The organism is Citrobacter koseri ATCC BAA-895 (assembly GCF_000018045.1).
Lineage (GTDB): Bacteria > Pseudomonadota > Gammaproteobacteria > Enterobacterales > Enterobacteriaceae > Citrobacter_B > Citrobacter_B koseri.
This window is the reverse complement of sequence record NC_009792.1, coordinates 3,166,091-3,281,433: the sequence shown is the minus strand read 5'-3', so window position 1 is coordinate 3,281,433 and position 115,343 is coordinate 3,166,091. Positions and strand designations below refer to the sequence as shown.

General features: G+C 49.6%; 95 protein-coding genes, 3 tRNA genes and 8 pseudogenes (2 of these 106 running past the window's edge). 46 read left to right on the top strand and 60 right to left on the bottom strand.

Annotation, left to right across the window (positions count from 1 at the left end):
• Positions 1-581, top strand: the final stretch of a protein-coding gene (locus tag CKO_RS22615; protein ID WP_012134303.1) for a hypothetical protein. The gene continues 790 nt to the left of window position 1, outside the view; the window shows 581 of its 1,371 coding nt (coding positions 791-1,371); its start codon lies off the left edge, out of view; its stop codon occupies positions 579-581.
• 77 nt (positions 582-658) lie between these two features.
• Here CKO_RS22615 and bamE read toward each other — a convergent pair whose 3' ends face one another.
• From bamE to CKO_RS23375, 6 genes are all read right to left on the bottom strand, one after another.
• Positions 659-961, bottom strand: coding sequence for an outer membrane protein assembly factor BamE domain-containing protein (gene bamE, locus CKO_RS15060; RefSeq protein ID WP_001417601.1), 303 nt, complete (start codon positions 959-961; stop codon positions 659-661).
• A gap of 101 nt (positions 962-1,062) precedes the next feature.
• Entirely contained in the window at positions 1,063-1,731 is a 669-nt protein-coding gene (locus CKO_RS15055) for a hypothetical protein (protein ID WP_012134300.1), read from the bottom strand.
• A gap of 310 nt (positions 1,732-2,041) precedes the next feature.
• A complete protein-coding gene (locus tag CKO_RS15050) occupies positions 2,042-3,283 on the bottom strand; it encodes a relaxase/mobilization nuclease domain-containing protein (RefSeq protein WP_024130759.1) in 1,242 nt (413 codons plus the stop codon).
• The gene (locus CKO_RS15045) at positions 3,252-3,689 is read right to left on the bottom strand and encodes a hypothetical protein (protein WP_012134297.1); all 438 of its coding nucleotides are present in this window, start codon (positions 3,687-3,689) and stop codon (positions 3,252-3,254) included. Before CKO_RS15045 ends, CKO_RS15050 begins: the two co-directional genes overlap by 32 nt.
• Before the next feature lie 190 nt (positions 3,690-3,879).
• Positions 3,880-4,842 carry a hypothetical protein gene (locus CKO_RS15040; RefSeq protein WP_012134296.1) on the bottom strand — a complete coding sequence of 321 codons (963 nt, stop codon included), beginning with the start codon at positions 4,840-4,842 and terminating at the stop codon, positions 3,880-3,882.
• A 384-nt stretch (positions 4,843-5,226) separates the two neighbouring features.
• Positions 5,227-5,631, bottom strand: a complete 405-nt coding sequence (locus CKO_RS23375) for a hypothetical protein (protein ID WP_012134295.1) — start codon at positions 5,629-5,631, stop codon at positions 5,227-5,229.
• Positions 5,632-6,435: 804 nt separating this feature from the next.
• On the opposite strand from CKO_RS23375, the gene hxsD reads away from it, so the two are divergent.
• Genes hxsD through qatD form a run of 8 tightly spaced genes read left to right on the top strand, consistent with a single transcriptional unit; the run spans position 6,436 to position 14,446 of the window.
• Positions 6,436-6,708 carry a His-Xaa-Ser system protein HxsD gene (gene hxsD / locus CKO_RS15030; protein ID WP_023302415.1) on the top strand — a complete coding sequence of 91 codons (273 nt, stop codon included), beginning with the start codon at positions 6,436-6,438 and terminating at the stop codon, positions 6,706-6,708.
• Positions 6,708-8,096: a His-Xaa-Ser system radical SAM maturase HxsB gene (gene hxsB / locus CKO_RS15025; RefSeq protein WP_012134293.1), complete on the top strand. Its 1,389-nt coding sequence runs from the start codon at positions 6,708-6,710 to the stop codon at positions 8,094-8,096. The genes hxsD and hxsB overlap by 1 nt, the downstream gene beginning before the upstream one ends.
• Positions 8,089-9,201, top strand: a complete 1,113-nt coding sequence (hxsC, locus tag CKO_RS15020) for a His-Xaa-Ser system radical SAM maturase HxsC (RefSeq protein ID WP_012134292.1) — start codon at positions 8,089-8,091, stop codon at positions 9,199-9,201. The genes hxsB and hxsC overlap by 8 nt, the downstream gene beginning before the upstream one ends.
• On the top strand, positions 9,198-9,827 hold the full coding sequence (hxsA, locus tag CKO_RS22610) for a His-Xaa-Ser repeat protein HxsA (RefSeq protein ID WP_024130757.1): 630 nt from the start codon (positions 9,198-9,200) through the stop codon (positions 9,825-9,827). The genes hxsC and hxsA overlap by 4 nt, the downstream gene beginning before the upstream one ends.
• A 32-nt stretch (positions 9,828-9,859) precedes the next feature.
• Positions 9,860-11,629, top strand: coding sequence for a KAP family P-loop NTPase fold protein (locus tag CKO_RS15010; RefSeq protein ID WP_024130756.1), 1,770 nt, complete (start codon positions 9,860-9,862; stop codon positions 11,627-11,629).
• An 11-nt stretch (positions 11,630-11,640) separates the two neighbouring features.
• Complete coding sequence (locus tag CKO_RS15005; protein WP_023302420.1) at positions 11,641-12,384, top strand: hypothetical protein; 744 nt, start codon at positions 11,641-11,643, stop codon at positions 12,382-12,384.
• Positions 12,384-13,724 (top strand): Qat anti-phage system QueC-like protein QatC, encoded by a 1,341-nt coding sequence (qatC, locus tag CKO_RS15000; protein WP_012134288.1) that lies wholly within the window; start codon positions 12,384-12,386, stop codon positions 13,722-13,724. Before CKO_RS15005 ends, qatC begins: the two co-directional genes overlap by 1 nt.
• Positions 13,721-14,446: a Qat anti-phage system TatD family nuclease QatD gene (gene qatD, locus CKO_RS14995; RefSeq protein ID WP_024130755.1), complete on the top strand. Its 726-nt coding sequence runs from the start codon at positions 13,721-13,723 to the stop codon at positions 14,444-14,446. Before qatC ends, qatD begins: the two co-directional genes overlap by 4 nt.
• 753 nt (positions 14,447-15,199) lie before the next feature.
• On the opposite strand, the pseudogene CKO_RS23730 reads toward qatD, so the two are convergent.
• The 4 genes and pseudogenes from CKO_RS23730 to CKO_RS14975 form a co-directional block, all read right to left on the bottom strand.
• Positions 15,200-16,127 (bottom strand): annotated as a pseudogene (locus tag CKO_RS23730) (tyrosine-type recombinase/integrase).
• Positions 16,117-17,721, bottom strand: a pseudogene (gene mobH / locus CKO_RS14985) (MobH family relaxase). Before mobH ends, CKO_RS23730 begins: the two co-directional pseudogenes overlap by 11 nt.
• A gap of 179 nt (positions 17,722-17,900) precedes the next feature.
• Positions 17,901-18,840: pseudogene (locus CKO_RS14980) on the bottom strand (ArdC family protein).
• 85 nt (positions 18,841-18,925) lie between these two features.
• On the bottom strand, positions 18,926-19,219 hold the full coding sequence (locus CKO_RS14975) for a hypothetical protein (protein ID WP_024130753.1): 294 nt from the start codon (positions 19,217-19,219) through the stop codon (positions 18,926-18,928).
• Positions 19,220-19,587: 368 nt separating this feature from the next.
• Between CKO_RS14975 and dndB the strand changes: the two genes are divergently transcribed.
• Genes dndB through dndE form a run of 4 tightly spaced genes read left to right on the top strand, consistent with a single transcriptional unit; the run spans position 19,588 to position 24,645 of the window.
• Positions 19,588-20,673 carry a DNA sulfur modification protein DndB gene (dndB, locus tag CKO_RS14970; protein WP_012134279.1) on the top strand — a complete coding sequence of 362 codons (1,086 nt, stop codon included), beginning with the start codon at positions 19,588-19,590 and terminating at the stop codon, positions 20,671-20,673.
• A complete protein-coding gene (dndC, locus tag CKO_RS14965; protein ID WP_012134278.1) occupies positions 20,670-22,304 on the top strand; it encodes a DNA phosphorothioation system sulfurtransferase DndC in 1,635 nt (544 codons plus the stop codon). The genes dndB and dndC overlap by 4 nt, the downstream gene beginning before the upstream one ends.
• Positions 22,301-24,298, top strand: a complete 1,998-nt coding sequence (gene dndD / locus CKO_RS14960) for a DNA sulfur modification protein DndD (RefSeq protein WP_012134277.1) — start codon at positions 22,301-22,303, stop codon at positions 24,296-24,298. The genes dndC and dndD overlap by 4 nt, the downstream gene beginning before the upstream one ends.
• Entirely contained in the window at positions 24,298-24,645 is a 348-nt protein-coding gene (gene dndE, locus CKO_RS14955) for a DNA sulfur modification protein DndE (RefSeq protein WP_012134276.1), read from the top strand. The genes dndD and dndE overlap by 1 nt, the downstream gene beginning before the upstream one ends.
• 15 nt (positions 24,646-24,660) lie before the next feature.
• Here dndE and CKO_RS14950 read toward each other — a convergent pair whose 3' ends face one another.
• The 6 genes and pseudogenes from CKO_RS14950 to CKO_RS14925 form a co-directional block, all read right to left on the bottom strand.
• Positions 24,661-26,289, bottom strand: coding sequence for an ATP-dependent nuclease (locus CKO_RS14950; RefSeq protein WP_012134275.1), 1,629 nt, complete (start codon positions 26,287-26,289; stop codon positions 24,661-24,663).
• 1 nt (position 26,290) lies between these two features.
• Entirely contained in the window at positions 26,291-27,475 is a 1,185-nt protein-coding gene (locus CKO_RS14945; protein ID WP_012134274.1) for a DUF262 domain-containing protein, read from the bottom strand.
• 374 nt (positions 27,476-27,849) lie between these two features.
• Positions 27,850-29,331 (bottom strand): annotated as a pseudogene (locus CKO_RS14940) (conjugal transfer protein TraG N-terminal domain-containing protein).
• Positions 29,328-29,585 (bottom strand): hypothetical protein, encoded by a 258-nt coding sequence (locus CKO_RS14935; protein WP_012134271.1) that lies wholly within the window; start codon positions 29,583-29,585, stop codon positions 29,328-29,330. The pseudogene CKO_RS14940 and the gene CKO_RS14935 overlap by 4 nt, the downstream one beginning before the upstream one ends.
• Positions 29,582-30,949, bottom strand: a complete 1,368-nt coding sequence (locus tag CKO_RS14930; RefSeq protein WP_012134270.1) for an integrating conjugative element protein — start codon at positions 30,947-30,949, stop codon at positions 29,582-29,584. Before CKO_RS14930 ends, CKO_RS14935 begins: the two co-directional genes overlap by 4 nt.
• A 2-nt stretch (positions 30,950-30,951) precedes the next feature.
• Positions 30,952-31,884, bottom strand: a complete 933-nt coding sequence (locus CKO_RS14925; RefSeq protein WP_024130751.1) for a TIGR03756 family integrating conjugative element protein — start codon at positions 31,882-31,884, stop codon at positions 30,952-30,954.
• A 191-nt stretch (positions 31,885-32,075) separates the two neighbouring features.
• On the opposite strand from CKO_RS14925, the pseudogene CKO_RS14920 reads away from it, so the two are divergent.
• A pseudogene (locus CKO_RS14920) lies at positions 32,076-33,363 on the top strand (hypothetical protein).
• A gap of 143 nt (positions 33,364-33,506) precedes the next feature.
• Here CKO_RS14920 and CKO_RS14915 read toward each other — a convergent pair.
• The 7 genes and pseudogenes from CKO_RS14915 to CKO_RS14885 form a co-directional block, all read right to left on the bottom strand.
• Positions 33,507-34,307: a hypothetical protein gene (locus CKO_RS14915; protein ID WP_134863692.1), complete on the bottom strand. Its 801-nt coding sequence runs from the start codon at positions 34,305-34,307 to the stop codon at positions 33,507-33,509.
• A 444-nt stretch (positions 34,308-34,751) separates the two neighbouring features.
• Entirely contained in the window at positions 34,752-35,207 is a 456-nt protein-coding gene (locus CKO_RS14910; RefSeq protein ID WP_012134263.1) for a RipA family octameric membrane protein, read from the bottom strand.
• 163 nt (positions 35,208-35,370) lie between these two features.
• Entirely contained in the window at positions 35,371-36,066 is a 696-nt protein-coding gene (locus CKO_RS14905) for a hypothetical protein (RefSeq protein WP_012134262.1), read from the bottom strand.
• A gap of 180 nt (positions 36,067-36,246) precedes the next feature.
• A pseudogene (locus CKO_RS14900) lies at positions 36,247-38,096 on the bottom strand (conjugative transfer ATPase); the annotation flags it as partial.
• Positions 38,097-38,147: 51 nt separating this feature from the next.
• Positions 38,148-38,801, bottom strand: a pseudogene (locus CKO_RS23530) (ParB family protein); the annotation flags it as partial.
• A gap of 103 nt (positions 38,802-38,904) precedes the next feature.
• Positions 38,905-39,099 (bottom strand): helix-turn-helix transcriptional regulator, encoded by a 195-nt coding sequence (locus tag CKO_RS14890; protein WP_024130750.1) that lies wholly within the window; start codon positions 39,097-39,099, stop codon positions 38,905-38,907.
• A gap of 138 nt (positions 39,100-39,237) precedes the next feature.
• A complete protein-coding gene (locus CKO_RS14885; RefSeq protein WP_024130749.1) occupies positions 39,238-40,128 on the bottom strand; it encodes a hypothetical protein in 891 nt (296 codons plus the stop codon).
• 160 nt (positions 40,129-40,288) lie between these two features.
• Between CKO_RS14885 and CKO_RS14880 the strand changes: the two genes are divergently transcribed.
• From CKO_RS14880 to CKO_RS14870, 3 genes are all read left to right on the top strand, one after another.
• A complete protein-coding gene (locus tag CKO_RS14880) occupies positions 40,289-41,068 on the top strand; it encodes an HNH endonuclease (protein WP_012134254.1) in 780 nt (259 codons plus the stop codon).
• A gap of 316 nt (positions 41,069-41,384) precedes the next feature.
• Positions 41,385-44,900, top strand: coding sequence for an AAA domain-containing protein (locus tag CKO_RS14875; RefSeq protein ID WP_012134253.1), 3,516 nt, complete (start codon positions 41,385-41,387; stop codon positions 44,898-44,900).
• A gap of 292 nt (positions 44,901-45,192) precedes the next feature.
• Positions 45,193-46,617, top strand: a complete 1,425-nt coding sequence (locus CKO_RS14870) for a DNA cytosine methyltransferase (RefSeq protein WP_012134251.1) — start codon at positions 45,193-45,195, stop codon at positions 46,615-46,617.
• Positions 46,618-46,667: 50 nt separating this feature from the next.
• Here the strand turns inward: CKO_RS14870 and CKO_RS14865 are convergent, their stop codons facing one another.
• Positions 46,668-47,867 (bottom strand): type II restriction endonuclease, encoded by a 1,200-nt coding sequence (locus tag CKO_RS14865; protein ID WP_024130747.1) that lies wholly within the window; start codon positions 47,865-47,867, stop codon positions 46,668-46,670.
• 123 nt (positions 47,868-47,990) lie between these two features.
• Positions 47,991-49,115: pseudogene (locus CKO_RS14860) on the bottom strand (Fic family protein); the annotation flags it as partial.
• Between the two features lie 755 nt (positions 49,116-49,870).
• Between CKO_RS14860 and CKO_RS14855 the strand changes: the two are divergent.
• Together CKO_RS14855 and CKO_RS14850 are read left to right on the top strand one after the other, a co-directional pair.
• Positions 49,871-51,241, top strand: a complete 1,371-nt coding sequence (locus CKO_RS14855) for a tyrosine phenol-lyase (RefSeq protein ID WP_024130746.1) — start codon at positions 49,871-49,873, stop codon at positions 51,239-51,241.
• Between the two features lie 106 nt (positions 51,242-51,347).
• Positions 51,348-52,610, top strand: coding sequence for an aromatic amino acid transporter (locus tag CKO_RS14850; RefSeq protein WP_012134247.1), 1,263 nt, complete (start codon positions 51,348-51,350; stop codon positions 52,608-52,610).
• 407 nt (positions 52,611-53,017) lie between these two features.
• On the opposite strand, the gene trpS is transcribed toward CKO_RS14850, so the two are convergent.
• The 7 genes from trpS to CKO_RS14815 all read right to left on the bottom strand — a co-directional run bounded on the left by trpS (position 53,018) and on the right by CKO_RS14815 (position 60,093).
• Positions 53,018-54,025: a tryptophan--tRNA ligase gene (gene trpS / locus CKO_RS14845; RefSeq protein WP_012134244.1), complete on the bottom strand. Its 1,008-nt coding sequence runs from the start codon at positions 54,023-54,025 to the stop codon at positions 53,018-53,020.
• Positions 54,026-54,278: 253 nt separating this feature from the next.
• The gene (locus CKO_RS14840; RefSeq protein WP_012134242.1) at positions 54,279-55,469 is read right to left on the bottom strand and encodes an MFS transporter; all 1,191 of its coding nucleotides are present in this window, start codon (positions 55,467-55,469) and stop codon (positions 54,279-54,281) included.
• 116 nt (positions 55,470-55,585) lie between these two features.
• Positions 55,586-55,837: a putative Se/S carrier protein gene (locus tag CKO_RS14835; protein ID WP_012134241.1), complete on the bottom strand. Its 252-nt coding sequence runs from the start codon at positions 55,835-55,837 to the stop codon at positions 55,586-55,588.
• The gene (gene yjiL / locus CKO_RS14830) at positions 55,834-56,601 is read right to left on the bottom strand and encodes a putative 2-hydroxyacyl-CoA dehydratase activator YjiL (RefSeq protein WP_012134240.1); all 768 of its coding nucleotides are present in this window, start codon (positions 56,599-56,601) and stop codon (positions 55,834-55,836) included. Before yjiL ends, CKO_RS14835 begins: the two co-directional genes overlap by 4 nt.
• A 9-nt stretch (positions 56,602-56,610) precedes the next feature.
• Positions 56,611-57,762: a double-cubane-cluster-containing anaerobic reductase gene (locus CKO_RS14825; protein ID WP_012134239.1), complete on the bottom strand. Its 1,152-nt coding sequence runs from the start codon at positions 57,760-57,762 to the stop codon at positions 56,611-56,613.
• An 82-nt stretch (positions 57,763-57,844) separates the two neighbouring features.
• A complete protein-coding gene (locus CKO_RS14820) occupies positions 57,845-59,125 on the bottom strand; it encodes a DUF445 domain-containing protein (RefSeq protein ID WP_024130745.1) in 1,281 nt (426 codons plus the stop codon).
• A gap of 41 nt (positions 59,126-59,166) precedes the next feature.
• Entirely contained in the window at positions 59,167-60,093 is a 927-nt protein-coding gene (locus CKO_RS14815; RefSeq protein WP_012134237.1) for a LysR family transcriptional regulator, read from the bottom strand.
• A 226-nt stretch (positions 60,094-60,319) separates the two neighbouring features.
• On the opposite strand from CKO_RS14815, the gene CKO_RS14810 reads away from it, so the two are divergent.
• Together CKO_RS14810 and metC are read left to right on the top strand one after the other, a co-directional pair.
• The gene (locus CKO_RS14810; RefSeq protein ID WP_012134236.1) at positions 60,320-61,570 is read left to right on the top strand and encodes a dicarboxylate/amino acid:cation symporter; all 1,251 of its coding nucleotides are present in this window, start codon (positions 60,320-60,322) and stop codon (positions 61,568-61,570) included.
• Positions 61,571-61,589: 19 nt separating this feature from the next.
• The gene (metC, locus tag CKO_RS14805; RefSeq protein ID WP_012134235.1) at positions 61,590-62,780 is read left to right on the top strand and encodes a cystathionine beta-lyase; all 1,191 of its coding nucleotides are present in this window, start codon (positions 61,590-61,592) and stop codon (positions 62,778-62,780) included.
• A 67-nt stretch (positions 62,781-62,847) separates the two neighbouring features.
• Here metC and mdtM read toward each other — a convergent pair whose 3' ends face one another.
• Entirely contained in the window at positions 62,848-64,089 is a 1,242-nt protein-coding gene (gene mdtM / locus CKO_RS14800; protein WP_024130744.1) for a multidrug efflux MFS transporter MdtM, read from the bottom strand.
• 201 nt (positions 64,090-64,290) lie between these two features.
• On the opposite strand from mdtM, the gene CKO_RS14795 reads away from it, so the two are divergent.
• A complete protein-coding gene (locus CKO_RS14795; protein WP_012134232.1) occupies positions 64,291-65,205 on the top strand; it encodes an Rpn family recombination-promoting nuclease/putative transposase in 915 nt (304 codons plus the stop codon).
• Between the two features lie 55 nt (positions 65,206-65,260).
• Here the strand turns inward: CKO_RS14795 and CKO_RS14790 are convergent, their stop codons facing one another.
• Positions 65,261-66,673 carry an aminotransferase-like domain-containing protein gene (locus CKO_RS14790; RefSeq protein WP_012134231.1) on the bottom strand — a complete coding sequence of 471 codons (1,413 nt, stop codon included), beginning with the start codon at positions 66,671-66,673 and terminating at the stop codon, positions 65,261-65,263.
• 177 nt (positions 66,674-66,850) lie between these two features.
• Between CKO_RS14790 and CKO_RS22605 the strand changes: the two genes are divergently transcribed.
• From CKO_RS22605 to CKO_RS14775, 4 genes are all read left to right on the top strand, one after another.
• Positions 66,851-67,015: a DUF1127 domain-containing protein gene (locus CKO_RS22605; RefSeq protein WP_071818873.1), complete on the top strand. Its 165-nt coding sequence runs from the start codon at positions 66,851-66,853 to the stop codon at positions 67,013-67,015.
• Positions 67,016-67,164: 149 nt separating this feature from the next.
• A complete protein-coding gene (locus CKO_RS14785) occupies positions 67,165-67,623 on the top strand; it encodes a MarR family winged helix-turn-helix transcriptional regulator (RefSeq protein ID WP_012134229.1) in 459 nt (152 codons plus the stop codon).
• A 12-nt stretch (positions 67,624-67,635) separates the two neighbouring features.
• Positions 67,636-68,703 carry an HlyD family secretion protein gene (locus CKO_RS14780; protein ID WP_012134228.1) on the top strand — a complete coding sequence of 356 codons (1,068 nt, stop codon included), beginning with the start codon at positions 67,636-67,638 and terminating at the stop codon, positions 68,701-68,703.
• Positions 68,693-69,757: a DUF2955 domain-containing protein gene (locus CKO_RS14775; RefSeq protein WP_012134227.1), complete on the top strand. Its 1,065-nt coding sequence runs from the start codon at positions 68,693-68,695 to the stop codon at positions 69,755-69,757. Before CKO_RS14780 ends, CKO_RS14775 begins: the two co-directional genes overlap by 11 nt.
• A gap of 109 nt (positions 69,758-69,866) precedes the next feature.
• Here the strand turns inward: CKO_RS14775 and yjiA are convergent, their stop codons facing one another.
• From yjiA to btsT, 3 genes are all read right to left on the bottom strand, one after another.
• Entirely contained in the window at positions 69,867-70,823 is a 957-nt protein-coding gene (gene yjiA, locus CKO_RS14770; RefSeq protein ID WP_024130743.1) for a GTPase, read from the bottom strand.
• Between the two features lie 11 nt (positions 70,824-70,834).
• Positions 70,835-71,038: a YbdD/YjiX family protein gene (locus CKO_RS14765; protein ID WP_024130742.1), complete on the bottom strand. Its 204-nt coding sequence runs from the start codon at positions 71,036-71,038 to the stop codon at positions 70,835-70,837.
• Between the two features lie 131 nt (positions 71,039-71,169).
• A complete protein-coding gene (gene btsT / locus CKO_RS14760) occupies positions 71,170-73,320 on the bottom strand; it encodes a pyruvate/proton symporter BtsT (protein WP_012134224.1) in 2,151 nt (716 codons plus the stop codon).
• A gap of 366 nt (positions 73,321-73,686) precedes the next feature.
• Here btsT and tsr point away from each other — a divergent pair, with 366 nt between their 5' ends.
• Entirely contained in the window at positions 73,687-75,351 is a 1,665-nt protein-coding gene (gene tsr, locus CKO_RS14755) for a methyl-accepting chemotaxis protein (RefSeq protein WP_012134223.1), read from the top strand.
• Positions 75,352-75,587: 236 nt separating this feature from the next.
• On the opposite strand, the gene CKO_RS14750 is transcribed toward tsr, so the two are convergent.
• From CKO_RS14750 to CKO_RS14720, 7 genes are all read right to left on the bottom strand, one after another.
• Positions 75,588-76,103: a GNAT family N-acetyltransferase gene (locus CKO_RS14750; RefSeq protein ID WP_012134222.1), complete on the bottom strand. Its 516-nt coding sequence runs from the start codon at positions 76,101-76,103 to the stop codon at positions 75,588-75,590.
• 66 nt (positions 76,104-76,169) lie between these two features.
• On the bottom strand, positions 76,170-78,461 hold the full coding sequence (opgB, locus tag CKO_RS14745; RefSeq protein WP_012134221.1) for a phosphatidylglycerol--membrane-oligosaccharide glycerophosphotransferase: 2,292 nt from the start codon (positions 78,459-78,461) through the stop codon (positions 76,170-76,172).
• A 254-nt stretch (positions 78,462-78,715) separates the two neighbouring features.
• On the bottom strand, positions 78,716-79,207 hold the full coding sequence (locus CKO_RS14740; RefSeq protein ID WP_012134220.1) for a YjjA family protein: 492 nt from the start codon (positions 79,205-79,207) through the stop codon (positions 78,716-78,718).
• A gap of 63 nt (positions 79,208-79,270) precedes the next feature.
• Positions 79,271-80,008 carry a replicative helicase loader DnaC gene (gene dnaC, locus CKO_RS14735; protein ID WP_012134219.1) on the bottom strand — a complete coding sequence of 246 codons (738 nt, stop codon included), beginning with the start codon at positions 80,006-80,008 and terminating at the stop codon, positions 79,271-79,273.
• Between the two features lie 2 nt (positions 80,009-80,010).
• Positions 80,011-80,550: a primosomal protein DnaT gene (gene dnaT / locus CKO_RS14730; protein ID WP_012134218.1), complete on the bottom strand. Its 540-nt coding sequence runs from the start codon at positions 80,548-80,550 to the stop codon at positions 80,011-80,013.
• A gap of 124 nt (positions 80,551-80,674) precedes the next feature.
• The gene (locus CKO_RS14725; RefSeq protein WP_012134217.1) at positions 80,675-81,148 is read right to left on the bottom strand and encodes a threonine/serine exporter; all 474 of its coding nucleotides are present in this window, start codon (positions 81,146-81,148) and stop codon (positions 80,675-80,677) included.
• The gene (locus CKO_RS14720) at positions 81,139-81,915 is read right to left on the bottom strand and encodes a threonine/serine exporter family protein (RefSeq protein ID WP_024130740.1); all 777 of its coding nucleotides are present in this window, start codon (positions 81,913-81,915) and stop codon (positions 81,139-81,141) included. Before CKO_RS14720 ends, CKO_RS14725 begins: the two co-directional genes overlap by 10 nt.
• A gap of 569 nt (positions 81,916-82,484) precedes the next feature.
• Between CKO_RS14720 and CKO_RS14715 the strand changes: the two genes are divergently transcribed.
• Both CKO_RS14715 and bglJ read left to right on the top strand, forming a co-directional pair.
• Complete coding sequence (locus CKO_RS14715) at positions 82,485-83,207, top strand: LuxR C-terminal-related transcriptional regulator (RefSeq protein WP_012134215.1); 723 nt, start codon at positions 82,485-82,487, stop codon at positions 83,205-83,207.
• Positions 83,168-83,836, top strand: a complete 669-nt coding sequence (bglJ, locus tag CKO_RS14710; protein ID WP_024130739.1) for a DNA-binding transcriptional activator BglJ — start codon at positions 83,168-83,170, stop codon at positions 83,834-83,836. The genes CKO_RS14715 and bglJ overlap by 40 nt, the downstream gene beginning before the upstream one ends.
• A 64-nt stretch (positions 83,837-83,900) precedes the next feature.
• On the opposite strand, the gene CKO_RS14705 is transcribed toward bglJ, so the two are convergent.
• On the bottom strand, positions 83,901-84,359 hold the full coding sequence (locus CKO_RS14705) for a YbaK/EbsC family protein (RefSeq protein ID WP_012134213.1): 459 nt from the start codon (positions 84,357-84,359) through the stop codon (positions 83,901-83,903).
• A 363-nt stretch (positions 84,360-84,722) separates the two neighbouring features.
• Here CKO_RS14705 and CKO_RS14700 point away from each other — a divergent pair, with 363 nt between their 5' ends.
• A complete protein-coding gene (locus CKO_RS14700) occupies positions 84,723-86,066 on the top strand; it encodes a PTS sugar transporter subunit IIC (RefSeq protein WP_024130738.1) in 1,344 nt (447 codons plus the stop codon).
• A gap of 30 nt (positions 86,067-86,096) precedes the next feature.
• On the opposite strand, the gene fhuF is transcribed toward CKO_RS14700, so the two are convergent.
• On the bottom strand, positions 86,097-86,885 hold the full coding sequence (gene fhuF / locus CKO_RS14695) for a siderophore-iron reductase FhuF (protein WP_012134210.1): 789 nt from the start codon (positions 86,883-86,885) through the stop codon (positions 86,097-86,099).
• A gap of 122 nt (positions 86,886-87,007) precedes the next feature.
• A complete protein-coding gene (locus tag CKO_RS14690; RefSeq protein WP_012134209.1) occupies positions 87,008-88,075 on the bottom strand; it encodes a GGDEF domain-containing protein in 1,068 nt (355 codons plus the stop codon).
• Positions 88,076-88,327: 252 nt separating this feature from the next.
• Between CKO_RS14690 and CKO_RS14685 the strand changes: the two genes are divergently transcribed.
• A complete protein-coding gene (locus CKO_RS14685; protein WP_080516675.1) occupies positions 88,328-88,564 on the top strand; it encodes a DUF1435 domain-containing protein in 237 nt (78 codons plus the stop codon).
• Positions 88,565-88,603: 39 nt separating this feature from the next.
• On the opposite strand, the gene CKO_RS14680 is transcribed toward CKO_RS14685, so the two are convergent.
• The 4 genes from CKO_RS14680 to rsmC form a co-directional block, all read right to left on the bottom strand.
• Positions 88,604-88,690: transfer RNA gene (locus CKO_RS14680), tRNA-Leu, on the bottom strand.
• A 32-nt stretch (positions 88,691-88,722) separates the two neighbouring features.
• Positions 88,723-88,809, bottom strand: a tRNA-Leu gene (locus CKO_RS14675).
• Positions 88,810-88,836: 27 nt separating this feature from the next.
• Positions 88,837-88,923: transfer RNA gene (locus CKO_RS14670), tRNA-Leu, on the bottom strand.
• Positions 88,924-89,129: 206 nt separating this feature from the next.
• Positions 89,130-90,158: a 16S rRNA (guanine(1207)-N(2))-methyltransferase RsmC gene (gene rsmC, locus CKO_RS14665; protein WP_012134205.1), complete on the bottom strand. Its 1,029-nt coding sequence runs from the start codon at positions 90,156-90,158 to the stop codon at positions 89,130-89,132.
• Between the two features lie 103 nt (positions 90,159-90,261).
• Between rsmC and CKO_RS14660 the strand changes: the two genes are divergently transcribed.
• The 8 genes from CKO_RS14660 to CKO_RS14625 all read left to right on the top strand — a co-directional run bounded on the left by CKO_RS14660 (position 90,262) and on the right by CKO_RS14625 (position 96,671).
• On the top strand, positions 90,262-90,675 hold the full coding sequence (locus tag CKO_RS14660; RefSeq protein WP_024130737.1) for a DNA polymerase III subunit psi: 414 nt from the start codon (positions 90,262-90,264) through the stop codon (positions 90,673-90,675).
• Complete coding sequence (gene rimI, locus CKO_RS14655) at positions 90,644-91,090, top strand: ribosomal protein S18-alanine N-acetyltransferase (protein ID WP_012134203.1); 447 nt, start codon at positions 90,644-90,646, stop codon at positions 91,088-91,090. The genes CKO_RS14660 and rimI overlap by 32 nt, the downstream gene beginning before the upstream one ends.
• Positions 91,091-91,104: 14 nt before the next feature.
• Positions 91,105-91,782 carry a pyrimidine 5'-nucleotidase gene (gene yjjG / locus CKO_RS14650; RefSeq protein WP_024130736.1) on the top strand — a complete coding sequence of 226 codons (678 nt, stop codon included), beginning with the start codon at positions 91,105-91,107 and terminating at the stop codon, positions 91,780-91,782.
• Between the two features lie 92 nt (positions 91,783-91,874).
• Positions 91,875-93,464 carry a peptide chain release factor 3 gene (gene prfC / locus CKO_RS14645; RefSeq protein WP_012134201.1) on the top strand — a complete coding sequence of 530 codons (1,590 nt, stop codon included), beginning with the start codon at positions 91,875-91,877 and terminating at the stop codon, positions 93,462-93,464.
• Positions 93,465-93,793: 329 nt separating this feature from the next.
• Entirely contained in the window at positions 93,794-94,411 is a 618-nt protein-coding gene (osmY, locus tag CKO_RS14640; protein WP_012134200.1) for a molecular chaperone OsmY, read from the top strand.
• Positions 94,412-94,539: 128 nt separating this feature from the next.
• Positions 94,540-94,701 (top strand): DUF1328 domain-containing protein, encoded by a 162-nt coding sequence (locus tag CKO_RS14635; RefSeq protein WP_047459078.1) that lies wholly within the window; start codon positions 94,540-94,542, stop codon positions 94,699-94,701.
• Positions 94,702-94,824: 123 nt separating this feature from the next.
• Positions 94,825-95,898 (top strand): patatin-like phospholipase family protein, encoded by a 1,074-nt coding sequence (locus CKO_RS14630; protein WP_024130735.1) that lies wholly within the window; start codon positions 94,825-94,827, stop codon positions 95,896-95,898.
• On the top strand, positions 95,895-96,671 hold the full coding sequence (locus CKO_RS14625; RefSeq protein ID WP_012134197.1) for a metal-dependent hydrolase: 777 nt from the start codon (positions 95,895-95,897) through the stop codon (positions 96,669-96,671). Before CKO_RS14630 ends, CKO_RS14625 begins: the two co-directional genes overlap by 4 nt.
• Before the next feature lie 126 nt (positions 96,672-96,797).
• Here CKO_RS14625 and CKO_RS14620 read toward each other — a convergent pair whose 3' ends face one another.
• The gene (locus CKO_RS14620; RefSeq protein WP_012134196.1) at positions 96,798-97,652 is read right to left on the bottom strand and encodes a YjjW family glycine radical enzyme activase; all 855 of its coding nucleotides are present in this window, start codon (positions 97,650-97,652) and stop codon (positions 96,798-96,800) included.
• A 71-nt stretch (positions 97,653-97,723) separates the two neighbouring features.
• On the bottom strand, positions 97,724-99,310 hold the full coding sequence (locus tag CKO_RS14615; protein ID WP_024130734.1) for a YjjI family glycine radical enzyme: 1,587 nt from the start codon (positions 99,308-99,310) through the stop codon (positions 97,724-97,726).
• 263 nt (positions 99,311-99,573) lie between these two features.
• On the opposite strand from CKO_RS14615, the gene deoC reads away from it, so the two are divergent.
• The 4 genes from deoC (at position 99,574) to deoD (ending at position 103,906) form a co-directional block, all read left to right on the top strand.
• On the top strand, positions 99,574-100,353 hold the full coding sequence (deoC, locus tag CKO_RS14610) for a deoxyribose-phosphate aldolase (protein WP_024130733.1): 780 nt from the start codon (positions 99,574-99,576) through the stop codon (positions 100,351-100,353).
• 135 nt (positions 100,354-100,488) lie between these two features.
• On the top strand, positions 100,489-101,811 hold the full coding sequence (gene deoA / locus CKO_RS14605) for a thymidine phosphorylase (protein ID WP_024130732.1): 1,323 nt from the start codon (positions 100,489-100,491) through the stop codon (positions 101,809-101,811).
• 52 nt (positions 101,812-101,863) lie between these two features.
• On the top strand, positions 101,864-103,087 hold the full coding sequence (gene deoB / locus CKO_RS14600; protein ID WP_024130731.1) for a phosphopentomutase: 1,224 nt from the start codon (positions 101,864-101,866) through the stop codon (positions 103,085-103,087).
• Positions 103,088-103,186: 99 nt separating this feature from the next.
• Entirely contained in the window at positions 103,187-103,906 is a 720-nt protein-coding gene (gene deoD, locus CKO_RS14595) for a purine-nucleoside phosphorylase (RefSeq protein WP_012134191.1), read from the top strand.
• Between the two features lie 193 nt (positions 103,907-104,099).
• On the opposite strand, the gene CKO_RS14590 is transcribed toward deoD, so the two are convergent.
• The 6 genes from CKO_RS14590 to CKO_RS14565 all read right to left on the bottom strand — a co-directional run bounded on the left by CKO_RS14590 (position 104,100) and on the right by CKO_RS14565 (position 110,723).
• Positions 104,100-104,606, bottom strand: coding sequence for a DUF1120 domain-containing protein (locus CKO_RS14590; protein ID WP_230032288.1), 507 nt, complete (start codon positions 104,604-104,606; stop codon positions 104,100-104,102).
• A gap of 56 nt (positions 104,607-104,662) precedes the next feature.
• Positions 104,663-107,083 (bottom strand): fimbrial biogenesis outer membrane usher protein, encoded by a 2,421-nt coding sequence (locus tag CKO_RS14585; protein ID WP_012134189.1) that lies wholly within the window; start codon positions 107,081-107,083, stop codon positions 104,663-104,665.
• Between the two features lie 31 nt (positions 107,084-107,114).
• Positions 107,115-107,825 carry a fimbria/pilus chaperone family protein gene (locus tag CKO_RS14580; RefSeq protein WP_048902407.1) on the bottom strand — a complete coding sequence of 237 codons (711 nt, stop codon included), beginning with the start codon at positions 107,823-107,825 and terminating at the stop codon, positions 107,115-107,117.
• 82 nt (positions 107,826-107,907) lie between these two features.
• The gene (locus tag CKO_RS14575; RefSeq protein WP_012134187.1) at positions 107,908-108,606 is read right to left on the bottom strand and encodes a DUF1120 domain-containing protein; all 699 of its coding nucleotides are present in this window, start codon (positions 108,604-108,606) and stop codon (positions 107,908-107,910) included.
• Between the two features lie 398 nt (positions 108,607-109,004).
• On the bottom strand, positions 109,005-110,021 hold the full coding sequence (lplA, locus tag CKO_RS14570) for a lipoate--protein ligase (protein WP_012134186.1): 1,017 nt from the start codon (positions 110,019-110,021) through the stop codon (positions 109,005-109,007).
• 54 nt (positions 110,022-110,075) lie between these two features.
• Complete coding sequence (locus CKO_RS14565; protein WP_012134185.1) at positions 110,076-110,723, bottom strand: YtjB family periplasmic protein; 648 nt, start codon at positions 110,721-110,723, stop codon at positions 110,076-110,078.
• Between the two features lie 117 nt (positions 110,724-110,840).
• Between CKO_RS14565 and serB the strand changes: the two genes are divergently transcribed.
• The 3 genes from serB to nadR all read left to right on the top strand — a co-directional run bounded on the left by serB (position 110,841) and on the right by nadR (position 114,667).
• Positions 110,841-111,809 (top strand): phosphoserine phosphatase, encoded by a 969-nt coding sequence (serB, locus tag CKO_RS14560; protein ID WP_024130729.1) that lies wholly within the window; start codon positions 110,841-110,843, stop codon positions 111,807-111,809.
• A gap of 117 nt (positions 111,810-111,926) precedes the next feature.
• Positions 111,927-113,309 (top strand): DNA repair protein RadA, encoded by a 1,383-nt coding sequence (gene radA / locus CKO_RS14555; protein WP_024130728.1) that lies wholly within the window; start codon positions 111,927-111,929, stop codon positions 113,307-113,309.
• Between the two features lie 125 nt (positions 113,310-113,434).
• A complete protein-coding gene (gene nadR, locus CKO_RS14550) occupies positions 113,435-114,667 on the top strand; it encodes a multifunctional transcriptional regulator/nicotinamide-nucleotide adenylyltransferase/ribosylnicotinamide kinase NadR (protein WP_012134180.1) in 1,233 nt (410 codons plus the stop codon).
• An 88-nt stretch (positions 114,668-114,755) separates the two neighbouring features.
• Here nadR and ettA read toward each other — a convergent pair whose 3' ends face one another.
• A protein-coding gene (gene ettA, locus CKO_RS14545) for an energy-dependent translational throttle protein EttA (RefSeq protein ID WP_024130727.1) crosses the window boundary here: on the bottom strand, positions 114,756-115,343 show its 3' portion. The gene runs 1,080 nt beyond the window's last position; 588 of the gene's 1,668 nt are visible here — the last part of the coding sequence; its start codon lies off the right edge, out of view; it ends in the stop codon at positions 114,756-114,758.

Sequence of the window (115,343 nt, the reverse complement as noted above, 5' to 3'; positions counted from 1 at the left end):
TTGGGATGCCGGATGAAAATGATAAATTTCTATTTAAGACAAACCACTTTAAATTAGTATATGTGGCTTTCTTGGGTAAATTTGAAAGCTCATATAATGACAGTAATTATTACATTGAAAATGATCTGTCCGTATCATCATTGAATGAACAACCCATTTCATTATCTGATATAGACCATAAAAATCATGAATATAATATTGAAACTTCATTAGATTTTAGTTCTCCTTTGCCAGAGCCAGAGCCAGAGCCAGAGCCAGAGCCAGAGCCAGAGCCAGAGCCAGAGCCAGAGCCAGAGCCAGAGCCAGAGCCAGAGCCAGAGCCAGAGCCAGAGCCAGAGCCAGAGCCAGAGCCAGAGCCAGAGCCAGAGCCAGAGCCAGAGCCAGAGCCAGAGCCAGAGCCAGAGCCAGAGCCAGAGCCAGAGCCAGAGCCAGAGCCAGAGCCAGAGCCAGAGCCAGAGCCAGAGCCAGAGCCAGAGCCAGAGCCAATAAAATCCTCTTTAAAGGAAAATATTGAGACTGTAGAAATGAAGAGTAAAGTTTGGGGGAGGCTGAAAAAGATAATCACTTTCTTTAAAAAGTGATTTATGTTTTTTGTAAAAAAGCCCGTAGGTTTCAACTGCGGGCTAAATTTTCCCTTGATGCTGGTTTTGTCTTTTATCTAAAAAATGCCAGTCTTCACGTTGCTTGTTCCAGCATTAAAGATGTATGTGCTGACTTTTTCGCCTTTGAAAGAAACTGTCAGAGATTTAGTTTGTGAGTCTGCTCCACCTGCAAGCAGTCCCACAACGGGGATGAAAGAGGTTGCTTTGGACTGGCTGTTATACATAGTGTATGACCATTGCTCTTCACCATCGATCAAAGAACGGCTGTCAGGTTCACCGAACGATGCTAACACGTCCTGTTTTGTAGTTTTGCCTTTAACAATTTTGGTTTTCACACTTTCCTGCGTCTCATTTTTCAATGACTGGTTGCCTACTGAAGAACAACCTGCCAAGGTCAGAAAAACGAATCCTACGATTATGATTTTTTTCATACCACACTTTCCTTTTTTATTTTTAAATTTTAGCGCTTTACTGACTCAATAAGATTTCTAAGTTCATTTTCAAATTTCTGGCTTCTTCTTTTCATCAAATTGATACAAATAAAACTTCCAACTCTTGAGAAAAGATATGTAAACCACATGTATTTGTGGTCGCTCCACATGTAGCCGTCTTTAAATCCCCAGGGTAGTGTGAGAAATGAAATAAGTGCAGCAGCACAAAGTAAAATGAAAATAACGGTGAGAAACTTTGGAACAGGCATTGCTCTGTAATACGCTGCTGTGGAGGCAGTATGAAATAGCATTGTCAGAAAAGCGGGGATAATAATGGTTTTTCTTTTTAAGTTTACCTCGTGTTCACCCGTTTGCTTATTAACGATAAGCGCATCTTTATATGCATCATACGAACCATCCTCACTATATTGGCGAAGTTCGTATTTATGGATAGTGTGTGAACTTCTGAAAGGAATACCATAGTCAGAAATCTGCTTCTCATCCCTTGTGTTGGTTTTTACCCAGATATGACCATTGCCTGGATCGGAGTCAATGATAGTGGCAGAGAAAGTCTCAATAAATGTGAAAGTTTCACCAAACAGCACAAAATTGGGTGTCGTGATTTCCGTTTGCCGAGGATCATCAGAAAGACCAGCTTCAGCTTCTTTCTTCCTGCTTTTTGTAGCGGAGATGCTCATACAAGTTCCTTAGTGTTCAAGATGAAGTCATATTCGGTGATGTATGAAACCGTCCAGGCTTACAGTTGAGATGGTAGTTGCCATTTCAAACCCTGCGTTTGAGCTAATGAATAAGTAAATAGACTAGTTAAATCATATCGTTAGATGATTTCATGTAAATTGACATTTTGACTTAGTTCGTAAGAAACGCAAATCACTTGTACCGATCGATTATGAATTAAAGATAGGTGTGGACTATCAACACTAGAACATCGATCGGTATAAACGATCAATACATTGGGCTATATTTATCAAAAAAGGTTTGCCAGCCTTACATCGAAAGCGATGCTCTTCTGGATTGAGGTGCTGATTCGATGAGATTTTTTTGGGGGATAGGCATAATCTCTACCACTCTCACGCCAGTGATGGTTTTGTGTTTTCGAGGGCGTTTAAGGGTTGGTATTTTGAGGTTTTTCAACATACGATAAATTAAATCGAGGTAGGGGATGTATTCCAACCACCTGAATGCTGAAACTGCATAGCTTCGGTCGGGGGCTTCTTTTAACGATTCTTTAGCACCAGCACCATCTTCTAAGTGAAACTGCTTTACAGAAGCGTTAGTGTATTCGTCCTGACCAGCAGCTCGGTTATCGAGGATAAGTGCTTCTATAGGGCTGTGAACCTCTCTTGTTGTGATTTCAGGAGTATCTGTAGTTATGAACATACAAGGCGCTTCACTAACAGATTTTATCAGTGAGAACAGGAAACCATTATCGCGTTCCGGCTGGTAATCGAGTTTGCCCTGTAAAGCTGGCCAAGAATATCCTTTGCCAAGCTGAGATGCCTTGAAAGAAATTCCGCAGTATTCGAATGAGAAGCCGTTCATTTTCCCTGTTAAAGCAATATTTGGGATGGCCTTGATCCTTTGAGCAAGAAGCTGTTGCACGAAGCCGACAATAGATTGCCTGCTGCCAAGCAGTTCATTAAGGGCGTTTTGGATGATTGCTTTTGGGCATAGCTCACCAGTTCTCTTTTCTATCATCATCTCATTACGAGATTTTTTGAGCTTCGGTTTAGGTGAGGGCGCCGCTGGAGATGCTTTCGATCCTTTGGTTCTGGTTAACTGGTAGTCCTGCTCCAGCTCTTCTATGATACGTGTGCTGATAAGGTTCTCATTTTTACCTAAGTAGAGCTTCCCCGAACTGAGTTCGATGCGACTGGCGATGATATGGATGTGCTGGCCGGCCGCATCATCATGAAGGACATAGCATCTGAGGTGCGTTTCAGAGAAGCCCATTCGGGACATGTAATCATCAGCAATCTCTGACCACTGAGCATCTGTAAGCGCTTCGTTTTTCGGCAAGCGAAGCGAATTGTGCCAGACGGGTTTAGCAACATCCGGGCGAAGCGCTTTTGTGGTATTAAATTCAACTATCAGTTCTTCAGCAGCGCTTCCATCCATGTTCCCGCCAATCACTATCGGATCTTTTCTATGATGAGAAGCTGGTTTTAATGCGTAAAGCACGACACCAGCGAAGCTCTTACCCCTGCGGATTTTTTGCATTCCCTTCATGGGAAGCTCTCCACAGGTCAGCGGTAATTAAATGCAAGCGAAGCTCTGAGACCTGACGCTTTACGGCGAAGAGTTCAGTTTGCGTCAGAGAGCTTTCATAGCTCTTGCTATCAAGATGAGCCACAAGCTTGTTTAGCTTCTGCGAAATCTCACCAAGGGTTTTCCAGGCTTCAAAATTGATGGCTGGAACGACAGCAGGAAGTTTATTAAGTAAAGATAAGCGAAGCCACTCGCCTTTACGATGACGGCCTCGTTTCTCATTGAGAAGCGTTAGCTCTTCATCATTTAATCTGACACTGATGCAATGAGAACGAAGCTGGTTGTGTGAGAGCTTCGCTTCGTTAACGCTTCCATTACGGGAATGCTTACTTACAACGATCTTATTAAAAGTATTACTTTCGAACATATGAACTCCTTTTCATATAATTAAATAAAAGCATATTCCTTATGCTTAATTTATTTATATGATAGATGTGAATAATGTCAATGCAGTGTCTTGATTTTGCTTTTAATTTTTTCCAACCGAAGGGCGGAAAAACAAGGGGAACTCGAAGAAGCAGCGTAGCGCTTCGATGAGTTAGCCCTTGCTCTAAAAATCAGAATATTAATCTATTAACTAATAATTCATATACTATTTCTTTGATGCAGTTATCGTCAGCATCGGGATAACATTCTTTTCGTATAACTGCTATATCTTCCTGCGAAAGTTTATTCAGGATTTCATCTTTTTTGAAATTAGGTTTAGGATCATTTTTAATATTGTTAAAGTTATTATTAAACACTTCGTAAATGATAAAAAAGGCCTTTGCGAATAACATCATTCCTTTATCAAAAGTTGCCAAAGGGACAGCTATGTAAGGCTCTGCCCTACCTAACATAGTTATAATCGCCTCTTTTATTTCAGATGGAAGGTGCAAAGTGTGAAAAATAATATAACAATCCATGTAAACGTTATATGCGATTTTAAGTTTTTTCTTTTGCTCTGCACTATCATACTGCTGTTGTTTTAAAAATGTAGCAGGAGTGTTATTTATGTCTCTTTTGTTTCTGTAAGCATAAAATAATGCAGTGTGAACTAAAAACGGATTGATCAAATGTTGCTTTGAAATGGGACCAAAACTTAGGAAGAGTTCAATGATTTTTCTCAAGTTGGCATCTTTCATTTCATATATTTTTTTTAGAAATTGAATTCCACTATTATGGATATCCTTCGATGGATGATTAAAGGCATCTAAAAAGCTTTTCGTAAATTCATGACGCTGGAATTTATATCCATAATTAACCAGTCGATCCTTGGTTATATATGAATAATGTATGTATTTTTTTATTTCATCATCAAATGATGATGAATTTCCTTCCAAAGCGGCATAGTTTGCTGTCATCTCATAGCCATGCAATCTGGCGAATTTGCTTGACCAGTACTTGCATAGAAGGTCTGTGCAGCAATTGCTATCTAATGATATTAACGTTTTCCTGTTGTTAAATTCTTCTCGGTAGTCATCAAAGTTATATATTTTCCTTCTCATAACTTCAATAAGGTATAAATTTTTATTGCGCATTTGAATCCCTTTTTTAACTTATGCTTAAAAATATTTTTAATCATCAAAGAAACTACAATTTTAAATGTGTAGTTATTGTTTGTCTATCGAATAAGTATATTTTATAATTTTAATTCTATATCTTTTTTGACAATCATGATTACAAGTGTTATTCATAACTTAGTAAATATATTAAACCACCCCTATTTATTCGACAATTAAAATCTAAAAGGTGTATTATGAAAAAACTATTATTGTTTGTTATTCTGGTTATGGCTCTAGTCTCATTTTTTACGTTGTTATTAACTGACCAATCTTGGAAAGGAAATAGAGAATTAATAAATGTATTGTGTGGGGTTTTTCCCTTTATCTATTTATTACTATTTCCTTTCCTGTTATCTCCATTTAAGGCCGAGGAGGTGAGGAAGGAGTAATGTAATCAGCAATAGAAATAAGGGTTTTTGCAACTAATAATGCAGCTATTATACTAAGGGATAAATAACCAACTTTATTTTGCATAAAGTATGCAAATAAGTCGTTGGGCAAAAATGATATTGAGTCGATACACATTGAAAGAGCAGCTAAGCTGCCACTGATACCAAATAGAATTTCGATTAATTTTTCTTGACTCTTGTAAAATCTTATAATTCCAAGTGAAGCTATGATAGGTGGAAGTAGTAGCAGTTCTTTGGGGATCGGTAGGTTTTTTGAGTCCTTTACTATAACAATTATAATTAATGCAGCCATAGTTAATATTATTATTACCAAACATAATATATCAATACTCTTCTTTGTTGGCTGATAATTCATTTAAACCTCATCGCTTATATGTATTAGTTAATAACTTCATTCTGAGATCAGTAGTGGTAATTGAAATATAATAGCAAATCAACATTTCAAGCAACAAAAATTAACTTTGACAGCGACGCTTTCATCGATGAACTACAATAGAAAAACTTTCTCATAAGTAAACTAAAATCTATCTTTTGAACGGATTATATATATTTATCAGGGAGTTAATGGCCAATAAGTATACTGTTGCAGCATTAGCTTGTGGGTTATGTTTAAGCTGTTTTTGGTAAGGAAGGGGCCATACTTTTCCTTCCATAAAGAAACCAATCCCTTATGCTAACCACATCAGATCATCAACTGTCCATTTTTCAACGGGTTGAAATCGACTTTAGGCTTCCCTGACATCAATGGTGTCAACGCTACTGACCCACGCTTCTTCGATTAAGTCAGTACAGAATCCTTTCGCATTGTGATTACAGAATGGATACATCTCATACTATGAGCCACTAACAACTCTTTGAAATAAATACGTTTTAACGTCATGCTAGCTTCTTAGCTTCTTAGCTTCTTAGCTTCTTAGCTTCTTAGCTTCTTAGCTTCTTAGCTTCTTAGCTTCTTAGCTGTTTGCCGGTTCAAGCGGCATATGAAAATCAGAAAACATTATTGATTATCATAGGATAAGCAGCATCATTTTTCGGAATCGCCATTCGGATGCTAACATCCTGTAACATATTAATAAAATGGTGTATCCTTATTTCCATAGGAAAAATCCGCTTTAAAGCGGTTGCTGATTGTGATTATTAGTTTTGTGAGGCAATGGCAATGTGCGAAAGGATGTTTAAAAAAGATGTTTATTCTGAATGGGTTATACGCAATAGCCTGTATTGGATGACTTCTCTTACTCAATGGAAGCTTTGTGAAGATATATCCTCCTGGACAATCTCTTTTGAAAACGATAGTCCCGAATGCCTCTATGAATTCGAGAGGCTGCTGAATGATTACACTTTGCGAGAAAAACTACAGCATAAAACAGGGGCGTTGAGAGATTCTATTGTCCATAAAGTGCTTCGCAGTGTCGATGAAAGGCTTTCGTAATGGAATTGATGCCATTCAATTTTGACAGATTGCCTAATGGACAGGTGTTTATAAGCAATCTCGCTGGTTTTCATCACTTCATTGATGAGCAAGAGCTGCTTGATCTTTCTGATGAGCAAATCAATGCGGAACAATCAAACGCACTCGAAAGCAAGCTATTTATAACTAACGAAATCTCATCGGCTATAACTCCCTATGCTTTAAGTTCTGCTTTTGCAAAACGATTGATGAATGAACTGGCGGTCAGGCCAATTTTCATGATTGTGCCCACATTACGTTGCGACCATACCTGCAAGTATTGTCAGGTCAGTAGAGCTTCCGTGAACGCCTCTGGTTATGATCTAGATCCCGCTCTCATCCCTGATATCATTTCAACTATCAAAAAACTATCGACACCACCTTACAAGATAGAGATACAGGGTGGAGAGCCACTCTTGCGGTTCGATTTAATTCAATCTATCTATGAGCAATGTGCTGAAACGCTGGGAAGCACCGATTTTGAGATGGTTGTAGCATCAAGCCTGTCTGTCTTGAATGAGGATATGCTTGAATGGACGAGAGATAGGAACATAACGTTCTCTGTTTCGCTTGATGGTGAGGAAGTTGTTCACAACAGTAATCGAATTCTTGGTCATGGGCTTGCTTACAGTAGAACAGTGTCAGGGGTAGAGGCTATCAAACGGTCTTTAGGCGCTGGTCGCGTTGCAACGGTTACTACAGTTACTAAAGATCTCATTAGGCATCCTGAATCAATTGTCCAGGCTCACTTGTCTCTTGGCCTCAAGGACATGTTTATCCGACCTGTTAGTCCCTATGGGTTTGCACAAAAAGCATCGTTCACATTTTCTATGCGGGAATACTTCAGTTTCTATGCCTCGTTGATAGATGAAATCCTTAAGATGAATAATGAAGGGATAAGGGTTGTGGAACATTCGGCCTCCATTCATCTGAAAAGGATCTTCAATCCCGGCTTTAGTGGTTATGCGGATTTAAAGTCGCCAAGCGGGGTCGTGCTTAACAGTATTCTTTTCAATTATGACGGTCGAGTATATGGTAGCGATGAGAGCCGTATGTTGCAGAAGGTGAACCCTGAAACGGAGTTCAGTGCGGGTGAAGTTAAAACGCTATCATTTTCTAAGAGTCCTTACTATAACGCAGTGTTGAGTTCATCGTTCAATTTTGCTCTGCCAGGTTGTGATACATGTGCATATCAACCATTTTGCGGTGCAGATCCATGCCAGAACATAAGTGTACAGGGTGAGCCTGTTGGTGATAGGAGTCGTTCAACGTTTTGTCAGTATCACAAGGGGATGTTTAGGTATCTGATGAACTGCATCTCAGAAGGTGGTCCGAAGGCTGAGATGCTAAAAGGATGGGCATATGTCTGAGGTTATTAGGAACGATATCTTTCATTTTGCTTCAAAAAAGAATGTGCCCACGGGGTTCTATCGGTTATGCAAACAAAAACCAATGAACCCTTTATTCTTTTTACCCAATTTACTGGTAGTTGCTGAAGGCAATAATGATGCCATTCAACCATGCTTTGATTTCTCTGTTATTAGCACTGAATTATATGAGTCAATTGAAGATGGAGATATTGGGATAATCAACAATGGCAATATGATACGCGTAATTCTGTCCCGCAGAGCCAATCATAATACTGTCTTAGTAACGGAACGCTGCAATAACTTGTGTCTGTTTTGTTCGCAGCCACCAAAGAAATCAAATGATGACTGGCTACTTACCCAATCAGCTCTTGCTATAGCTTCATTTGGTTTGGATGGAGTTGTTGGGGTCAGCGGTGGAGAACCTTTGCTGTATGGAGATGATTTCCTTCACTTCATTGATTTTATCATCGAGAATTCACCAGATACTGCTTTGCATGTTTTAACAAACGGACGCAAATTTGCTGATATCAACTTTACTCAGGAAATGGCAAAGCGAAGCAAAAAGATCAAAATCACCTTTGGTATCCCGCTCTACTCATCAAGACCACTTGTGCATGATCATCTGGTAGGGAGTGATGGCGCATTTAATGAAACGGTTAAGGGTTTAATCAATGCAGGAAACTCAGGGATTAATATCGAACTTAGAGTTATTCCGACACTGGCTAACTATACAGAATTGGATGATATTGTAGAGTTCGTTGGCCGAGTGTTCTCCAACATTAATCAGATTTCCCTTATGGGGCTGGAATCTATCGGTTGGGCACGAAAGAACTGGTCAACAATCTTCATTGAGCACAGCAGTTATAGTGAGAAAATAACCTCCGCCATAGACGCTGCACACAGGTCAGGCATACCTCTAACAATTTTTAATTATCCTTTGTGTCATCTTCCTGAAAGAGCTTGGGAGCTTGCTGCTCAGTCGATCTCTGATTGGAAAAATTACTATCCGAAAGAATGTGATGAATGCACTCAGAAGTCTTCCTGTGCTGGTTATTTCAGTTCCTCAACAGGCCGTTTTCATCAACCACCGAGACCAATTTTATGAAAAAATTTAATTTTGCTGCTCTACTTCCGGGATTTTTGGCACTTAATAATTCTGTATGGGCAAGTGATTCATCTACCGGAGCAAGTGATTTGCCTGGTATGACTCTTAATGAACATGATTTAGTGATAGCACCACTTAACACCGAAGTTCCATTCTACATTGCAGGGCATCGCAGTCATAGCTCCCATCGGAGCCATAGTTCTCACCGATCATCATCAGGCGGCGGGTACTATGGTGGCAACACTCCTTATTATCCAAAAACATACAGCTCACCAAGCTCATCTGGTTCTTCAAGTTCAGGAACAAGTTCCTCATCGTCCTCTTCTGTGCGTTCGCTTCGTTCTAACGACAATAATTCTACTACTACGAATTCAGTTGGAACTACAGAAGCTAACCGTGCAAGTAATGGGCTGACTTCTGGTACAGAGAAGCGTAAGCGCTTAATCATGCGGGTCCAATTCGCTTTGCTGGACAACGGTTATTACAACGGAAATATTGACGGCATAATGGGGCCCTCCACAAGGCAGTCTATAAAAAATTACCGAATTGCAAAGGGACTACCAACGCCTGCAACTGAAACACTCGATCCTCAATTATTGAACTCATTAAATATTCTGGCTCGGTGATAAGTGCATTTTAAGTTTAAAAAGGAATGGGTATGTGGTCTGATGTTGAATCAAGTGTAGACTATTTGAACTTTGGAGAAGTCTCAAGTTTGGCTGTGGATATTTTAAAGTCAAATAATATGCTTCCGGTGTCTATTGGGATCTTTGGAAACTGGGGGGCAGGCAAGTCATCATTATTAAAAATAATAGAAAAACAGATCAGTGAAGAAGATGGTGAAGATATTTTAGTAGTAAACTTTGATGCTTGGCTTTATCAGGGTTATGATGATGCTAGAGCTGCTTTATTAGAAGTAATTGCAATAAAATTGAATGAAGCAGCTCAAGGTGATGAAAATATTGTTAAAAGGACATTCAATCTCTTTAATCGCGTAGATAAGGTCAGAGCTTTAGGGCTAACAATTGAAGGCATTGCACTGGCACATGGGATTCCAACTGGTGGGATAGTTTCACGGGGATTAAACGCAATTAAAGATGTCTTTAATAATGGCATCAATGAAGGTAATTATAAAGAGTCCATTGATTCAGGTAAGGAAATAGCTAAGATTGGATTAATTAGAGAAAAGGAGATAGCTACTCCTCCCCAGCAAATAAATTTATTTAGAGAAGAATATAGTAGTATACTTAAAGACTTAAATAAAAATCTGATTGTATTTATAGACAATTTAGACCGCTGTTTACCTCAAAATGCCATTCAAACTCTTGAAGCTATAAGGCTATTTTTATTCCTTCCAAAAACAGCTTTCGTGATTGCTGCTGATGAAGATATGATACGAACTTCGGTTTCTGAATACTTTAAAGGTACATCTGCAAGACACCATATTGATTATTTGGATAAACTTATTCAGGTACCTATAAGAGTGCCGAGAACAGGTCTTCTGGAGATTAGATCATATCTTTTTTTACTCCATGCAGTAAATGCAGGAATAGAGGAAGATTTAATTGAAGATCTACGACTGGCTTTAGAGAAATCTTTACAAGAGTCATGGCATGAAGATCCGATGAAGAAAGAAGATGCTCTTAAGGTTCTAAAATGTGAAGGAAACATAGAGTTAGCTATTGCTTTTGATCAAGTTGATCGAATCGCACCTATTTTCGCAACATCTCCTATAATCCATGGAAATCCACGTATTGTAAAAAGATTACTCAACATAGTTAAGATGAGATCAAATATTGCTAAGAGAAGAAAGATTTCGCTTGATGAAAATGTTATAACAAAACTTGTTATATTTGAACGTTGTGCTGGCGAGGAAGCCGCAAATGCACTCTATTCCATGATCGATACAAATAAAAATTTCAAAAAGATAATTAGTGAATTAGAAAGTAAAAAATTAGATGAACTTCCTGATTCAGTGCCTTCGGTATGGAAGAAAGATGATACAACAAGTGATTTTATTCTTAAATGGCTTGAGCTTGAACCAAAGTTAAGTGATAAGGATTTACGTGCGGCCGTATATCTTTCTCGTGAGACTATGCCTGCGGGACATTATGTTCTTGGTCTTTCGCCAAAAGCAAGGGAGGCATTGAATATTTTGGTAGCAACCAAAAGAAAAAGTTCACAAGCGGCTTCGAGAGCTTTGAAAGATATTTCTAATGAAGAATTCATTCCGGTAATGGAAGGGATAATTGAACATCTTAGAAATATAACAGAATGGAGCAGCCAGCCAGATGGTTTTGCTGGAGCCATATTAATCGCTGACAATAATATAGATGCAGCTAAAATACTTAAAAGATTCATCGCTGGTATCAATGAACAACCTCATTGGATGAATATGCTTATAAAAGACAAAACATGGAATAAATAAAGGGGGCAGAAATGGGTACATCTCAGTCAAGTAAAGGTCCTAAAAATGGAAACGAACTCGTACCACCTTGGGCTGATCAAACAAAAAATGGGACAAACCAAAACCTAAGTGGATTTAGAACTTTATTTGGTAGATTTGCTCGTAATAGAGATTCCGTCGCATTGAAAGGGGCTTTGTCTCGTTATGCAAGACAAGTAACGGGCGGTTCTGAATCAGCTAATGCTCGTTTAGGAAATATTATAGGCGCTGGTGGGGGGTTATTTGAATTATTGAATGAAGGTATTACCAATGATTCTGGTATGAAGCCACTGGTAGATCTTGACAGTCTTAAAGGACTACCCTGCGAAGATGTGATTGCTAAAATATCACATTCATTGTCTGATGGTAGTGAAGATGCAGACAAAATACAAACCGCCATGAATGATGCGTTAGTTGAAGCATTGAACGGTAAATCCACCTTTGACCCATCCGATATAACAGACGATGTGATTATTGAGACAATGATTTGTTATTTGACTGACAGTATTTTTTTGCAGATTACTATGGATGCCGGTAAAGCATGGAATAATGCTCAAAATGCAAAAGAATTACAGGTGGCTGAAAATTCTTTGCATGAGTTGATTAGTGCGACTGTAGACAATATCATGGAACCAAAATTAAGTAAAAATATAAGATCTTTTTCAAAAGCTGATTTTATAATTATCCAAAAGGATGTTATCACAGAAGTTTGGAATGAATGGAAAGGATATGAATAATGAATATTTATGTTGAATATGATCATGCAAAATTACCATTGGCAGACGAAAAAACTGTTTCTGTGCAGATTTATTCGCGTGATGGTGTAGTTATTAAAAATGGCATTAAGCCTAGAGATGATATTGCAACTATAGGTAAGCCAATATTTGATGCTATAAAAAGACTGGGAGTAAGTATATCAGATGAAGTTATGGACTTTTTAACTATCTCTCTTGCAGTAACTGCTGCCGATACATTTATTATAAGAGATAATTGTTTTGATGGCTGGACAAGAAATATAAATCTATTTGTTTCATTAAATAACCCAGTAATTTGGGAAAAAAACAAACCACTTTTAGAAAAAGCTTTACAATTTTTGAGTGGTGATGTATGGAATTTCAATTTTAAAGGTGATGGTCCTAAGCCACCGCAACCATTCAAAGCTGTTAATGGGCGAAAATTGATTAATTTAGAGGGGTTAGATTGTGTGTCATTATTTTCTGGAGGTCTTGACAGTGCTATAGGTGTTATAGATTTTTTATCTTCGGGAAGAAAACCTTTGCTAATCAGCCATTCGTATAAAGGGGATAAAACTAAACAAGATCAAATAGCCCATAAAATTCGTGAGAAGGGCACCTTTTCAAGACTTCGTTCAAGTGCCAACCCTATTGGCAGGGGGATGACAAGAGACATTACTATGAGAACGCGAAGTTTAAACTTCTTAGCGTTTGCACTTGTAGGTGCATATGCGGTAAAACAGATTAATAATCATAAAGATCTATCAATATTTGTTCCTGAAAATGGTTTTATCTCTTTGAATGCACCATTAACGCATCGGAGAGTTGGCTCGCTTAGTACCCGGACAACACATCCGTATTTCATTGGAATGATTCAAGAACTTTTTAATAATCTTGGCTTCGGTGTAAGATTGATTAACCCTTATCAATTCATGACCAAGGGTCAAATGGTGAGTAATTGTAAAGATTCTAAGATGCTTTCTGAAATTGTGGATCTAACCGTTTCATGTAGTCATTGGAAAAGAAAAAATCAACAGTGTGGATATTGTGTTCCATGTATGATTAGAAGAGCAGCTTTAATGAAAGGTACTCTAAAAGAATCTATAAGTTATCATCATGCCTCATATCCAACCCTACGTGATTTTGTTAAACACAAACAAGATGGTCGTGATGATGTTATCGCGGTATCAGTAGCCTTAGATAAATCTAAAAAAATAAATTTGAAATCATGGGTATTAAAGTCGGGAAAGCTTAAATTTGAGGATCTTGATAAGTATGAACAAGTGTTCTCAGATGGCTTACTTGAAGTTGAAGATTTCTTGAAAAAGGAAAAGGTGATTTGAAGCTTGATATGCACTGTCATTTGGATCTTTATAAAGATCCAAGTGATATTATCCAAAAGTGTACAGAGAAAGGACTTTATGTCCTTTCTATTACAACTACACCTAATGCCTATATTGGCACTCATCGACTGTCTGCTAATAACAGTAGAATCAGAACGGCATTAGGTCTTCATCCTGAACTAGCCCATCTAAGACACCATGAGTTAGATATTTTCGATATTTTACTCCCACAAGCTAAATATGTTGGAGAAATCGGACTTGATGGTGGGAAAGATTATAAAGAGCATTCGGAAGTACAGCTTAAAGTATTTAAACATATACTTAAAAAGGTACATAACCAAGGTGGCAGGATTATGTCAATACATTCAAGGGGTTGTGCTGAAGAGGTTGTTGAACAACTTAAAGGAATTGATGGTATTCCTGTATTTCATTGGTTTACGGGTTCAGAATCTGAATTAAGGAGCGCTATTGATATTGGTGCATGGTTCTCTGTTGGCCCGGCGATGTTAAACTCTATTAAAGGACGACGGATATTACAATTGATACCTAAAGATAGATTATTAACTGAAACTGATGGGCCATTCGCAAAATATGCTAGTAAACGGCTATTCCCTTGGGATGTAGATATAGCTATTGAGGGGATTTCGAAAATATGGGGATGTAGCTCAGAGTATGTAGAATATAAAATCGAAGAAAACTTCAGGAATATCCTTCAGTTATGATTTTTTACATGCAATTTTTTTCACATATCTAAATATATATATTTAAATAACCATAAATAGCAATGTGGTTATTTAAATACTACGCATTTCCGAAATCTATTGTAGAGACATCAGAAGGCTTTGAATTTTTATTTGAGATTAAATTTAAACTTAGTATTAGGCATAATTGCTGTGTATAAATATATAATATTTGGGGTTTTGTTTTACAGAAATAAAGATATTTTAGGCAACTTGAATGGAACTTTTGAGAGTTTAAATGCTTTGTAAAACAATACTTTTATTGCTATTAAATAAGTGAGGAGATAAAGTTTCCCACAAAATGTAAATGGTTTTATTGATTAGATTATTTAGGGTTTAATGATTTTTTGCTCATCGATTATATTATTTGGCTTTTTATACTCTTCTATCTACACTATTTTTCAAGTACATTGACTATGATCGGAAGCGATTTTACACTACCAATTCGAAATGACTAATATAGTCTGTTCGATTATCACCAATAGGGACTGATGGTATCAATGTTGGTATCATGTCCAATGTGAAAATTTTTAATCTCTTATGATCATAAGGATAGTTGCGATGTTCGAGTCCGGCCTTCGCACCAAAAACGATAATGGTAATCGGAAAATCTACAACAATCAGTACGTTGTACAATGAAGCTGGACGTTGACGGCAACTACAAAATGGCCGCATCTCCGGCTTTTTTTGTTTATAACGCCTCGGGCCGGATCTTTTCACTCACTCCCTGTTTTGTCAATCTCTCTCCACGCAACTTCTGAGCATCTCGACATTGTGTTCAATATAGCTGAGCGTCACCTTAATATCGCGGTGGTCGAGTAGTTTCTGCGTGACATACAGATTTTGCTCCGGTTTCTGCATCAATTCTGTGGCAACGGTATGGCGGTAGCGGTGCGATGAAAAACGGCTGTGGCAGGCATTGCTGAGTTTGGAAAAGAAATAACTGACCTGGTTTTCCGTCATTGCTTTGCCCTGCCGTAGCGTTCGCCGACTGAAGCGGTTGATGTTGAACAACTGATCGTCAGCCCGCATTCCTCTCGTTTTAGCTTCTTCAAGCAGATGCTCCAGCTAGGGCCGCAGCCGGGAGGCGATGGGAACAATGTGTTCATCATGGCTTTTGCTGCTTTCGCTCTGAATAAACAGCGTGTCATGGACCAGATCGACATCCTTAATGCGCAGATGGATAAGCTGATTCAGCCGGATCGCGGTGTAGTTGAAGGTTTCAACCACGGTCAGCCAACACCATGCCGGATATAAAGGCGAACGATAGCCACGCTGCATTTTCTCCCGTTCGATATATTGGTTCAGCACTTTACGGGATGCGAGGATTTGCTCGTGGGTCAGGGTTTTCTTTTTCTTACGAGATTCCCGCAGTGATGTTTTCTGGAATGGATTGATGAACTGTTCCAGTAATCCCTGTTCAATCGCGAAGTTATACAAGGCTCGCATATGGCGCATATAGTGGTTCCAGCTCACCGGCTTGATACATCGCACATTTAACAGGTAATGACGCCACTCCAGCACCATATGCGGTGTGACTTCGGCGGGCAGTACGTTGCGCCAGTGGGTAAACTGATTTACCGCCGTGCAATAGCAGCTCTGGGTTTCAGGGCGCAACAGACGGGCAAAAAAAATACTCTTCCAGGAGCTGTTCAAAGGTCATGGGTGTCTTCTCCTTCACTGAGCAAGAGATGAGGGTTATTAAAGGGAACGTCATCTCCAAAAAGCGGCGTGGGATCGTCAAGCAGATATCCCTTCAGACGTGAACAACGGCGTGGGCCGACAACGGCGCAGTGCCAGATGTTGAGGCCGTTTTTTTGTTTTCGGTGAAGATTCAGATTCTGGAACTTCTTCTGTACCTCCCGCCAGTATTCTTCAGGGACATTCTGACCGCAGGCGCTCAACCAGAGTTTGAAAATACCAGGTGTCACCAGAAACACCGATCCGGCGACGGTATGGATCCGGGCGTTAGGTTCATTGACTTCCAGATGTTGAGCCTGAACGTTACGCACCAGCCACTGCCAGAATGCTTCGCCTGATAGCGGGGTATCGTCCTGTTCGGGTAGAGGGGATGGTTGTTCTACTTCGGTGTTCGTTGCAATCTCCGCTTCGGACTCCCGTTATCGGTGTGACGGTTCCAATGAAGGCTGCGGGCCGCTGTTGCGGATCTTCCCAAATTAGCAAAGGGGAAAAGCGTAACAGCGTGAGTTCACTGCTCCAGCCGCCGCTGGCCTCAATCCGGCAATGCCAGATGGCTTTATCCTCACAGGGAATGAGCAACTGGTGTGCTTGCATATCATCGAACAGCCGCACGTTATGCTGCGGTACGGCGTCAATACCCTGGCGCAGCAACCAACCACGGACAGCATCGGCAGCGTTCTTACTGACCAGCCACAGCGCTTCTTCAGCCAGCCATCAGAACCGCCGTTTGGGTTGTTGAGCCGAAACTCATTTGCCAGCAGGTCGCGTAAGGCAGTGATAATTTGCTGTGGCAGCGAGGTTTGCGGACGATGGATGGCCTTGACCGGATCGCCGCCGAGATTAAACGCCACCGACGCCCGGTCGGCTTTCTGCACCAGTTCACCCGCCAGCCCGGCATACTGATACTGTCCGTTCAGGCAGTGCAGCAGGGTGGACAAGGCAGCAGCATCGGCGGCGAGCCAGTCGAGACTTTCCGGTGGGAGCAGTTGGGTGAGCAGAAGGGCTGCCGCAGCCGGATGGCGCAGGTAATCACGTTGCGGCAGATAGCGGAACCGATAAGGCTGGGTCAGTGGACCATGCCACGGAAACCAGCGTTGCCCGCTGGCGTCCTCCACCTCAACATCCGTGACAAGTTTACCCAGATCGTGTAGCAGCGCGGCACAGATGATAACCGTCGTCCAGCGTTCGGACTGCGCGGCCTGATCTTCCGGCGCTGCATCAGGTGGAAAAAGATAACTCTGCCGCAGCCGTGCGGCATAGCAGGCGGCTTCAAGGCTGTGATCGAGCAGACCGCCCGCGTGGGCGTGATGGTGGTTTTCCGAGGCCGGAAACGACTGCGCCAGTTCTGCGAAGCGGTGGATTGGTATCAGCCAGAAGCGTTCAAACAGTGAGGCGGGAAGGGCGGTGCTCTGCCGAATAAACTGGATCAACTGTTGGCGGGTAGTTTCAGCCAGTAGCGTTTGCGCGGATTCAGGATGCAGCCATCCCTCCGCGACGTCTGGTTCGCCAGTGGATGGTGTGGTGTTTTGCTTTTTGCGCGTCAGCCATATCCGCATAATGGCCCTTTCCCCTTTTTCGGGTAAGCCCGTTACCCCTTCACTCTCTTCCCCTTCACCCTTTGGATTTTGCCTTTTGGTGCCGTCAGATTTGGGGCGAAATTGTTTATTGGGCTGCGCAAATTTATTGGAATGGAGAAAAACGGCAGAGCAGGGATGCTCCGCCGTTGATATGAAGGTCATGCGCTCAGCGCTAACGGCTGCTGCGCCCGTTCAAGCAGATACTCGCAGGCATTACGCGCTAACCCGCTGGCGCGGAAAATCGCTTTTTTGTCCTGCTGTAACACCTTGAGCCACGATGCGATGTAGCTGTCATGCTGTAGTTTCGCCTGAATGCCGACATGGGCGCAGAGAAATGCAGATCCCATTTCGGCGACGAGTTCCTCAAAACTGTACGTCGGATCGCCAAAGGTATGGTTTCCGGCAGTGATGCCGTCCCGACTCAGCCGCGAAGCGTGTCCGGTAGCGTGCGTCAGTTCATGCAGTAGCGTGCCGTAATAATCCTCACGTGAAGCGAACTGCTCAGGATGCGGCATGATGATGCAGTCGCGCCCCGGCGAGTAATACGCCCGGTTCTGGCGCCGGCGAGTAATACGCCCGGTTCTGGCGCCGGTGAGTGATCGTCACCGCGCTTTGTCGGGCAACCTGTTCAGCGGAGGCGATGGGGTCATCGACCATCACAACAGGCTGTGAAAACGCCTCCGGCAGTCCTTCACATTGCTGAATGTTGAACAGCCGGAACTCGCGTACCACGGCGTAAGACGTCACTTTGGGGTTGCCGTCAGCATCAAAAACCGCGTTCCCGTTGCTGTCAACAACCTCACGCTGTTGGGGCAGATAGAACACGGCCAGTGTAGATTTTTCACCTTTACGAACGTTACCGCCCGTATTGCGAATCTGAGTGAAGGTCAGCCAGCGATCGCTTTCATATCCCTGTCGCTCAGCGCTGTTCCAGAGCAGAGGAATGTTGATGCCATGATAAAACCGCCCGGATAAGGCATTCATCGGCACCACCGGTTCCCCTTCCCGCCACGGGCGAACCCAGGGGATCACGCCTTTCTCCAGCGCGGCGATAATTTCATCGGTGACTTTCTGGTAAAGATCGTTGCTTCTGTTCATAAGCGTAACCTCATGATAAAGAAGCCGGGTACAGCGCTCCCGGTCGGGAGTCGCCCGGCACGGGGAGTGAAGTATGCTGAGGCAATCAGCAGGTATGAAGGGCAGTAACCAGCAGATGGTTATCTTCAAGCGTTAAGCGTAGTGGCGTCATCAGCGGTACGTTGCTGCAGCCGTCAGCGGGCAAACAGTACAGACCGAAATTAATACTCTTACGGTCCGGGCCTGCGCTTTTGAATGTCAGCATGGTGGCGACAATCAGGTTTTCGAGACGGTCGTCTTCCTGAGAGGGATCGAGTGGAAAACTGACTACCTTTTCCCAGGCCTCAGTTGAGACAGACAGCGATAAGGATTTTGCTTCAGGGCAAGATGAAGTAGGCATAGTGTTTCTCCAGTGATGAAAGCAGAGAAACACCGCCCGGCAGGGAGGGATTCCCTGCATGGTGGGGTAGAGGATGTATCAGGCGCTAAGCGCTGTCCGCGAAGATGATACGGAGCGGACGAAAAGGCGAGCCTCACCGGGAAGGTGGCAATCTGAAGGCTCTGGTTGCATAAACATTCGTCTAACAATGAGATTATGCACGCGCATAATCTTGCGGCAAGTAAACTCTCACAATTTTTGAGGTTTAAATCTCAGTATCCATTCTTTAAACTGTACGCAGATAACGTAATAGATACGTAGTTACGTAACTGTAACGTTAAAATTTTTATTTTATACTGTGTTTATAAACAGTATTATGAGTGACGCTTATGCATGATCGTAACCAGACAAATTACTTTTACATGTTTCCTGCGGTACGTGGAATGCAGGCAGGAAGAGAGTTTTACATTGCGACCTGCCCATTGCTGACAATTCCAAAGATTTTCAGCTTTGATGAAGAAGAGGTTCCACCTGAACTGCGGGCGCAGCGCTCATTAAATAAAGCACGGATACCCGACATGGTGCGTTATCTGTTGGATAATCCAGATAACTATATTTTTTCTGCACTTACCGCTTCTGTTGCTGTTGATGTGCATTTTGAAGCAATTAACGATGCTGGGAGTCTGGGTACGTTACAAGTGCCTATGGGAGCCCAAATTTTGATTAATGACGGGCAGCATAGACGAAAGGCTATCGAAGAAGCATTAAAAGCAAACCCTGAGCTGGGATATGACAACATTCCGGTTTTGTTCTTCGTTGATCGGGGGTTAGTGAGAAGCCAACAGATGTTTGCTGATTTGAACAAATACGCGGTTAGACCAAGCCCTTCGTTGGCGACCCTCTATGATCACCGAGATCCAAGCGCTCAACTTGCCTGCCATCTGGCTGAAAATATTGAGCCGTTTATTGGTTTCACAGAAATGGAAAAATCAAGCATATCATCGCTTTCCAATAAGCTTTTTACGTTGAGCAGCATCAAGCAGGCGACGAAAGCATTACTCGGTAAAGGGCTGAAAGATTTGTACTCCGATGACGAAAAGCATAAAGCGGAACGTTTCTGGCGTGCTGTGTTTGGAGTTATGCCCGAATGGCAAATGGTACGACGCCGTGAGATTTCTCCAGCGAGTATGCGTCAGGAATTTATCCATTCTCACGGTGTAGGTTTACAGGCCATCGGTTTGATGGGTAAGGGATTGCTACAACATTCGCCATATAACTGGGAGCAAAAGTTGGAAGGTTTGAGAGATATTGACTGGCGAAAGGCGAATCCGGAATGGCTAAAACGCACGATGCTGCATGGAAAAATCAGCAAATCAGCGATATCGATACACTTAACCAGTAATGCTCTGAAACAGAAACTCGGCATTCCTTTAAATTCAGAAGAACAAAAATTAGAAGAGCAACTGAAGTCATGAGTCATTTATTACAAGCATATGATCTTGATAGTTACGAAGATTTTATTAATCAGGAAACCTTTGCTGGGCGTCCATTACATGAATTTGTATCTGAGATCCAGCGGATCTATCTGGCTGATAAACGTCCTTGGGTTATTGGCTACAGTGGCGGTAAGGATTCGTCTGCTGTAACAACTCTTATTTATCTGGCATTACTGGGATTGTCTCCCGAGCAGCGTAATAAGCCTGTTTTTGTCGTATGTTCAGATACTTTGGTCGAGACACCAGTAGTTGTAAACCTGATCAGTCGAACATTGAAGCTAATAGAAAGAGGTGCTCGCCAGGATGGTTTGCCCATATTGGTGCAACAAGTTGTTCCTAAAACGCATGAAACATTTTGGGCAAACCTTTTAGGAAAGGGATATCCGGCACCTACTCGGCAGTTCCGCTGGTGTACCGAACGTATGAAAATCAATCCGGTTAGTGACTTTATTCGAGATAAAGTAAGTCAGTTCGAAGAAGTTATTGTGGTTTTAGGGTCCCGTTCTGCAGAAAGTGCATCCCGTGCTCAGGTAATTGCAAAACACAAGATTGATGGGACTCGATTAGCTCGTCATACCACCTTAGCTAATGCGTTTATCTATACCCCTATTGATACTTGGGGGGTTGATGATGTCTGGAAATTGTTGAGAGGTGCATTCCGCTATTCAAGTGATGTAACCGAATGGGAAACACCTTGGGGAGGTGGGAACAACCTTCCTTTATGGACTTTGTATATGGACTCCTCTGGTCAGGGGGAATGCCCTATGGTTATTGATGACAGCACCCCGTCTTGTGGTAATTCGCGATTTGGGTGCTGGACTTGTACTGTTGTAACCAAAGATCGGGCTATGGAAAGTCTAGTTCAAAACGGAGAGCAATGGATGGCTCCGTTGTTGGAGTTTCGCAATATGCTTGCGAAGACTACTGAACCAGAAGAGAAAGATAAGTACCGTAACTTTAAGCGCCGAACTGGAAAGGTTAGTTATCAGTATTTAAAAGAGGGGGAGGATATTTCGGTTGAACGAAAACATGTTCCTGGCCCCTATTTATTGAAATATCGACAAGAATGGCTGGAGAAGTTGCTCAACCTGGATAAGGTCTTGAAAGCACAAGGACATGATATTCAGCTTATAACTGAAGGGGAGTTACATGCTATTCGTCAGGAGTGGCTTAATGATCCTAATGAACCTGATTGGAATGATTCTCTGCCAAAAATCTATAAACGTGTATATGGTCATGATTTAGCTTGGCAGATAGATGAACGAGTTCGTTTTGCTGGTGCAGATGCAGGACTACTTCATGAACTAGCCACTGAACATGGAATTGTCCCTGAGATGGTCATGAAGCTGATTGATCTTGAGATCTCTTTTGAAGGAATGGGGCGCCGTCAAAATGTTCAAAAGAAAGTAGAATCGATATTACAACAGGATTGGGGAACATTTGAAGAGATCAAGGAAAAATACTCTTCGGTTCAGAAAAAGAATCAATTCGATATGCTTTTAAAAGAAAAAGAAGATATTGAACTTGCTTTGGATGATCTATCAAATGATTTTGATAGGCTTGAGAACATATTAAATAGTGTGACCAGTAATGATGAGGTGGCAAAATGATTATAACTAAACTGGTTATGCGTAATTTCCGCGTGTTTCGTGGTGAACATGTGCTCGATCTTGCTCCAAATGATGAACCTGGAAAGCCACTAATTTTGATTGGTGGTCTTAATGGTTCTGGGAAAACTTCTATTTTAACTGCAATACGACTTGCCTTGTATGGATCACAAGCATTTGATGATGTTTTTACCAAGAATTCCTATATTGAGAGATTATCGTCTTTAGTCCATAACGGAAAACCTGATGATTTTGAAGATTTTACCTCTGCTTTTGTGGAACTTAGTTTCACACTTCGAATTGATGGAGAAGATGTCACGTACTGTACAAAACGATCATGGTCAAAAGGTAGGGGCGATCAACTCTCTATTTCTGAGAATGGGGTGCTTATGGAGGGAAAAAGCCCGGAGCAGTTACAGGGTTTCCTAAATGAGCTGATCCCTGTTGGTGTTGGTGAATTATTCTTCTTTGATGGGGAAAAAATTGCCACGCTTGCAGAAGATGAGACTGGAAGCATTTTAAGGATAGCTATGCAACGTCTACTAGGACTTGACGTTGTATCTCGGTTAAAAGGAGATCTAAATACCTACATCAAAAATGATCAGAAAAACAAGCTTAATCGTGTTGCACAGGAACAAGTTAAAGTACTTGAAAAAAAGAAGAATGACCTTATTTCATATGCTAATGAAAAAAGAAGCGAAGCACTCGATTATTTGAAAGGTATTGAATTAAATATCAAAGATTTACGTAAGTATGAAGCTTTATTGATGGCGCAAGGAAAAAATTTTGCAGACTCAAAAGTGAGTGAGGAAGCGAAATTAAGAAGTTTAGAGACTGAAAAACTATATACAGAAAAGCAATTGCGTAATACCCTTGACGGATATTTCCCTTTTTCATTAGCGCCAAATATATTTAGAGATCTTTTTAACCAAGTAGAACTGGAAAAAGAAATAATAAAAGCTACCGCATTCAAGTCAGGTCTTGATGATTTTCTGAAAAAACTCCGGAATGAATTGGCGATCCGGTCATCTACAACGTTGAAAATTGCTACAGAGACAATTGAAGATCAATTAAAAGATTTTCTATTGACTCAACCGTCCGGGGATATCCTGCTAGATGTCTCTGAACGTGAGTCTGGTATTTTACATAATGCAGTCTACACATTATCGCCTAAATTAAAAAAAGAAAAAAATAGACTTTGCGAAGAGATAAAAAGAATTGACTTGGCTATTGAACATGCAAAAGAAAATATCGAAAGATCTCCTGAGGAAGAACAGTTAAGTAGTACTTTCAATATTATTAGGACTTTTGACAAGAACATACGTGATGCCGTAGATGAGTTTAAAAAACTACACCTTGATGCTAAAACAGCACTAACTGAAGCGTTAGAGTGTACTCGAGAACAGCAGAAGCTTCATGACGCAATAAAGAATAAAGTTGCACTGGAAAATGCTAGTGATTATGCCCTATCTATATTACCTCTTCTTGATGAATACGCCAAAAAACTGACACAGAAGCGTATATCTGAAGTGGAACAAGAGTTTTCTCGAGTATATAAGAAGTTGGCAAGGAAGGACGAGTTAAAATTACGAGCTAAAATTGATGTAAATACATTTAATGTGAATCTTCAAGATGAAGATGGATTAATAATTGATCGTAGTTTATTGTCTGCTGGTGAAAAACAGATATATGCAGTCACTATGCTTGAAGCATTAGGGAATGTTTCTGGGAAATTACTTCCTATTATAATTGATACTCCTTTAGGAAGGTTAGACTCGCATCATAGAGATAAGTTAGTTGAACACTATATCCCAGATGCTAGTCACCAGGTCATTATCCTATCTACCGATACGGAAATTGATGAGAGATATTACAAAAATTATCTCTGTGATTGTATTTCAAAATCTTATGAAATAAGATACTCACCATTTAGTCAATCTTCAAAGATTGAAGACGGCTATTTTTGGAAAAATGCAAAATGTGAGGTGAATGCCTAATGTTACCTAATCGTTTGCAACTGAACATTCGTGTTGAAGATCAACTTAAAAGACTAAAAGCTAGCACGGGGGTTAATCCAAATATTTCTGCTCGGATAGCATTTTTCCGTTCTGTAGAAAGTGGCTATCGTTTTGACGGAAATGACTATAAAACTGATGGCAATATGAGTATGGATAAAGCTGTATGGTTGGGAGATACAGGTGTAGCTACTGAACTTATATTGAAGATGTTGTATCCCAATTTTGATGGAAAAAAAATGATGCAAGCTTGGGCTGCACATGTTGACGATGGGTCTGCATCCTTGCGAAACCATCGTGAATTAATTAGTTTTACTACATCTCTTTAACAAAGTAACCGCAGATTATTCTGCGGTTACTTTAGCTATGAATGAATAACTGTTAAAGAATAAATTAAATTTTAATTCCATGCCGTTGACTAGTGGTTTCGTTCTATTCTGAGGGAAGTATATATCGTCTCTTTTTAAGAAAATAGTCTTATCATCGGCGATGAGCTTTACTTTATTGTCAGGTTGCAATTCAACTAAGGATGTATATCTTTTATTGTAATTAATAATGGCGAAGATAAAGTCTTCTGCTAATTCTCTATTTTCTTGGATGTTTATCCATGATGAGAATATTTTTTGAAGCAAAACATCTAGTGGTATACTTAGCTCCTTTGATATGTTTGTATATCTATCATGGTAATCAGCGGTGCTATTTTCCATAATTACATTCTGCATCGTGTCATGATCGACGTCTAATGCATCAGATATATTTTTACTATTATCGATTAAAACATCCCAAACAATAGTTTCAGGTGGAGCTGTTACACCACCTGGCAATGAACTGATATATATATCTTTATCAATGTATTGGGCTACCTTTTCTTTCTGATCTGCATCTAAAATACCGATGTAATTTATCGGGGATTTTCTGAGGGGTTCATAGTGGAGAGCTATTTTTTCAATATTAGAATCACAACGTATTGGTAAAATTCTATAGCTTTTTAGGAATGCAGGTGCAAGTTTCGATAATAAATAGTTCGTAAAGTTAGCTGAGAAATTATCTTCAACAAAAATTACACCATCTAACTGAGGGACTAACCCTAAAGCCGATAAGTACTTTTCACGGTGTTTAGGTTCAATCAGATGAGTAATGTCTGTCAAACGTTTTTGTAATACTTTTGTATTCTCAACACTAATTTTTGACAATATATGTTCGGAATGCGTTGATAACATAATCCAAAGTTTATTGCTATTTGATTGCTCTGCAATCTTATCCATTAGATAAATTTGGGTATTAGCCGATATAAAATTCTCTGGTTCTTCTATAAAAATGATTGAGTTTCTTTCGCAGTTTTTTATAAACCATAAGATATAAAAGACCGCAAACTCTCCCATTCCCATGTCAATATTTGAGTATTTTGCCCCACTAGCTAATTCAATCTCAAAATATGGAAATGTATAATCATTTTCAATTGCTCCAGTGATCTCTCTGAATACTATTCTTTTATATTTTTTGCCAATAATACTTTCAATTTGAGGTTTTGTTTTATCATCATTGAATGATATATTCTCTCCTTCACCTTCAATTAGCTCATTAATATTTTTAGTTCGTTTTATATAATCTAATATTCTTGCGCATTCTTGACTCGGTTCAAGATAGTAAACATTTTCTAAATGATGTTCTGAATTTCTATCAAATATAATATTCGAACGATTATCTAATATTTCAATCTGGAAATCATATACACCGAATCTCAAAGGAGAAAGCTGTTTTTTAGGTGATTTTATTGCTTGGTATATTAATTTTAAGAAAGTTGTTTTTCCTACACCATTCTTGCCACAAATCGCAGTGATAGCACTTTGAGGCTCTATTGTTATATCTTCAAATCCAGATAGTTTTTTTATTTCTACTTTTTTTATTCTGGTTCTATATTGTTCTACGTCGTTTACATAACGCCAGATGTCATTTATTCTCGCTGCTCGCATTTTAATAAACCTTCCATTCGTTAGAGAGGTTTTCAATACACTCTTTGACATCGAAATTATGAGATGCTATTACATCTGCTAGAGTATCAAGCTGTAATGTGTCAATACTATCAGGCAGAGGAATACCTGCCTTATACAGTGATAAATTTATTATAATGTCGCGAATTATAATAGATGCTGTCGTCATTACTCTAGATGATGACCTCTCAATATATATAAGTAATAATTCTTTTATGTTTGTTTCATTGGAACCAAAGAAATGAATTATGTCTTCAGGAATTTGTTCATTGTTTTTTACTGAGTGCTTAGCTCTTTCAAGGTTGAAAAATGCTACCATAAGATTGTCTGAATTAGTCGAAAGGATATTTTTATATTCTGCTAAAGAATATATCCAGTTTAAGGATGATGCTTTTGTTAGATTAATGCTATAGTTACATTCATCTAAATGCTTACGCATATTAGCTAAGGTTAATATTGAGAAACTTAGCTGTTCTAATATATCTGAGTCAAATCCAGTTTCATCTCTAAATCGATAATTTAACACTTTGTCGTTAAGTGTTGCGCGAAGAGAGTTCTTTTCTAATAAATATCCAACTCTTGCTATAAGGTCATTATAAGCAAGTCTAGAGTTTGTGAATCCTAATAGATCTTTATTCACGCCATTATCTTGCATTAATCTAACAAAATCAGCCGTTTGGCTTCTTAATTCTCCAAATAATGAATTCCTTTGTTCCGATGAGGTTAATTTAACTGATTGATTTAATCTGTGAAATATTTCACCAGGTTCACCAGCAGAATATTCCATCATTTCATAAATTATAAATCTGTATGTGTTAAATTCCCTTTTCGTATCATCATCGAGCTGCTTATATTTTTTCCCATTTAATGCTTGTATTTCATCATCTAAAGGCTGAATATTACCATCAATTGAGAATTTATTATTTATAAAATCTCTTATTGCAGTTAACCTTTGTTGTCCATCAAGAACTTCAAATGTTTTATCATCTATTTTAACTAAATGAATTGGCGGTATAGGCCATTTTCTTAATATAGTGTCAATTAACATTTTTTTCTTCGAAGATGACCATACTTCTCCCCTTTGGAAATCAGGGCGGGTATTGATCTCTCCTGAGTTTATATCATTGAATAGATTAATTACTTTATCTTTTCTATCATCTATTTTCATATGAATTGTACCTGATTCCATTATTCATAAATATAGTGAATATTACTTAATGAAAATGATCGAGATATGAATGTATTGATGTATGATAATTAACCATATCCCACGCTACCGCCCTGAGGTTTAAGGCCATCCCCAGACCTTTTAGAGGGATTATGAACAATACTATACATATGTTCAACGATGTTAATCCATACAGATCACAAAGTTAGGCAACTCGTTGGTTGAATATTGTTCGATCTTGTGAGGGGATAATGCAAAGCCCATCAGAGAACCAGCCTTGATAGACTATCGGTGGGTTTTGTGTCCAAAAATTTTCTCAAAGTGAGCGATGTTTAATTACAATTTATACGTATCAAAAAAGTAGATTTGGCTAATCACCTCCCAAGCATCCCCCCAGCCTTACCCCCACTATCCTGTGCCACCTTAACCCCGCCCGCCAGCGCCCCATTCACCGCTATGCCAACTCTCACCCCAGCCCACGTCATCGCCCCCATCCAGAAAGTCGGCAGAACCAGAAACATCGACCCCATCACCAAATTAATGATCACGTCATCCTGCGTATTCTGGATCCCGGCCAGATTCCAGCTACTGTGGGTATCACTGTTGTAGAGCACATCCAGCAGCCAGCTATCGAGCCACCGCGCCAGTTCCCACCAGAAGGTAAGGAAGAACAGCGCAAACTGCACAAACGTCAGTGTCATCACTACTTTCACATCCCATGCCGAACAGAGTGTTACCAGCGGAATACAGATCACCAGCGCCATTTGCAGTAGCGCCTGTACCATCGGTAGCGCCTGACGTACGCTGTCAAACGCCGGGAACGCCGCAATGCTGCCGAGGATATTTCCGGCGCTGGATGCCAGCCGGGTGGCGGCATTGGCTATGGTGCCATCGACATTGCCACCATAGCCGGGGTAAACGCGCCCGTTCTGCGATACCTGCATATTTCGCTCACTGACCAGCGAGCGCAACACGGCCTCTTCATATACTGCCTGCGACTGGCCGATCTTTTTAAACGCTGTCCAGATATCCGGAGCCGGGAGTTGCAGTAGCCGCGCTTTCAGCCCAACAGTATCGTCGGCCCACCACTGTTTACAGGTGGGATAGCCGCCCGCGCCGGTATCGGCCAGCCCGGCATCGCGTGATGTGCTGTACGGCCACGCACTGTGCGGTGAAAGGGCATGGTCGGTATCGTAGTAACCAGTCGTGTTGAGAAAGTACGATGATCCCAGCTAGGCAGTATCATCACTGGTGTCATCCTCCAGCTCTCCGGCACGAAATTTCAGACGGGCGCGGGAAGGGGCATAACACTCCTCGACGAAATCCCGAAGTTCCTGAGCCAGCGCTGGATCCTTGATTCGGGTGTGCTGCACCTCAAAACGGATCTGACGCAGATCCGGCTGGCAGGGCAGGGTGGCAACCGTTGCGCTGGTGATGCCTTTGCTGATCACATGAATAAAGTACCACCAGACCGGGACGGCGGCGGTTTTACCGCCGAGCGAGTTTATAATCGGTTGATAGCCGGTATCGGCGGGTTGTGGCACCGACATGCCGCACTGCTTTGAGCGCGTGGTGTCATATTTGATGGTATCGAGGTCGATGTTCAACATTGGCACGCAGGTGAACATAATCACCAGCAGCGAGGTGTACATCAGGTGCTCGGTCCATACCAGAGCAAGCGCGGCTTTATTGCCCTCATCCGCCCCCTGACTTCTGGCCTGTAACCACAGTGCCAGCAACTTAATCAGCAGCGGCAGGGCGAATAATCCGGTGGCGCTAATCGCATTCCACAACCCGTTATTGACCACCCAGCCGAGCAGCGTCAGAAAGTATTCCAGATAGCTGTTGGTCGTCACCGGAATACCTCCGGCGCGATCTCATTGAGCGCAATCAGCACGATAAACCACAGGGTGATGCGACGAATTGTCGGGCGATAAGGTGGGAAGCGATCGTACAGACGCCAGCCCACACCGGACATTGCAGCGTACAGTGTTATACGCCAGAGCAGCAGATCGCTGCGGTTAATCTGCGGCGTGTTACCTGATGCCAGGTAAAATGTCGCTGCGATGCAGATCAGCAGCAGGGTGCCGGACAGCATCAGCCGCTTCATTGCGCCTCTCCACCTGTGGGCTTGCTGAGATCGTCCACCCGTTTATCGGTGTCGTCCTCTACGCCGACCGCCTGGCCTTTGGTCTTCGCCCGCATGGTCTGGCGTTCAAGGATGGTGAGCGCGGCGTTATCCGCCAGCGCCTGACGCATATCCAGCTCCAGCTTGAGCTGAGACAGTTCCTGGTCGAGCTGGGCGGTGGTCTGGGTCAGCGCGGTTTGTGCCTCTTTTTCTCCGGAGACATTGGGTTCGCGCATTCCTGCCAGCAGTGTGCGCCGGGCCATCAGCGCCTGCTCCATCACGCGGGAGAGAGCCAGTTCGCCGGAGAGCCGCTGGATAAGCACCGCTGCATCGGGATCGTCGCGCAGCGCCTCAATCACGCCGCGCGTCAGATGTAGTTCGCCGCCGCTGGCCTGCGCCAGTGTGTCATCATTAACGGGCTGGCTGCGGTTCACCATATCGATAATCAGCGGCTGGATCTTATCCTTTTCTTCCTGAATAAGCGGCGTCAGCCCGACGCCGGATTGTGCGCCGCTTTGCTGGTCAGTGCCGCCGGATTGATCGTTATCCGGGGCGACGTTAATAGTCTGTTCGCCAACTACCCGCGTCAGCCATTGTGCGGCGTCATCGGGCTTGCTCCAGACCTGACATAACTCACCCTGGCAGTCACTGCCAGAGACGGAACCGGTGCTGGTCGCGCTACGATTATTGAGGATGTTGTAGCCTGCAACCGTCGTATCGCGTATCAGTTTGATGGGCGGCTGGCCTTTACCGCCGCGATGTTCGCCACCAACCCAGCGTTTGCCTTTCTCTGCCGCTTCTTCGGCTGCTCTCTGGTCAGCACGAACGGCGTCTTTTTCGCTGGCCGCAATTCCCTGATAGTTCTCCGCCTGGGCGCTCTGCGTCCATGCCGGACCGAGCGCATAATCGGTCATCTTGCCTGCCATATTCTGGCAGCTTAACAGTGACTTATCGAAGTCGAGGCGTCCCTGAAGCACACCGTTGGTCAGCAGATCGTAGAGCTGGGGATTGGCTCGCTGGATCACCATTGCGGGCAGGCTGGCGACCGCGCTGGTTGCGCTTTCGATGACTTCTCCCATCAGTTGCTGGAAGCCGTCCGTCACGCCGTTGAGCTGATTACGGACTGTGGTGTCGATATCGAAATTGCCGCACATCATATCGCTGTTCCAGCTTACACCTGCCGTTAGCGGGAAGGTGTTACGCCGGGTTGGCGGTGGAGAGATGGCCGCACCGCCGCCGATGCGGTAATACATCCAGTCGCTGATCGCCCCCTGTTGTTTGTATTGATATTTGTCGTCTGCCGGAGCGAGAAAGGCGACGAACAGAAGACAGTAAGCTGAGCGCATAGTTAACCTCCGCTGCTGCCAAGAAAGGTTTGCCCACGACGCGGGCAGCATTTATAGGGGCGCCACAGCGTCCAGACATATGCACCGTCTTCTGCCAGTTTATCGGCGTAAGAGTCGGTGGTAGACCCATCCGGGAAAATGGCGCAGGAGGCAGACTTTTTGGGAGCCAGCATCTGCCACTGATGGTTACTGCTGTCGCCTTCCATAACAGGATCTGGCGGCCAGTATCCGTCGTGTGAAGAGGCAGTCAGCGGAATATAAACATGCGGCTGACCACTGCGCGTTACCAGATCGGCAACGCGTTGGGCGATGACCGCCCCGGCCTTATAGTCATGCGTCTGGCTGAGCGCCCCGGCTCGTGGGTAGACATTGCCCCACATATCACCGTCTTTGCTGACTTCGCGCAGCCCTGGCGTTAACGCCTCTGGGTAGAACATTTCCGGTACACCGCTGCGCCAGGCGAGCGCATCCAGCGTGCTGAGAAAATAAGGGAGAAAAGGTTGTGACGACGGGGCGCAGACGTAGCCAAACTGGGCAAAGAAGTTTGCCAGCGCATCACCGGCAGGGAAGCCAATCGCATCAGCATTTTTAAAGCGGACTTTGCTGTGCTGGCCGACAGTGCGGGGATTTGTATCGCCACCGGCTTCGGCGATACCGGGCAGCGGCGAACTGAGCGGCGACATCTCAGCCCACGGGTTTTGCCCGGTCACGCTGTAGGCCGATACCACCAGGTCCGGTCGGAAATGGCGTACCTTTACCGACGTGCGTACCGAGCAGCCAAACGGTGAACAAAAAAGCCAGTAGCAGACACCGATCACCTGATATTTTACGCACGTCGGCGACAGGGCTGAGGCAGCGATTTCCGGTGTAGTGATGGCTTTACCTGCGCACGGCATCATTATCAGTAAGCAAAGTAATGTCCGGTGGAGATTCATGGCGATGTTCCTGAGCCGATATCATCAGTTCAGGCTTTACCACAGGGTGGAAAAAATGGCGTGGGGGAACTCTGTATTGCCAACAGAACATTTTTTTGTAAATGCTTACAATCTAATGGGGGAAAGTGATTTCTGTTAATCACCCGCAGACAACGATTTCTGATAATGTCGGCCAAAGGAGAGGGAGACCAATGTCAGATATCAATCCACGCAATGCGTTACCCCAGGATCGGGAATCACTCTACAATCTCGTCTGGCGCGAACCTGCGGAGCGCATAGCCGCGCAATATGGCATTAGTACAACGTTACTGGCAAAACGATGTACAGAAATGCGGATACCCAGGCCGCTTGCCGGTTACTGGAAAGCGCTGGCGAAAGGGGCTGCACCTGCGGTGCCAGCATTGCCTGATTTGAAGAAGGGCAAGGTAGAAAAAACTTCAGGCAAAGCCAGTTTGGCCGTTCAGCCCCTCACAAAAGTACCATCTAAAGTAGCCATGCCAGCACCGCGAAAGCGAGCAAGGACGGCGGGTAGTGGCTATGCACTGATTGATGATCTCAAAACTTACCTTCCCGTCTCTTCCGTCACAAAAGACGGCTACTACAAACCAACGAAAAAGAAGCTACTCGATCTGAATGTTTCAGAAACGGGGTTCAACAGTGCTATCGATTTTCTTAGTCGGTTCTTTGCTGCATTGGGAAAGCAAGGGTATTGGGTACGATTGGCTGAAAGCGCTGAGGGACTTCATTGTCAGGGCATCGATATCAAAGAAGATCTAAAAGAGGGAGGTTTGCGCTACGACAGTTTATGGCGCCCTTTTTCAGCAAGTATTATTTGCATTGAAGATATGTTGTTCGGCTTTAGCCTAGCTGAAATGACGGAATATGTTCCAGCAAAAGAGATTAATGGTCAATACATTCGCGATGAAACCAGGCATCCGCTGGATGCGAGGAAAGCATGAACAGCCGTTTCGCTATGTCATTAAACATAATTTACCTACAGGACGATTTCTGCTACAGCTTTATTCGCCATACTCATCAACAAAATGGCAGACTGAGTTTCGGCAGACAAAACAGTGTGGGCTTGTAAGCCAGATCCCGAAGATCATTTCTGCGATGTATGATGTTGTTCCGCTGATTAAGAAGCAGCAGGAAGAGGCCAGAGTTAAGGCTGAAGCACGGCGGATCCAGTGGGGGCTGGATGAGAAGAGATATCTGGAAAAGGAGCGGATCAGAAGGGAAAAAGAGGCATATAACGTCAGTCTGGCCGAATTGAAAGCTATTATGGTGCAGTGGGCGGAAGATAAGCGTATAGAGCAGTTTTTTTGTGAGGCGGAGCTGGATGTGGCAATGTTGGATGGGCAAAAGAAGGCACTGGTAATGGAGCGTTTGCAACTGGCCCGTCAACTCTTATCAGTAGATACGGCAGTTGAGCGATTACTAAAGTGGGAAACGCCGCAGGAACAGTTTAACAAGGGATAGTTTTAGAGGGTGCTACTTTTTTGGGAAATATATTTTTACTTGAGTGAGAAGCGGATGTTATATCCGCTTCTAGGAACTCGAGTTATTGCGCACAAAGGACATTATTTGTATTATTTATGATCGCATCTTTCAATTTATTTATGCTAATCAATGATTCTATCTGGCGCATAACTTATAATCGGTCCCATAAACATAACTAATCTATTCATAAAATGATATGTTGCCAAAGCGTATTCATGCGTCCTGTAGTCGACAAGACTCATTTTTTTACCTTTATATTTTTCAAAGCCAGGGTATTTACTAAGTTCATCATCAACTATATAAAGATGTTTTATTTTATTGTTAACAACTCTAATTTCATTAATTATGGCATATGATGGAAGGGATTCTAAATCAATCCCATTTTTGGTAGATAATCTTTTCAGCTCATGCCATTTAAAAGGCATTTCTTTCTCCTCGCCTCCCATGATTATTATGGCTCGCTTAACAAACTGTTCAATTGTTGCCCACAAATGAATTATCAAACCTTCATCAGCAATTTTCTTTGCTGTTAATAGTTCGCAAACATAGTTGAAATTGATGAAGCCCATTCGAGCACAATCAACTTTAGTTTCATCATGCTCGTCATAAATAATGCTAAACATTCCACCATGCTGTTCATCGTAATTTTTAAATAACGGGGCAATTTTCTCTGCATTTATATTGTATTGATGCAGTGCATATCTATTGAGCATGATTACATCATCAACTCTTTTATTAAAGCTGTTTAAAAGGGAGTTTCTTTTTTTCTTTTTTATTTTCTCTATTTTACTTTGACAATTTTCTGGTCCAGGAAAGTCACAAAAATCATCCACTTTTATTTTAATTTCGGGGTCGGGGTTTTTTATATGAACATCTACGTATTCATTTAAGGTGGGAACAAACTCAGCTATAGTTATTTCCATGTTAATAATCTCCATTCTAATTTCGGTCTAAGAAGCAGAATCCACTTCTTGCTCGGGGCTTTTCTGCATCACTGTATCACATAAATTCAAATGAATTAAGCATAATCTAGCCCAGTAAATGCCACCTGCATAGCAGGTGGCATTAATTGCGTCTCGTGGAGGAGAACTAAATTGGTAAATATTTTTTCTTTAGTTATAGTGATTATTCACACTCATCCCCACAACGTAAGGCTACCTATTCAATTGCTGTTTTCCGTTCTACGACAAGCGGAGAGTGCTTATCTTTGTGAGTTTTCCCGAAGCTAAACATCATAACGCAGGAGAATAAAGTAGCAATTAAGATGAATATGTATAGGATGATTTTTAACCATTTATCCGAAGATAAATGAAGAGAAAATAAAGAGTTATAAGTAGAAAATGCTGTTAATAAAAGCCAGACGAACACTATAAAAAACTGACCCATTGATTAATTTTAGAAACAGATACACTCATGGGGCCCGTTATAAATTTCTCGGCGAGATTTTCGTAACCTGGTCTCTCAAGTAAAGTTTTGTATAGAGGGTCAGTTACTTTATCCTCTAACAAGTCTAAGTGGTTCTCCCAATTTTCTTGCCAATATTTACTCCCTCTGCTTGAAAGAAACCATGCAAAAGTAAAAATAAAACCAATACACGAGACCACAAATGATAAAAAGAACTTACTTGGTATATGTTCTGATGACAGAATAGAGAAGTATCCAGTAAAGGCAACAACTATTAATGCCCAGAAGTAAGTTGCCCTTTTCCAGTAAAGCTCGACCTCAAATTTTCTAATATCTGAAACTTGATTAAATGTAGCCTTTAGTTTTTTTGATTTTCCATTTTCAGCTTCGAATTTTAAATTATATCCATCATGATTCATGATATAAAATCTCTTTGTTGTAAAAATTAATTTTCAACTAACTTAAATGTGTATTAAAATGGCTATAATTAGCAAAAAGCTACTGCCACTGATTGAGCCGAAGTTTAAAGTAATCTATTGTAAACTCCTATATAGCATGCTATCAGTTAATTAGGTAATACCTTTAAATATGACCTTTTTGTCGTTTGAAAAATAACCCAATATAGTTATCATTAGCCATGTATTTTTCATATGAATGATCAAGGCTATCTCTTGACGATCTTATTTTTGTTATTAAGTCTAATAATTTATTTATATGTCTAGTATCTAATGAATAATTTTCATCCAAAGTGGCTTTGCTTATATCAAATTCGATATCTCCTTCTATGGACTCGACCCCAAATACAGCAGAAACAAAAGAATCAATTTCATCATCAAATTTATCGCAAGTTGCTTCTAACAATGATGAGGCATTTGTAATTTCTTCAAGGAAGACTTCTTTTTTCCCAATGGAACCCCATCCGTACCCATCTAGCTTCCTTAAAGAAAGTTTAACACTTTTCTCTTGCTTTTTTATGTTTAAGTAACTACCTCTAATCGCCAGTGAACGATTGAAAATGGTTTTTATTTTTCTGGTGTTGATCTTTTTATCGTTCAATAATTCATTTAATAAACGTTCTATTGAGTTATATCTATAAATGAATCTAACAGCCTTTTTTAGGTTAGGTAATAATTCATCCTTTATTTCAAATGCTAATTTGTATGCGTCATTATTAGTTAAGTTTAATAAGTAATTTCGACCGACACGATAAGCCATAAATGCAGTGACGGCCATCACTATATTCGCTCCAGCAGAAATCCAATCAGTAGCGTTGCTCATTTAGGAAAACCTTTAATTTATCGATTTTGAAGATATTACCCTATGTTAATTAACACCTGCAACGATCTACATGGCCTATTAATGCGCGAGGATCATTTTCATGTCCGTTGTCTAGCACAGGCCTGCCAGTCAGATTGAATTGCAATTTGGATAAAGCGATACTCGATTCAAGTGGCTCACTCAGCCACTGACAAAGCACCTTTCTGCCACCCTCACCGCCGCCTCCAGCTCACTACACCCAAACTCCCGCATAATCCGCATGCGCTCTGCCTTCTCATGCTTCTCCGTCATCCCCAGAGCCAGCCACAGGGCAGGGGAAACCACGCGGAACAGTGCCTCAACACGCGGCGAAAGCACCACGCCTTCGGTATATTTCCCCGGCGCTTTGGTCGCACTTAGCAGGAGCTGTCGCTGTTCCGGCGTCAGGAATTTAAAGCGGCTAACCTGCTCCACCTCCTTGGGTGGCATCACCAGTAGCTCCCACCACTCGATCATATTGAGCAGTTTCTTCGCATCATCCGGGAAGTCGCTCAGGTTCTGCGTTGCCAGCCAAAGCCAGATCCCCAACTTGCGCCACATCTTCAAACCCTTCGTCAGAAACCGCGCCAGTAGCGGGTTGACGGTGATGATATGCGCTTCGTCGGTAATATTAACGATGGGACGAGCCAGATGCTGGTCACGTTCGCCGAAGTTGTTGATATGGTTAATCAGCGAGATATAGGCAATCGCCAGTTGCGCTTCGTAACCTTCGCGGGCAAACATCGCCAGATCCACCAGAGTGATATCCGCTTCCGGCCAGGCCTCGCCTTCACGGTTAAACAGTTCACCCTCAAACCCGGAGCAGAATATATTCATCGCTTCGCCCATCTCCCACAGCCGGTTACGGCGGGATTCCGGTAGTGCTACATCCTGTGCCAGCGTGAACAGGGCGTCGCGGAGATCCTGTGTCAGCGTCTGTCTCTGCTCGCGAGCGGTGAGCCGGGCCGCGTGCAGAATCGCTTCGCGAATTAATGCCCGGTCAGAGCGAGTCAGGCGGGCGTCTTCTTTCAGTTAGCCGCCAGTGATCATCAGGCGGGCCGTGATCTCCATCTCGCCCAGCAGATCGCGTTGTTCGTTATCGGCATCTTCGGGATCGTCATCATCTGGTTCTGCTGAAGGCACATCGCTTTCCGCCAGCTTCCAGGCATCAGCAAATAGCGGCAGCGTGATGCCGGAGCCGGGTTTCAGGCTGATTTTATTCACCGTCAGGCCATGCTCACGGGCGTAATCGGCCATCAGCCCGAACGAGTTGCCCGCCTCGACGATAAAAAGGCGCGGGCGATGCAGCGCCATCAGTTGCGCGATTTTGGCGTTCAGGGTGGCGGATTTGCCTGCGCCAGTTGGGCCGAGCAATAACAGGTGCCTGTTCTGGGCGCGGTCCTCGCGGTTGAGCGGATCCCAGCACAACATCCCGCCTCCCCGGTTAAAGTAGCTGACGCCCGGATGCCCGGTGCCGCTCTCGCGGCCAAATAGCGGCAGCAGGTTGGCGAGGTGCTGCACAAAGCTGAAGCGGGTGTAGAGCTGGCGCTTGTCCCGCGCTGGGTCGAAACACATCGGCAGCCAGCGCAGCCACGAACTGAGCGGGGCGAGTTCGTCATTTTCCTGTACCGGGACCATACCCGCATTCAGCAGCAGACTGTTCAGGCTGCGCACGCGTCGGGTCAGTTCGCCGTTATCCGGGGCGGAAAGATAAAACGCCAGCGCGCTGCGGTAGAGTTTGTGGCCGTCCTTCAGCCAGTGGCGCACCTCCTGACAGTCTTTTTTGGTGTACTCCGATTCGACGTTCTCGCCGATGGCGCGGTCGCTGAGGCGACTTAAATGTTCCTCCAGCCGGTCCTGCGGCCAGACGACGATGGTCAGCGCCATAATCACCCCTTCCGGCAGCAGATCGAACAGCGCGTTAATGCCGTCGCCGCGTGCAGACTCTCCGGTCATATGGCCGACGGTGGGCGTTTTGCGCAGCTATGCGGGCGCTGGTCAAACAGCCATGAGCTCATCTCGCCGAGCAGTTCGTCCTGCACCAGTTGTGGTACCACGGCTTCCGGCTCGCCGTTGAAGGTGGCGAGGGCGGTGCTGAACAGGTCGGTAAATTCGGGCTGGCGCTCCAGCGGTATCAGCTTTGCCCACACCTGTTCCGCTGCGCTGCGTAGCGCCAGCAGGCGATCGATAATCTTTCGGGTCAGGCCGCCGTATAGCGCGTTGGGGATGCAGGGCAGCAGCCAGTCTACGGTCTGTAGCATCCGGCTGATTTGCGACGGGCTGACGGGATAGCCGTCGCGGGTGAGTTGCTCCGCCAGCGCCAGCTGCGTCGAGCATTCAATGCCTGCCTCCTGGTAAAGATCGCGCAGGTGCAGGATCCTTTCCGCGCGTTCGATAAACATCAATCCGTTATGCAGGTCGCTTTCGGCCAGATGGCCGATCAGGCACTGGACTTCGCCTTGCTGCGGTGACAGCGTTTCCGGCCACGGTCTGAACGGCCAGCAGACGCGGTGGTAACGCTCATCCTTCGTCTCCTGCCACAGTTCATTGAGGATGGCGAGGCGCGTATTCCCGCCGCTGGCGAGCATATATTTTTCATCACCGGGGCGACGGGTCAACACCGGTGGGTTATCCAGCTCACGGGCAAGAATTGACGCTTTCAGTACGTCATAGCCGGGGTTGCGGGTGACGCGAGGATTGAGGGAGAACGACTGGATTTGTTCCAGACTGACCTGGACTATTTCCTGTTCTCCGGTAGTGCTGGCACCGTGAAGTCAGCGGTTGAGCAGGTGTGAAGCGCACATAATTTTCCTCCGGCATTCAGACATCGCGGGTGAGGCGGATGCGCTGGTGGATCCAGGCATCCACCTCGCTTTCCAGCCAGGCGACGTGGCGGCTGTTGAGTCGGATGAATGGCGGAAACTGTTGCAGCTGAATTTGCCGATAAATCCACGATTTACCGAAGCCGATTTTGTCTTCCACCTGGCGTAAGCGTAAAAATCTGTCGCTATTCATAACCATTCCTCCTGTGTCCAGATTCGTTCACATCAGCACGATGGGCGTGGTTATCAAAGCAGCAGCGTCCCTGCCAGGCAGTAAAAATCCTTATCTGGGTTAGTGAGAGTTGTTAGTTGAAATGGTTAGTTGATCGCGTTACGACGGTGCGCCGCGCTGGAGTGCGGTTTTCAACGTCTCGGGGCTCAGCGGCAGGTGCATACCTTCCTCACGCGCCCAGCATTCGAAAATGTTCAGCAGTTTGTAGGGATGCCCCAGCATTTCATCGTCCAGCTGCGGGTTGTGCTTGCAGGCCAGCCACAGCAAACGGGAAAGCGCGGAGGTGATCCGCTCCTTTGATTCCGGCTGATGACGGGTCAGGAAGGCCTCGAGATGAGTGCGGCGGATGACGAACAGAGCGTCAGGAGGCAGCGTGTCCTGCAGGTAGCAGACGGACAGACTAAGCCGGGATTTCAGGTCATTGCGACCATTACCATACAGCTGGCCAATCAGCAGATGCAGCTCTTCCTGGAGGTTGTTTTGCGTGGCGAGTAGTTCCAGTAAAAGCTCCCGCAACGATTTGCGGCAACAGAGTTGGTAGTAGCTGTCGTTCTCATCGCAGACCACAATGCCAATCTGGTTGCAGCAGTGGGTATCTTTGGGGCAAGGACGATTCAACGTTTTCGCCAGTTGCTTGTGGAGCAGCAGGCGCTCAAGGCCAATTAACGGCAAATTCCACAGATGGCTGGTGGTCAGTTGCAGAGTCGGGCCGCGTCTGCACGGCGGAGAGTTCGCCATCACTTTGCGGTTGCCGGGTTTGTTGCACTGAGAAGGCGGAAAGGGAGGTTTGCTGAATCGGCAGACAAAGCGGCAAGGAGGATTGAGTGGTCTCAGAAGTACGGGCAAGGGGAAGTAGACCGAGAGTGGCAGATCGCCGTGCAGGGCATGGCGGATCAGGTCGGCGGGCAGCAAAGTGATATTGTGCTGCCGGATGACTTCTGCGGCCTCGTCCAGCGTCAGCCACTCCTGGCGGATTTTGTGTGGGGGCATGGGGCGTTCCTTTTTGTGTTGTTGGTTGTGTGTAGTGCTTGTTGATGGTGAAAACCGGTGTGAGATGTTTTTGCTAAAACAACTAACCTGATCAGTTTAGTTAACGATCTTTTCAGACATAATCCGGTGATGATTTACGCTGGAAAAACAGGATGTAACATTGAATAGCTCGGAAGACGATTTGCTTGAAGTGGCGTGGTATTTGTCGAAGTACGGTAAATCTCAACCACCTGTGGGACTTGGTGTTCAGAAATGGAAAGAGGCTTTTGCCTTGTTTTATCCTCGTTTTGGCGCGGGCAAAACCGCCAGCGAGTTTCACAATAGTCTGAAAAATAGTCGTGACCGTTTTGATTCCTGGCTTAGTGATGTGCGTGTCGGCTGGCTTGACGAGCAGGGCGCTCCTGCTGTGCTTTCTCATTCAGCGCAGCGTGTGCATCAGCGATTGAGTGTGCTTTCAGACAGTGCGATTGAGCAGCGCGTTCTTTCGTTGATATCTTCTGATGGAGATGAACAGGCGCAACGTGACTGTCTTATTATTCAGCAAGATAAAAGTATTGAAGATACCGTACGCGAGCAGCTGATTGCGGCACGGCTGGGGCAGGGTACCTTTCGGAAAAATTGTCTCATGTTGTATCCGGCATGCCCTGTTACGGGAACGACTTTTGCGCCGTTACTGCGTGCCAGCCATATAAAACCGTGGGCTGCCTGCGAGAATGGGAATGAACGCCTTGATCCGTTTAATGGAATTATACTGGCCGCACATATTGATATTCTTTTCGATCAGGGATGGATTTCGTTTGAGAACGATGGGCGCTTATTAATTAGTAATGAGCTGGATATTAGCGTTAAAGAGCAGTGTTTGTTGCCGGAGAAAATAAAGGCGTTTTCTGTTGAATCGTATTGTTATCTGGAGTGGCATCGGGAGAATTTATTGAGATAGTTAAGCTATAAACTATCTTCGACAGCGCTATTTTCTGAACTTACAGGTTCCAATATTGCATTGAACGCTGTCCAGTAGGGCTCACGGGCTTCTGGAGCATGCTGTGCAACCGGTAATCCTCTGCTGCTTCGGTTATAAAGCTTTTATGTGCCATGCAGCAGGATATGGTTGCCTCCTGAACTCCGTATAACCCGAGTATTTGTATCGAAGCGTGAACAAAACATTGCAGCCAGCCTTTCAACGTGGACAATAGTTATCCATACGGTGATTTTATATTCGATAAATCAATGGATTTCATTGAGTCATAGGACTGGTAATGGATGAAAATGCTTTAGGGTTTGCCTCATACTGGCGCAACTCGCTTGCAGATGCTGAGTCAGGAAAGGGCAGTTTTGAACGCAAAGACGCCAAAAATTTCACTCACTGGCATGAGATAGCGGCGGGACGTCTTGACGAAGCGATCGTCGGTAAATTTTTTGAGGGAGAAAAAGACGACGTCGAAACAGTCGATATCATCTTGCGGCCAAAGGTTTATTTCCGGTTACTGCAGCATGGTAAGGACCGTTCCGCTGGTGCGCCTGATATTGTTACCCCGATTGTGACGTCAGCCCTGTTGAGCCGTGAAGGTTTTTTATATCCGACTCCAGCGACTTCCATTCCCAGAGACCTGCTTGAACCTTTGCCAAAAGGGGCATTTTCGATTGGTGAGATTGAGCAGTATGACAAATACAAAACGACACATACGTCATTCTCTATCAACGTTGATTACAGCGTTGATAAGACTGCCGAAACAGATGAAGAACGAGAAGCACGATATGCAGCCTGGCAGCAGGATTGGCGTCAATATCTGGATGATTCAGAGAGGCTACTGAAGAACGTTGTCGGCGACTGGATTAAAAATCCCGAGCAATATGAACTCGCTGAGCACGGTTATATTGTTAAAACGGCGCAATCTGGCGGCGCCAGTTTCCATATCCTTTCGCTTTATGATCACCTGCTTATTTGCAAAAAGGATGTGCCGCTCTTCAATCGCTTCGCCTCGCGAGAGGTTCATGCTGCAGAGTCATTACTTCCTCCGGAAGCAAAATTCAGCGACAGACTTGGACACTCCGGGGATAAGTTTCCGCTGGCAAAGGCTCAGCGCGATGCCTTAAGCCATTTTCTTGATGCAAGACATGGCGATATCCTTGCCGTCAATGGTCCACCGGGAACCGGAAAAACCACGTTGGTGCTTTCTATCATCGCCACGCAGTGGGCCCGAGCGGCTCTCGAAAAAGCGGAACCTCCGGTTATTATCGCGACTTCAACGAATAACCAGGCTGTAACGAACATTATCGAGGCGTTCGGGAAAGATTTTTCCCAGGGCACTGGTGCAATGGCCGGACGATGGTTGCCAGAGCTGAAAAGCTTCGGCGCTTATTTTCCCTCAAGCACTCGTAAAGCCGAGGCAGCCAAAAAATATCAAACTGAAGATTTCTTCAACCAGGTTGAGTCAAAAGAGTATGTAGAGGATGCACTGCTGTTTTATCTCGAGAAAGCTAAAGCAGCCTTCCCTGAAAAAGATTGTTCATCCCCTGAAAAGGTAATTGAACTCCTGCATGGTCAGTTGGCAGCAAAATCCGAACAACTGGTAAGGCTGAACGCAACATGGCAAACGTTAAGCCTGGTTCGGGCGGCGCGAGAGCTTATTGCTAACGACATTGAGCAATATCTCGATAATTTAAATAAATTACTTTCCGGGCAAGAACAAAAAGTCACTCTACTGAAGAGTGCTAAAGCGGAATGGAAAAAATATCGGGCCAGTGAATCACTGATCTATTCATTATTTTCATGGCTACCAGCGGTTCGCAGTAAGCGGCAGTACCAAATACAACTGTTTCTCGAAGATAAATTAGGTGCGCTGATTGCGGGAAATCAGTGGTCTGATCCTGAAACCATCGAACGTAATATAGATGGACTGCTCAACTCCGCTGAGCGCGAGCAAACAACCTACCGGCAGCAGATTGACTCCACCCATGAAATTGTTCTTAAAGAACAGCAGGTAGCTCAGGAATGGCAGAGGCTGGCACTTGATTTAGGGCATGAGGGCGACGAGGAACTGAGCTTCTCACAGGTCGATGAACTGGCTGATACGCAGATTCGCTTCCCTGCATTCTTACTGACGACTCACTACTGGGAAGGCCGTTGGCTGATGGATATGGCCAGCATTGATGACCTGCAGAAAGAAAAGGGCAAGAAAGGTGCTAAAGGGGTAGCCGCCCGATGGCAACGCCGAATGAAACTTACCCCATGTGTGGTCATGACCTGCTATATGCTGCCCGGCAATATGCAGATAAGTGAACACAAAGGACAACGTAAATTCGAGAAAAGCTATTTATATGACTTCGCTGATTTACTCATTGTCGATGAAGCCGGGCAGGTGCTTCCTGAAGTGGCCGCTGCCTCGTTTGCCTTAGCCAAAAAGGCATTAGTGATTGGTGATACGGAACAGATCCCGCCAATATGGAGTATTGCTCCCGCTATTGATATAGGTAACATGCTGGCGGAAAAAATTCTTTCTGGGAGTACGCAAGAAGAGATTACTGAGAAATATACGGCAATCGCAGAGCTTGGCAAAAGTGCCGCATCTGGCAGCGTTATGAAAATAGCGCAGTGTGCTTCGCGCTATCAATATGATCCCGAACTGGCTCGCGGGATGTACTTATATGAACACCGCCGGTGTTTCGATAATATTATTGGATACTGTAATACGCTCTGCTATCACGGTAAGTTGTTGCCTAAAAGAGGGCTTGAAGAGAGCAATTTAATGCCCGCAATGGGTTATCTCCATATTGATGGTAAAGGAGAGTTGGCAAGTAGCGGAAGTCGATATAATTTGCCTGAGGCTGAAACGATAGCTGCCTGGCTTACAGAGAACCAGCAAGATATTGAAACGCATTACGGCAAAGCGCTTCATGAAATTGTCGGTATCGTGACGCCTTTTAGCGCGCAGGTATCCACCATCAAACAGGCGCTGGGTAAACAAGGTATCAGTACAGGCGCGAATGAAAAGTCGCTCACAGTGGGCACCGTGCACTCTCTTCAAGGAGCGGAAAGAGCGATTGTGATATTCTCGCCAGTCTATTCAAAGCATGAAGACGGCGGGTTTATTGATAGCGATAACAGCATGCTGAACGTTGCTGTCTCCCGTGCGAAGGACAGTTTCCTGGTCTTCGGCGATATGGACCTGTTTGAGATTCAGCCAGCTTCATCTCCGCGGGAATTACTGGCAAAATATCTCTTTGAGTCAGAGAAGAATGCGCTCACTTTTGATTATAAAGAGCGTAAGGATTTAAAAACTTCCGAGACCAAAATTTACACACTCCATGGTGTGGAGCAGCATGATAATTTCCTGAATCAGACGTTTGAAAATACCGGTAAACACATCACGATAGTTTCTCCATGGCTGACCTGGCAAAAACTGGAGCAAACCGGTTTTCTTGATTCTATGATTGCGGCGTGTTCACGTGGTATTAACGTCACGATTGTCACTGACAGAAGCTACAACACTGAACATAATGATTTTGAGAAGCGAAAAGAGAAGCAGCAGAACCTCAAAGCGGCGCTGGAGAAACTGAACGCCCTTGGTATTGCGACAAAACTGGTCAATCGTGTTCATAGTAAAATTGTTATTGGTGATGATGGTTTGCTGTGCGTGGGATCATTCAACTGGTTTAGTGCGACACGTGAAGCGCGATATGAACGATACGATACATCGATGGTTTATTGCGGTGATAACCTGAAGGGCGAGATTGAGGCAATTTATAATAGCCTTGAGAGGCGTCAGGTTTAGAGCGGCGATTATATAAGCCATCTTATCGCTATTTCTTTAGGATAAGATGGCTAAATTACCGGTTGTGATATAGGAACCATATGATTTAGCGAAGAATTATGTATGCCGATACTGTAAGATTCACTGCGCAGCTTGTATGTACGCCCCCCACAACAATTGGCAACACTATTGGCTAGCTCTCATAATTTGTACGCTCCGTTGAATCCATATACTGATCAAATATCCAGAATAAATCGTTTCATCTGGGTCAAATGAGTGATATATTTTCACCCATAAACCCCGAGGAGGCGTTATGTCTGAATTCGATTTATTTGCGCAGGAACTGCTCGAAAAAGCAGAAGCTGAAGAAAAACAACAACAAGAGCGCGACAGGAAGCTGATTGATCGGGTACTTGAAATTTACGACCAGAAGTATGTCGCAGAACTGCTAAGAAAAATAGGTAAAAATGAGTGGAGCCGCGAAACGCTTAACCGCTGGGTAAATGGCAAGTGTGAGCCAAAATCGCTCACCATGGCTGAAGAAGCGCTGTTACGGAAAATGCTGCCGGAGCAACCTGCTCATCATCCTGACTATGACTTCCGCTTTATTGACCTGTTTGCTGGTATTGGTGGTATCCGTAAAGGATTCGAGGCCATCGGCGGGCAATGCGTTTTTACCAGCGAATGGAATAAAGAAGCGGTACGTACCTACAAAGCAAACTGGTACAACGATGAAGACGCACACACATTCAATCTGGATATCCGCGAAGTCACGCTAAGCGGAGAAGAAGGCATCTCAGAAGAGAAAGCCTACGCCCATATCGATCAACACATCCCGGATCATGACGTCCTGCTGGCCGGTTTTCCCTGCCAGCCATTCAGTCTGGCGGGTGTAAGTAAGAAAAACTCTCTCGGACGCGCACATGGATTCGAATGTGAAGCGCAGGGCACTCTTTTTTTCGATGTTGCCCGCATAATCAAGGCTAAGCAACCAACCATTTTTGTGCTGGAAAACGTGAAAAACCTTAAGAGCCATGACAAAGGCAAAACGTTTAAAGTCATTATGGATACCCTTGATGAATTAGGCTATGAAGTCGCTGATGCCAATATCACAGGGAAAGATGATCCTAAAATTATTGATGGTAAAAATTTCCTGCCACAACATCGTGAGCGTATTGTTCTGGTCGGATTCCGCCGTGACCTTAATATCCATCAGGGATTCACTTTAAAGAATATTCATAAATTCTACCCTGAGAAAAGACCAACATTTGGTCAGCTTCTGGACCCTGCGGTTGACAGTAAATATATCCTGAGCCCTAAGTTATGGGAATATCTCTATAACTATGCTAAAAAGCATGCCGCCAAAGGTAATGGGTTCGGTTTTGGTCTGGTTGATCCGAATAATGAAAATAGCGTCGCGAGAACATTATCCGCTCGTTACCATAAAGATGGATCTGAAATTCTCATCGACAGAGGATGGGATAAAGAACTCGGCGAAATCGATTTCTCTAATCCAGAGAATCAGGAACAAAGGCCAAGAAGACTGACGCCCCATGAATGCGCAAGATTAATGGGATTTGAGCAACCCGGAGGCAAGCCATTCCGAATCCCCGTTTCCGATACTCAGGCCTATCGACAGTTTGGGAACTCAGTGGTCGTTCCCGTTTTTGAAGCCGTGGCAAAACTGCTTCAGCCTTATATTATGAAAGCCGCTGCAAGCAAGGCGACCAAAAAATAATATAAACAGATCCCCCGGAATTTATCCGGGGGGAAACAGAATCAAATTATTTAATCGACATACAATGATTTAGTTTCATCGATAAATGTTTCTAACGAAATAAGATATTCCCGGATAGCTTTCGGGTACTTATCATGAAGGCTACTGGGTACAACCAACCTGACCCTTTCCTGCTGCATCTCCTGAAATTGAGCAACAGAAACACCTTCCTGAAGGGTAAAGAGATAAATATCCTGAATCCTGTCTGCCTCATTTAATATCTGCCGCCAGCGATCTTTACAGGTCGTTTTTACCGCTAGCATACGCAGCTTCTGCTCTGGAAAAGCTTCATCGTGATAAGCTTGCGCAGAGGGGAATAAAAAATCTGGCTTCTTATTTCCTTCTGTAACGGCCTGAGTCTCAAAAGTTTTCAGTCCATGCTCATTAAAAAGCTGTTCAAGATGCAGCTCAAGTGATTTTCCGGCTCGTGATTTTCGTCTGTTGCTCACGGAATTCGCCAGTGCAATAAATTCATTTACGGAACCAAACCCAGACTGAACTATACCCAGTACATGCATTTCCTCCACCAGTAGGAAAATTTCGTACTCAACACGACGACGTTCAATCAGTTGCTTATCCGGGCCTATGACATTTGGGGAATAGTGAGCTGCTGCATACTGGATAATCTCCTTACCTGAAGGGAAATTTGTTCTCCACTCTTCCGGAAGACGATACCCACTGGAAACTGGTTCTTTTAAAGCCAGACCACCCAGAATCTCATTTGCGGGACCATAGACCAACGATCCAGGAACAATTTCTCCGAGCGATGACTCAACGATATCTTCTTCTTCTGCGTTATGACACACCCAAATATCAACAAATTGGCTATCAGATCCCTGATGGTGATCAAACGCCAATAACGCCAGCGCCCCCGTATTCTCCGGGTCTTGCAGAGGATTCTTTCCTCCCCCCCATCGGGTGATACGCTTTTCATTTCGGGTCTTACCAAAGAAACGACCATTGTAATAAATGGCCCTGGCCTCGCTGTCCGGGCAGTTGTGTGAGGAGGTATGCGCATTCAGCATCACGGACGGGTTAAGATCCCTTGTATGATTAATTGAAGGGAAAAGATGTTCAACAATGCCAGAAGGTATGTAAATGCCAACCTGATGTCCGCCCGTCGCGCCGGTATCGTTGGCTGACAAGCGCTTGATGAACATATAGGTGTCACTGGTTGACTTATCTAACAGCCATGAATGTAGCCCCGACATCATCACTTCCTCGCTGTAAAAATATCGCTGATTTATAGAGAGTTATCCTGCCACAGCTCTGCCTTTGTGAATACTCACGATGCCGTTTTATGTGATGTCGTTATTTTCCTTGTTCTCCCAGATTCAGCTCAGTTCCCGAGATACCTTATAAACCGTTTTCTGGTCGTTTTCTGACATCTCTGTTAAGAGACTTGCACGTGCCAGGGTACGCAAATAATTACGCGCAGTGTTATCCGATACGCCCAGCGCCTCCGCTACGCCTGCTGCGGAATATTTCTTACCAGGCTCAGCCAGAATAATATTAAGTAGTGTGACTTGCCGTCCGCTCAGCCGCGATAAGCTCCCTGATTTATACAAAAAATGATCAATTCGGGCAGCGCGGGCAACCAGATCGTCTACATGCTGTAAGAGCCTTGTCATAGCACGATGGATAATACTGGCCTGATATTCAAGATAGTGCGTCAGATCCATACCATCGGTTTCAGTGTACTGGTAACTGTGGGCATATTTGGCCGGGGCGGCATGCAGTAGCTGGCTGATAGAGACATATTTAAATACGTCGTACTCTGATTTGAGCATGTACCAGTAAAAAAGCCCACGGCTTGTACGCCCGTTACCGTCTCTGAAAGGGTGCTCGTGAACGAGCATGAAGTGAAGAACACAGGCTTTTGCCAAGGGGTGAACGTAGGATTCTGTGTCGTTTACGAAGTCACACACCATTTGCAGACGTGCCTGCAGGTCGGTGGCCGCTGGCGGTTGATGAACAATGTTACCGTCATAATCTGCAATCACTACATCATCGGTATCGCGGAATTCTCCAGGACTGTATTTTTCGTCATTAATTCCACCCATGCCAATGGCATGGAAACGGCGGATTAAATCTGGTGTTAATGGTTCCTGGATAAGTTCCGGAATTTCGGCCATCAACCGCGCATTACCCGCGATCATGTGTTCATCTTCGGTACGGGGGGCTCTGCCACTTTCTAGCATGTCCCGCGCGACAAGCGTAGTTGTGTTAGCGCCTTCCAGTTGCGATGAAGTGATTGGCTCTTCCATACTTAGTGCTGTTAACTCTTTACCTGCCTCCCTGAGTCTGGTGGTAAGTTCTTTGAGCACCAGCCTTGTGGCGTGCTTGTCCACCAGTTCACAGACTGACATGATGTTAGGTGTAAGGACAAAGCCAGCCTGATTGCCTGCTTCGTTGCGATAATGGATCCGTTGCATGGCTGAGTCACGAGAACAGCCTGTCGATAATCCTGCCTCCATTCATCATCTTCGACATCTGTATGTGCATAGTCTCGTCTGGTCCAATCGTTCCTTTATCAAAACTTTTATGATGGGCCACATTGTTTGCGTGTCTGTTGGATAGCGAATCCTACCTCGTCAGCAGAGAGTCATGTTCTTCATCAAAACCACTGGCAACGTTGTGTTCGACGGTCTCTTTTTATTCTCAAACTACGTGAACTTTGCTGCTTATCTACTCTCCCCAAATCCATGCCAAAAAATGTGAACCTCATCCCTGAAGCAAATCGTAATCTCTGAAATCGATCCGTATCGTAAACTTTACTTTACACTTTTGGTGATGTTAGTCACAAAATTAAGCGCGGAGGGTGATCGCAATCTCACAATAGCCTGGTATACAAAATCGACAATGTGAGCGGAAAAGAGGCTGGAAAGTTAAGTTTTCACTGCTTTCTCTCTTTTACCGCGTCTGGAGGGAAACTGCAATTCAAAAGATAAAAAATAACTTGTTGAAATTGAGTCAGTAAAAAAATGGTATGTGATTTAAATCACGCGTATTTACAGATTTTATGATTTACGCCAATGGCGAATATTGACGGAGCTATTTTCTTCATGAATTAAATCTTGCATAGTGCCATCACATTATTTCTCCCCCTGAATCAGGAGGCGGATAGTTATATTCCATCAATCTTTATTGATGGACCAGGTATGCTTTACTTCACATTAATACGAACATGACCACTGTTAACTGGAGAAACAAAATGAATTATCCGGCAGAACCCTTCCGTATTAAAAGCGTTGAAACTGTATCTATGATCTCGCGTGATGAGCGCATCCAAAAAATGCAGGAAGCGGGCTACAATACCTTCCTGTTGAACTCGAAAGATATCTATATCGACCTGCTGACGGACAGTGGTACGAACGCCATGAGTGATAAGCAGTGGGCCGGGATGATGATTGGTGATGAGGCCTACGCAGGCAGTGAAAACTTTTATCATCTGGAAAGAACGGTTCAGGAGCTGTTTGGCTTTAAACATATTGTTCCTACTCACCAGGGGCGCGGGGCGGAAAACCTGTTATCGCAGCTGGCGATTAAACCGGGGCAATATGTTGCAGGGAATATGTATTTCACCACCACGCGTTATCATCAGGAAAAAAATGGCGCCACCTTTGTGGATATCGTCCGTGATGAGGCGCACGATGCCGGTCTGAATATCGCCTTTAAAGGCGATATCGATCTTAAAAAGCTGCAAAAACTGATTGACGAAAAGGGCGCCGAAAATATTGCCTATATCTGTCTGGCGGTGACGGTGAACCTTGCGGGCGGTCAGCCGGTCTCGATGGCGAATATGCGTGCCGTCAGGGAGTTGACGCAGGCGCATGACATTAAAGTCTTCTACGATGCAACCCGCTGCGTAGAGAACGCCTATTTTATCAAAGAGCAGGAAAAAGGCTTTGAGAACAAGAGCATCAAAGAGATCGTCCATGAGATGTTCAGCTACGCCGATGGGTGTACCATGAGCGGGAAAAAAGACTGCCTGGTGAATATCGGCGGGTTCCTGTGCATGAACGATGATGAGATGTTCTCGGCGGCTAAAGAGCTGGTGGTGGTATATGAAGGGATGCCATCCTACGGCGGTCTGGCCGGGCGCGACATGGAAGCAATGGCCATTGGTCTGCGTGAATCCATGCAGTTTGAGTACATTGAGCACCGTGTGAAGCAGGTTCGTTATCTGGGCGATAAGCTGAAGGCGGCAGGTGTGCCGATTGTTGAACCGGTAGGCGGCCATGCGGTATTCCTCGATGCTCGTCGCTTCTGCGAACACCTGACCCAGGACCAGTTCCCGGCGCAGAGTCTGGCGGCAAGCATCTATATGGAAACGGGCGTGCGCAGCATGGAGCGTGGCATCATCTCCGCAGGGCGTAATAAAGAGACGGGCGATCACCACCGGCCAAAACTGGAAACGGTACGCCTGACTATTCCACGCCGCGTTTATACTTATGCGCATATGGATGTGGTGGCCGATGGCATTATTAAACTCTATAAGCATAAAGAGGATATTCGCGGGCTGAAGTTTATTTATGAGCCTAAGCAGTTGCGCTTCTTTACTGCACGTTTTGATTATATTTAATGGTATTGATAGCCCCATTTTTAAATGGGGCTTTTTGTTTTTTATTATCCGAAGATGTACAAATGACAGCCGTAATTATAATTAATAGTCAACAGGAACATTTATCATGGATATTAATGCCATTGAACGACAGAGTTCCCCCGGACTTATTAGCGGGACGATGCTTGTCATCGCAACGGTAGTCGGCGGGGGAATGTTCTCCCTGCCTATTGCGATGGCGGGAGTCTGGTTTCCCGGCGCCTCTGTTATTCTAATCGTTATTGCCATCATGATGTTATTAACCGGCCTGATGCTGGTGGAAGTGAACCTTCACTATGGTGCCGGAGCCAGTTTTAACACCTTTACTCAGGATCTATTAGGGCGAAAGTGGAATATCGTGGTTGGCATCGCCTTTGGTTTTGTACTCTATATTTTAACCTATGCGTATATCTCCGGGTCATCGGCGGTGATGGCGCAGACGGTGTTTAAATATAGCGGTTTTCGTTTCCCGGCAAACATCTCCGTTATTGTCGTCAGTATGCTGGTTGGCGTAATCGCCTGGTATAGCTCGCTGCTGGTCGGGCGGATCACCACCATTCTGATCGTCGGTAAGTTTGTGGCGTTCTTTGCCACGTTCTCCGGGCTAATCGGCCATATTGAGGTGGCGAAACTGGTCGATAGCGTCGCCATCGCACTGCCGAATACGCAATATCTGCCCTATATTCTGATGACGCTGCCGTTCTGCATTATCTCCTTTGGTTTTCACGGCAATGTGCCGAGTCTGGTGAAACTGTATGGCACCCACGGCGTATCCCATATTACGCGCTCCATCGTGATTGGCACCCTGTTTGCCGTGCTGCTCTATATCTTCTGGCTGGCGGTGACGATGGGCAATATCAGCCGCGCCGAGTTTTCGCCGATCATTGCCAAAGGCGGCAATATTGATGTGTTTGTGGAAGCCATCAGTGGGCTGTTTACCAGTCGCTATATGGATTTAATCCTGACCTTTTTCGGTAACTTTGCCGTTGCCAGTTCGCTGCTGGCCGCTACGCTGGGTCTGTTTGATTATATTGCCGATCTGTTCCACTTCCCGGATAACGGCATCGGCAGACTGAAAACCGCGCTGGTGACCTATTTCCCGCCCGCTGCCGTCTGTTTCTTTTTCCCGAATGGTTTTGTCCACGCGATTGGCTATGCGGGACTGGCGTTTACCATCTGGAGCGTGATCCTGCCGCCATTTCTGGTGAAAGCGTCCCGTAAGCGTTTTGCCACGGCGCGTTATACCGCCCCCTGTAACAATACGGTGCTGAATCTGGTGATTGTCGGCGGAGGGATTGTGTATCTGACGGTGGTGCTGGATGTGTTTGGTTTACTGCCGACGTTCCGTTAGCGGGAGGCGCTATGTTTCTGACATTACTCAGGTTACAGCATCCGCTGGTTTATCGTTACGCCTGGCTGAGGGTGTGGGTGGTGGTGTTAAGAAAATGCGGACTGCGCAAGAATAAAACTCACAAAAGCAATCAGGCCTGTCGCTGACAGGCCTGCCTGGATTTACACCCGGAAGTAGCGTGGTGGAATCAACGTTGAGAATGCGTCGATCTTCTTCACCATCTTTTTCCAGAACAACATAACAACAATCCTCTGTTTAAAATGCAGGCGCTATTTTAGTCAGCGCAGGCATTGCGTAAAAGATCGCCGCGTCGTTCTTATCGTGTGCGCGGTGTAAAGCTTTTTGTTCACTCTGCAAAATGTGGAGGAGTAACACGATCGGCAACCCTGCCGCCGGGTTGACAAGCGTTAAAATAGTACGGGCAATCCCAGCCCGCGTTTCACTTCCCGTAGCGTTGTCTGTGTGACCTCATGCGCCCGTTCACTGCCTTGTTGCAGTATCTGCATCAGCATGCCTTTATCCTGAATATAGGTTGCCCGCCGCTCGCGCATTGGGGCAATCAACTCCTGCAAACAGGTTTCCAGTTCGTTTTTACAGGTGCGATCGCCAAGCCCCCCCTGCTGATAATGCGCTTTCATCGCCGCGACTTTCGTTTTGTCCGGGTGAAAGGCATCCAGCCAGGTGAACACGACATTTCCTTCGATCTGACCCGGATCGCTGACGTTAAGGTGGTGAGGATCGGTGTACATGGCGCTAACCGCTTTGTGGATCGCATCTTCACTGGCGGAGAGTTGCAGGGTATTGCCGAGAGATTTTGACATTTTAGCGCCGCCATCAATGCTGGGCAGACGGCCGGTGTCGCTCAGAATCGCCTGACAGTGGCGTAGTAGCGGGGCAGGCAACAGGCTGTTCATCTTGTGTACGATTTCGTTAGTCTGCTCGATCATCGGCAACTGATCGTCTCCTACAGGCACATATTCCGCTTTAAACGCGGTGATATCCGCCGCCTGGCTGATGGGGTAGACCATAAATCCGACCGGTAACGAGCGGGTAAAGCCTTTCTGCGCAATTTCATTTTTCACCGTCGGATTACGCTCTACGCGGGCGACAGTGACGACATTCATATACAGCATGGTCAGTTCCGCCAGTGCAGGTAAGGCGGATTGCAGGCAGAGCGTGGTGAGTTCAGGGTCGATCCCGGCGGCCAGATAATCCGCCAGCACTTCCGGGATGTTGTCGCGGATCTTTTGCGGGTTCGTACCGTTATCGGTCAGCCCTTGCAGGTCGGCAATCAGCACAAATTGTTGATGGGTATGCTGCAAAGCAACGCGCTGGCGCAGTGAGCCAACGTAGTGCCCGAGGTGCAGGGCGCCCGTAGGGCGATCGCCGGTCAGAATGGTGGGTTTTGTGTTCATCAAAGACTCCTTTACGTGAAAAAACCGAAAGACGTCTCTGGAACGCAATAGCCGCCTTTCGGCGGCTATTAATACGGGGATAAAACAGAACCGTGCCGCCTTTAGTCAGGCAGCCACCAGCGGTTATGGCGTTGGGGAATCGCAGTCTGTTTATTCATAAAAATGACCGTATCACGGTTAAGCGCAGGGGTAAACCTGCTATGTCAGGGTTGTTAATGGGCAACCTGTTCACTCTGCTTGCCATCAGCGCTCTTCAGCATTCTCTTTTTTGCGTAAACTGCCGCTGCTTAACAAGTTGAATCATGCTGATGACGGCGCCGAAAAATAAGGCCGCAGCGCCGCAAAGCGTTGCACTGGCGATCGCCTCCGTGCCGCTGCCTAACAGGCTGGTTAACAGTGGGCCGACGATCTGACCGATGCCGTAGGTGAGCGTGACAAGACCCAACAGATTGATATTCCCCGGCACGCTCAGTTGCCGCGCCAGCGGCATCACCAGCGAAGTTGTCCCCATGAACGTCGCGCCAAAACCAATGCTGCTGATAATAAGAAGCGGCAGTGCGTCGCTGGCGAGCGTGAGTATGACGCAGACCCCCTGAATCAGCAGATTCGCCGTCAGGCATTGTAATACGCCCCAGCGCTTTGCCGCCCACAGCCAGCCAAAACAACCGGGAACGATCGCCAGTCCCACCAGCGACCAGAGATGGGCGGTGAGTAGCGGCGAGCCCGCGTTTTTCGCCATCAGCGGCAGATAGGTGGCGACGATGATGTAGCCAAATCCGGCGAAGCCATACAGCAGCGCCAGTTGCCACCAGCGCATCAGCGGATTATGCGTCGGCGCCGGAGGAGCGGGCGGCAACGCGTGGGCGCGGGCAGGGATGAGGAACGCCAGGAGCAGCAGTAACACGGTGGAGATAACGGCTGCGCCCGACCACAGCGCATGGGAAGAAAGCGTATAGCGTAAACCGGCGATAACATACTCGTTGCCCAGCAAGATACCGGCGCCAACGCCGGAGAAAAGCGACGCAATCACAAACGGGTGACGGGTATGTTGCAGGACGATCATCGAGCCAAAAATCATCATTCCGGCGCTGGCGACCCCGGCCAGAAAACGGATCAGCATCACGATGGCAGGTTGCGTAAATATCGCCATCGCAAGGATTAATCCTCCGGTTGCTACCGCCGATGTCAACAGCATTGGCCGTAAGCGAGAGGGGAGGTGAAAGGCGCCGAAGGAGAACAACAGGCTGCCCGCCAGATACCCCGCGTAGTTGGCGCTGGCAATCCAGGAAAGCGCTGCGAAGGTAAACTGACCTTCAGACAGCAGAACCGGTAGCATCGGGGTATACAGAAAACGTCCGATCCCCATTCCCAGCGTTAGTACCATTAAGCCGAAGAGTGCCGTACTGATGGCATGACGGTTTGAATCGGCATTGCCCTGAACCATACTTGCTCTCACTTAGCGCGTTAATTTGTGTTTGTTATATTACATGTGTAAATGATAATAAAAAGTAAAAAATAGAGGGCGTGTGAGAGCCCGGCAAGATATACGCGTTGGGAAATTCAGCAGGCGTCGATCGTTTTTACGCAGTGCCAGCCATCATCCACACAGCGATAGATGGATTCGGTATGACCGGGGATAATCCACCGCGTTTCTTCGCCGGGGGGGCAGCGCAGGTAAATACATAACCCGCAGCCGCCGCGTAGCTGGCGTGGAATATCCGCCACCCGAAAGGTCATTCCCGCAGCCTGAAGCGCTTTGCGGGTCTGAATGACGCCCACCGTCGAATGAAATAAAAACAGATATTCCGTCATCCGCGTTTTCTCTGGCGTTGACCAATCAGCGCCGCACCAATGGCCCCGGCAAACTGCGCGTCAGGATGGGTGTAAACCGGCATCGCAACGTGGCTTTCCAGCATACGCGCGAATGCCGCACAGTGGCTGACGCCGCCGGTAAACAGCAAAGGTCCCCCGGCAGACAGTCGGCCGATAAAATTGGCGCTACGTCTGGCCATCGCGTTGATCACACCGGAAAGAATGGCTTCTGGCGCAACGCCCGCAGAGCGCAGGCTGATCACTTCAGACTCGGCAAAAACCGTGCACATGCTGGTGATGGCATGAGGCTCAACGCCGTCGGTGATCGTATCCAGTTGATCCACGCTGGCGCCGAGGGTGCGCGAAATCACCTCCAGAAAACGCCCGGTTCCGGCGGCACATTTATCATTCATCAGAAAGTCGGTGAGATTACCGTCGTTATCCAGCTGAATAACCTTGCTGTCCTGGCCGCCAATGTCGATGACCGTGCGGGTTTCAGGAGCCAGGAAGCGCGCCCCCAGTCCGTGGCAGGAGATTTCCGTCACCTGTTTATCGGCAAAATCAACCAACTGGCGTCCGTAGCCGGTTAGCGTCAGAAACGGGCGCGTGTCCAGCCCTGCGCTTAGCGTTTCCCACGCCTCGTGGATAGCATCGGCGGGGCGAAACGGCGTGGGGCAGAGGAAACGGCGTGTGATAACGCCCTCCGCCAGCAAAACGCCTTTTGTCGCCGTGGAGCCGGAATCAATGCCAATCGAATACGTCACGGGCGCTCCTTACAGCATTTCGATAAAGGCCGCGACGCGGGTGCTGAGTTGCCCGATATCCGAAGTGGAGTAGTCCGTTTCGATGGCGATATAAGGGATGTTGTGCTGCTGGCGTACGTGGCGCTTAATCGCCATAGACTCAACGGCATAGGTATGACAGGCCTGCAAAATCACATCCACGACGCCGTCCGCCTGATACTCCTCTACCATCTGGCTGAGCAACGTCAGCCGCTGGTCGTTGGGCGAAATGCAGGAACAGCCAATTGCGAGGTATTTGTCGGTCAGCGCGTCATAGACATCGCCCGTCTCTTCAACGCATTGTTCGGTGGCTTTTGCCCCCGTGCAGTTTTCAAATCCGACGACCCAACCGCCGTTTTCTTCAATGGCGCGTACCACTTTTTCTGCCGCGCCGCCAATCGGGCAGCCGGTGATCAGAATACGCGGGCGGGCGTCCAGCCGCTTGCCGTCCTGCCACTCCTGGCGCACGCGGTCAGCCATGCCGTTGAGCTCGTCGATAAGCGCTTCTTTATCAAAACGAAACGTCGCGCCGTACACCACTTTCAGGATATCGCTGCCGCTAAGAGCAGGAGGATTAAGCTGGCCGACGCGGTAGAAATTGGCCAGCGCGCGGCGTTCGCGGTTTTTCAATACGATCGCATCGCGCAGGGCGGCTTCGCTGATGGGGCGGCCAAAACGCGTTTCCACAGCCTGTTGCAGACGCAGGATCTCTGCTTTCCATAACGCACGGGAGGCGGCGTCATTGGCGCTGTTGGGCAGTTGCATGATGTGTACGGCCTTAAATTCGGCCATGTATTCGTACATTTTCTTTTTGCCGTCGCAGGTGGTTTCGCCCACCACCAGATCGGAAAAATAAAAGTAGGGGCACTTGTCCGTTTTGCCGAAGCCGTAGCTGCTTTTGATCAGCGGACACAGGTTGCGCGGCAGATCCTTTTCGGCTTCTTCGATGGTTTCGTCCGACGTTGAACACAGGGAAACGACAACCGCACCCGCCGCCATTGGGATCTCCTGCGGCATAAACGTGCAGTAGGTGCCGACCAGCGGGATCCCCTGTTCTTTAAGATCCATAACGGTGAGAAAGCCTTTCTGACGGGCGTCGGAGAACTGGTTAAAAATGGCGGGTAGATCGGTGATAAGCGACATGGTTTTCCTTCCCCGTAACACGGGAGACAATGAAAAGATCACGCATTATAACCCTGTAAAAACAAGGTGTTTATTGATCTGCTTAAAAGTTGGGTAACGTCAGCAGGGACGGTATTTGCGACAGCAGATACAACACCAGCCCGATGGAGCCGCCGACCAGCGTGCCGTTGACGCGGATAAACTGCAAATCTTTGCCGATGTTCAGCTCTATCTGGCGTGACATATCGCGGGCATCCCAGCTCTTTACCGTGTCGCTGATGTGGCGCGTCAGAAACGCGGCGAACTCCGGCGCGACCCGGTGCGCAGCCTGTTCCAGATGGCCGTTGAGCGAAGCGCGAAGGGCATCATCCGCCACCAGCGTTTCGCCGAACCATTGCCCGGCATGGGCGATCCGCTGCTTCACGCGGGAACCCTCTGCGTTAATATCTGCCTTCAGCCACTGGCGTAAATCAGCCCAGAGTTCACCAAGATAATGGTTAAACGCCTCATCTTCTTTCAGGTACGCTTTGATGCTTTCCGCCCGGGAGGCCATCTCTGGATCGTTTTTGAGTTTGTCGATCAGCTTAAAAGTGGCGCGATCGAAGGCATGGCGGATCTGGTGCGCCTGGTCGTGGCTGATATCATCCAGCAACGAATTCACCGCATCGGAAACCAGTTCTGCGCTGTGTTCCCCCAGCCATTCGGTCGGTAAAATTTTCGCTTTTAGCGGATGTTCCGTCTCCAGCCAGCGCACGATTTGCTGTGCGATAAACGCGCGTGAGCTGTCGCGCTGAAGCAGGGCGATCAACTGCGCGATCAGGGTGTCCAGCAGTACCTGATGACGATCGTTTTTGGTCATGCTCTCCAGCATTAACGCGCTGGTGCCAGAGAAGTCCACTTTATCGATCGCTTTGTGTACCGCCCGCTTGAGCAGGCGCTGAATACGGGCGTCGTCCGTCAGTTCGAGAAAACCGCTCATGATTTGCAGCAAATGCATCCCAACCCGCCGGGCGTTATCCGGCTGACTGAACCAGTTGCCGATCAGCAAGGCCGGTTCATGACGGCGAATGAGCGCGACCAGCGACTGGGTATCAAGAAATTTCTCCTGCACGAACTGGCCAAGATTTTCGCCGATTCGATCCTTATTACGCGGGATAATGGCGGTATGCTGCGCGATAAACGGGATCGGCACCCGACGAAACAGCGCCACGACGGCGAACCAGTCCGCCAGTGCGCCCACCATTGCCGCTTCCGCAATGGCTTTAATGCCGAGTACCCAAAAATTTGGCGGCAGGAAAAGCGTCGTGATGAACGTGGCGGCGGCAATCAGCAGCAGCGAGAGCGCCAGTTGTTTGGCGCGTTTGAGTTCAGCAATTTTATTCATAGCGTTAAGGATAGAGCCAGACGGGGGGATCGTGCAAAAGATCATCCCGGGATCCAGTTATCCCATGCAGGCAATGTTCCCAGTTCCGCCACCAGAAAATCGATAAACGAACGCACCTTCGGGTTGCTGTATTTACTCGGGAAATAGAGCGCATAAAGGGCGTGCGTTTCGCAGGTGATGGTGCCGTCGAGCATCAGCGGCGTGATCTCCTCCTTCTGGATGTGATCGCCAATCAGGTAGGTCGGCAGATAAGCCACGCCCTGGTCTTCCAGCACCGATTTTAGCAATACCAGACTGCTGTTGGCCTGGATCGGCATATGCAGCTTTAACTGGTGCAGGCGCTCCTGCTCGTCCGCCACTTTAAGCACTGGGGTGAGTCCGGGATAGACCAGGCAATCATGATTCACCAGCTCGACGCGACGCTGCGGCATCCCTTTTTTCGCCAGATAGCCGGGGGAGGCGCACCACGCCCAGCGAATCGGCACCAGCTTGCGCATGGCATAGTTTTGCGGCGGCGCGGTGGAGATGCGCAGAGCGATATCGAAATCCGTTTCGTTCAGATTCACAAAATTATCGTTGAGGTCGATGTAGAGATTCACGTCTGGATATTGAGTACGGTATTTATCCACCAGATTAACTAACCGGGAATATCCAAAGGCAATTGAACAGGTTATGCGTAATTCACCTTGCGGGCTGTGATAATAACCAGAAGTGGTATTTAAGGTTTCATCAAACTCGTTGAGTAATTTAGTCGCACGGTTAAATAAATATTGCCCGGCATCGGTCAGGGTAATACTGCGGGTGGTACGTTTAATTAACGTTGTACCCAGCGTATCTTCCATTGCTGCCAGACTTTTACTTACCGCTGAAGGTGACACGTTAAGCTGGGCAGCGGCTTCAGATAATCCACCGCAATCCACAATCTTGATAAAAAACTCTAAATGCTTCAGGGAAATGGATGTGTTCATTGTTTCCTTTTATTCACAAGTGATTTGCAAAAACGGTACGAATAGGCCGTTACATTCGCGTTTGAAACATGCAACTATTGAATCATAGGAAATAACTTGCTGACAAAATGAAAAAATAACAACTTAAGTGAGTTATGTCACAAATTAAACAGGAGGCAAAAGAAAGAACGCGAAAAATTGTGAATTTAATCTCATTTAATATAATTTAAATTAAAAGGTGCCTGTTATGTGGTCACGACTCGAACCCTACAGATCTTCACTTATTTTATTACTCGCTCTGGTTGTCGGCGGCTTATTAGGTATTTATGCTCCGACGTTTGCAAGTCAACTCCAGCCGATAGGTCAGATTTTCCTGAACCTGTTATTTATGATTATCGTTCCGCTGGTGGGGATCAGCGTAATGTCTTCTATCGCCAGCATGACCGACCTGAAACGTCTGGGACGCATTATGGCGATTATCTTTATCGTCTCTATCGCGATGGCTTTTATTCCGGCCGCCGGAATTGTGGCGCTCGCGCTCTGGTATAACCCGGCGCAGGGGGTGACTATCGATCTTTCGCAATCCGTGCAGGCGGGCAGCGGCAAGATGGATTTTGTCAGTATGATCACCACCAGCGACTTTATCGGACTGTTTTCTAAATCGAATATTCTGGCGCTGATCGTGATGGCGATTATCGCCGGGATCGCCATTGGGCAGTCAGAACAGGCGGGCAAACGCATCGCCTCACTGCTGGAAGACGCCAACACGGTGATCATGAAGATTGTGGCGATCATCATGAAGGTGGCTCCCATCGGCCTCGGCTGTTACTTCGCTGCGACGATGGCCAGTCAGGACTCCGGCCTGTTGCTGACCTTTGCCCGGGCTATCGGCCTGTTCATGGTTGCTACGCTGGTTTACTACATCTTCGGTTCTGTTCTTTACTCCTACATTGGCGGCGGGCTACCTGCGGTGAAGGCCTTCTGGCGTAACGCCATTGAACCTTCGGTGACCGCGCTGGGGACGTGTTCCTCGCTCGGCACGCTGCCGGTGACTCTGCGTGCGGGTAAGGCGATGGGCATTAACCCGGAAATCGTTGATGTCTCCATCCCGCTGCTGGTTAACCTCAATAAGGGCGGCGTGGCGATGATTGCCGCACTGAAGATTGTTTTTATCTATTCCGTTTTAGGCATGGAGTTCACCACCGAAACGTTCTTCCTGACGATGCTGATTGCCGTACTTTCGGCGATTATCGTCGGCGGCGTCCCTGGCGGCGCATTCCTCGGTGAGATCTTTATTGTCACCACGCTGGGGTTGCCGATGGAGGCCATTCCAATGCTGGTGGTGCTGGGCACGATTACGGATGCGCCAGCAACGCTTATCAACGTAATTCATGATTTGAACGCGGCGCAGATTGTGGAGCGCTTCGCCGGAAAGAAACCGATGAACGCTGATATCAACACCACGGACGCAGTAGTCCCGGCTTTCCGCATGGATTAAGGATGTAACAGGAGACGTTATGAAAGATTCAGTTAAGCTCGACACGCAGTTAATTATCGCCGGACGCGACAAACGTTATACCCAGGGAGCGGTGAACCCGGTGATCCAGCGCGCTTCTTCACTGGTGTTTGATACCGTGAAGGACAAAAAATTTGCGACGGCCAATCGTGCGAACGGCGAGCTGTTCTATGGTCGCCGTGGTACTTATACCCACTTCGCGTTTCAGAAGGCGATGAGTGAGCTGGAAGGCGGCGTTGGCTGTGCGCTCTATCCTTGCGGCGCAGCGGCGGTGACGAATGCGATTCTCGCCTTTGTGCAGGGCGGCGATCATCTCCTGATGACCGGTGCGGCCTATGAACCCACGCAGGACTTTTGCAATAAGATTCTGAGCAAGTTTGATGTATCAACGACGTATTACGATCCGCTGATTGGCGCGGGCATTGTCGATTTGATCCGCCCGGAGACCAAAGTGGTGTTCCTCGAATCACCCAGTTCCATCACTATGGAAGTTCAGGATGTACCGGGCATGGTGAAGGCGATCCGTGCGGTGAACCCGGAGATTGTCATTATGATCGACAATACCTGGGCGGCCGGCGTGCTGTTTAAGGCGCTCGACTACGGTGTGGACATTTCAATTCAGGCGGGTACTAAATACACCATCGGCCATTCCGACGGTATGCTGGGAACAGCGGTGTCTAACGCCCGCTGCTGGGATCGTCTGCGGGAGAACTCTTATCTGATGGGGCAGACGCTGGATGCTGATACTGCTTATAACGGCAGCCGCGGTTTACGCACGCTGTCAGTTCGCCTGAAGCAGCACCAGGAGAGCAGTATTCAGATTGCCCGCTGGCTGTCGGCTCGCCCGGAAGTGGCGCGAGTGAACCACCCGGCGCTGCCGGAGTGCCCTGGACATGAGTACTTCCGGCGTGACTTTTCCGGTAGCTCCGGCCTGTTTTCATTTGTGCTGAAAAAGCGGTTGACCGATGAGCAGATGGCAAATTTCCTCGATAACTTCTCGCTGTTCCATATGGCCTACTCATGGGGCGGATTTGAGTCGTTGATTCTGGCGAACCAACCGGAAGAGCTGAACAGTATCCGTCCTGCTGGCGATGTGGATTTCAGCGGCACGCTGGTCAGGGTGCATATCGGGCTGGAAGATGTGGGCGACCTTATCGCAGACCTGGACGCCGGGTTTGCGCGTATCGCTTAAAAAAGCAGGCCCCGTATAGCGGGGCCTGCTGTCGGCGCAGATAAGCGTAGCGCCATCAGGCATGAGTTTATTTCTCAGTTGCCAGTTTTGTTACCTCATACTGACGCACGCGCTGTAATAGCCCTTTCAATGTGAACACCGCCGCAATTCCTGCCACCACCGCCAGCAGATGAAACGGAATCTTGCCGCCGTTAAACCACAGCCCGCGTCCGACTTCGATAGCGACGGCCATGACTGTCAGGATGACGATATTCAGCGATGCTGAGACGGTGCCTTTAGGCAGAGTGTTGGAAAACAGCGTAAAGCGGAACAACGTCGAGAAAATCATCCCGATCCCGAAAGCGTACAGACTGGTGCCCAGCACTGACCACAGCCAGACATGAGGCCACAACAGATTTCCTGCGATCAGGATGGCCAGACCGACAAGCTGTATCGGCGGCGCGCGCCAGATAAAACGCGGATCGCCGGGATCTTTCACAACCCGAGCGACCATCATATTGGCGATGATTACCGCGCCAAACACCGGCACCTGCGCCCAGGCGAACTGCGCGGTGGTCATGCCGCCCGCATCGATTAAGATTACTGGCGAGACCGCCACCCAACTCATTAGCGGGATGTAGCTCAGCGAAAGCGTTGCGGCGCCGAAGAGGAAAATCCGGTTGTGAAAGACGTGGCGAAAATCGCGGAGGACAGCGGGAATGCTAAACGGCGCTGCGCCGCGTTGTACCGTCTCTGGCATCGCCAGCGCCAGGCCGCACAGGGCGATCAGCCCCATCAGCGCAATAATGCCGAACAGGGCTTTCCAGTGAACAAAGTGCATTAGCGCAGCGCCTGAGAGCGGGCCGATAACCGGCGCAACCAGGACTATTGAGGTGATGATCGCCATCAGTTTTATGGCTTTGGTCTGGCCGAAGGCTTCCTGCACGGTAACGTAACCGACCGTGGCGATAAAACAGATGCTGGTGCCCTGAATGAAACGCGCGACCAGAAACTGTGTCATTGACGTTGTAAGGAGTGTGGCGGCGCAGGCAACGGTGAAAATAAGCGCGCCCGTAATCAGCACCGGTCGGCGGCCAATCCGGTCGGAAAGCGGGCCGAGCAACCACTGCAATGCCATCCCTCCGGCCAGATAGAGACTGACGGATGCCGGAGCCAGGCTGACATCGGCATTGAAATCATGCACGACATGGATGATGCCCGGTTGAATCAAATCCGTCGACAGATAGGCGGCAAAGTCGTACAGAATCAGCGCCATCGGGAAAAATAGCGTTGTCGCGCGCCGGGAGAAGAATTGACGTATCCGTTGCATATAAATCGCACTCCATGTCGGAGAAAACCCAGAACGGGTACAGTGAAACATTTCTGCGTGGCGTATTCAGAAAAAATGTACGCCTTGCAGAAAGGTGAATTTATCGTTGATAGCGCCTCGCAGCAACGCATAATACCGAATGTCGTTGGCATCCTGACAAGGTAAGGTGACGCCGGGTTGTTTAACACGCGATGGATTGCCATGAAAAAAGGAACGACATCCACTCCGCATGATGCGGTTTTCAAAACGTTTTTATGTCACCCCAACACCGCACGTGATTTTCTTGAAATCCATCTTCCTCTTGCGCTGCTTGAGCTTTGTGACTTGAGCACGCTGAAGCTGGAGTCCGGGAGCTTTATCGAGGAGGATTTGCGCGCTTATTATTCTGATGTGCTCTGGTCGCTGAAAACGACAGGGGGAGATGGCTATATTTATGTTGTGATTGAGCATCAGAGTTCACCGGATGCGCATATGGCGTTTCGTTTGATGCGTTATGCGATTGCCGCGATGCAACATCACCTGGATGCCGGGCATAAACGACTCCCTCTGGTGGTGCCGATGTTGTTTTATCACGGTATCGACAGCCCCTATCCCTATTCCTTATGCTGGCTGGATGAGTTTGCCGACCCGGAACTGGCGAGGCGGCTTTATGCTGCGGCCTTTCCGCTGGTGGATATCACCGTGACGCCGGATAGTGAGATCATGCAACATCGGCGTATTGCCTTGCTGGAGTTGATACAAAAACATATCCGCCAGCGTGACCTGATGGGGCTGGTGGAGCAACTGGCCTCACTTTTGGTGATGGGATACACTACCGACAGCCAGCTTAAAGTGCTGTTTAATTATATGATGCAGTGCGGCGATGCATCTCGTTTTAGCCAGTTTATTCACGAGGTGGCCGAACGTTCCCCCCAACACAAGGAGAGTCTGATGACGATAGCTGAACGATTACATGAAGCGGGTCGCCAGGAGGGTATGCAGCAAGGCTTACAGCAAGGCCAACGGGCTGAGGCGCAGCGTATCGCGCGTACAATGCTGGAAGACGGCATCGATCGCGATACGGTTTTACGTATCACCGGACTTGCTGTTGAAGAGGTTATCGCACTGAACCACTAAACACATATTCGCCAGCGCATCACAGGCCCGGTAAACGCCGTTCTGCCGGGCGGGCTTATTCCATCGCCACTTTCACCGCCTCTCCAAGTTTTTGCATCACTTCACGATGTTTCTCGTTCGGCGGTAACGCACAGTTGATGCGCACGCAGTTGCGATACTTCCCGGAGGCGGAAAACAGTGACCCCGGCGCGACCTGGATTTTCAGGCGGCATAGCTGTCTGGCGACGCAGACCATATCGATATGCTCCGGCAGCTCGACCCATAGCATAAAGCCGCCTTTTGGTCGGGTGACGCAGATCCCGCAGGGAAAATATTCGCGTACCCAGCAGGTATAGATCTCCATGTTGCGCTGGTAGATCTGGCGCATTCGCCGGACATGACGGTGATAGTGGCCCTCGCGGACGAAGGTGGCCGCCGCCAGCTGCGTGGCGGGAACGTTGGTGCCGATGACGGCGTATTTCATATGCAGCAGACGATCGTGGTAACGACCCGGAGCGACCCAGCCTACGCGCAGGCCCGGCGCGACGGATTTGGTAAACGAACTGCACAATAGCACCCGACCATCGATATCCCAGGAGTGGATGGTGTGGGGGCGAGGGTAATCCGTCGCCAGCTCGCCATACACGTCATCTTCAAAAATCACAATATCGTGGCGCTGCGCGAGGCTGAGCACTGCCCGTTTGCGTGCGTCCGGCATAATAAACCCGAGGGGATTATTGCAGTTTGGTACGAGGATAACCCCTTTAATCGGCCATTGATCCAGCGCCAGTTCCAGCGCTTCAATACTGATACCGGTATCCGGGTCGGTCGGGATTTCAATGACTTTTATTCCTAAGCCGCGCAGGAGCTGCATGGTGCCGTAATAGGCGGGGGATTCGACGGCGACAATATCACCCGCCTGGCAGACGGTCAGCAGCGCCAGCGACAAACCGCTCTGGCTACCGTTGGTGATAACGATATCATCAGCGCTGACGACCGAACCGCTGTCAAGCATCAGGCGGGCGATCTGTTCCCGCAGTTCGCGGTATCCGGCCAGTTCATCGTAGCCCAGCACCGCCCCCAGGTTATGTTGCGCCACGCGGCTTAGTTCGCGCCAGAGCGGTTTCAGGCTGGGTTGGTGGATATCGGGGACGCCGCTGCTGAAAGGAATAATTGATTTGTCGTTGTGCCCTTCCAGCATGTCCAGCACCTGATCCCACTGGGTGATCTCTACCGGTCGCTGTACCGGGCGTGACATCAGCGGCACCGGCGGTTGCGCCTTGCGTGGGGCGACAAAGTAGCCGGAGCGCGGCTGTGGAGTGATGAGCTGCAACGTCTCCAGCGTCTGATATGCCTGCTGTACGGTACTGATGCTCACCCCATGCTCCTGACTCAGGCTACGCACCGAGGGCAATTTTTCCCCGTGGCGATACAGCCCTTGCTCAATACGCTCGGCCAGCAGATTAGCCAGATGTTGGTAACGCGTCATGCTGTATCCCTCACTCTTGCCATACAGATGGAAAAACCAGTACAGAACGGTGGTCGAAATCGCGTTCAGATACCGTTTTAGCCAATCTGTATGGCAAAGAAAAGTATTTTTTGAATCTGTATTGTGGTGGTGAAGATCCGGGAAGATAAAGCCTCTGACCAGGTGGGGAGGTGGAGTATGGAATTTCACGAGAATCGCGCAAAACAGCCGTTTATTGGTTTTGTTCAGGTCTGGCGAGCAATAAAAAGATGGCGACTGCGGGCGCAGACGCAGCGTGTATTGCAACGCATGAACGATGAACAGTTAAAGGATGTGGGGCTGCGACGGGATCAGATTGAGTGATCCCCCGTAACACCACAGAGGCTGGGCTGTATTCAGTCCGGCCTTTTTTACATTCACGTAATTTATCAATTTATGCTTCCTTATTAGCTGTTTCTTGATACTTATCCTGATAAGTATTATTTTCCCATCTGCTAAGAGGGGAAAGAGAGATGACTGAAGATGAGCTGTTTGCCCGCCGTCCGATGGGGATGCGCATGGCAATGGTGGTACGCCAGTGGCGTGCAATTATTGATGCTGCCATCACCGATACCGGCCTGACGCAGTCAAGCTGGACGGTGCTGATGCAACTGCATCAGTTGGGTGATAACGTCTCGGTCAGCGAACTGGCGGAGGTGCAGGGCATTGAGCTGCCGCCGCTGATGCGCACCCTCACGCAACTGGAAAAACAGGGCTATCTGGTGCGTTCAACATCGCCATATGACAAACGCATCCGCCTGCTGACGCTGACAGCGCAAGGCCGTTCAAGGCTGGAGGAACTGAACCGGGTGATTGAGACCTATCAGCAACGCGTCACCCGTACTATCCCGGAAGCGGAACTTGCCGCCTTCAGCGCCACATTAAATCAAATCGCCTGCAATCTGCGGTTAATCCGCGAAGAAGATAATTAACTCTAAAAAACTATGATGACCCCAGAACAAAAATTTGCCCGTTGGGTAAGGGTGAGTATTGCCGCTTTCCTTGCGATATTCGCCTGGTTTATTGTTGCCGATATCTGGATCCCGCTGACGCCGGATTCCACCGTGATGCGCGTGGTGACGCCGGTCTCCTCGCGCGTCTCCGGCTATGTCTCGCACGTCTACGTACGCAACAATAGCCAGGTGAAAAAGGGCGACCTGTTGTATGAACTGGACCCAACGCCGTTTATCAATAAAGTTGAGGCCGCACAGATTGCCTTTGAGCAGGCGAAGCTGAGCAACCAACAGCTGGATGCGCAGATCGCCTCTGCGCGCGCCAACCTGCGCACCGCGCAATACACCGCCCGCAACGATAAGCTCACGCTTGATCGCTATCAGCGGCTGAGTGCGATGCAGAATGTTTCGCAGTCGGATCTGGATAAAGTGCGCACCACCTGGCAGACCAGCGAGCAGTCGGTGGCGGCGCTGAATGCCAGTATCCAGAACCTGCTGATCCAGCGCGGTGAACGCGACGACAGTCGCAATGTGACGCTGCAAAAATACCGCAATGCGCTGGAGGAGGCGCAACTGAACCTGGGCTGGACGAAGGTGCGGGCGGAAACCGACGGGACGGTGAGCAATCTCCAGCTCAACCCTGGGCTTTACGCCACCGCCGCTACGCCTTTGATGGCGCTGGTCAGTAACCAGACCGATATTGTGGCCGATTTTCGTGAGAAAAGTCTGCGTCACACCCGCGTAAATACCGATGCCGCAGTGGTGTTTGACGCCATGCCGGGCAAAGTGTTTCCTGCGCATGTGACCAGCAGCGATGCCGGGATTCTGGCCGGGCAGGAAGCGGTTAACGGACAGCTGTCGCAGCCGGAACAGTCGACGCGCTGGGTGCGCGATGCCCAGCGTATGCGCATTCACGTTGCGTTGGATACCCCGCTGGAGAAACCCCTGCCGACCGGCGCTCGCGCTACGGTGCAGTTGTATAACAGCGAGGGGATGTTTGCCCGCACCTTTGCAGGGGCGCAGATCCACCTGGTAAGCTGGCTTCACTATGTCTATTAACACCCTGGCCCACGTCTTTACGCCGCACGGGAATATTGTCTACACCGCCAATGATTTTCGCCAGACTGTGCGTATTTCCGTTGCCGGGACGATAGCGTTGAGTATCTCGACCTTTTACAACGTGCAGTACGGCGTGTTTTTTGTGGTTTATCCGCTGATGCTGTTGTCGCTGGTGCCGGTGTTTAACCGCCATGTGGCTCGTCAGTTTGTATTCAGTGCGGCGGTGAACTGCGTTGAAATGGTGTTGATTGTCGGCTATCTCTCACAGTGGCCGGTAATTATGACGCTGGTGGTGTTTGGCCTGTACGTGATGCGCTTTCGTTTTATGAGCAAGGGGCCGCTGTTTTTGCTCGGTTCGATGGGCGTGGTGTGCCAGAGCACGATGCTCAACTTTATGAGTTACCCTGGCACCAACTGGCATACGCTGATGTTCTCCAATATGGAGGCCTGCGTGATGGCGGTAGCCCTGAGCGCGCTGCTGCACTATCTGATCCCGGATGTCGAACCGCGTCAGCCGCCGCCGCGTATTGAGAAAGATGATGCCCGTATTCGCCATGAATCGCTGCTTTCCGGCACCGTGGCGACGATGATCTTTGTGATTTTCCAGATCTGCGATTTGAGCGATTCGTTGTCGGCGCTGATGGCGGGAATTTTGATTTTGTTTCCGATGCACTATCGTGGCGCGGTGATCAGCTCGATCTGGCGCGTCGTCGGCGTGGTGCTGGCCTGCCTGTATATTCTGCTGGTGCAACTGCTTATTTATGACTTCAGCAACCATATGCTGCTGATGATGCCGCTGATCGGTCTCGGGCTAGGCTTCAGCGCTCGTCTGCATGTGATGGAAAAGGTTGGCGCGGGCGTCGGTTTTGCCAGTATCACCACCATCGGCATTATGTTCGGCCAGAACCTGCACCCGGACAGCGATCTGGTGTTCAGCGATCTGTACCGCATCACTTCAGTCACCGTCGCGCTGGTAGCGACGCTGACGATGGTGTTTCTGGTCCACCGCATCCTCAACTGCTTTGCAGCGACGCGGTTTGTGATTACTGAGTGAGTGGGGGGAGGGGGAGTGAGTGCCGGATGGCGGCTGCGCCTTATCCGGCCTACGTAGTTGATTTGTAGGCCCGGTAAGCGCAGCGCCACCGGGCAATCCAGAATGAGGGTTACTTCTTCAGCCCCGCAAACGCGGCTCTGATCTCGTCTTCCGGCAGTTGAATGCCGATAAACACCAGCGTGCTGTGCGGCTGTTCGTCGCCCCACGGGCGGTCCCAGTCGGCGCTGTACAGGCGCTGGACGCCCTGGAACAGCAGGCGGTTCGGTTCGCCTTCAATCCATAGCATTCCTTTGTAGCGCAACAGTTTCTCGGCGGACTCCAGCAGCAGGTTTTCCATTACGCGGGAAACGTCGCTGATGTCTACCGGATAATCCAGCTCCACCACAATTGATGAGATATCGTTTTGTTTGTCGGCGATAAAGTGGAAGCGCGGTGTGGCGCTGACCACGTTCTCCTCCAGCATAAAGCCGTTGGTGTCGAACAACAGGGAGAGGTCGATATCGCCGTGCGTGACGGTGTAAACCGGGGCGCGGGCGTTGATGCGCGCTAAGCGTTCACGCAGTTTTTCGCTAACTCCCGCCACGTCGGTTTTGGTCAGCAGGATGCGGTCGGCATAACCGACCTGCGACTGGGCGATGGTGAACTGGTTCATCTGCTCGTCGGCGTGTACCGCATCGACCAGCGAAATCACGCCGTCCAGCAGGTAGCGCTGGCAAATCACGTCATGAGAGAAAAAGGTCTGAATAATCGGGCCGGGGTCGGCCATGCCGGTGCACTCAATCACCAGACGGTCGAAATGGATGTTGCCCTGGTCGAGGTTGTCGAGCAGGTCTAACAGCGCGTCTTCCAGTTCACTGGAGCGGGTGCAGCAAATGCAGCCGTTAGTCAGGGTTTTGATCTGGGTGGCGCGGTCGCCAATCAGCTGATCGTCAACGGAAACTTCGCCGAATTCGTTTTCGATAACGGCAATCTTGTAGCCGTGCTTTTCGTTAAGAATATGGCGCAGCAGGGTGGTTTTACCCGCGCCGAGAAAACCGGTGAGTAGGGTAACTGCAATCGGGGTCATCAGTGCCTCCATTAACAGCAGCGCATGCCGCCTTTTCCGTCGCCGCCGTAACGTGCCTGCTGGCGCTCGCGGAAGAATTCTTCATAGCTCATGTACGGCTTGTCTGGATGGTTAGTTTGCATATGCTCGACATAGTTGTCGTAGTCTGGAATGCCAATCAACATCTTCGCCGCCTGGCCGAGATATTTTTTTGCCTGACCTAAGTTACCAAACATTTTCTCATCCAGATATGAATAAAGCCCAGCGAACCGGGCGTTGGTTTTGCCGGATGGCGGCTTGCGCCTTATCCGGCCTACGTTAACTGCATTTTGTAGGCCGGGTAAGCGTAGCGCCACCCGGCATCCGATTAATGGTGTGAAGAGGTCTTCACGCCGCCTTCCGGCACCGGTACATACGGCGTCTCTTTATCGGTACGACCGTTGATGGTGCGGGCTTTCTGCCAGGTACGGAACCCATAGAAGATGATGCTGTACACTACTACCAGGAACAGAATACTCAGGCCTGCGTTGGTGTAGTTGTTCACGACGATGTGGTTCATATTGGCAATTTGCTGCGCGGTCAGTTCGCTGCCGTTGGCAATCTTCTCTTTGTACTGGTTAGCCATGTAGAAGAAGCCTTCCATCTGCGGGTTGGTGCTGAACAGTTTCAGACCCAGCGCCCAGGTGGTGCAGATCAGCAGCCATGCTGCCGGGATAACGGTAACCCAGATGTATTTGGTGCGCTGCATTTTAACCAGTACCACGGTGCCCAGAACCAGCGCTACGGCGGCCAGCATTTGGTTGGAGATACCGAACAGCGGCCACAGGCTCTTAACGCCGCCCAGCGGATCAACCACGCCCTGATACAGCAGGTAGCCCCACAGACCGACGCAACCCGCAGTACCGATGACGCCAGCAACCAGAGAGTCGGTTTTCTTCAGGAACGGGACGAAGTTACCCAGCAGATCCTGCAACATAAAGCGGCCGGAGCGGGTGCCTGCATCCAGCGCGGTCAGGATGAACAGCGCTTCGAACAGAATACCGAAGTGATACCAGAAGCCCATATCAGCCATCGGCAACACTTTGTGGAATACGTGAGCGATACCGACCGCCAGCGTCGGTGCGCCACCTGCGCGGTTCAGTACCGACGGCTCGCCGATGTCTTTCGCGGTTTGCAGGATCTGCTCAGGCGAAATCACAAAGCCCCAGGAGCTGACGGTTGCCGCCGCGTGCGCGGTGACGTCTTTCAGCTGCGCCATAATCAGCGGCGCGTTCTCGCCACCCATTTCGTGCAGGTTCGGCATGGTGATACCGAGGCCCGCTGGCGGGGTGTTCATCGCGAAGTAGAGACCCGGTTCGATGATAGACGCCGCAACCAGCGCCATGATCGCCACGAAAGACTCCATCAGCATTGCGCCATAGCCGATGAAACGCGCGTCGGTTTCACAAGCCAGCAGTTTCGGCGTCGTACCGGAAGAGATCAGCGCGTGGAAGCCAGATACCGCGCCACAGGCGATGGTGATGAACAGGAACGGGAACAGCGCGCCTTTCCACAGCGGGCCGGTACCGTCGATGTACTGGGTCATCGCTGGCATTTTCAGCTCTGGGTTGAGGATCAGAATCCCCAGCGCCAGACCGACGATAACGCCGATTTTCAGGAAGGTTGCCAGATAGTCGCGTGGGGCGAGGATCAGCCATACCGGCAGCAGTGCGGAAATAAACGCGTAACCGATCAGCGCGAAGGTAATGGTGGTGTCTTTAAAGGTCAGCGCCGGGCCCCAGTACGGGTCGTGCGCAATTACGCCGCCGAAGTAAATAGAGGCAACCAGCAGCACGATGCCAATAACGGAGACTTCACCCACACGTCCCGGACGCAGGAAGCGCATGTAGATCCCCATAAACAGCGCGATAGGTACGGTTGAGCAAACGGTGAAGACGCCCCACGGGCTTTCGGCCAGCGCTTTTACCACGATCAGCGCCAGTACCGCGAGGATGATGATCATGATTAAGAAGCAGCCAAACAGGGCGATGGTGCCCGGCACCGGGCCCATCTCTTCTTTGATCATCTCACCGAGAGACGCGCCGTTACGGCGGGAAGAGATAAACAGCACCATGAAGTCTTGTACCGCACCGGCCAGCACTACGCCCGCCAGCAGCCACAGCGTACCCGGCAGGTAGCCCATTTGCGCGGCCAGAACCGGGCCGACCAGCGGGCCGGCGCCAGCGATAGCGGCAAAGTGGTGACCAAACAGTACGTAACGGTTTGTCGGGACGTAGTTCAGGCCGTCGTTATTAATGACCGCAGGCGTAGCACGCGTTGGGTCGAGTTTCATCACCTTCTGGGCGATGTACAGGCTGTAGTAGCGATAAGCCACCAGATAAACAGAGACGGAAGCGACCACGATCCACAGGGCGCTGACGTGCTCACCTCTGCGTAAGGCGACGACCGAGAGGCAGAATGCACCGATGATTCCAAGAATCACCCAGGGTATGTGCTTGAATATCTTTTTCGTATCCATAGTAAAACCTGGTTTTTAAGATTAATAATTGGCCGAAGCCGTTGGGTTTGAGTCTGTGTTTGAGGAGGTAAATTGACTGCTATGCTGAGGTGATCCTGCCAGAGATACGCGCGCGTAAAGTAAGGTAAATAAGTGAGTGGTTATATGTGGGCTTAAGCGGTCAGGAGTGTCAGTGAGTGGTTTTTCCGACGGCGGGATGCGGTCATTTATGTGATTGAGATCACTAATTAAAATCCAGCATTTCTTTTTCGTCGATCGTGAACGGCGAATCATTCGTGCTGATATCGTCCCAACCAGTACGAATTCGGTAAAGTTTTCCCTTTCCAGGCCGAAAATTCTGGTATCTGTCTAGCGGAAAGAGAAAACATGTTAAAACGAATCAAGATTGTGACCAGCTTGCTGCTGGTCCTGGCAATATTTGGCCTTTTACAACTCACCTCAGGCGGTTTGTTCTTTAACTCATTGAAGAATGACAAAGAGAACTTCACCGTTCTGCAAACCATTCGTCAGCAACAGTCCACACTGAACGCCAGCTGGGTTGCGCTGCTGCAAACGCGAAACACCCTGAACCGGGCGGGTATCCGTTACATGATGGATCAGAACAATATTGGCAGCGGCGCGACCGTTACCGATCTTATGCAAATTGCGACGACCTCTCTGAAACTGGCGGAAAAACACTGGGCTGAGTACGAGGCGTTGCCTCGCGATCCGCGCCAGAGTGAAACGGCGGCAGTGGAGATCAAGCGTAACTACGATATCTACCACAATGCGCTGGCGGAGCTGATCCAACTGTTGGGCGCAGGTAAGATCAACGACTTCTTCGATCAGCCGACTCAGGGTTATCAGGACGGTTTTGAGAAGCAGTATGTTAACTACATGCAGCAGAACGATCGTCTGTATGACATTGCGGTAGAAGATAATAACCGTTCATACAGCCAGGCGATGTGGGTACTGGCGAGCGTGTTAATCGTTGTGCTGCTGGTGATCGTCGCCGTCTGGTTCGGCATTAAGCTCTCTCTGATCGCGCCGATGAACCGTCTGATCGAAAGTATTCGTCATATTGCGAACGGCGATCTGGTGAAACGCATTGATGTGGAAGGCTCTAACGAAATGGGACAACTGGCGCAGAGCCTGCGTCATATGCAGGGCGAGTTGGTTCGTACCGTCGGTGATGTGCGTAACGGCGCGAATGCGATTTACAGCGGCGCCAGCGAAATCGCGATGGGCAACAACGATCTCTCTTCCCGTACTGAACAGCAGGCCGCCTCTCTGGAAGAGACCGCCGCCAGCATGGAAGAGCTGACCGCTACGGTGAAACAGAACGCCGAGAACGCGCGCCAGGCCAGCCATCTGGCATTGAGCGCGTCTGAAACCGCGCAGAAAGGCGGTAAAGTGGTGGATAACGTCGTGCAAACGATGCGTGATATTGCTTCCAGTTCGCAGAAAATTGCCGACATCATCAGTGTGATCGACGGTATTGCTTTCCAGACCAACATCCTGGCGCTGAACGCGGCGGTAGAAGCGGCGCGCGCGGGCGAACAGGGTCGTGGTTTTGCCGTGGTAGCGGGTGAAGTTCGCAACCTGGCGCAACGCAGTGCGCAGGCGGCGCGTGAGATCAAGAGCCTGATTGAAGACTCCGTCAGCCGTGTGGATGTGGGCTCAACGCTGGTCGAAAGCGCCGGTGAAACGATGGATGAAATCGTGAACGCGGTGACGCGTGTGACCGATATCATGGGGGAAATCGCCTCGGCATCTGATGAGCAAAGCCGTGGTATCGACCAGGTTGGCCTGGCGGTAGCGGAGATGGATCGCGTTACCCAGCAGAACGCCTCGCTGGTGGAAGAGTCTGCCGCCGCCGCTGCCGCGCTGGAAGAGCAGGCCAGCCGCTTGACGCAGGCTGTTGCCGTATTCCGCATTCAGCAGGAACAGCAGCGTGCGCGTGATGCCGCAGCGGTGAAACCGGCTTCTGCGTCTGTACTGCCGCGTAAAGCAGCCGTCGCGGATAGCGGCGATAACTGGGAAACCTTCTAAGCCGTCATGCCGGATGGCGCTGGCGCTTATCCGGTCTACGGGCAGGGAGCTGCTGTGATGCCGGATGGCGCTAACGCTTATCCGGCCTACGGGTAAGGAGCTGCTGTGATGCCGGATGGCGCTAACGCTTATCCGGCCTACGGGTAGGGAGTTGCTGTGTTGCCGGATGAATCCGGCCTACGGTATGGATGCGGTGCTATGTAGGCCCGATAAGGCGACAGCCGCCATCGGGCGCTTCAAACCAGCCTCAGGCGCATGGCGCAGCGTGATTCATACGCCAGACCGTGCGCCGCTTCTTCCTCTCGCTTTTGACGTAACCCTGGCGACAGGCGCTCATCATCCAGCACCACAAATCCCATTCGCGCATAGAGCGGCGCATTCCACGCCACGTCCCGAAAGGTGGTAAGCGTCAGCGCATCAAAACCGCTGCTGCGCGCCTGCTCCGCGACGTACGCAATCAGTTGACGGCCAATGCCTTTTCCCTGCCATTCACACAGCAGAGACACCTCGGCGATAAACAGCGATGAATCCAGCGCCTCGGCCAGTAAAAAACCGACAGGACGCTCATCGGCCAGCGCCAGCCAGCTTAATCCTTTTGCGGCGTGTTCCCGGTGTTGTTCAACTGAAATAACAGGGCCGTCGGCTATCCATGCCAGCGCAGGCACGTCCCGAAAGCGTTGACCCGCAGAGCGTTCAATGGCGGGCATGACGGTGATATCAGCCAGCGTGGTAGGGCGAAAAGTCATCTTCATGCGCGGGAGTATAGCGTGGATTGTACAGACCCGATTAACGTTGTGTTATCGGGCCTGTACAAAGAATTAGCCTTCGGCATTCACCACTTTAATCTCAACCATTCCGATACCGAGCTTACGCGGGGAGTGGCCGAGAATATTGCCTTCATTGGTCGATACCGGGTCGGGCGGCACAATCACCAGCGTACTGGCATTTGACGGGTTATCAAAATGCAGCGTTGTTGTGGTGACTTCGTTCTCTAACACCAGCGTCTGTTCTTCCTTGCCTACGCGAACAGGAATAGGGCGATTAGCATTCGCGCCAAAGGCTTTGGCGGTGATCACCAGATCGAATTTCTTCGGTAACGGCGTGTTGTATTCAATCTTCACCTCATCACCCAGTTGCGCATTAGACCAGCGCCCCCACGATTCCGGTCGTGAAATCCCGCTGAACTGCTTCACCTCTTCCGGCGCGCCAGCCACGTTAAAGATAAAACTGTCGGCTTTGTAACGAATATCGTTATCGACGATCTTCAACGTATCAACGTTGCCTTTGTAACGTTCCATATCGATAACCGTATCTTTAAACGCCGTTTTGCCTTTCCACTGTGCTTTATCGACGTGCTGGATGCTTTGTTGCCCGCCCAGTTGCCCTTGTGAAACGCACCAGTCGGTGGAGAGCGCCAGCTCCGGCGCCCACAGCTGCGCCATTTTGTAGCAGCGATCGACCCAGACGAAGTTATCGCGCGGGGCAAAATTAGCCAGCTGGAAACGCAGCGGGGCGGAGTATTCACTTTCCGGCAGCGGTTCAACGCGCTTATCCGACACCCGCAACAGCAGCGGCAGGCGGAAATGGCTCCCTGAGAAAGCGATCATGTCTTTATCCCGATCGACGGTAAAATCCTTCATCTCTTTCGGGAAGTTCCACAGGCGAATAATGTCCGGCTTCATCGCCAGGATCTTCTCTTTGCTGTTCAGGAAGACTTCCGACAGCGACTGACCGGAGAGGCTGCTGCGCCCCAGGCCGATAAAGTTATCCCCGCCCAGAATATCCAACACGGTCGCGCCGTTATCCATCGTGTTGCGTTTCACCGCCAGCGTATCCTGCTGAGGCTGGTCGCCGCGCAGCACGAAGAACAGGTTGTTGCGATCCTGTTTGTTCAGGTACTTCCACGCGGTGTTGTTCATCGCCAGATGGTCGGAGGAAACCACGATGACGGTATTTTTAAACCACGGCGATGCTTTGATTTTATTGATAAATTCGGCGATGTTCTCCTGGCTGCAACTGACGGCGCTAAAGGACTGGTTCGGCTTACCGTCGAAGTCGTAACGCTTGCGGTTACAGGTGCGTGAGATAAACCCGTCCGGGTGGTGAGTATCCACCGTCAGCGTAAACAGCGAGAAACGCTGGCCGGAGCGAGAGAGTTCTTCAAACTTTTTCCATGCCTCGTCGAGCACCGTATCGTCGTAAAAGCCCCAGTCGTTACGATAGCTCGGGTCAGCCACCACGGTTTTTAACTCTTCCGCACCATACAGATGATCGAAACCGTGGGATTTGAGGAACACGTCTTTTCCGGCGAAACGCAGATTTGCGCCCTGCACAAAATAGTTCTGATAGCCGGAGTTTTTCAGGATATCGCCCAGGCAGATATTCTGCGGGAAGAAGCTGGATACGGAAGCCGACGCGTTGCCTTCAAACGGCGCAAACAGCGGGATGCCGCACTGCGAGGCGACCATTCCGGCGATGGTGTAATCTGTGCCCGGCAATTGCATGGTGTGGCTGAAATCCAGCCCTTCGTTTTTCAGCGCTCCGAGTTCCGGCGTGAGATCCGGGAAGGCATCGTTATCAAAATAGGTGCGCTCCAGGCTTTCACCGTAGATATAGACCAGGTTGAGCTGCGGATTCGGGATCGTTTTCGACGGTTCTTTGTAATAAGCCGGGAAGTCCGGGTCGCCATCGCGCGACTGGGATTTGACCAGTTCGGAGATCTGGCGAAATGCCGGGCTGGCATCCACCGATCCCAGCGCCAGTAAGAGCGCCAGCAGGCTGTAGCCAAAATGGTGAGGATGGTGGCGACGCCTGCGCAGAACCCAGCCTAACGCGCTAAATACGGCGGCCAGCGCAAGTACGATGCCGGCGCCGGGCAGAATATATTTGCTGACGCCGGCACCCGTCAGGCTGTTGGTCAGCGTGTAGAGAACCGCATCGTTAATGCCGTCACCGGTAAAGTAATCACTGGCATAGAGCGTAATATTTAAGACAACAAAAAGCCCAAGTACCGCTAAAATGGCGGCAAACCACCAGGTGTTGCGACCCGCTTTCCACGCATAAATCAGCACGGACGCGAGAAACAGGGCGATGGAAAGTAACTCAGACAACTGATGATCCTCAATAAACCCGCATTTGGCAGGCGGCGTAATCTCTTTTCAGGACATACAATGTAATGGCGATGTCATATTGCTGCAATTATGGTGACATTAAAATGTGCAGTGATTAAGAATTGGTTTAGAACCTGGCTTTTTTGATCGTCGTCACTTCCCGTGATGCGGGGAAGGCGAGACAGAGAGAAGTAGAAAGATAGAGGTTAGGCCGCGCTCAACGCTAAACGGTTGAAACGCGGCATGTTGGCGTATCAGGAAATGAAGTTCATCCCCTGTTTTAACACCAGGTCGCAGGCTTTGGTTTTCACTTTTTCCGCCAGCGGCGTGCTGCCAATGTTATCGAGGCTAAGCTGTTCGCCGTTTTGGGTATTCAGCAGACCCTGAATGCCATCCAGATAATTGGTGTCCTGCTTCTGTTCGGCGGCGCCAAGTCCCAGTTTATCCAGCACCTGGTTTTTAACGTTTTCCGCATCGGTAACGGAAGTCAGTTTCTGTTTCGCGCAATACTGCAAAATACCCGCCGCGTTGTTCATGTTATCAGCGCTTAATGCCTGATTGCCGCCATTCAGCAGGCTGGTCAGAGAAGACAGCGACATGCCGCTCTGCTGTGAAGAGCTGCTTTGTTTGCTCAGTTCGCTGGCGGCGCTGGAAAGAGAATCCTGCCAGGACGCGGCGAAGGCGCTGGTGGCGATAAACGCGCTGGCGGCAACCGCGCAGCACAGAAGACGTTTTGTGGTTTTCATCGTTATGACTCGTGTGTGTGTACCTTTCGTCGCAGTATAGCGCTTGCCTGGGTCGGAATGGTCTTAATACTCTTTGCCGGTGACGCGGCTACGGTAGCTTTCCCAGTTGAAGATCACCCACAGACTGTTTCCCAGACGCATACGATCCATTACTCGTTCGCCAAGGAGTTTGGTCATCTCATCCATATTGCTGTTGGTTAACATCCCGGTAGGGCGTTTGGATGATGAGCGGCGATCGACGATCTGGTTGATGATCACTTTTTCATAGCGGGATTCGGTCTGCATACCGATCTCGTCGATCACCAGCAGATCCACATTGCTGAGATCGTTGAGCAACTGCTCTTCGCTGGTTTCGCGATTGCTAAAGGTGCCTTTCATCGCGGACATAATATCGGCGACGGTAATGATCAAAACCGATTTTCCGCGCAGCAGCAGTTCATTGCAGATTGCCGCCGCGAGATGGTTTTTCCCGGTGCCGGGTTTGCCCGAAAAGATAAAGCTGGCGATGTTGCCGTCGAACTCTTCGACGTACTGCCGCGCTTTTCTCAGCGCGTTCATCTGCCCGTCGTTCTCAACACGATAGTTATCAAACGAGCAGTTTTGATGCAGCGGACGGATGCCGGAACGGTTGAACGTGCGCTGCATTTTCATCGCCCGGTTTTCACGCGCCAGCGCTGCCGCACGCATTTCGCCTTGCTCTTTCTGCCATGCCAGCAGTTCTTCGCCCGTTTTGAATGCAGGCTCAACATTTGCTGGCATCATTTTTTGCAGACGTTTCATCAGGTCGCCAACGTTTTTCATCGTTACCCTCGAAAACCAGGTGGAATATGGTCGTCAGGTTCGCTGACGTTGTTCACATCACGTTTCGGCATACCGCCGTTACTGGCCCGGCTGATTTGCACGCTGCGCGCCAGCTTTTGCTGCCACTGGATGTGGTGAAAAATCTTACCTTCCGCTTGCCAGTAAGCCACAAACGAGGCCAGCTCTTCGGCGGTGACGGGTTCCCTTAGCGCGACGCCCCACAGCGCGGCCTGCCGCTGGAAGTTAGCATCCGGCTGCCAGTCTGCGTACATGGCGAATTTCCCCAGCGGAACGGCCACAGGCGCGGCCTGGGAGTCTTCGTAGAGTTGAGCATCCAGTGTGACATCGCTTCCCGGGCGCGATAACTTTTCCTCCAGTGCCAGCAGTTCCGCCAGACGTGCCGGCGTCACGGCATAAAACGCGGGCGCGTTATTGGCGAAGACCGCCACCGCGCCGCTTGCCGATTTTGCCAGCACCGCGTTGTGATCGTGTAATAAGGCGTCAATACCGATGACGTCCGGGGTCAAAATTCTGGAAGACATAATGTTTCTCAACAGGGAACCACAACCGAGAAGGAATACTGTTTTTATAGTAACACACAGACGGGAGATATCGGCAGGGTGAGGGAAAGCGGCCTCACCCTGCCTGAGCGCAGGGAGAAAAGCATTACACCCGTGGGCGTTTGCGATACAGCCACAGACCGGGAACGGAAAGCCCGATGGAAAGCGCGCCGACAATAGAGGAGGCTTTCAGGAAATTGGTCAGCAATGTGATCATCAACGGTTCGCTGTAGCCAAAGTGGCTGATTTTGACGGCGGATATCATTGCCGTATAGGCGGATATCCCCGGAAACATCGGGATGACTGCTGCGACGGTAAAGACTTTGGGGTGCGCCAGATACCAGCGTGACCACTGAATGCCGATGCTCCCTACCAGCAGCGAGGCCATAAATGTCGACCATTCGATATTAAACCCGGCGGTCATCATCACCATGCGTGAGCCGTGGCCCAGCGCGCCGAGCAGCGCACACCAGGGGAGCGCCCGGTGCGGCACGTTGAACACCATCGCAAAGCCCACTGCCGGGATTGCGGAGAGAATCATGTCCTGCATCAGCGCCAGAAGAAAATCGATTACACCCATCCGCGTAGCCCCCACAGCGTCATCGACATCACCACGCCGACGCACGTCGCCAGCGTTAACAGACTGGCAATCGCCCAGCGCGCCAGACCGGTATTAATGTGGCCCTTAAACATATCCGCAACGGAATTAATCAGCGGAAACCCCGGCACCAGCAGTAAGACGCTGGCGGCCATGGCGATGGTCGGGGTATGGCTGAAAGTGGGCAAGCGAAGCAAAAGGCCGGAAATGGTAGTGGCGACAAAAGCGGTGATGCAAAAGTTGATTTGTGGGTGTAAATGCCGGTGCGCCAGCATCTGGCGAATATACATCGCCACCATGCTGGCGAAAAAGGTGATCACCGCGCCATCCCATCCGCCGTTATTCAGTTTGCAGAAACAGGCGCAGGAAAGCCCGACCATCAGCGATACCAGCCAGCGCGGGTAGCGCAACGGTCTGAGCTGGCTAAAGCGCTTCTCTACGCCTTTTATATCCAGCAAATTATGTTCGGCCAGGATGACAATATGCTGCACCTCCGTGACAACGTGCATATTAATGCCGCGATCCTGGTTCTTACGTGTCGATGTCAGACACTGCCCATCTTTAATGGTGGTGAGAACGATAGCGTTGGAGGAGATGGCGCTTTCCACGCTGTCCATCCCTAACGCCAGCCCCAGGCGGGTGGAGAGTTCATCAACCAGCGCGCTCTCTGCGCCGTGTTGCAGTAAAAAAAGCCCGCATTGAATACATAACCGTGTAACCGTTCGCTGTAACGACTGCTCTGTTTGCATGACTCGCCCTGACTGAAAAGACGCGTTGCGTACCATCTGAATGACGAAAGTCTTCTTTGTATCATGAAGCCCGACCCTTTTGGCTCTGGCTAAGATCAATTTTGTGATGAAAAAAGAGGCAGGATGCCAGACAATCAGTCGCTGAATGTCATAATTGCAGTATATTGAATGCCTTACGTCGAACGTGAATGACAGGGAATGAAGTATCGTCTGTAACCTCTGAAATTAATGAGACGATATTCTTTTCTTGTGCTTCCTGAAAGCATAATTATCTGATGCGAAACATAGCGTGAGTTTATTAAATTCCCCTTGCATATGTTAGAAATGCTAATGATCTAATTTAGTTAATTTAATTGTACCGCAATTATTTTTAGCGGTAATTATGCAATAATAGTTTGGTGATTTTATACTATGCGGATCATTGTATAGAGTCGTTATTGCTATAACATTTCAAATAAAAGCCAAGGATAAACAATTCACTTCGTCTATTACCACGTCTGTTTTTCTCATTAATTATATTATTTATTAATGAGTGAACAGGAGGGGAGACCTGTGGATATGGAGGAGATATGTTGCCAGGATGCCGCAAAAACATAATTATTATCAGTAAAATACCTGTTATACAGACGGGGTTAAAAGAGGTGGTGCAGGGCCATTTCCCTGCTTATGAACTGATGTACTGCCGTTCCGTAGAAGAACTGACATTAATGCAGCTGCGCCGCTCCGATGTAGTGATTACGGATTTAACGGGAGAATGTAAACATCCCCGCGCTGTCTGCGAGCAATTTTACGCTTTATTATCTCAATACCATGATATTCACTGGGTATTTCTTGTTTCCCGTGCGTTTTACTCACAGGCGATTGAGCTTCTGATGAGCCCCTTCAGTACGTTGCTGTCTGACGTTGAACCGGTTGAGAATCTGGTAAACGTGATTGAAGCAGGCAATGCCCATACGGACAGGATCAGTAAGACGCTGCTATCTCCCGCTCTGCCAGATGTCTCGAGTTTTGGCCATCGTCCGGTTGTTCTTACGCTGTCGGAACGGAAAGTGTTACGGCTTCTGGGTAAGGGTTGGGGGATTAATCAGATAGCGATGTTGCTTAAGAAGAGTAATAAAACGATTAGCGCGCAGAAAAACAGTGCGATGCGGCGTCTGTCAATACACAGCAATGCTGAGATGTATGCCTGGATAAACAGTTCTCAGGGAGCAAGAGAATTGAATTTACCTTCAGTTTATGGAGATGCTACTGAATGGAAAACAGAATTGCCAAGGGAAATGTCGCACTCATAGAGAAGTGCGTAATGAGCAGTATTGGAATGAAGAGTTTATTTGACGCGTTTCCTGATTGCCAATATAAACTTCATATTTTTCCAACTCAATCTGCTTTCCAGAAAGCGATGTTAAGTACTCCCTTTTCCGTCGTTATTTTTTCACTTTCTGCGATGCGGGAAGATCGCCGGTTGGGGCTGGCTTATCTGGCGGAACTGGCTGTGAATTTTCCTCGTGTGCGCCGACTGGTCATCGCGGATGATGATGCGGAAGCCCGGTTAATTGATTCGCTGTCGCCTTCGCCGTTAGATGGGGTATTAAGTAAAGCGTCGTCACTGGCCAGTTTTCAGGAAAAGCTCTTTTTATTATTGAACAGTAAGCGAGAGGTGACGGAACACACTCTGAACCTCTGGTATCTCAATCAGAGCCGAATGATAAGCCCCACTGAGCGTGAAATTCTGCGTTTTATGTCGAATGGTTATTCGATGCCACAGATAGCCGTCCAGCTGGAACGCAATATCAAGACGATTCGCGCCCATAAATTTAATGTGATGTCTAAACTGGGCGTCAGCTCAGATGCCGGATTGCTTGATGCGGCGGATATCCTGCTGTCTCTGCGCGCCGAAAAGCCGGGTCGCTTATCCGCGTAATTCTGTAGTCGCTCTGTATTTACAGGTTGCTTGTGCCGGGTTTATCGCCCGGGCACAAATAGCATCACTGGCACACATCAATCCAGGTTGCTGAAGTGAGTTCTGCCATTCTGTCGGGGGAAATTCGGACTGCACTGTGCGTTGCCCCTGCTGCTGGTAAGACTTCAGCATAATGTTTTAATGAGACGTCGCAATAGACGGGCAGAGGCGTTTCCAGCCCGAAAGGGCAGACACCGCCGACCGGGTGCCCTGTGGCGATCACGACTTCATCGCTGCTGAGCATTCGCGCTTTCGCGCCAAACGTGCTCTTGAGTTTCTTATTGTCCAGGCGAGCATCGCCTTTGGCGACAACCAGAATAATGTCGTCTTTCACCTTAAGCGAAAGCGTTTTCGCTATCTGTCCTGGCGCGACATTGTGCGCTTTCGCTGCCAGTTCCACCGTCGCCGTACTCTGATTTAATTCGATGATTTCAATATCCGGGGCACGTTCGGCCAGAAACTGCCGTACCGATTGCAGACTCATTCTTTTCTCCTGACGCTGTATTAGCAGTCCTGTTTTTCAGAAAACCGCGTGGCGTAATTTGTCATAAGGAAAGCGGCACTGTAAATAATTTATGTAATAAACCAGCAGCATGAGCGATTTTTCGATCGTCTTCACATTCACGGAAACCGGTTACAGTAACCGGTTGCAGTCCGGCGGGCGGGGATTAATACTGAACCTGTCACTTCCTCTGTATCACATAATAAGAGCCATTTATGAAACTTCATTCTCTCTGCTGTATCGCTGGTGTTCTCCCCGGCGCGGTCGCGAAAAGTAGTAATGGACCCTTACACGGCGGTGCTGCTGCCAGCACGTCTATGTTGTTTTGACTGACAGGAGAACGCTATGTCTACCAACCATGCTGTGTTTAATGTGATTTTTCGGTTTGTCGAAAACTACGTGAGTCCCGTTGCCGGACGTATTTCCTCACAACGTCATGTTATGGCGATTCGTGATGGTTTCATTTCGGCAATGCCGTTTATGATTGTCGGCTCCTTCCTGCTGGTTTTCGCCTATCCTCCTTTCTCACCGGACACCACCTGGGGATTTGCCCGTGGCTGGCTGGCGCTGGCGAAACAGTTTGAAAGCCAGATTTTGACGCCGTTTGATATGACGATGGGGATCATGTCCATCTATATCTGTGCGGCCATTGCCTATAACCTGGGCAAACACTATGTTAAATCGCATCAGTTAGATCCGTTTATGTGCGCCATGCTCTCGATCATGGCCTTCTTGCTGGTTGCCGCGCCGAAAACAAACGGCACTATGCCGGTTGACAGCCTGGGCGGAACGGGGATTTTTACCGCGATTCTGGTGGCGATTTACTGTGTTGAAATGATGCGCTTCCTGAAAGCGCATAACATTGGCATTCGCCTGCCAGACCAGGTGCCGCCGATGATCAAGAACTCCTTTGATCTGCTGATTCCGGTGCTGGTGGTGGTTCTGACCTTGTATCCGCTGAGCCTGGCGATCCAGTCGCAGTTCGATATGCTGATCCCACAGGCGATCATGGCGATCTTTAAACCGCTGGTTTCCGCTGCGGATTCGTTGCCCGCTATTTTGCTGGCGGTGCTGATTGGGCATCTGCTGTGGTTTGCGGGGATTCACGGAGCAGCGATTGTCTCCGGGATGCTGCAAATGTTCTGGCTGACCAATCTCGGTATGAACCAGACCGCGCTGGCGCAGGGGGCACCGTTGCCGCATATTTTCATGGAAGCCTTCTGGACTTTCTTCATCGTCATTGGCGGTTCTGGCGCCACGATGGGGCTGGTGATTTGTTATTTACGCAGCCGTTCCGTACATTTGCGCTCTATTGGCCGCTTAAGCGTCGTGCCGAGTATCTTTAATATCAACGAACCGGTTATTTTCGGGACGCCGATTGTGATGAACCCGGTGTTCTTTATCCCGTTCCTGCTGGCGCCAATGGTGAACGCCGTGCTGGCGTGGGCGGCGATGAAACTGGATCTGATTGGGCGGGTGATTTCCGTGGTGCCGTGGACTGCGCCCGCACCGGTTGGCGCTGCGTGGGCACTGGGCTGGGACTACCGTGCGGCGATCCTGGTGGTCATACTGGCGCTGGTGTCCGCCATCATATACTTCCCGTTCTTTAAGGTTTATGAGAAGCAGCTTCTGGCGCAAGAGGCAGAAGAGGCCGGGCGTGCAGAAGAGGAGAGTCAGCAGATGGCCTGACGTGTTGAACAAGGCGCAGCGGCGCCTTGTTTATTTCAGCGTACAGTCACCGCATTGCTGAACGTCTGGCAACCGGTAGCGTTGACAGCAGGTTCGGCGCACCAGCAGACCTTCGCGAGGGACGACGGTACGCCACAGCGGGTTATCCTGACCACTGGAAAGTTGCTTTTCGAAGAAGCAGCTCTGGCGCAGCGTTGCCAGCAAGGCTTCGCCAAGCAGCGGTTTCATTTCGGTCAGATACCAGTTGATCAGATACCCGGTGTTACTCCAGATAAGCTTACCGTTAATATCGCCGGTTGATTCCAGTGCCTGAACGACCGGCATCAGCGCAGAGACGATCAGCGTTTCCATTCTCTGTTGAGGAGAATGCGCGGTTGCCCGCTCGTCCTGATGAACATCAACCCAAAAACAGGCTGCGCGTCCGGTTTCGTGGAACTCAACGTGCATGTGCTCGGGCGAAACGTCAATGGCCCTTTCCTGGGTGAGCAGGGCAAGCATCAGAGGCGGTACCATCAGACCGATATACCATTGCGCCCAAAGTGAAATGAGCGGCTTATTTTCGCGTGGTTGCGTCGGTTGATGACGATAAATATGGTCGGAATAGATAGCCAGCAGAGAGCGCATCGTACCCGGTCGAGCCCACTGCGCCAGCGTCATGGCGCCCGTTGGGTGCGGTTCGTCCAGCCGAATAAAATCAAGCAGATGTTCGCGCGTCCGGGTTATCGTTTCACGCACGGCTTCAGCCAGCGAGGGCATCTCAGGCTGGAGATGGGCTCGCCAGGTGACATCTTCAATGATCGGTGCGGAACGGTAAGGCATAGCGCTGTATATAAGGATAGTAATCTAAATGATAATGATTGCTAATCCTAATGATAGCGATAGTCGATGGCAAGCGCTTTGTCGTGACGCTGTGCGCGGTAGCACGATGATATCTCCCTGTGTCAGACCGTACGCAGTTCGTCACTCGCAAGAATGTTGTTGCGCCCCAGGTTTTTGGCCTCATACAGCGCTTTATCTGCCTTGACGATTGCAGCCTCCATGTCCTGACCCAGTAGCGGCGCGATGCCAACGCTGATGGTGACATTGGTCGCCACGCTGACATTAAACATATGTGGGATTTTGAGATCGTAGACCTTCTGGCGAATACGTTCGGCGGTCGTGCGCGCCTCCTGTGGATCGGTCGCGGTCAGCAGGACCATAAACTCTTCGCCGCCAAAACGGGTGACAATATCCCGGGAACGGACAGCGTCACGAATCGCGGCTGAAACGCGAATGAGAGCCTGGTCGCCCATCATGTGCCCATAGTGATCGTTATAAGCTTTGAAGTGATCGATATCCAGCAGCAATACGTAGTGTTCTTCGTGCGTTTCCAGAGCAAGGAGCGTATTCAGCTTATTTTGCAGGCCGCGGCGATTATACAGGCCAGTCAAAGGATCGAGCATACTCAGCCCGTTCAGCGTTTCTCTCTCTTCCAGCAGTTTGTACATCAGCTGTTGAGCGAAATCGTCATAGCGTTTTTGAATAACATGCTGGATGGCAATGCCCGCCATCGGGAGCGCCATGAGATAAATAATCCGTATGCCGTGTTCGCTGCCATTAAGCCACAGGCAGGCCAGAACGGAAGGCAATGAATGGAACGTAAACGCAATGATATTATTAGCAAAGGCGATGGAGCCAATAAATAACACGCAGAGAAGGGCGATGAGTAGAAAAGTATAATCGCTATGGTTCATAGCATTATATTTCAGTGTGATATGCCAGGCCCACAATATGCCTGATATAACAGAAATAAAGGGGATATTAATCTTTTTATGCGTATATTTTCCGTGCCATATCAGAAGTAACGTACTTGCAACAAAGAGCAGTATTGCCGGGACTGAGACAGCCCTGACCTCATAAAGAGGAAAGACAAGCGTAAACAGCCCGGACACCGCATTGAGAAACAGAAAAAGGCGTAAAGAGAATTGATATTTTTTGGTGCGTAGCGCGCGCCAGGATTGAGCTGTCATATCTGAATGTCGTTATTTATCTATGAATTACGCTGGTTGGGGCCAAAATGAAAAATAACGTGCGGGAAAAAGCCCGCATAAATAAACGTTTTTATTGTTTGTAAGTTAACCACCGCCCAATCTATCACCTTGCTGAATTCATGTCATCAATTGTTAAGACAATCTCATACAAGGAAGTGTGACGAACTGCTGACAAATGAGAAATTTTATCATATGCTATTGGTTATCATTATCGGTATCAGAGGTAAAGCCATGTTGCAGCGTACACTGGGCAGTGGATGGGGGATATTGTTGCCGGGTATTTTTATTACCGGACTGGCGTTTGCCGGCCTCTCCATTGACGCATGGAAGGTACTGATTGTATTAGGATTACTGCTGACTTCGTTGATGCTGTATCACAAACGCTTACGGCATTTCGTCCTGCTGCCGTCATGTGTCGCGCTGATCAGCGGCATGGTGCTGGTTATGATGAATTTGAATCAGGGATGAACAAACAAGACGTAAAACAGAGAAGGGAAATAAGATAATTGGTGCGAGGGGGGGGACTTGAACCCCCACGTCCGTAAGGACACTAACACCTGAAGCTAGCGCGTCTACCAATTCCGCCACCTTCGCACAGTCATCTTACTTTTTTGATATCGCCTCGTTGGTGCGAGGGGGGGGACTTGAACCCCCACGTCCGTAAGAACACTAACACCTGAAGCTAGCGCGTCTACCAATTCCGCCACCTTCGCCCAGTGCGAGCAATATCAACGTGGTTTTGGTGCGAGGGGGGGGACTTGAACCCCCACGTCCGTAAGGACACTAACACCTGAAGCTAGCGCGTCTACCAATTCCGCCACCTTCGCATACCATCGATTCTTAAAAAGAATCGCTACCACGGAGGCGCATTCTAGTGGTTTTCAGCTTTTCGTCAATAGTTAATTACGCAGGATGGATTGATTGCTGCAAAAATGGGCGCTAACCGTAGGCCGGATAAGCGAAGTGCCATCCGGCATCCGCAAACCATGCCGGATGGCGGTGCAGGCACTTTATCCGGCCTACGATGACCACTCTATTTCTTCGCCTGGCGCGTCATCACCGTGCGGTAAACTTTAAAGCGCCCGGTTTGCGCAATCACTTCGTGGAAGCCAAACGTTTCATCCAGCACTTTCGGGTAGGGCAGGAAGGCGTTAGCCACGATGCGCAACTCACCGCCGCTGTTGAGGTGGCGAACCGCGCCGTGAATCAGCGTTTGCGCGGCATCCAGGCTGGTTTGTATTCCATCGTGGAACGGCGGGTTAGAGATGATCATATCAAAACGCCCTTTTACGTCAGAAAAGACGTTACTGGCGAACACCTCACCCTCAACGCCGTTTGCCGCAAGCGTTGCGCGACTGGCCTCAACGGCAGGCGCGGAAACATCACACAGGGTTAAACGCACTTTTGGCGAGTGGCTGGCTAAGGCCGCAGAGAGCACGCCTGCGCCGCAACCGACATCCAGCACTTTGCCTTTGGTATGTGGCGTCAGCGTGGAAAGCAGCAACTGGCTGCCGACATCCAGACCGTCGCGGCTGAAAACGCCGGGCAGCGTTTTGATGGTCAGATCGTTAATGCGGTACTCGCCCCAGTATTTTTCCGCATCAAAGACAGGCTGTTTTTCCAGACGGCCATGATACAGCCCGCAGCGGCGCGCGCTGTCGATTTTGTTCAGCGGCGCGTAGTCGGCCAGCATTTGCTCTGCGCTGCGAACACCGCTACGGTTTTCGCCCACCACGAAGATGTCGGTGCCGAGCGGCAGCAGCGACAGGATATTCATCAACTGGAACTGGGCTTCAGGTTTATTTTTCGGCCAGTAGTAGATCAGCGTGTCGCAGTCCGCGACGTCGTCAGCGTGGGCGACCAGGCTAAAGCGCGCCTTCTCGCCCATCAGCTGGCTTAACAACTGCCAGTGGTGGAATTGTTGCGTATGCACGCGGCTGGCGGCGCTTTCGAAGCGGGCTGGCAGGTCATCCTGCAAATCTCCGGCAAACAGAATACGGCTTTGTTCGAAATCATCACTGTGGCGCAGCAAGACTTCACTTGCCGGGGTAAAAGCAGACATGAAAGGTTCCTCTATTGTTCCTGGCGGCGATTATAGTTGTTTGTTGGCGCAGTTTCGACGAATTTGCTATATTTGCGCCCCTGACAGACAGGAGCGTTTCGCTATGACATCCCGACGAGACTGGCAATTACAGCAACTGGGCATTACCCAGTGGTCGCTGCGTCGCCCTGGCGCGCTACAGGGGGAAATCGCGATTTCCCTTCCGGCGCACGTTCGTCTGGTGGTCGTGGCGGAAGAATTACCGGCGCTGACCGAACCCTTGATGAGCGATATTTTGCGCGCATTGACCGTCAGTCCCGACCAGGTATTACCGTTGACGCCTGACCGCGTCGCCATGCTGCCGGAAGGCAGCCGGTGCAACAGCTGGCGGCTGGGTACTGAAGAGCCTTTGCTGCTGGAAGGCGCTCAGGTGACAAGTCCTGCGTTTAATGAATTACGGGCAAACCCAACGGCACGCGCCGCACTATGGCAACAAATTTGCGCATATGAACACGATTTCTTCCCTCAATCCGACTGATTTACCTGCTGCGTTTCTGATTGAAAAACGCGCCCATGCGTTTCCGTGGAGTGAAAAAACCTTTGCCAGCAATCAGGGCGAACGTTACCTCAACTATCAACTGACGGTCGGCGGAAAGATGGCGGCGTTCGCGATTACGCAGGTGGTGCTGGATGAGGCGACGCTGTTCAATATTGCGGTTGACCCGGATTTTCAGCGTCGGGGGCTGGGGCGAGAACTGCTGGAACATCTGATTGATGAACTGGAAAAACGCGGCGTCCTGACGTTATGGCTGGAGGTGCGCGCCTCAAATGCCGCCGCCATCGCACTCTATGAAAGTTTAGGTTTTAATGAGGCAACGGTGCGCCGTAATTACTACCCGACGGCTGACGGGCGTGAGGACGCGATAATCATGGCATTGCCAATCAGTATGTAAGACAAGGTGGAATGATGAAGTGGGACTGGATTTTCTTTGATGCCGACGAAACGCTGTTTACGTTTGACTCGTTTACCGGCTTGCAGCGGATGTTTCTCGACTATAGCGTCACCTTTACCGCTGAAGATTTTCAGGACTACCAGGCCGTCAATAAACCGCTGTGGGTGGATTATCAGAACGGCGCTATCACTTCGCTTCAGCTTCAGCGCCAGCGCTTTGTCGGCTGGGGCGAGCAGCTGAACGTCCCGCCTGAAGAGTTAAATGATGCGTTTATGAACGCCATGGCGGAGATTTGCGCACCGCTGCCGGGTGCGGTTTCGCTGGTTAACGCCCTGCACGGTAAGGTGAAGATGGGCATCATCACCAACGGATTCACCTCATTGCAGCAAATTCGCCTTGAACGAACAGGGCTTCGCGATCGTTTTGATCTGCTGGTTATTTCTGAAGAAGTGGGCGTGGCGAAGCCCGATCCGCGCATCTTTGATTACGCGCTGGAGCAGGCGGGCAGCCCTGACCGCTCTCGCGTGTTAATGGTCGGCGATACCGCAGAGTCTGATATTCTCGGCGGCATTAACGCCGGGCTTTCCACCTGCTGGCTGAATGCGCACCATCGCGAGCAGCCTGCGGGTATTGAACCGACCTGGACCGTGGCGTCATTAAGCGAACTGGAGCAACTCCTGTGTAAACACTGATTGCCTCCCCCCCGTTGATGGGTAAAATAGCCGCAATTTTTCGTATTCAACATGCGTGGTCAGACGCCGCGCTTACTCAAGAAGATTGAACTATGACGTTGTCTCCTTATTTGCAAGAGGTGGCTAAGCGCCGCACTTTTGCCATTATTTCTCACCCGGATGCCGGTAAAACCACTATCACTGAGAAGGTATTGCTGTTCGGACAGGCTATCCAGACTGCCGGGACGGTAAAAGGCCGTGGCTCCAGCCAGCATGCAAAATCTGACTGGATGGAAATGGAAAAGCAGCGTGGTATTTCTATTACCACGTCGGTAATGCAGTTCCCGTATCATGATTGCCTGGTCAACCTGCTGGACACCCCCGGGCACGAAGACTTCTCGGAAGATACCTACCGCACGCTGACGGCGGTGGACTGCTGTCTGATGGTGATTGACGCGGCAAAAGGTGTCGAAGATCGTACCCGTAAGCTGATGGAAGTAACCCGCCTGCGCGATACGCCGATCCTCACCTTTATGAACAAACTCGACCGTGACATCCGCGACCCGATGGAGCTGCTGGATGAAGTTGAGAACGAGCTGAAAATCGGCTGTGCGCCGATCACCTGGCCGATTGGCTGCGGGAAGTTGTTCAAAGGCGTCTATCACCTTTATAAAGACGAAACTTACCTGTACCAGACCGGTAAAGGCCACACTATCCAGGAAGTGCGCATTGTAAAAGGTCTGGATAACCCGGAACTTGACGCTGCCGTAGGGGAAGACCTGGCGCAGCAGCTGCGCGACGAGCTGGAACTGGTGCAGGGCGCGTCCAACGAGTTCGACCATGAGCTGTTCCTGGCTGGTGAAATCACCCCGGTCTTCTTTGGTACAGCGCTGGGTAACTTCGGCGTTGACCATATGCTGGATGGCCTGGTGGAGTGGGCGCCTGCGCCGATGCCGCGCCAGACCGATACCCGTACGGTAGAAGCGAAAGAAGAGAAGTTCACCGGTTTCGTGTTTAAGATTCAGGCCAATATGGACCCAAAACACCGCGACCGCGTGGCGTTTATGCGAGTGGTCTCCGGTAAGTACGAGAAAGGCATGAAAATGCGCCAGGTACGTATCGGCAAAGACGTGGTGATTTCTGATGCGCTGACCTTTATGGCGGGCGACCGTTCTCACGTGGAAGAGGCGTATCCGGGCGATATTCTGGGCCTGCACAACCACGGTACCATTCAGATTGGCGACACCTTCACTCAGGGCGAAATGATGAAGTTCACCGGTATTCCGAACTTCGCGCCGGAGCTGTTCCGTCGTATCCGCCTGAAAGATCCGCTGAAGCAAAAACAGCTGCTGAAAGGGCTGGTTCAGCTGTCTGAAGAAGGCGCGGTACAGGTGTTCCGTCCGATCGCCAACAACGATCTGATCGTGGGCGCCGTCGGCGTGTTGCAGTTCGACGTGGTGGTTGCCCGCCTGAAGAGCGAATACAACGTTGAGGCTATCTATGAGTCCGTCAACGTCGCCACCGCACGCTGGGTTGAATGTACTGACGCGAAGAAATTCGAAGAGTTCAAGCGTAAGAACGAAGTACAACTGGCGCTGGATGGCGGTGATAACCTCACCTATATCGCACCGACAATGGTTAACCTGAACCTGACGCAGGAACGCTATCCTGATGTTCAGTTCCGCAAAACGCGCGAGCACTAATTGTCCCTCCAGGGCGTGTCATCCGGCGCGCCCTGTTACTTTCCCTGCCTTTTTAACCGCTTGCGGAATGTTCTTAAATCCCTCAGTTTTTCTTATGGTTGCTTGTTTTTTAAGCGTATCAGCAAGCGATTTTGCGATTGTGATCTATATTTAACAAAGTGATGACATAAATGACGACTTTTAACACTGTTCAATGCGTGAATACTGGTTGTTAAGGCCGTCATTTATCTTGTCTGCGATATTAATAACTGAATAAAGATGGGATTAGCGCCGCGATTCTGCATAAGTATGTTGATTGTGACGGCTGCCATCCATACAGGAATGAATCGATGACGACGACAAGACTGAAGATTTCTAAAACTCTCCTGGCCGTAATGTTGACCTCCGCTGTCGCGACCGGTTCTGCATTTGCGGAAACCTCTACGCTGGATAAGGCACAGTCCAGCGCAGAAAGCGCGGGACAGAAAGTCGATAGCTCTATGAATAAAGTCGGTAACTTCATGGATGACAGCGCCATCACCGCAAAAGTGAAAGCGGCGTTGGTGGATCATGAAAGTATTAAGAGCACCGATATCTCGGTCAAAACCGATAACAAAGTGGTGATATTAAGCGGCTTTGTTGAAAGCCAGGCTCAGGCTGAAGAAGCCGTGAAAGTGGCGGAAGGCGTTGAGGGTGTGACCTCCGTCAGCGACAAACTGCATGTTCGCGACAGCAAGTCCGGCACGATGAAAGGCTATGCCGGGGATACGGCCACTACCAGCGAGATCAAAGCGAAACTGTTGGCGGATGACATCGTGCCTTCCCGCAAAGTGAAAGTCGAAACCACCGACGGCGTGGTGCAGCTCTCAGGAACCGTAGATTCTCAGGCGCAAATCGACCGTGCTGAAAGTATCGCAAAAGCGGTTGATGGTGTGAAAAGCGTCAAAAATGACCTGAAAACTCAGTAATTCGTCTTAATTCGCCCTCCCGACGTTTGTCGGGAGGCGCAATGTACACCACACTAAAAATATCGCGAATGAGCAACCTGAACGCTCATATCAAGCGGTCGACATTAACTATGGTAAAGGAGAAGCTTATGTTTCGTTGGGGCATTATATTTCTGGTTATCGCGTTAATTGCCGCCGCTCTGGGTTTTGGTGGACTGGCAGGCACCGCGGCTAGCGCAGCGAAAATTGTCTTCGTCGTCGGGATTGTCCTGTTCCTGATCAGCCTGTTTATGGGCCGTAAACGACCCTAGCACGTCACCCGTAATACCCATGATTCATGCTAAGCCAGTCCATCGGACTGGCTTTTACGGTTTTAGCTATCGCGAATTTGCGTTACTTTGTCATTCTATAAAATAAAACACAGGCAGGCAGAGGTGGGGCAGCGAATACCCGTGACGCTCGGCAATATTGCGCCATTATCATTAAACGCGTTCCGACCAGGCCGAATGGCTCTGGTGTGCGAGGGCGGAGGGCAGCGGGGAATCTTTACCGCTGGCGTGCTGGATGAGTTTATGCGCGCGCAGTTCAATCCGTTCGACCTCTACCTCGGCACCTCTGCCGGGGCGCAAAACCTTTCTGCCTATCTCTGTAACCAGCCCGGCTATGGGCGCAAAGTTATTATGCGTTACACCACGAAGCGGGAGTTCTTCGATCCGGTGCGTTTTGTTCGCGGGGGGAACCTGATCGATCTCGACTGGCTGGTGGACGCGACATCCGGGCAGATGCCGCTGGCGATGGACACCGCCGCGCGTCTGTTCGATAGCGGAAAATCCTTCTATATGTGCGCCTGTCGTGGGGATGACTACACGGCGAACTATTTCTCGCCAACGAAGCAAAACTGGCTCGATATTATTCGTGCGACCAGCGCGATTCCAGGGTTCTACCGTACAGGCGTGGCGCTGGATGGCATCAATTATCTGGACGGCGGGATCAGCGATGCGATCCCGGTACAGGAGGCGGCAAAGCGTGGCGCGAAAACGATTGTGGTGATCCGCACGGTGCCTTCGCAAATGTACTATACGCCGCAGTGGTTTAAGCGCATGGAGCGCTGGCTGGGGGAGAGCAGTTTGCAGCCGCTGGTGAATCTGGTACAGCACCACGAAACCAGCTATAGCGCCATTCAGCGTTTTATTGAGAAGCCGCCGGGTAAGCTGCGTATCATTGAAATCTACCCGCCGAAACCGCTGCAAAGCATGGCGTTGGGCAGCCGTCTTCCTGCGCTGCGCGAAGATTACAAAATCGGACGTCTGTGCGGGCGCTATTTTCTGGCGACGGTGGGGAAACTGCTGACGGAGAAACCGCCGCTCTCCCGCCACACGCCGAAGATTGTCATTCCTGGCCCGGTGGTGGTGCCTCCGGCGGCGGTGGCCAACGATATGCACGTAGCAACGGTCAGCGGCGCGGCGCAGGCCAACGACACTACCTTCAATAATGAGGATCTGGCGTGAGTTGCCGATTTATCGACACGCATTGTCATTTTGATTTTCCGCCTTTCACCGGTGATGAAGCGGCCAGCATCCAGCGTGCCGCTGATGCGGGGGTTGGCAAAATCATTGTTCCGGCGACGGCTGCGGCCTGTTTTTCACGCGTGCTGGCGCTGGCGGAACGCTTCCCGTCGCTGTTTGCGGCGCTGGGGCTGCACCCTGTGTTTATTGAGCAGCACGCAGATGACAGTCTGGATCGCCTGCAACAGGCGCTGGATCAACGCCCGCAGAAAGTCGTGGCGGTAGGGGAGATCGGGCTGGATCTTTACCGCGATAATCCTCAGTTTGATGAGCAAGAACGGCTCCTGGAGGCGCAGCTTAAACTGGCGAAACGCTACGATCTGCCGGTGATCCTTCACTCGCGTCGCACCCATGACAAGCTGGCAATGCATCTCAAACGCCACGCCCTGGCGCGAACCGGGGTGGTACACGGTTTTTCCGGCAGTCTGCAACAGGCGGAACGCTTTGTTCAGTTAGGCTACAAAATTGGCGTTGGCGGCACGATTACTTATCCGCGCGCCAGTAAAACGCGTGATGTGATGGCGCAACTGCCGCTGGATGCATTGCTGCTGGAGACCGACGCGCCGGATATGCCGCTAAATGGTTTTCAGGGGCAGCCAAACCGCCCGGAACAGGCGGCACGGGTATTCAGCAAGCTGTGCGCGCTACGAGATGAACCCTCTGAGGTGATAGCCGAAACGCTGTATCGCAATACGACGGCGCTATTTCGTCTCTGATTGCCGGATGCGACGCAAAAGCGTCTTATCCGGCCTACGGGCCGACATCATTTGTGGGCCGGATAAGGCGGCCAACGGGTCGACATCATTTGTAGGCCGGATAAGGCGCAGCCGCCATCCGGCGATTCACAAATATAAAGCTGGGAAAATCAGGTTATGCACCCCGTGCGCCCATAATGCGTTTGCCAGCTGTTGCACGTCGTCAGGCGTTGCGCCCGGCCACGTTTTTGCTTCGCCATACACCCCATGTGCATGGAAAGCGTTTAACCGGACGGGAATATCGCCCAGACGGGAGATAAACGCGGCCAGCGGCGCTATCTGTTGCAGGTAATCCACCTGACCAGGAATCACCAGCAGCCGTAGCTCGGCCAGCTTGCCATGCTCTGCCAATATCCTGATGCTGTGCTTGATCTGCGCGTTATCCCGCCCGGTAAGACGCTGATGGCAGGCGCTATCCCAGGCTTTTAGATCGAGCATCGCGCCATCACAAACGGGCAGCAGTTTCTGCCAGCCGGTTTCGCTCAACAGACCGTTGCTGTCGACCAGACACGTCAGCGTACACAGCTGCGGATCGGCCTTGATCGCGGCAAACAGCGCGCAAATAAACGGTAACTGAGTGGTGGCTTCGCCCCCGCTGACGGTGATGCCTTCAATAAATGGCGATGCCTTACGGATATGGCCCAGCACTTCATCGACGCTCATCGTCTGCGCCATCGGCGTGGCCTGCTGCGGGCACACCCGCAAACAGGTATCGCACTGCTCGCAGACGTCAGCCTGCCACACCACTTTCCCCGCGCTGAAGCCCAGCGCCTGATGAGGGCACTGGGGAACGCACTCACCGCAGTCGTTGCAGCGCCCGATCGTCCACGGATTATGGCAATTCTTACAGCGCAGATTGCACCCTTGTAAGAACAGAGCCAGACGACTGCCGGGGCCGTCCACGCAGGAGAACGGTATGATTTTACTGACTAAACACTTCATCCTTCGAACTGCCTCTTTGTTGGCTGCACTTATTCACCCCAGTCACGTACTACGTGTACGTGACTGGGGATTCATTCGCTTGCCGCCTCGATGCCTCTCGAATGATTTTGCGTTAGGAAGCGCATCTGCTGTTCATGACTTATTACGCGTGCTTGTCGTTCCAGAATGCGCGTATTGCGCGCGGCTTCTTCCCCCAGCCAGGTGGTGTTTGTTCGCGATCCTTCGGCGCGATATTTTTCCAGATCCGACAGGCGCACCATATACCCGGTAACGCGCACCAGATCGTTGCCGCTGACGTTGGCGGTAAATTCACGCATGCCGGCCTTGAACGCGCCCAGACAAAGCTGCACCAGCGCCTGAGGATTCCGCTTGATGGTTTCGTCCAGCGTCAGGATGTCGCTGATCCCGGCATGGTAGTGCGCATGATGGGGGGCGACGGTTTGCAGGTGGGTAATGGGATCGGGTTCATCGCCGTACGGTAAACGCGCGCCCGGCGTCGTACCGATATCGGAACTGATGCCTGACTGGGCATGCAGCATCGCCCGCTGTTTCCAGCCATGCTTAACAGGCGTGTTTGCGACGAAATCGGCCAACTGCGCGCTGATGCGATAGCCCAGCGCATTGGCTGCGTCGTCTTTCCCGTAGCGCGCGTTCATCCCCGCGTTTTCACACAGCAGGTTTACCGCTTCGGCCAGGCCATACATCCCAAACATCGGTACAAAACGTCCGGGATCAAGCAACCCTTCCTGCACCAGGAAGCTATTCTCAAAGAAATGTGATTGTTCATAGAGGAAGTCACATCGGGCATCAATGATGGCGATTTGCTGCTGGCAGTAGTGCGGTAGCGTGCGCGTAAAGAAGTCATCGACAGAGGTGCTGCGCTCTGCAACGGCTTTCAGATTGATCCTGACCAGCGTGCTGCCGCCGCCCGCAAGCGGCAGAGAGTTGTAACAACTGACGACGCCATATTGACCTTTTGTGAAAATTTTATCATTTACCGGGCCATTAGAAATATGAGGTTTGCTGCATTCACAAATGTTTTTAGCGACATCAAGCAGTAAATCATCCGGTGTGATATCGGGATCATAGATAAACGTCAGGTTAGGTGAAACCTGCTTTAACTCAGCATCGGCACGTAAAATAGCGCGGGTGACAGGCGTGTCGGCCGGGCCAATATTGGCATGCATAAAGGCGTCCGGCAGCGTTCTGTCGAGATAGCGCCAGAAACGTTTTATTCGAATATCGATCTCGTCTTGTGTTAGAATTTTAACATACGGCTGCAACAGCGCATCCAATTGCCCCAGATAGACCGGCATCGATGTTACGGAAGGAACGTGATGGTAGAGGATGGTCAGCAAAGATAGCGCGTCATCCAGATCTTTTGCGCCTTCCAGTTCCAGCCACTGTGAGCCATTCGCCAGAAAACGGGCGTAATCGGGCAAAACATAACGAGGTTTGAACGGGGCATGACCTTCGAACATATCGCAGATAACCCCGTCGTCCAGCGCCTGGCGAGCCTCTGCGGGCAAGGCCGGATAAGGCAACGCGTTCTCAGCTTCCAGCGCCAGAAAATGACGTTTTTGTTCGGGGCTGAGCACCGGACTGGTCACAATTTGCTGGCAACGATGTTGCAGCGCGGTTTCGCATGAAGTGGGCATCTTCGTTTCCTTTTTTGTGCCGAAGGTTAAGCGCCATTGTAGGAAGTTGCGTGATGATGGCTTTTGATCAGGATGCGCCTGTTGCCCACTCGCGAGGCCGGGAAAGGTCATTTATTTGAAGTGGATCTCGTTACAGTAATGCAAATTTGTACGTAGTTTTCATTAACTGTGATGTATATCGAAGTGTAATGGCGAGCGGATGTTAGAATACTAACAAACTCGCAAGGTGAAATTTTATACCGGCGATGAGCCAGGAGAATGTAATGACTGATTTAACCGCAAGCAGCCTGCGTGCGCTGAAACTGATGGACCTGACCACCCTGAATGACGACGACACCAATGAAAAAGTGATCGCGCTGTGTCATCAGGCGAAAACCCCGGTTGGGAATACTGCCGCTATCTGCATCTACCCGCGTTTTATTCCGATTGCGCGTAAGACTCTGAAAGAGCAGGGCACGCCGGATATCCGCATTGCGACCGTCACCAACTTCCCGCACGGTAATGACGACATCGACATCGCGCTGGCAGAAACCCGCGCAGCCATCGCGTACGGCGCGGACGAAGTTGACGTGGTATTCCCGTACCGCGCGCTGATTGCCGGTAACGAGCAGGTGGGCTTCGATCTGGTGAAAGCCTGTAAAGACGCCTGTGCGGCGGCAAACGTGCTGCTGAAAGTGATCATCGAAACCGGTGAACTGAAAGAAGAAGCATTAATCCGTAAAGCGTCTGAAATTTCCATCAAAGCCGGTGCGGATTTCATCAAAACCTCTACCGGTAAAGTCCCGGTTAACGCAACGCCGGAAAGCGCACGCATCATGATGGAAGTGATCCGCGATATGGGTGTTTCCAAAACCGTTGGTTTCAAACCGGCTGGCGGCGTGCGTACCGCTGAAGATGCACAGCAGTTCCTGGCCATTGCTGACGAACTGTTTGGCGCTGACTGGGCGGATTCCCGTCACTACCGTTTCGGCGCATCCAGCCTGCTGGCAAGCCTGCTGAAAGCGCTGGGTCACGGGGACGGCAAGAGCGCAAGCAGCTACTAAGCCTTATATTGCCGGAGTTGTAGTGACGTAGGCCGGATAAGGCGCAGCCGCCATCCGGCATCAATACGACTGCCGGGGGGCGCGTTGCTTACCCGGCCTACAATGGCCTTCTACTCTTTTCCCCTGGGGGTTACCGTGTTTCTCGCACAAGAAATTATTCGTAAAAAACGTGATGGTCATCCGTTAAGCGACGAAGAGATCCGCTTCTTTATCAATGGTATTCGTGATAACACCATCTCTGAAGGGCAGATTGCCGCTCTGGCGATGACCATTTTCTTCCACGATATGTCGATGCCTGAACGTGTGTCGCTGACCATGGCGATGCGAGATTCAGGAACCGTTCTGGACTGGAAGAGTCTCAACCTTAACGGCCCCATTGTTGACAAACACTCCACCGGCGGCGTGGGTGATGTGACTTCGCTGATGCTTGGCCCTATGGTGGCGGCCTGCGGCGGCTACATTCCGATGATCTCCGGGCGCGGCCTCGGTCATACCGGCGGTACGCTCGATAAACTGGAAGCAATCCCGGGATTTGATATTTTCCCGGACGACAACCGTTTCCGCGAAATCATTAAAGACGTGGGTGTGGCGATTATTGGGCAGACCAGTTCGCTCGCACCGGCGGATAAACGTTTTTACGCCACCCGCGACATTACCGCGACGGTGGACTCCATCCCGCTGATCACCGCTTCAATCCTCGCGAAAAAACTGGCGGAAGGGCTGGATGCACTGGTGATGGACGTGAAAGTGGGCAGCGGCGCCTTTATGCCGACCTACGAACTCTCTGCCGCGCTGGCTGAAGCCATCGTTGGCGTTTCCAACGGCGCGGGCGTGCGCACAACTGCGCTGCTCACCGACATGAATCAGGTGCTGGCCTCCAGCGCCGGTAACGCCGTCGAAGTGCGCGAAGCGGTGCAGTTCCTGACCGGTGAATACCGCAACCCGCGTCTGTTCGACGTCACGATGGCGCTGTGCGTGGAGATGCTGATCTCCGGCAAACTGGCGAAAGATGACGCTGATGCGCGAGTGAAACTACAGGCGGTGCTGGATAACGGCAAAGCGGCGGAAATCTTTGGTCGCATGGTAGCGGCACAGAAAGGGCCGAGCGATTTCGTGGAAAACTACGCGAAATACCTGCCGACGGCGATGCTCAGCAAAGCTGTCTATGCCGATACTGAAGGTTTTGTATCCGCGATGGACACTCGCGCGTTGGGCATGGCGGTGGTCTCAATGGGCGGCGGTCGTCGCCAGGCGTCGGACACCATTGATTACAGCGTCGGCTTTACCGACATGGCGCGTCTGGGCGACAGCGTTGACGGGCAGCGTCCGTTGGCTGTTATCCACGCCAAAGACGAAGCCAGCTGGCAGGAAGCGGCGAAAGCCGTCAAAGCGGCAATCAGCCTTGACGACAAAGCGCCTGAAATTACACCGACAGTCTATCGTCGTATTACCGAATAGCTGTATACTGATCTGATCGCTTTTTTGCAGCGCAAGATGTATGGAGAACAAGATGAAACGTGCATTTATTATGGTGCTGGACTCCTTTGGTATTGGTGCAACTGAAGATGCGGATCGCTTTGGCGACGTAGGTTCAGATACCCTGGGCCATATTGCAGAAGCCTGCGCCAGGGGCGAGGCCGACAATGGCCGTAAAGGCCCACTGAATTTGCCTAACCTGACCCGCCTGGGCCTGGTGAAAGCGCATGAAGGTTCTACCGGTAAAATTGCTGCGGGTATGGACGGCAATGCGGAGGTAATTGGCGCGTACGCGTGGGCGCACGAGCTCTCTTCCGGTAAAGATACCCCGTCTGGCCACTGGGAAATCGCGGGTGTTCCGGTTCTGTTTGACTGGGGCTACTTCAGCGACCACGAAAACAGCTTCCCGCAGGAACTGCTGGATAAGCTGGTAAAACGCGCCAACCTGCCGGGTTACCTCGGTAACTGTCACTCTTCCGGTACGGTCATTCTGGATCAGTTGGGCGAAGAGCATATGAAAACCGGTAAACCGATTTTCTATACTTCCGCTGACTCCGTATTCCAGATCGCCTGCCATGAAGAGACCTTTGGGCTGGATAAACTGTACGAGCTGTGCGAAATCGCCCGTGAAGAGCTGACCGAAGGCGGCTACAACATTGGCCGCGTTATCGCGCGTCCGTTTATCGGCGATAAGGCCGGTAACTTCCAGCGTACCGGCAACCGTCACGATCTGGCCGTTGAACCGCCGGCGCCGACCATCTTGCAGAAACTGGTCGACGAGAAAAAAGGGCATGTGGTTTCCGTCGGTAAGATTGCGGATATCTACGCCAACTGCGGCATCACCAAAAAAGTGAAAGCCACTGGCCTGGACGCGCTGTTCGACGCCACCCTTAAAGAGATGAAAGAAGCGGGCGACGAGACGATCGTCTTTACCAACTTCGTTGATTTCGACTCCTCCTGGGGGCATCGCCGCGACGTAGCGGGCTATGCTGCGGGTCTGGAGCTGTTTGACCGTCGTCTGCCGGAACTGATGGAACTGGTCGGTGAAGATGACATTCTGATCCTGACCGCCGACCACGGTTGCGACCCGACCTGGACCGGTACGGACCATACTCGCGAGCACATTCCGGTGCTGATTTATGGCCCGAAAGTGAAAGCGGGCTCGCTCGGTCACCGTGAAACCTTCGCGGATATCGGTCAGACGCTGGCAACGTACTTCGGTACGTCGCCGATGGACTACGGCAAAAACATGCTGTGATGCAATTGCCCGGTGGCGCAAGCTTACCGGGCCTACGGTTTTGTAGGCCTGATAAGGCGTAGCCGCCATCAGGCAATAACAACGAGATAAGGATAAAAGATGGCAACTCCACATATTAACGCAGAAATGGGTGATTTCGCTGACGTCGTTTTGATGCCGGGCGACCCGCTGCGTGCGAAGCACATTGCTGAAACTTTCCTTGAAGACGTGCGTGAAGTGAACAACGTTCGCGGCATGTTAGGTTTCACCGGGACGTACAAAGGCCGTAAGATCTCCGTCATGGGTCACGGTATGGGTATCCCGTCCTGCTCCATCTATACCAAAGAGCTGATCACCGATTTCGGCGTGAAGAAAATCATTCGTGTCGGTTCCTGCGGTGCGGTACGCAACGATGTGAAACTGCGCGATGTGGTGATTGGTATGGGTGCCTGCACCGATTCCAAAGTTAACCGTATCCGCTTCAAGGATCATGATTTTGCGGCGATCGCTGACTTTGATATGGTGCGCAACGCGGTAGACGCGGCGAAAGCGCTGGGTGTTGACGCGCGCGTGGGCAACCTGTTCTCCGCCGATCTGTTCTACTCTCCTGACGGCGAAATGTTCGACGTGATGGAAAAATACGGCATCCTGGGCGTGGAAATGGAAGCGGCGGGTATCTACGGCGTGGCGGCTGAGTTTGGTGCGAAAGCGCTGACCATCTGCACCGTGTCTGACCATATCCGTACTCACGAGCAGACCACTGCCGCTGAACGTCAGACGACCTTCAACGACATGATCAAAATCGCGCTGGAATCTGTTCTGCTGGGCGATAAAGCGTAAAAAAGAAGGGGGCACTTTGCCCCTTACGCCTGATGGCGCTTCGCTTATCAGGCCTACAAAATATTTTACGTGATTTGTAGGTCGGGTAAGGCCTGACCGCCACCCGACATAAATGCTGCACAATCCTTTGTCAGCACTCTGAAGGGGCAGTTTGCCCCTTTTCCCTGCCTGTTTATTTACCGCCCTTTGGCGATTAATGCGTTAGCAACTCCCAGCTTAAATTACTCTCCATCTCAGTATTGTCGCTGACATTACGGAACTGCTTTTCGTTCAGCACTGGCGTTAGCGTTAACGTAAAGTTCAACTGCTGCCCGCGCGCGGCTTCATTGTTCTCGATAGCGATAATGGCTTCGTTATTGTGCAGCAGCTGTGTATCGGCATGGCCGTCTGCGGGAATGAACTCATTGCGATCGGTTGTTTTCCCGATCATATAGCTGCGGCCATCCAGTATCATTTGGCTGGCTTTCAATGCCAGCCCCCCGCCGTTACCGAAAAGAAATCGCCCTTGTGGGCCTGCGGCGCCATGTACAAATAGCGCCATCACCTGTGGTTGCGGGCAATAGATGCTGACATTGATATCGCGCGAGGGCATTTTAAACCAGTTTTGCTGTGAGCCGACGTTGTCATTTCGCTGCATCGGGGGAAAGGCTACGGTAGCGCGAGAGAGCGATACCTGGCAGTTCTCGTCTGCCCATGCCATGCGTGATCCCAGCGCTGCTAACGTACATAATGTAATGATCCACTTTCCGTATGACTTCATTGGCAAATACCCTCCGCCGTTTCGTAAAACGCCTCTTTATTCTGCACATTGCTTAATGTGTAAGTGATTTTGCAGATACGGTTCATATTGTCATCAACGCTATAGAGCGTTGGCGTTTCGTCAATATTGCTAATAAAGACGCGGCCGCTGTCCACTGCGCTGACCAGGTAGTTTCCTTTTTCATCAACAACAGACGTGCCTTTAGGAAGCCAGGAGCCATCCTGCTGTTTTATCTTCAGCATGACGCGACGGGTGTTTAGCACGTTAAAATCCAGGTCGCTGACGGTGGCATGAGCGGGCACCAGTAGCTTTGTTCCGTTAGCCAGATCCATATTTTTGGGCAGCGTATTTGCATTCACCTCAATACGTGACTTACGCCACTCCGTCAGTCCAGGCACCACGGCCTGCCCCCAGAAATCTGTCCAGACCGGGCCTTGCGGCGTTGCGATTTCGATGCCGCTTTCCGGTTCGCTCAGGTGGGCAATGCCAAAGGTATCTTTAATGGTATAGGGGGAGAAGGTCACCCCCTGGCGATGCAGGGCAATGCCGCCCGACAGCATTGCGCTGTAGGTACGCTGATCGTCATTGTTGGTTGTTGCGCCAACGCTCATCTGCGTGTAGTGCAGGTTGCTGTTGATGCTGCCGTTGAGGGTGTTGAGATCGTTTCCGATATCGCGATCCGCCGAAACGGAGTAGCTGGTATTGTCGCTGAGAGGGCCACTGCTGCGTAAGCCATATGTCGTTCGGTCGCCCTGATTGCGCATATATGCGTTAATCGACTGCGACTGGAAAGGAATGTTGAGGTTGATGTAAAACACATCATCGTCATAGCTGTCATCGTTGATGTCGTCATTATCGTTATCGTTGCTAACAGAGTGCTGCCAGTTCACGTTTATTGACGCGTATTTAAATGTTTTTCCCCATGAAAGACTCACGTAACTGGAGTCTTCATAATCATCCGTGGCCTGATTATAGCTATAGGCTAACGAGAAGGTTCCTGCTGTTCTGCCGCTCCAGTTTACATTGGCGCTATAGCTGCTTTGATAGCTTGCGCTGTCGTCGTCCATCGCCTCAGACAACTCACGATAGTCGTCAGAATAACGTGCGGTGCTGACCCCAACAGAGACATGGCCGGGAAGTGTCAGCTGGTTTTGAATTTCCGCCTTTATACCGCTGCGCGTATCGCCGAAGGATTCGCGGCTGCCCAGCAGACTGGCAAATACTTGCCATTTCTCGTTTGAACTCCACTCCAGCATTGCACCGCTTGCCTGATAATCCTCGGCAAGAACCCCCGCCGCCAGCAAACTTGTTTGTGGGGTAAGGCGCCAGCCGTCTGAAATGTTATATACCCAGGGGTCGCTGTAATCGCTGTCGACGTTGCGCACCTGGCCTACTGACATCATAAGCCCTTGTGGTCGCGGAAGGCCGTTCAGGTTGATTGAGGAGGCAGGTACGATGAAACTGGTTGTGACGTTGTCGGTTTCGACGATGCTGACCTGAAGATCGGCGTTATTTAACAGGATGGGGACATTGTCCAGCCTGAATGCCCCCGCGTTTACCAGCGTGGAATAAACAAGCTGCCCCGCCTGGCGGACTTCTACTCGCGCCTGGTTCGTGCGGGCAATCCCCGTCACGGTGACGCCTGAATTATCAGAGGTCATGCTGGACTCGGGGAGTAACTGAATGCCGCTGAGGGATGTTCCAGAAAACAGCGCCGATCTGGAGCTGATCTGCCCAACCTGGACACGCATCTGTTGCGCTTCAAAAACGTGTTCGCCATAAGTGAATAAATTTTTAGCGCTGCGATCGCCGTCAGAGTCCAGCAGAAAATAGCGGCTGCGCAATGCCCAGTTGGCCAGATTGGCGCCCGCTTCTATATCGCCCTGCGTGTAGTTATGGCTGTCGCCGCCGTTGTATTCATTTCGCGTGGAAAACAGGCTGTAGTTGAGCAGCCCGGCGCTGCCGCCGTGGCTATAGTTTTTCTCCCGGGACGCGCTATTTTCCAGTGCGTCGGGCGGGACAGTTAACTCCAGCATCTCCTTACCGGGAAGGGACTTTATGACGGCGGAGGGATAATCTTTTTGCAGGTCATGACAGTGTTCTTGCAGGGAGATCCCCAGAGGACGTAGCCCGATCGCTGTCAGAAAATCGTCATCTACGCAGAGTTGCCCTTGTTCGTCAAATTTGGCGCCCAGCGAACCTTTTTCTGACCCGTTTACGTTGATTAGAACGCTATGTACACCGGGCAAAAAACGCGGCTCTTCTGCGAAGTAATTTGCGATATTTTTACTGATGCCGCGCGTATTGAGTATATCGGTACTGAACGTTACCTCACGGGCTAACGCTGTTGAGGTTAATAACGTACATGAATATAACGCGATCTGAATATGGCGAGACAGCAGGTTGATTCCTTTCATATACACTTACTTTGTCCCCGTTTTTTATTGATTATGGTGTTAACGGCGCAGTGAAATTGGGTATGTCGATGCCGTAGCGGCTGGCCGGGAAGAAGCGTACAGATTGATCGGAAATGATGGATTTCTTGACGGTTACATCCAGAACTTCTCCGGGTAAAATATAGGTTTTTGCGATTTCCCCGGCTGTTTGCGAAGGTAAAAAAATCACCTGTTGCGCCAGGCGCACCACATAGGCGGAAGGGTTGCTGACTTTAATATGCTGCCCGGAGCCGGACCATTTCAGCAGCTTCCACGCATCGGTGACGACCGGTAAATTTTTGGGGCGAATTAATACCGGCAGATCCTGACGCAAATTGAAGTTAACTTTCATTGCGCCTTTAGACACGCCTGATGGCGGGATGCCTTCAAAGGTGACGCGTTTATAGTGCTCTTTGGTTAGCGGGGCGCTGCTTTCCATAATAAAGCGGAGCTGCTGTTCCTGACCGGGTTCCACGCGTACGACGGGCTGGGTGACGTTGACGGTGATGCCACTGTCATCTTTTACATCTTCTATTGTGGTGTACAGCAACATCGGAACCGTATCGCTGTTTTTGACATTTATCGTTCCGCCATTATGGCTTTCTTCAATAACCAGTAGCGTGGAGGCGGGAACCATTCCTGCCGCATAAGCCTGAGATAAAGGTAAACAGAGAAGCGTGGCGGCAAATATATACGCTTTAACGGTACAAGATTTGTCAGACATTATTGTAATTCCTTCTATTGGAAAAACTCCCCACCCATCCATGTAGGGAGTTGTTGTACAGATATGATTAATAACGATGTGATTAGATATATCTCAGGGTAATGGTGGCGGAACCTGAAATATCGGTATCATCGCTAATGGCCAGTTTGGTGGTATTATCTACAGCCAGAGAAACCTTAAGCGGATAAGTTGCATTGTTATAGGCTGCTGGTTCCAGCGTGCCTTTGGCGCCGACGGTGATGATATCCTGCGTCCCTTCCTGGTTCCGAAAAGAAGTTTCCGTTGTCGCCTTAGCCCACAAACCCGTACTTGCGGCGGCGCTTACAATATAGTCAGCGTCAAAAGTGTCTTCGCCATTGACGGCTTTCGCGCTTGCAGCCTTGACAGAATCGATGGATACGGCATAGGCGCCAATGTTGACATTGCCTGCTGTTTTACCTACGCCGAATGAGACTCCTTTACCTTTAATGATGCCGGTTATCCAGATCTCTGCGTTGCTATCCGCTTTGTTATCGGTCAGCGTCCAGCCTACTTTCGTGGCGCTGGGGCACTCGATGACCAGATCGGTGTCTTTCGTGGCGATATCGTTGACGGCCGTTGAGCTAAGGTCGCTGATCAGATGCGAGCCGAAGTCAAGTGCGTTGCCGCCATTGACAGTCGCGGTACAGCCACCGACCAGCAGTTTCCCCGTTACGCGCAGTTCAGTGGTGGCGCCGTCGGCCGCCCATGCGTTAGACATGGTCAGTGCCGCGATTGCGGTGGCAAGAAGTGCTTTTTTCATTTGTTGATCCTTAACTTGAATTGTGTGATGGTACGAAAAGGCATGTTACTTGCCTTCTGAATACGTTTTATATCAACCAGATAGCTATGGAATATGGTTGGGATAGAGTTATATTCCAGAAGTAATATATTATCTGGACACAGCAGACAGTGGTTTTAGTTTTATTTAAAACTGATTTCTGGTGATTTTTGTTATTTTTTGTTTTAGAGTTGCTGCTATTTTGTATGCGGTTGGAATATGGTGAGAGTGTATGTTTATATATTCACGCGATGAATATTATTGATAAATAATATGCCAGCCTGAGCGTTAATCGGCAGGCTTTTAATGCATTGCTGATGGTTATTGAGAAAATAACGTGCCGCCCTTGTTAAGGGTAAACGGGCACGTCCTGGAGAGGGTTAACGCACCGCCCGCGCAATCCATGCCGACAATTCCCGTAGCTCTTTTTCCTGCTCTGGAAAATCGACTAACAGCGCATCACACTCCTGTTGCAGCATATCCGCACGGTACAGACACCCCTGTAAACGGCCCGCCAGCGCTTCCAGCGGCGCAGGGTTAAGGCTGTCGGTAAAAACCTGAGTGCGCGTGATGTGCCCTTTTTCAACGTCGAAGTGCAGTTCAACGCCGCCCCAGATAAAGCGTTCGTCCAGAAGATGCGTAAAGGCTGGCGCCTGGCCGAAGTTCCATTCCCAACTGCTCTGGCGAGCGAACGTTTCGGCAAAATTGGGCAGATCCGGCGTTTTATCTGGAGAGATTATTTCGGCTTCCACGCGTTCGCCGTAGTGGCTGAAGAACGCCTCGGTAATGGCGTCGCAGATGTGTTCATGGGTAATGCCAGGTAGCAGTTCGACCAGATTGGCGACGCGCCCGCGCACGGAAGCGATCCCTTTGGCCTGTAATTTTTTCTTATCAGGATTGAGGTAGTTCGCCAGACGGCTGAGATCGGCATTCAACAGCAATGTGCCGTGGTGGAAGCCGCGATCTTTGGTTTCCCGATAGGCGGAGCCGGAAACCTTGCGGTCGCCTTCCGGCGTTTTCACCACCAGATCGTTACGACCGGAAGCCTCTGCGGTAACGCCCAGCGCGTTCAGCGCATTGAGCACTATCGCGGTGGAGATCGTTTTGTCGTACTCCGGCTTCCCGGCCATAAATGTAAAACAGGTATTGCCGAGATCGTGGAACACCGCGCCGCCGCCGCTGCTGCGACGCGCCAGCCGGACATTGTCTTCTTCCATGCGCCGGGTGTTGCACTCTTTCCACGGGTTTTGCGCCCGCCCGATGACGACCGTATCAGCGTTGCGCCACAGGAACAAAACGCGCTGTGTCGCGGGCATCTGGCGAAAAATACATTCTTCAACCGCCAGGTTGAACCAGGGATCGTAAGAGTCAGAGATAAGCAGACGTAATGTCGTCATGGCAGCATTCCTTTTCGTGGTCTCAACTATATTAACGACAAAGCGGCGGCTATCCTATGGTTCTTTCTTCTCGCTCTCTTCCTCTTCCGGTACGGATTTGCTGGCGGTGAGCAGGAAAGGCGATTGCTGCCAGCGCGTGCGTTTGCCCTGTAGCAAGGTGCGCGTGAGCACCACGCCAATTGCCAGTGACAGGAGCAGCATCAGGCGTAAAATGTTGGTGGTGTTATCGACCTGCTTCGCTTCGGTCGCCAGCGTATGCGTATCCAGCGTCAGGCGCAGATAGCCCAGCGGGCCATTTTTACCCTGAATAGGTTCGACAATCTGCTGATTAAAATAGCCGCCCGCTTTTTTACCGTCCAGCGCCAGCCTGTCGCGCACATTGACGCTTTCGCCTGCGCGCGTAATGAGATCGCCTTGCTCGTCGTAGACACCGGCATCCAGAATGCGGCTCTCTTCCGTTAGCTGGCGGAGTACGACGGCGATCCGCTTCTCATCCGGCGTTTCGGTGCGCATCAGCGGCGCGATATTTAAGGTCACCTGGCGCGCCAGCGTGCGGGCCAGTTCTTCGAGCTGCGGATTGCGCTGCCGTTGATGGTTTTGACTGAACCAGGACGCCCCCTGCATCAGCCCGACGAGCAGTGCGAGACAGAACAATACAATCACTGCACGATGAAGCCGGAATTTCAGTTTTGCGCGAGCCATATTCCACCTGCTGAAAATTTGAGGCTTAATGTTGCCAGAAGCGATGGTTACAGGGTAGCCTCATGCGTTATTTTCCCCAGGATGATTCCCGACCCGAACGATTTTACAGGAGCTTTAATGCCTAACATTACCTGGTGCGATCTGCCTGAAGATGTTTCTTTGTGGCCTGGTTTACCCCTTTCATTAAGTGGTGACGAGGTGATGCCACTGGATTACCACGCAGGCCGTAGCGGCTGGCTGCTGTACGGTCGCGGGTTGGATAAGCAGCGCTTAACGCAGTACCAGAGCAAGCTGGGCGCTGCGATGGTGATCGTGGCGGCCTGGTGCGTTGAAGATTATCAGGTGATTCGTCTGGCGGGTTCCTTAACGCCGCGCGCGACGAAGCTGGCGCACGGCGCCGGGCTGGATGTCGCGCCGCTGGGCAAAATTCCGCATCTGCGTACGCCAGGCCTGCTGGTTATGGATATGGATTCGACGGCGATTCAGATCGAATGCATCGATGAAATCGCGAAGCTGGCCGGGACGGGCGAAATGGTTGCGGAAGTCACGGAACGCGCGATGCGCGGCGAACTGGATTTTACCGCCAGCTTACGCAGCCGTGTGGCGACGCTGAAAGGCGCGGATGCCGATATTCTGCGCCAGGTGCGCGAGAATTTGCCGTTGATGCCGGGTCTGACGCAACTGGTGCTGAAGCTGGAAACGCTCGGCTGGAAAGTGGCGATCGCCTCCGGCGGGTTTACCTTTTTTGCAGAATACCTGCGTGAAAAGCTGCGTTTAACCGCGGTGGTGGCGAACGAGCTGGAGATCATCGACGGGAAATTTACCGGCAATGTCATTGGCGATATCGTCGATGCCCAGTACAAAGCTAACACGCTGACCCGACTGGCGCAGGAGTATGAAATTCCCGTGGCGCAGACGGTGGCGATTGGCGATGGCGCTAACGATCTGCCGATGATCAAAGCGGCCGGGCTGGGGATTGCGTACCACGCCAAACCGAAAGTGAATGAAAAGACGGAAATCACGATTCGTCACGCTGACCTGATGGGGGTGTTCTGCATTCTCTCCGGCAGTATGAATCAAAAATGATTGAATTGCCCGATGGCGCAGGGCCTACGGAAAAGTGACTGTAGGCCGGATAAGTATTCTGTAGGCCGGATAAGCGCCAGCGCCATCCGGCAACTGCATGAAATAAAGAGGTAAACCGTGGCAAAAGCTCCAAAACGCGCCTTTGTTTGTAATGAATGCGGGGCCGATTATCCGCGCTGGCAGGGGCAATGCAGCGCCTGTCATGCCTGGAACACCATCACCGAGGTGCGTCTTGCCGCGTCGCCAACGGTGGCGCGTAATGAGCGACTCAGCGGCTATGCCGGTAACGCAGGTGTGGCAAAGGTGCAGAAATTGTCTGACATCAGCCTTGAGGAGCTGCCGCGTTTTTCCACCGGGTTTAAAGAGTTCGACCGTGTGCTGGGCGGCGGTGTCGTGCCCGGCAGCGCCATCCTGATCGGCGGCAACCCCGGTGCGGGGAAATCCACGCTGCTGCTGCAAACGCTTTGCAAACTGGCCGAGCAGATGAAAACCCTGTACGTCACGGGCGAAGAGTCCCTGCAACAGGTAGCGATGCGCGCGCATCGGCTGGGATTGCCGACGGCTAACATGAATATGCTGTCAGAAACCAGTATTGAACAGATCTGCCTGATTGCGGAAGAAGAACAACCGAAGCTGATGGTGATCGACTCCATCCAGGTGATGCATATGGCGGATATCCAGTCCTCGCCGGGCAGCGTGGCCCAGGTGCGTGAGACGGCCGCTTATCTGACGCGCTTTGCCAAAACGCGCGGCGTGGCTATCGTGATGGTTGGTCATGTAACCAAAGACGGCTCGCTGGCAGGCCCGAAGGTGCTGGAGCACTGCATTGACTGCTCGGTGCTATTGGATGGCGACGCTGACTCCCGTTTTCGCACGCTGCGTAGCCATAAAAACCGTTTTGGCGCGGTAAACGAGCTGGGCGTTTTTGCGATGACGGAGCAGGGGCTGCGTGAAGTCAGCAACCCGTCCGCAATTTTCTTAAGCCGTGGCGATGAGGTGACTTCCGGCAGTTCGGTCATGGTGGTGTGGGAAGGGACGCGCCCGCTGCTGGTAGAGATTCAGGCGCTGGTCGATCACTCGATGATGGCGAATCCGCGTCGTGTGGCGGTCGGCCTGGAACAAAACCGTCTGGCGATCCTGCTGGCGGTGCTGCACCGTCATGGCGGATTGCAGATGGCCGATCAGGATGTATTCGTCAATGTCGTGGGCGGCGTGAAGGTCACGGAGACCAGCGCGGATCTCGCGCTATTGCTGGCGATGGTCTCCAGCCTGCGCGACAGGCCGCTGCCGCAGGATCTGGTGGTGTTTGGCGAAGTGGGGCTGGCAGGGGAAATTCGCCCGGTGCCCAGCGGTCAGGAACGTATTTCTGAAGCGGCTAAACACGGTTTCCGCCGCGCTATCGTACCGGCTGCCAACGTGCCGAAAAAGCCGCCGGAAGGGATGCAGGTTTTTGGCGTTAAAAAGCTTGCGGATGCGTTAAGTGTGTTTGACGACTTATAATCATCTGTATGCACTGATGTTGTATAATTTGCCGGATAGCGACGCCGGCCTACGGATTGATGTTGTAGGCCTGATAAGCGAAGCGCCATCAGGCATTGTTACGCGTTTTTTAGCAGGAGGCTCTTGTGTCATCGTTCGACTATCTCAAAACCGCGATCAAGCAAAAGGGGTGTACCCTGCAACAGGTGGCGGATGCCAGCGGCATGACCAAAGGGTATTTGAGCCAACTTCTGAACGCGAAGATTAAAAGCCCCAGTGCGCAAAAGCTGGAGGCGCTGCATCGTTTTTTGGGGCTGGAGTTTCCCCGGCAGCGGAAAAACATCGGCGTGGTGTTTGGCAAGTTCTACCCCCTGCATACTGGGCATATCTATTTGATTCAGCGCGCCTGTAGCCAGGTGGATGAACTGCATATCATTATGGGTTATGACGATACCCGTGACCGCGAACTGTTTGAAGACAGCGCCATGTCGCAACAGCCTACCGTGTCGGATCGTCTGCGTTGGCTACTACAGACCTTTAAATATCAGAAGAATATTCGTATTCATGCCTTCAATGAGGAAGGGATGGAGCCGTACCCGCATGGCTGGGATGTGTGGAGCAACGGCATCAAAGCCTTTATGGAAGAGAAGGGGATTCAGCCTAACTGGATCTACACGTCCGAGGAAGCCGATGCGCCGCAGTATCTCGAACACCTGGCTATTGAAACGGTGCTGGTCGATCCGAAACGAACCTTTATGAGTATCAGTGGGGCGCAGATCCGTGAAAACCCGTTCCGCTACTGGGAATACATTCCGACGGAAGTGAAGCCCTTTTTCGTGCGCACCGTGGCGATATTAGGCGGAGAGTCGAGCGGGAAATCCACGCTGGTGAACAAGCTCGCCAATATTTTTAATACCACCAGCGCGTGGGAGTACGGGCGCGACTATGTCTTCTCGCATCTGGGCGGTGACGAGATGGCGTTACAGTATTCTGATTACGATAAGATCGCGCTGGGCCATGCGCAATATATTGATTTTGCGGTGAAATACGCCAATAAAGTGGCCTTTATCGATACCGATTTCGTTACCACGCAGGCCTTTTGTAAAAAATACGAAGGGCGCGAGCATCCGTTTGTACAGGCGTTGATCGATGAATACCGCTTTGATCTGGTGATCCTGCTGGAGAACAATACGCCCTGGGTCGCGGATGGGTTACGGAGTCTGGGCAGTTCGGTGGATCGTAAAGAGTTCCAGAATCTGCTGGTGGATATGCTGCGGGAGAACAACATCAATTTCGTCCACGTAGAAGAGGCCGATTACGATGGTCGATTTTTGCGCTGCGTGGAGTTAGTGAAAGAGATGATGGGCGAGCAGGGTTAAGCCTGAAGCGCCGGATGGCGGCCTACAAGGTGTAGGCCGGATAAGTCTGTAGGCCGGATAAGCGTAGCGCCATCCGGCATCTGATACATTACTTGGCGATACGTTTGTACTTGATACGCTTCGGCTCCAGCGCGTCGGCGCCCAGCGTGCGTTTCTTATACTCTTCGTACTCGGTGAAGTTACCTTCGAAGAACTCCACCTTGCCTTCATCCTGGTAATCCAGAATGTGCGTGGCGATACGGTCGAGGAACCAACGGTCGTGCGAGATAACCATTGCACAGCCTGGGAACTCCAGCAGGGCGTTTTCCAGCGCGCGCAGGGTTTCGATATCCAGGTCGTTGGTCGGTTCATCGAGCAGCAGCATATTGCCGCCAACCTGCAACAGCTTCGCCAGATGCAGACGACCGCGCTCACCGCCGGACAGTTCGCCCACGCGTTTACCTTGATCGACGCCTTTGAAGTTAAAGCGGCCCACATAGGCGCGGCTTGGCATTTCGGTGTTGCCGATCTTCATGATATCCAGCCCGCCGGAAACTTCTTCCCACACGGTTTTGCTGTTATCCATCGCGTCACGGAACTGGTCAACGGAAGCCAGTTTTACGGTTTCCCCCAGCGTGATGGTGCCGCTATCCGGCTGTTCCTGACCGGACATCATGCGGAACAGGGTGGATTTACC

What these genes read in the sequence shown, in the direction of transcription:
- CKO_RS14835 (WP_012134241.1), bottom strand. Translation starts at nt 55,837, where the DNA reads ATGACGGAATATCTGTTTTTATTTCATTCGACGGTGGGCGTCATTCAG.
- CKO_RS14950 (WP_012134275.1), bottom strand. Translation starts at nt 26,289, where the DNA reads ATGCGAGCAGCGAGAATAAATGACATCTGGCGTTATGTAAACGACGTA.
- lplA (WP_012134186.1), bottom strand. Translation starts at nt 110,021, where the DNA reads ATGACGACATTACGTCTGCTTATCTCTGACTCTTACGATCCCTGGTTC.
- CKO_RS14615 (WP_024130734.1), bottom strand. Translation starts at nt 99,310, where the DNA reads ATGCCCACTTCATGCGAAACCGCGCTGCAACATCGTTGCCAGCAAATT.
- CKO_RS14590 (WP_230032288.1), bottom strand. Translation starts at nt 104,606, where the DNA reads ATGGCATGGGCAGACGAGAACTGCCAGGTATCGCTCTCTCGCGCTACC.
- rsmC (WP_012134205.1), bottom strand. Translation starts at nt 90,158, where the DNA reads ATGTCTGCTTTTACCCCGGCAAGTGAAGTCTTGCTGCGCCACAGTGAT.
- btsT (WP_012134224.1), bottom strand. Translation starts at nt 73,320, where the DNA reads ATGGATACGAAAAAGATATTCAAGCACATACCCTGGGTGATTCTTGGA.
- hxsA (WP_024130757.1), top strand. Translation starts at nt 9,198, where the DNA reads ATGAAAAAATTTAATTTTGCTGCTCTACTTCCGGGATTTTTGGCACTT.
- CKO_RS14890 (WP_024130750.1), bottom strand. Translation starts at nt 39,099, where the DNA reads ATGAATAGCGACAGATTTTTACGCTTACGCCAGGTGGAAGACAAAATC.
- deoC (WP_024130733.1), top strand. Translation starts at nt 99,574, where the DNA reads ATGACTGATTTAACCGCAAGCAGCCTGCGTGCGCTGAAACTGATGGAC.
- hxsC (WP_012134292.1), top strand. Translation starts at nt 8,089, where the DNA reads ATGTCTGAGGTTATTAGGAACGATATCTTTCATTTTGCTTCAAAAAAG.
- fhuF (WP_012134210.1), bottom strand. Translation starts at nt 86,885, where the DNA reads ATGCCTTACCGTTCCGCACCGATCATTGAAGATGTCACCTGGCGAGCC.
- CKO_RS15040 (WP_012134296.1), bottom strand. Translation starts at nt 4,842, where the DNA reads ATGCGCAATAAAAATTTATACCTTATTGAAGTTATGAGAAGGAAAATA.
- CKO_RS14875 (WP_012134253.1), top strand. Translation starts at nt 41,385, where the DNA reads ATGGATGAAAATGCTTTAGGGTTTGCCTCATACTGGCGCAACTCGCTT.
- CKO_RS14935 (WP_012134271.1), bottom strand. Translation starts at nt 29,585, where the DNA reads ATGAAGCGGCTGATGCTGTCCGGCACCCTGCTGCTGATCTGCATCGCA.
- CKO_RS14840 (WP_012134242.1), bottom strand. Translation starts at nt 55,469, where the DNA reads ATGGTTCAGGGCAATGCCGATTCAAACCGTCATGCCATCAGTACGGCA.
- CKO_RS14925 (WP_024130751.1), bottom strand. Translation starts at nt 31,884, where the DNA reads ATGAATCTCCACCGGACATTACTTTGCTTACTGATAATGATGCCGTGC.
- CKO_RS14885 (WP_024130749.1), bottom strand. Translation starts at nt 40,128, where the DNA reads ATGCCCCCACACAAAATCCGCCAGGAGTGGCTGACGCTGGACGAGGCC.
- qatC (WP_012134288.1), top strand. Translation starts at nt 12,384, where the DNA reads ATGAATATTTATGTTGAATATGATCATGCAAAATTACCATTGGCAGAC.
- CKO_RS14715 (WP_012134215.1), top strand. Translation starts at nt 82,485, where the DNA reads ATGTTGCCAGGATGCCGCAAAAACATAATTATTATCAGTAAAATACCT.
- CKO_RS14725 (WP_012134217.1), bottom strand. Translation starts at nt 81,148, where the DNA reads ATGGGTGTAATCGATTTTCTTCTGGCGCTGATGCAGGACATGATTCTC.
- CKO_RS14620 (WP_012134196.1), bottom strand. Translation starts at nt 97,652, where the DNA reads ATGAAGTGTTTAGTCAGTAAAATCATACCGTTCTCCTGCGTGGACGGC.
- CKO_RS14765 (WP_024130742.1), bottom strand. Translation starts at nt 71,038, where the DNA reads ATGTTTGGTAACTTAGGTCAGGCAAAAAAATATCTCGGCCAGGCGGCG.
- CKO_RS14850 (WP_012134247.1), top strand. Translation starts at nt 51,348, where the DNA reads ATGGATATTAATGCCATTGAACGACAGAGTTCCCCCGGACTTATTAGC.
- dndD (WP_012134277.1), top strand. Translation starts at nt 22,301, where the DNA reads ATGATTATAACTAAACTGGTTATGCGTAATTTCCGCGTGTTTCGTGGT.
- CKO_RS14585 (WP_012134189.1), bottom strand. Translation starts at nt 107,083, where the DNA reads ATGAAAGGAATCAACCTGCTGTCTCGCCATATTCAGATCGCGTTATAT.
- dndB (WP_012134279.1), top strand. Translation starts at nt 19,588, where the DNA reads ATGCATGATCGTAACCAGACAAATTACTTTTACATGTTTCCTGCGGTA.
- CKO_RS14720 (WP_024130740.1), bottom strand. Translation starts at nt 81,915, where the DNA reads ATGCAAACAGAGCAGTCGTTACAGCGAACGGTTACACGGTTATGTATT.
- deoD (WP_012134191.1), top strand. Translation starts at nt 103,187, where the DNA reads ATGGCAACTCCACATATTAACGCAGAAATGGGTGATTTCGCTGACGTC.
- CKO_RS14855 (WP_024130746.1), top strand. Translation starts at nt 49,871, where the DNA reads ATGAATTATCCGGCAGAACCCTTCCGTATTAAAAGCGTTGAAACTGTA.
- CKO_RS14775 (WP_012134227.1), top strand. Translation starts at nt 68,693, where the DNA reads ATGTCTATTAACACCCTGGCCCACGTCTTTACGCCGCACGGGAATATT.
- prfC (WP_012134201.1), top strand. Translation starts at nt 91,875, where the DNA reads ATGACGTTGTCTCCTTATTTGCAAGAGGTGGCTAAGCGCCGCACTTTT.
- CKO_RS14685 (WP_080516675.1), top strand. Translation starts at nt 88,328, where the DNA reads ATGTTGCAGCGTACACTGGGCAGTGGATGGGGGATATTGTTGCCGGGT.
- CKO_RS14815 (WP_012134237.1), bottom strand. Translation starts at nt 60,093, where the DNA reads ATGAACACATCCATTTCCCTGAAGCATTTAGAGTTTTTTATCAAGATT.
- CKO_RS15050 (WP_024130759.1), bottom strand. Translation starts at nt 3,283, where the DNA reads ATGAAGGGAATGCAAAAAATCCGCAGGGGTAAGAGCTTCGCTGGTGTC.
- dnaC (WP_012134219.1), bottom strand. Translation starts at nt 80,008, where the DNA reads ATGAAAAACGTTGGCGACCTGATGAAACGTCTGCAAAAAATGATGCCA.
- CKO_RS14575 (WP_012134187.1), bottom strand. Translation starts at nt 108,606, where the DNA reads ATGAAAAAAGCACTTCTTGCCACCGCAATCGCGGCACTGACCATGTCT.
- tsr (WP_012134223.1), top strand. Translation starts at nt 73,687, where the DNA reads ATGTTAAAACGAATCAAGATTGTGACCAGCTTGCTGCTGGTCCTGGCA.
- CKO_RS14820 (WP_024130745.1), bottom strand. Translation starts at nt 59,125, where the DNA reads ATGAATAAAATTGCTGAACTCAAACGCGCCAAACAACTGGCGCTCTCG.
- CKO_RS14975 (WP_024130753.1), bottom strand. Translation starts at nt 19,219, where the DNA reads ATGCCTACTTCATCTTGCCCTGAAGCAAAATCCTTATCGCTGTCTGTC.
- CKO_RS15005 (WP_023302420.1), top strand. Translation starts at nt 11,641, where the DNA reads ATGGGTACATCTCAGTCAAGTAAAGGTCCTAAAAATGGAAACGAACTC.
- rimI (WP_012134203.1), top strand. Translation starts at nt 90,644, where the DNA reads ATGAACACGATTTCTTCCCTCAATCCGACTGATTTACCTGCTGCGTTT.
- CKO_RS14780 (WP_012134228.1), top strand. Translation starts at nt 67,636, where the DNA reads ATGATGACCCCAGAACAAAAATTTGCCCGTTGGGTAAGGGTGAGTATT.
- CKO_RS14915 (WP_134863692.1), bottom strand. Translation starts at nt 34,307, where the DNA reads ATGGAAATAACTATAGCTGAGTTTGTTCCCACCTTAAATGAATACGTA.
- CKO_RS14790 (WP_012134231.1), bottom strand. Translation starts at nt 66,673, where the DNA reads ATGACGCGTTACCAACATCTGGCTAATCTGCTGGCCGAGCGTATTGAG.
- mdtM (WP_024130744.1), bottom strand. Translation starts at nt 64,089, where the DNA reads ATGCAACGGATACGTCAATTCTTCTCCCGGCGCGCGACAACGCTATTT.
- CKO_RS14905 (WP_012134262.1), bottom strand. Translation starts at nt 36,066, where the DNA reads ATGAGCAACGCTACTGATTGGATTTCTGCTGGAGCGAATATAGTGATG.
- CKO_RS14580 (WP_048902407.1), bottom strand. Translation starts at nt 107,825, where the DNA reads ATGTCTGACAAATCTTGTACCGTTAAAGCGTATATATTTGCCGCCACG.
- yjiA (WP_024130743.1), bottom strand. Translation starts at nt 70,823, where the DNA reads ATGACCCCGATTGCAGTTACCCTACTCACCGGTTTTCTCGGCGCGGGT.
- CKO_RS15010 (WP_024130756.1), top strand. Translation starts at nt 9,860, where the DNA reads ATGTGGTCTGATGTTGAATCAAGTGTAGACTATTTGAACTTTGGAGAA.
- CKO_RS15045 (WP_012134297.1), bottom strand. Translation starts at nt 3,689, where the DNA reads ATGTTCGAAAGTAATACTTTTAATAAGATCGTTGTAAGTAAGCATTCC.
- dndE (WP_012134276.1), top strand. Translation starts at nt 24,298, where the DNA reads ATGTTACCTAATCGTTTGCAACTGAACATTCGTGTTGAAGATCAACTT.
- CKO_RS14945 (WP_012134274.1), bottom strand. Translation starts at nt 27,475, where the DNA reads ATGAAAATAGATGATAGAAAAGATAAAGTAATTAATCTATTCAATGAT.
- CKO_RS14705 (WP_012134213.1), bottom strand. Translation starts at nt 84,359, where the DNA reads ATGAGTCTGCAATCGGTACGGCAGTTTCTGGCCGAACGTGCCCCGGAT.
- serB (WP_024130729.1), top strand. Translation starts at nt 110,841, where the DNA reads ATGCCTAACATTACCTGGTGCGATCTGCCTGAAGATGTTTCTTTGTGG.
- CKO_RS14785 (WP_012134229.1), top strand. Translation starts at nt 67,165, where the DNA reads ATGACTGAAGATGAGCTGTTTGCCCGCCGTCCGATGGGGATGCGCATG.
- CKO_RS15055 (WP_012134300.1), bottom strand. Translation starts at nt 1,731, where the DNA reads ATGAGCATCTCCGCTACAAAAAGCAGGAAGAAAGAAGCTGAAGCTGGT.
- yjjG (WP_024130736.1), top strand. Translation starts at nt 91,105, where the DNA reads ATGAAGTGGGACTGGATTTTCTTTGATGCCGACGAAACGCTGTTTACG.
- hxsB (WP_012134293.1), top strand. Translation starts at nt 6,708, where the DNA reads ATGGAATTGATGCCATTCAATTTTGACAGATTGCCTAATGGACAGGTG.
- hxsD (WP_023302415.1), top strand. Translation starts at nt 6,436, where the DNA reads ATGTGCGAAAGGATGTTTAAAAAAGATGTTTATTCTGAATGGGTTATA.
- CKO_RS14795 (WP_012134232.1), top strand. Translation starts at nt 64,291, where the DNA reads ATGAAAAAAGGAACGACATCCACTCCGCATGATGCGGTTTTCAAAACG.
- CKO_RS14825 (WP_012134239.1), bottom strand. Translation starts at nt 57,762, where the DNA reads ATGTCGCTTATCACCGATCTACCCGCCATTTTTAACCAGTTCTCCGAC.
- trpS (WP_012134244.1), bottom strand. Translation starts at nt 54,025, where the DNA reads ATGAACACAAAACCCACCATTCTGACCGGCGATCGCCCTACGGGCGCC.
- CKO_RS14750 (WP_012134222.1), bottom strand. Translation starts at nt 76,103, where the DNA reads ATGAAGATGACTTTTCGCCCTACCACGCTGGCTGATATCACCGTCATG.
- deoB (WP_024130731.1), top strand. Translation starts at nt 101,864, where the DNA reads ATGAAACGTGCATTTATTATGGTGCTGGACTCCTTTGGTATTGGTGCA.
- CKO_RS14865 (WP_024130747.1), bottom strand. Translation starts at nt 47,867, where the DNA reads ATGTCGGGGCTACATTCATGGCTGTTAGATAAGTCAACCAGTGACACC.
- osmY (WP_012134200.1), top strand. Translation starts at nt 93,794, where the DNA reads ATGACGACGACAAGACTGAAGATTTCTAAAACTCTCCTGGCCGTAATG.
- CKO_RS22605 (WP_071818873.1), top strand. Translation starts at nt 66,851, where the DNA reads ATGGAATTTCACGAGAATCGCGCAAAACAGCCGTTTATTGGTTTTGTT.
- CKO_RS14910 (WP_012134263.1), bottom strand. Translation starts at nt 35,207, where the DNA reads ATGAATCATGATGGATATAATTTAAAATTCGAAGCTGAAAATGGAAAA.
- dnaT (WP_012134218.1), bottom strand. Translation starts at nt 80,550, where the DNA reads ATGTCTTCCAGAATTTTGACCCCGGACGTCATCGGTATTGACGCCTTA.
- CKO_RS14690 (WP_012134209.1), bottom strand. Translation starts at nt 88,075, where the DNA reads ATGACAGCTCAATCCTGGCGCGCGCTACGCACCAAAAAATATCAATTC.
- dndC (WP_012134278.1), top strand. Translation starts at nt 20,670, where the DNA reads ATGAGTCATTTATTACAAGCATATGATCTTGATAGTTACGAAGATTTT.
- CKO_RS14930 (WP_012134270.1), bottom strand. Translation starts at nt 30,949, where the DNA reads ATGCGCTCAGCTTACTGTCTTCTGTTCGTCGCCTTTCTCGCTCCGGCA.
- bglJ (WP_024130739.1), top strand. Translation starts at nt 83,168, where the DNA reads ATGGAAAACAGAATTGCCAAGGGAAATGTCGCACTCATAGAGAAGTGC.
- CKO_RS14660 (WP_024130737.1), top strand. Translation starts at nt 90,262, where the DNA reads ATGACATCCCGACGAGACTGGCAATTACAGCAACTGGGCATTACCCAG.
- CKO_RS14635 (WP_047459078.1), top strand. Translation starts at nt 94,540, where the DNA reads ATGTTTCGTTGGGGCATTATATTTCTGGTTATCGCGTTAATTGCCGCC.
- CKO_RS14700 (WP_024130738.1), top strand. Translation starts at nt 84,723, where the DNA reads ATGTCTACCAACCATGCTGTGTTTAATGTGATTTTTCGGTTTGTCGAA.
- metC (WP_012134235.1), top strand. Translation starts at nt 61,590, where the DNA reads ATGAAAGATTCAGTTAAGCTCGACACGCAGTTAATTATCGCCGGACGC.
- CKO_RS23375 (WP_012134295.1), bottom strand. Translation starts at nt 5,631, where the DNA reads ATGAATTATCAGCCAACAAAGAAGAGTATTGATATATTATGTTTGGTA.
- CKO_RS14870 (WP_012134251.1), top strand. Translation starts at nt 45,193, where the DNA reads ATGTCTGAATTCGATTTATTTGCGCAGGAACTGCTCGAAAAAGCAGAA.
- CKO_RS14810 (WP_012134236.1), top strand. Translation starts at nt 60,320, where the DNA reads ATGTGGTCACGACTCGAACCCTACAGATCTTCACTTATTTTATTACTC.
- CKO_RS14740 (WP_012134220.1), bottom strand. Translation starts at nt 79,207, where the DNA reads ATGAAAACCACAAAACGTCTTCTGTGCTGCGCGGTTGCCGCCAGCGCG.
- CKO_RS14565 (WP_012134185.1), bottom strand. Translation starts at nt 110,723, where the DNA reads ATGGCTCGCGCAAAACTGAAATTCCGGCTTCATCGTGCAGTGATTGTA.